The following is a 112,005-nucleotide window of genomic DNA, read 5'->3' as shown; positions in this document are numbered from 1 at the left end:
TCGCCGACATCCTTGGCCACCAGGAAGTAGTGCTTCATGAAGCGCTCCACCGGCGTCAGCCCGGGATGCTCCTGGTAGCCGAGCAGGTTTGAAAGCTCGCGCTGGACATCGAAGCCGACGCGGTCGTCCGCCCGCCGGGTGATGAAGTGCAGGAAGCAGCGGACCGCCCAGAGGAAGTCCTCGCACTTGTGGAAGCGGTTCATCTCCTGCCGCGAGAACACGCCGAGGCGCACCAGCTCGTCGGTGCTGGACACCTGGTAGAAGTATTTGGCGATCCAGAACAGCGTGTGGAGGTCGCGCAGGCCCCCCTTGCCCTCCTTGACGTTGGGCTCCACCAGATAGCGCGACGCGCCCTGCCGTCGGTGCCGTTCGTCGCGTTCGGCCAGCTTGGCCTGGATGAACTCCGGTCCGGTTCCCTTCACCACGTCGGCAAGGAAGCGCCGGCGCAGTTCCTCGAAGAGAGGCTTGTCGCCCCAGATCCAGCGTGCCTCCAGCACGGCGGTTCGGATCGTCATGTCGGAACGGGCGAGGCGGATGCACTCGTCCACCCGGCGGGTGGCGTGCCCGACCTTGAAGCCGAGGTCCCAGAGAACGTAAAGCACGTATTCCACGACGCTCTCGCCCCAGGGCGTCTGCTTGTAGGGCAGCAGGAAGAGCAGGTCGACGTCCGAGCCCGGCCCCAGCGTGCCGCGTCCGTAGCCGCCGACCGCGGCGAGCGCCATGCGCTCCGACGACGACGGATTGTCCACCTTGAACACCCGCTCGATCGCATGGTCGTAGGCGATGCGGATGATCGTATCCATGAGGTGGGAGAGCCGCTCCGCGCAGAGCATGCCCTTGCGATCCTGCGTCAGCAGCGTGCGCGCGGTTTCCCGGCCTTCCGCATTCACCCGCTTCAGCACGGCGACGATGGCCGCCCGCGGGTCACCCTTCCCCTGGACCTGCGCTTCCCGACAAAGCGCCGCGATCTCGGCGCGGACAACGGTTTCGTCGATCAGGACTTCGATGTCGTTTCTTGTCGTCATTGGCGTCGCCGCGTCGGAAAAACCGCACCCTAGGGATTGTCTCGTCGCGGTGCAAATGCTCCCGCGCAGCCCGCTCCTGCCCCCTCCGGCATCCCCCCGGCTTGCCGCCGGACCCGCCGCGACGCTACATAGGGGCATGGTATCCAAACGCCTTGCCCGGGAAGAAGGGCACCGCCGCAAGTTCCTCGCCGTGATCGACGAATCGCCCGAGTGCGATCGCGCGGTGGTCTATGCCGCCAGCCGCGCCGCCCGCACCAACGGCGTGCTGGTGCTCCTGACCGTGATCGAGCCGGGCGACTTCCAACACTGGCGCGGGGTGGAGACGATCATGCGCGCCGAAGCCATGGACGAGGCCGAGGCGCGGCTGACCAGATTCGCCGAACGCGTCCGCGCCATGGTCGCGATCGACGCCGAGATGGTCATCCGCGAGGGGAAGCCGGCCGATGCGATCGTATCGCTGATCGAGGAGGACCGCGACATCGCGATCCTGGTGCTCGCCACCTCCACCGGCACGGAGGGTCCGGGGCCGTTGGTCGCCCACATGGCCGCGAAATCGGGCGGCTTCCCGATTCCCGTGACCATCGTTCCAGGCGATCTCACCGACGAGGACATTGCGGCAGTCGCCTGACGGGGTGTTGATCCCGGAACGGCTTGATCGTTCCGCAGGAATGGCTATCTTCCAGTCTTAGAAGAATTCCAAGGTGGCGCCCGTGGACGGCGTCCCTCTCCCGGAGCCTGTTCCATGTTCATCCAGACCGAAGCGACGCCCAACCCCGCGACGCTCAAATTCCTTCCCGGCCGCGTGGTCTACGACGATGGCCCGCTGGAGTTCCGTTCCGAAGCCGAGGCTGCTGCCTCGCCGCTCGCCGCAGCCCTCTTCACCGTTCCGGGCGTGACCAGCGTCTTCTTCGGCTACGACTTCATCACCGTGACCAAGAACGACAGTGACTGGGCCCGCCTGAAGCCGGCGGTTCTCGGCGCCATCATGGAGCATTTCATGTCCGGCGCGCCGATCCTCGCCGGCGCTGACCGCGGCTCGGCCGACGTCGCCGAGGACTACGACCCCGCCGACGAGGAGACCGTGGCGACCATCAAGGAGTTGCTGGACACCCGCGTGCGTCCCGCCGTCGCGGCCGATGGCGGCGACATCACCTTCCGCTCCTTCAAGGACGGCGTGGTCTACCTCAACATGCGCGGCGCCTGTGCCGGCTGTCCGTCGTCGACCGCGACGCTGCGGCACGGCATCCAGAACCTCCTCCGGCACTTCCTGCCCGAAGTCAGCGAAGCCCGCGCGACCTCCTGAGGAAACGCTTACCCGCAGAGGCCGCGGTCCCCATGCAGCGACCGCTGCCTTTTCCGTTCGGGTGCAATACGGTGAACAGTGTGTCGCATTGCAGCGACCTAACCAAATCAGAAGCCAGTTCCTATCTACCTTGTTGGAATTGACGACCCAGCAAGGACCTCCCCATGGACATCGCAGCCGTACCTGTTTCCGGCGCCCTCGACGCCGCTGCACTCGATCTGCTCTTCCGCGAAGCGCGGACCTACAACGCCTTCCTCGACACGCCCGTTTCCGACGAGACGCTGAACACGCTGGTGGAACTCGCCGAGTTCGGTCCCACCGCAGCCAACTCCGTTCCGTACCGCGTTGCCTTCGTGCGCAGCGAAGAGGCCAAGGCCAAGCTCTCGCCGCACCTTTCCGAAGGAAACCGGGCAAAGACGCTCGCCGCTCCCGTCACGGCCATCCTCGCCTACGACCTGGCCTTCCCGGACACCATGGCCCGCACCTTCCCGCATGCACCGGGAGCCAAGGACTGGTTTCAGGGGCCTGCGATTGAAGCCTCCGCTGCCATGAACGGGGCACTGCAGGCCGGCTATTTCATCATCGCGGCCCGTGCTCTCGGCCTGGACGCCGGCCCGATGGGCGGCTTCGACAAGGAAGGCGTGAACACCGCGTTCTTTGCCGGCGGCACCTGGCGTTCGCTCCTCCTGGTCAATCTCGGCTACGGAGACCGCACCAGGCTGCATCCGCGCAACCCGCGTCTTCCGGTCGACGAGATCTCCAGGATCCTTTGACGCCGTCGTCCGCCAAACGGACGGTTTCCGCGGCGGCTCCGAAGGCATAGACTTCCATCCAGCCGCATCACCGGCTGGATGAGGCCCGCATGACCCGCTTTCTGATCGTCGACGACCATCCTCTCTTCCGGGAGGCGCTGCAGAGCGTGATCCAGCGGGACTGGCCCGATGCGGAGATCCGCGAGGCCGGGTCCATCGACATGGCGGCGGACCTGCTCTCCAAGGGCCTGTCCGTCGATCTCGCGCTCCTCGACTTGTCGATGCCGGACGTCAGCGGCTTCGACGGGCTCCTGAAGCTGCGCACCAGCTTTCCCCGCCTGCCGATCGTCGTCGTCTCCGGCCTCGAGGACGCGCGGATCGTCCGCGAGGCTCTCTCCTACGGCGTCGCGGGCTTCATACCGAAATCGGTCCGCCGCGACGAACTCGGCCGCGCCATCGGCGAGGTGATGGCCGGCAACGTCTATGTGCCCCAGGGCATCCAGTCGGCCGCCGAACCCGTGGACCCGAGCCGCAGCGACCTCGTGCTCAAGCTCAAGACGCTGACACCGCAGCAGGTCCGCGTCCTGAAGATGCTGCGGCAGGGCCTGCTCAACAAGCAGATCGCCTTCGAGCTCAACGTCGGCGAGACCACGGTGAAGGCCCACGTCTCAGAGATCCTGCGCAAGCTCGGCGTCTACAGCCGCACCCAGGCCGTCATCGAGGCCTCGCGCATCGATTTCGAGCAGGTCCTGGCCGACCAGGAGGGCTGACTTCAGCCGAGCAGGTGCGCCATCAGGGCCCGGAGTTCGGCCGGCTTCACCGGCTTCTGCAGGATCTCGCAGCCCATCGTGCGGGACCGCCGGGCTACGTCCTCGCTGGCGTTCGCCGTGACAATGACCGCCGGGATCTGCCGCAGGAAATGTTTGCGGACATGGCTGATCGCGTCGAGGCCGGTTTCTCCGTTGTCCAGGTGGTAGTCGGCCAGGATGAGGTCCGGGACGGGTCCAGTCGGAGCGAAGGAGACCACGTCGCTGAGCGACCGTGCGCTCCAGACGCGGCAACTCCAGCGCGACAGGAGGTGGGCGGTCGCCGCCCGGACGGCCTCGTCGTTCTCCACCACCAGCACCTTGGCGTCGGCAACGCCGAACGTCTTCAGGGCGGCCCGTTCGCGTGCGGCCGGCGTCGGCGTGGTCAGAGGATCGGCGGCGGGAACCGTGACCGAGAAGACCGTTCCTCGCCCTTCGATCGAACGGAACTCCAGCTTGTGCCCCAGCGCCTGCACCATGCGCTTGACGATCGCCAACCCGAGGCCGAGGCCGGCTGATCCGTCGCCGGCGGGCGCCGCGCCGCGATGAAACTCCTCGAAGATAGCCTCGTGCTCGGTCGCGGGAATGCCGATGCCGCTGTCGGCCACGACGATCCGCACGCCGTCGCGCCCGAACCGCCTTGCGCCGACGACAACGCCGCCCTTCGGCGTATAGCGGACCGCGTTCGAGATCAGGTTCTGCAGGATGCGCCGGAGGAGAAGCGGATCGGTCCTGACGAACGCCCGGCTGGGTACCGTCCGGAACGACAGCCCCTTCTGCGCCACGATGGGGGTGAAGTCGGAGGCGAGCCCATCCAGCATCTCGCCAAGGGCGACGGTCTTCAGGTCCGGCTTGGTCACGCCGGCATCGAGCTTGGAGATGTCGAGCAGCGTCTTCAGCAACTCTTCGATCGTTTGCAGCGCCCGATCCACCCGGTCCGACAGCCGGACACCTTCGGCCCCTTCCTGCACCTCCTGCAGGGCGGACACGGTCAGACGGGCAGCATTTAGCGGCTGCAGCAGGTCGTGCCCGGCCGCCGCAAGGAAACGGGTCTTGTAGAGGTTGGCCTGTTCCGCCTCGTCCTTGGCACGCCGGAGCTCTTCGTTGGATTGCTCCAGCCGCCTGAGCACGGCGGTCAGTTCTTCGGTCCGCGACCGCACCTGCAGTTCCAGGTCGATCGCCGTCTGGAACAGCGAATAGGCGTTGCCATGCACGTCGGTTGACCGCTCGACGCGGTCCATCAGCGCAGCGTTGATCTTCTCCAGCCGGCGGATCCGCTCCAGCAGCGCCGCCTCGCGGTCGTCGACTTCGGTGACCGGAACGGTTCTCGGCGGCGGCGCCAGGAGGAAGGGCGCGTCCTCCTTCATCGCGGCGCGCCCCCGCGCCCGATCGCAATCCCGGTAAAGGTCTGGTTGAGATGCATCGTGCGGTACTGCTCGCCGTAGGTGTTGAACCCGTAGACGCGATGCCGCCGGTAGAGTTCCGACACCTTGTGCGTGACCTGCCGGTTCTGGGCGTCGAGCCGGCGCAGCACGCAATCGAAGCCAAGGATCCAGTCGATCCCGCCGAGATCGCGGTCGAGGCGCTCGAAGGTCGACTGGATGCTGTCGACGAGGTCCATTGGCTTGGCGACGGTGAGCACCACGCCGTCGTCGATCGCGCAGAAGAACGACAACGAGCCGTCCGCGTTCGTGCACCGCAGCGACCGGCAGAAATACTCGCCCCCGACCCGCACCACCATCGGGTGCGACGCGAACCCGAACGGCGAAAGACGTGTCGGATCGAGGCCCACCACCGTCGCGTATTCGTAGGCAGCCACTTCCGCGTTCAGCTCGAAGACCGTGCGGTTGGCCGGATCGGAGGCCGTGACCACCAGCTTGCGGTCGGTCGGGGTGAAGTTGTCGGATTTGAAGACCTCGAAAGGGTGGTCCGTGTGGACCAGGATCAGCACCGCCGCGTCCCGATGCAGGCGGCCGTCATGCAGCAGAGAGGTGCCCCGGAAGGCGAGCCCGTCGCCAGCCGATCCGCCCACCAGCGGGATCTCGCCGAGCGCCCAGTCGATCGAGGAGACCACCGCCTCCTCGCGCATGCAGAGTCCGTCGATCAGGCTGAGTGCGAAGGTCTTGCCCGGTTTGGCACCGGGCCGCTTGCGCGCCAGTTCGGCCTTCAGCCGCAGCACCGCCTCCGATCCCCGGTCGACCGAGAGCCGACCGACCTCCGGGATCACCGTGGAAACCACGTCGAAGCCGGTGCGCGGAAAGGCGATCGCCACCAGTCCACCGTCGCTGAAGCCTTCCGAGGAGATCTCGCCGGCCGTCGAGCAGCCGGCGGTCGGCGTACCCGGAAACAGCCTGGCGACTGCCTCGGTCAACTCGTCCGCATCGAAGGAGGCTGTGAAGAACAGGAGAAGAAAGCCGACTTCACTCGGATCGAGGCCATGCCGCAGCATGGCGATCGCCTCCTCGAGGCTCGCTTCGCTGACCGATAGGGCTTTGATCCCGCAGGCGAAATCTTCGCCGGCGCCAGGTGCGGACAAGCGCGCTTCCTCTCCCAACCCAAGTTTTCGTTGGTTTGAATATGGGGCCGGGTCGCGTCCGAGGGCAAGCAATCGGCGTGACCCGCTCCGATTGGTCGCACGGAAGGGCTGCCCAGCCGCGGAGACCGAAAGTACAATACCGCGCTGCGCGCCGCCGACGCTACGTTCGTCGCCCATGAGACACCTGCCTGAACGGGTGCGCAGAGCATGGAGGAGCCCGCCGATGGACATGACAGGCGAATACCGAATTCCGGCGCCTCGCCAGGCCGTTTGGGAGGCTCTGAACGATCCCGATGTCCTCAAGGCGTGCATCCCCGGGTGCGAGACTCTTGAGAAGAACGGCGACGAGATGGCGGCCACCGTCGTGGCCAAGATCGGCCCTGTGAAGGCCAAGTTCGCCGGCAAGGTCCGTCTTGAAAACTTGAACCCGCCGACCAGCTACTCGATTGTCGGTGAGGGCACCGGCGGCGTTGCCGGCTTCGCCAAGGGCGGCGCCGACGTCGCTCTCCTGGATGACGGCGCCGGCACGATCCTGACCTACACCGCCAAGGCGCAGGTCGGCGGCAAGCTGGCCCAGCTCGGCAGCCGGCTGATCGACGGCACCGCCAAGATGATGGCCGACCAGTTCTTCTCCGCCTTCACCGAAAAGGTCGGCGCGGCAGCTGCGGCCGGCGGCGTCGACGCGACGGAGGTCGAGCCCGACGGCGGCCCGACTGTCCTCAAGGAGGACGCGCTCGATCGCGCGGTACACACGGCCGACGCGGTGGAGCGCGAAGTGGAGGCGCGGGTCGAGACCGCGGCGATCAAGTCGGGCCCGTCCGGACCCATGGTCTGGGGTCTCGTGACGCTCGCCGTCCTGATCGTCGTCCTGATCCTGGCGACGCGCTGATACATGGCATGATGGCGGTGGGAGCCAGGGAGGGCCCGGCCGCCGAACACGGAAGATCCACCAACAGGAAGGTCCAAGGGGAGGAGACTATGGCATCCATCTCGATGACGGTGAACGGAAAATCCGTCACCGGTACGGTTGAGGACCGCACGCTTCTCGTGAACTTCATTCGCGAGAACGTCGGTCTCACCGGAACCCACGTCGGCTGCGACACCTCGCAGTGCGGCGCTTGCGTCGTGCACGTCGACGGCATCGCCGTGAAATCGTGCACCATGCTCGCCGTCCAGGCCGACGGCCGCTCGGTGACCACGATCGAAGGCCTCGCCAGCGGCGACCAGCTGCATCCGGTGCAGGCTGCGTTCCGCGAGCACCACGGCCTCCAGTGCGGCTTCTGCACGCCCGGCATGATCATGGCCGCGGTCGACATGATCAACCGTTATGGCGCCAACCTCGACGAGGCGACCATCCGGCACGAGCTGGAAGGCAACATCTGTCGCTGCACCGGCTACCACAACATCGTCAAGGCGATCCAGGCGGCGGCCAACGAGATGGCCGGTCTGACCCAGGCCGCCGAGTAATCATCGAACCACGGGATTCTGGGAGGAAACCATGGGAGTCGAAGGCATTGGTGCGCGCGTCACCCGCAAGGAAGACAAGCGCTTTATCACCGGCAAGGGCCGGTACACCGACGACATCGCGCTGAAGGACATGACCCAGGCGGTCTTCGTCCGCTCGCCGCATGCGCATGCGAAGATCCTGTCGATCGACGTGTCGAAGGCCAAGGCAGCCCCGGGCGTCGTCGACGTCCTCACCGGCGCCGACCTCGCCGGCGACAAGATCGGCGGCCTGATCTGCGGCTGGATGATCCACTCCAAGGACGGCACGCCGATGAAGGCGGGCGCCCATCCGGCGATCGCCTTCGACAAGGTCCGCCACGTGGGCGATCAGGTCGCGGTCGTCATCGCCGAGACCAAGAACCAGGCCCGCGACGCTGCCGAACTGGTTGAGGTGGAGTACGAGGTCCTGCCGGCGATCATCGATCTGGCCGGCGCCACCGCCCCGGGCGCGCCGCAGGTGCACGCCGAGGCCCCGAACAACCTGATCTACGACTGGGAGATCGGCGACAAGGCCGCGACGGACGCAGCCCTCGCCTCGGCCGCCCGGATCGTGACGATGGATATCGTCAACAACCGCCTGTCTCCGAACCCGATGGAGCCCCGCTCCGCGATCGGCTCCTACGACGAGGCGGAAGAGCACTTCACGCTCTACAACACCACCCAGAACCCGCACGTCGCCCGTCTCGTGCTGTCGGCCTTCGTCGGCATCGCCCCGGAGCACAAGCTGCGCGTGGTGGCTCCGGACGTCGGTGGCGGCTTCGGCGCCAAGATCTTCATCTATCCGGAAGAGACCGTCGCGCTCTGGGCGTCCAAGCGTATCGGCGGCCGTCCGGTGAAGTGGACGGCGGACCGTACCGAGGCCTTCCTCACCGACTGCCACGGCCGCGACCACGTCACCCATGCCGAGATGGGATTCGACGCCAACAACAAGATCGTCGGCTTCCGGGTCCATACCATCGCCAACCTCGGCGCCTACATGTCGACCTTCTCGTCGTCGGTGCCGACCTATCTCTACGCCACGCTGCTGTCGGGCCAGTACGACATCCCTGCGATCCACGCGAACGTCGAGGCGGTCTACACCAACACGGTGCCCGTCGACGCCTACCGCGGCGCAGGGCGTCCCGAGGCTACATATCTCCTTGAGCGCATGATGGAGACCGCCGCGCGCGAGCTCGGCGAGGATCCGGTGGAACTGCGGCGCAAGAACTTCATCACGTCCTTCCCGCACCAGACCCCCGTCATCATGTGCTATGACGCGGGCGACTACGAAGCCCACATGTCGAAGGCGCTGGAAGCCTCCGACTACGCCGGCTTTGCCGCCCGCAAGGCGGAGTCCGCGGCTCGCGGCAAGCTGCGCGGCATCGGCCTTTCCTGCTACATCGAGGCCTGCGGCATCGCCCCGTCCCAGGCGGTCGGATCGCTCGGCGCCGGCGTCGGACTGTGGGAATCGGCCGAAGTCCGCGTCAACCCGGTCGGTTCGATCGAGATCCTCACCGGATCGCACAGCCACGGCCAGGGCCACGAGACCACCTTCGCCCAGCTCGTCAACGAGCGGCTCGGTGTCGGCATCAACAACATCCAGATCGTCCACGGCGACACCGACAAGGTGCAGTTCGGCATGGGCACCTACGGCTCCCGCTCGGGCGCCGTCGGCATGTCGGCGATCGTCAAGGCGCTGGACAAGGTCGAGGCCAAGGCCAAGAAGATCGCCGCCCACCTCATGGAGGCCTCCGAAGCCGACATCGTGATCGAGAACGGCGAACTAAAGGTCGCTGGCACCGACAAGAAGCTGCCCTTCTTCCAGGTTGCCCTGGCGGCCTACACCGCCCACAACCTGCCGGCCGGCATGGAGCCGGGCCTGAAGGAAGGCGCCTTCTACGATCCGTCGAACTTCACCTTCCCGTCCGGGACCTATGTCTGTGAGGTCGAGGTCGATCCGGAGACCGGCAAGGTGGAGATCATGCAGTTCGTCGCCGCCGACGACTTCGGCAACATCATCAACCCGATGATCGTCGAAGGTCAGGTCCACGGCGGTCTGGCCCAGGGCATCGGCCAGGCGCTGCTCGAAGGAGTCTCCTACGACACCGAGAGCGGCCAGCTGCTGACCGGCTCCTACATGGACTACACGATGCCGCGCGCCGACGACGTGCCGTCCTTCAACGTCATGCACACCAAGACCGTCTGCCCGGGTAATCCGCTCGGCATGAAGGGCTGCGGCGAAGCCGGCGCGATCGGCTCGCCCCCGGCGGTGATCAACGCGATCACCAACGCCATCGGCGTGCGTGACATTTCCATGCCGGCCACGCCCGCCAAGGTGTGGGCGGCGATCCACGGTAACGCCTGAGAAGAGGAGACGTACCCCATGTACCAGACCACGTACCACCGGCCGTCTTCGCTGTCCGAGGCGACCTCCCTGCTCGCCTCGGCGTCCGAGGCCAAGCTCCTGGCGGGAGGGCAGACGCTCATCCCGACCATGAAGCAGCGTCTCGCGGCGCCCTCCAACCTGATCGACCTCGGCCGTCTCGACGAGCTGAAGGGGATCACGGTTTCGGGCGGCACGGTCACCATCGGCGCGGGCACGACGCACTATGCCGTGTCCACGTCGGCCGACGTGAAGAGCGCGATTCCGGCGCTCGCCAAGCTCGCCTCGGGCATTGGCGATCCGCATGTGCGCTACGCCGGCACGATCGGCGGCTCCGTCGCCAACGACGACCCGGCGGCGGACTATCCCTCCGCCGTCCTCGGCCTCGGCGCGACCGTCGTCACCAACAAGCGCGAGATCGCGGCCGACGACTTCTTCCTCGGCATGTTCACGACGGCCCTGGAAGAGGACGAGATCATCGTCAAGTTCGTCTTCCCGGTGCCCACAAAGGCTGCCTATGCCAAGTTCGCCAACCCGGCGTCCCGCTATGCGATGGCTGGCGTGTTCGTGGCGGTCACGTCCGGCGGCGTCCGCGTGGCGGTGACCGGCGCCGGCTCCAACGGCGTCTTCCGCTGGGCCGATGCCGAGCGCGCGCTGGCGGCCAACTTCTCGGCCTCCGCGCTCGACGGCCTCACCGTCGACAGCAGCGAACTCCTCTCCGACATCCACGGCGACGCGGCCTACCGCGCCAACCTGGTGAAGGTGATGGGCAAGCGCGCAGTTACGGCGGCCGGCTGATCGATCCGGCAAGGCCTGGAGACGAAACGGGCGGAGGTGCGAACCTCCGCCCGTTTTTTTGGTGAGCGATTCGGTGCGTGATCAGGCCGTCACGCGGCCGCGACTTCCTTGAGAAACCGGTCGATCCCCGCACTCAGACGATCCGTCTCCTCAACCACTGCCTTGGATGCAGCCGCAACGTTCGTGGCCGTCGAGATCGTCTCGCTGGCAGCGTTGGAAACAGCGGCGATGTTCTCGTTAACGACCATCGAGCCGTCCGAGGCCCGGGCCGCATTGCGGCTGATCTCACCGGTCGCCGCACCTTGCTCCTCGACGGCGGCAGCCATGGCGATCGTGAAGCGGTTGACCTCCTCCATCCGGGTCGCGATGGCGCCGATAGCGGTCACCGCGTCGTTGGTGGAGGACTGGATCCCGGAAATCTGCCGCCCGATATCCTCGGTCGCCCGCGCGGTCTGTGCCGCCAGCGATTTCACCTCCTGAGCGACCACCGCAAAGCCGCGGCCGGCATCGCCGGCTCGGGCCGCTTCGATCGTCGCGTTGAGCGCCAAGAGGTTTGTCTGCTCTGCAATCGCCTGGATCAGTGTGACGACTTCTCCGATCTTGGCGGCCGCTTCGGCAAGACTGCCGACCCGTCGATTGGCGTCGCCGGTGGCTTCCGTGGTCTCCACCACAACGGTTTTCACGCGCGAGACCTGTGCCGAGATTTCATGGATGGATGACGTCAGTTCCTCAGCGGCGCTGGCGACGGTGCTGACGTTGCCCGCGGCGTCTGCAGAGGCGTTTGCCGCCGACGTCGCTCCGTCGGCAGTCTGCCGTGAAATGTCGTTGAGGCGGCGGGCGCTCGCCATCATCTCGCTCATGGTGGAGGAAACCTTGGCGAGGACCGTTCCCATGTCCTTCTGGAACACGGCGATCGCTCGGTCCGTATCGGACTGGCGCTGCAGCCGGGCTTCGGTCGATGCGCGCTGTTCCGCGCTGAGCCGGTTGCGCTCCAGGCCGGAGTCCCGAAACACCTGTATCGAGCGGGCCATTCCTCCGAATTCGTTGCGAGCGTCGATGAACGGGATCGAAACATCATATTTTTCAGCCGCGAGCTCGTCCATGATACGAGCGAGCGCCGGGATGGCCGCGACGATACGACGGACCATCAACAGAATGGCGGGCGCCAAAAAAGCGAACGCACAGACCACGACGACGATGATATCGCGTAGCAGGCGATCCCCGATTTCAGTGATGCTTTCCTTTGTGACGCCGGTGAAGAGAAGCCCTACGAGCTTGCCGCCCGAAGAGACGATCGGCTGGTAGGCAGTGTAGTAGGGCTGGCCAAGAATGGTCGCTTCGCCGAGAAACCGTTCCCCCCGGCGTACGGCACCGTAGGCGGCGCTGTCCTTGCCGAGCATCGTCCCGATCGCTCGGCTGCCGTCTTCCTTCTTGATGGAAGTACTCAGCCGGACGAAATCGTCGCTGCCTTGATCGTAGCCGAACACAGTCGCGACGCCGCCGTACATGGCGCTGATTTCGTCGACCAACGTGTGCTCTGCGAAGGGCGGCAGTGCCTCGGCGACGATCCGGCTGACTGCACCGTCGCTCGTTGTTTCATACGAGAGGCCGGCAATATCCCGACTTGCCAGTGCGGCAGCGCCGATCACCGACAGCGTCTGCTTCTCTATCGCCTGCTGCGCGACGCTATGCTCCATGGTGTACGACGACACGCCTAGTGGCACGAACATCGCAACACCTACGCCGAAAAGAACCAGCGCGCCGAGCAGGCGCTGAAGAGGGATGTTGTTGAGGTTCATCGCCATGTCTTCACTGTTGGGGTGAGGACAACGTGCAATGGCGATAATTAACATATCAGAAAAAGACGAAAGAAATCGGATAAGTAACATCGCGAGGGGTGGCCCAGTCCGCCTCGCACCGCGGGGCGGAAAGGATCACATTGCGATCGGCTTCAATCGTCAGACCTCGGAGGTTTCCCGGACGATCCGCGGCAGCGGGACCGGCATGATGAACCGCGAGCCGAGCTGGGCGATCGCCGACTGCTGGGCGATGATCTCCCGTCCGAAATTCCATGCCAGCAGCAGCACGAAATCGGGCACGTCGTTCGGCAGGATGTCGACCGGCTGGATCGTCAGCAGAACGCCGGGAAGCAGCTTGCCGACCTTGTGCGGGTTGAGATCCACAACATACTCCAGCGTACCCTTCGGCAGCCGCAGATAGTTGAGCAGCGTCGCACCCTTGGCCGCCGCACCGTAGGCTGCGATCCGCTTGCCTTCCGCCTTCAGCTTCAGGAGAAGCGCTTCCAGGTTGCTCCGGGTCTCTTCCATCCGCTGGCTGAAGCCCCGGTAGAAGTCGACCTTGTCCATGCCGAGCGCGTATTCGTGCGCGAGCAGCGCCTTCAGCCGCTCGCTTTCGCCTTCCTGCTTGGAGACGCGGACCCGGATCGATCCGCCGTGCATCTCGATGCGCAGGGCATCGTTGAGGTGGAGGCCGTTGTGCTTGAACAAGGCCTTCAAGGCGATCAGCGAATGGTAGAAGAGGTGCTCGTGGTAGATCGTGTCGAAGGCGACCTTTTCCACCAGATCGAGGAGATAGGCGACCTCGATCTCGGCAATGCCATCGTCCTTCAGGATGATCCTGAACCCGTCGATGAAATCGTTGATCTGGTCCACGTGCGCGGCGACGTTGTTGGCGATCACCACGTCGGCCAGCTTGCCTTCCGCGGCCAGCTTTTCGGCGACGCGGCGGCTGAAGAAGGTGTTGATGGTGGGAATGCCCGCCGCGTTCGCGGTCTGCGCAGGACCGCTCGCCGGGTCGACGCCGAGCACGGGCACGCCCGCTGCCAGGAAGTTCTTCAGGAGATAGCCGTCGTTGCTCGCCACTTCCACGACGAGGGAGTCCGGCCCGAGGGTCCGTTCCGCCAACAGCGAGTCCACGTGTGCCTTGCTGTGCTCCAGCAGATGCTTCGACACCGAGGAATAGTAGGGGTAGTCGGCGTTGAACAGAACGTCCGGCGGGATGGTTTCCGTGATCTGCATCAGCGCGCAGGACTTGCAGAACGCGACCTCGAGCGGGAACTTCGCCTCCGACGCCGGATCGGTTCCCGGGTTCTTCAGGTCGTTCGCGATCGGCTGCAGACCGAGATCCCAAACGGTTTCGATGTCAGTGGACCCGCAGCAGCGGCATTCGGCGATCCGTGCCATGATACTCCCCTCGGTATTGCCGGCTTTGTAGCTGTACAACCTGAATAAAGCGCAAAGAACACACCCGACTATTGAGACATTTCTCGAATCAGCTGGGTATCCAATAGAAGATCCGCCGCCGCGGCGACGGACTGGAAGGTCAGGCCCGACCTCGCGGCCATGTCCAGCAGCGAATGCCGTCCATCGGCAAGGTTGAGAACCCACAGCAAAGCTTCCTGCGAGGTCGACCGGCCGGCCTGGCCGGAAACCAGTCGATAGAGCCCCCGCCGGCCCAACTGCGGCTCGCCGCGTCCGTCGACCCGCTCGTAGGTGGCGTCGCGGTCGATCACGGCGATGATCTTCTCCAGGATATCGAGCGACCGCTCCAGCGACTCCGGTCTGACCAGCGAGGGGTCGTCCGCGGAGGTGTGATACTCCGGGTAGCGGCCGTTCGGCGTACGCATGAAGCAGCCGACCGGCAGGTCGAACCCGGGCGAGCAGTATTGGCGCTCGTCGTAGCCGACCGGGGCGAACGGCAGCACCGTCAGCGGCTCTCCCTCGTCCGCCAGCACTTGTGCCACGGCCCGGTCCGTCGCCGACGTGCCCTGCCGCGACTGTTTGTAGTGATAGGGCCCCGCGTCGCCGAGGCACGTCAGCACCAGACCCGCCGCGACTTTCCGGGCGGCGTCCTGGTTCCAGGAGAGCCACGTCAGCGCCCCGAGTGTTCCGGGCCCGAACAGGAACCGCACTGCATGTCGGCGCGAAACACCGGCGAGCCGCTTGGCGAGTTCGGTGGCGATCACGATCCCGGACAGGTTGTCGTTGGCGAGCGCCGGATGGCAGCAGTGGATCGAGAGAAGGATCTCCTTGTCTGTCGACCCCGGCAGCAACAGTTCGCCAAGGGTCATGCTGCCGGGTGCCAGCGTGCTGTCGATACGGACGCGATACTGCTCGTCCGTCATGGCCGTCCAGGTCTGATGGCTGAGGCAGAAGCCAAAGGAGTCGGCGAAATAGCCCGTGCGGTAGGGGATCAGCGTCGGCTGGTCCGGCAGCGTGTGCACATGCCGGGCGAGCTCCTCGCGAGACAGCACCGCGTCCACAGGTTTGCTGTAGCCGACGACATGGAGGTTGTTGTCGGCGAAATCCATTACGACCCGCCCGTCGAGGGTCTCGATCGTCGCCGACCGGATGCTCCACTCGTTCGGAACGGTCCAGTCTAGGATCGCCGTGCCGGTCGGCACCTCATGGATGGTCAGGGGTATGCGAGTGCCGATGCGGTGGATCGTCTCCCGCAGGCCTGGGCCGGTGATGCTCCGGCAGATCGGAAACAATTCGCGCAAGAAGTCGTACATTTGAGAAGCATCGCGGGTAAAGATTTGGCTTGATCGGCTATTCATGCACGAAATTTACGAACAGATCGCATACCGATCCAAACTGGAGCGCCGGAGCCGGTCTGGTCCGGAGGTCTGCTTGAGGGTTGCTTGCGCGAAAAAGCAATCCGCGCATGAGAGCGCTTGCCGCCGCGGCAAGACTTCCAGTCTGGAAATAATTTTATGTAATTATTAGCGCTCGGGATGAGGCAAGCGCAAGGATCCTTTCGTCGCCTCCGCCAAGATGGTTAAACAAGGATATGCCGTCGAGCCGCACCGGATACCCCGTCGTGCGCACGGCTGAAGGAGGCGGATCGATGCCGGCCAAGGTGGGATACTCCCTGATCGCGGAGCGGCCCGATTTCGCTGATCTGTCCGGCGCGCTGGATGAAGCGGAGGCGCTGGAGGTGGATAGCGTGGAGTTGCCCGTCTATGCGCTCGATATGGTCGTCGGCGGGCGTATCCGCGACGATCGCGTCGCGGCCTGTGCCGAGCGCCTCGGCGGCCGTCCGTTCGGCTACACGGTTCACGGCGTCCTCGGCATCAACCTGATGTCCGCTCCCGAACGCGTGCCCCTCCACGTCGAGGTGGCGCTCGCCAACATCGAGATCGCCAGGCGCCTGGGCGTGCGCACCTTGGTAATCCACACCGGCCACCTCCGCTCGGCCGAACCTGGCGAGATCGCAAGCGCCTATGCCCGCCAGAAGGAGGCCCTGCGCCGCCTCGGCGATGTCGCCGCCGAGAAGGGCGTGCTGCTTTGCGTGGAGAACGTCTTCTCCTTCTCCGGCGAGCACACCGCCACGCCGGCCCGGCTGGCCGACGAACTCGCCGCGGTCGACCATCCCGCGGTCGTCGCGACCTTCGACGTCAGCCATGGCGCTCTGCAATGCGCGGTGGAGGGGCGCGATTTCTTCGCCGAGGCCCTGCAACTGGCACCGCTCTCCCGCCATGTGCACGTCCATGACAGCTTCGGCCGGCCGGGTGATTTCTGGGTCTATCACCGCAGCGAGGCGCTGGCTTTCGGGGCAGGGGACCTGCACATCCCCGTCGGTTGGGGCAATCTTCCCTGGGACCGGTTGGCAGCCGAAGCCGGCTTCCCTGCCGATGTGGTGCTCAACATCGAACTCGACGCGCCCTACTGGGCCGAGATCGGCGCCACGGTGGCCGCCACGCGGCGGCTCGCCGCGCTCGTCGACGCGGCCGGAACGCGCTCGTGAACCCTGCTCAGACGTGTTGCCCGCCGTTGACGTGGATCTCGGCGCCGGTGACGTAGGACGATGCCGAGGTGCAGAGATAGTAGATCGTGTCGGCCACCTCGTCCGGCTGGCCGAGCCGCCGGAGCGGAATGTCCTTGATCATCTTGTCGGTGCCCGGAGAAAGGATCGCGGTGTCGATCTCGCCGGGCGCGATCGCGTTCACCCGGATCCCGTGCGGCCCGAAGTCCGCGGCCATCTCCCGCGTGAGCGAGGCCAGCGCCGCCTTCGAGGTGGCATAGGCGGTGCCCGCGAACGGGTGCACCCGCATGCCGGCGATCGAGGTGACGTTGACCACCGATCCGCCTCCGCGCTTCAGCTCCGCGAACAGACCGCGCGCCAGCATGATCGGGGCGAAGAAGTTGACCTGAAACACCGTCCGCCACTGGTGCATCGGCGTCAGGATGCTGTCGAGCCGCTGGCCGCTCTCGTCCTTCGGACTGATGCCGGCGTTGTTGACGAGCGCGTCCAGTCGACCGCCATCGACTTCCAGCCGCCCTCGGATCTCGGCCACGGCGTTGCCGAGGTTCTCCGGATCGGAGAGATCCACCTGGATGTGGTCCTCCGGTCCCATTGGCCACGGGCACCGGTCCGAGAAGGGATGGCGCGAGCAGGTGATCACCCGCCAGCCGGCGGCGGAGAAGCGCTTGACGGTGGCATGGCCGATCCCGCGGCTGGCCCCGGTCAGGACGAGGGTTCGGCGGGTCGGCTGGCTCGGCTCGGCTGACATGTCGATTCCCTTCAAGGTCTCGCATCGCGCGGACGGTCTATCTAGCCGGTGTCGCGGCGAACTGGAAACGGGATTCGGCCCGCGCCCATAATGCGACACGGGGCCGGGGCGCGGCTAACGGTCTCCGAGGGCGCGGATCCCCGTAATGGCGGCGGCCGCGCGGTTTTCCACGCCGAGTTTGCTGAAGATCTGCTCCAGGTGCTTGTTCACGGTCCGTGGCGACAGGTTGAGGATCTCCCCGATATCCTTGTTCGCCTTGCCGTGCGTGATCCAGAACAACACCTCGGCCTCCCGGTTGGTGAGCTGGAACCGCTCCTTGAGAAGAAACACCCGGCCGTCCACGTCGTCGCCGGAAAGCCGCAGCAGCAGTTCGCCCCCGCCGATCCGACCGACATAACCAAGGCTCAGCCGCGTTCCATCGGCTGTCACCAGGTCGAAGGAAAGCGTCGCATCCGACCCGGAGGCGATCGCAAGCCACGCGCGGGCGTCCTCCGGCAGCGAGTTGCGGCCGTCCCGTTGGATCAGGATCGGCCCGAGCAGCCGGATCGCCTGAGGCGTGGCCCAGATCACGAAGCCGTCCGGGTCGGTCGCCAGCAAGTGCCGCCCGGTGCTGTCGAGCGCCGCCCTGGCACTTTGCGCCGCCCGCGCGTTGGCAAGATGCACCCGGATGCGGGCCAGCAGCGCATCGATCGCGATCGGCTTGGTGACGTAGTCGACGCCACCTGCTTCCAGCCCCTGTACGATATGCTCCGGTTCCGTGAGCCCCGTCATGAAGATGACCGGCACGTCCGAAGCCGCGCTCGCCTTCAGCCGCCGGCAGGTCTCGAATCCGTCGATCCCGGGCATCATGGCGTCGAGCAGGATGATGTCGGGCGTGATCTGCTCGACGAGTTCCAGCGCCTCCTCGCCCCCGAGCGCGACCAGCACCATCGCCCCGATCGCGTCCAGCGTGTCAGTGAGAAGCCGGAGGGTATCCGGGCTGTCGTCCACCACGAGCACGATATCGCGCTGCTTGCGCGGTTCATGGGCCATCGGCGAAGGCCTCCAGCCGGTCCAGGTATCCCCTGAGGTCGAAGCGGTCGAGGTGGCGGCGCAACGCGCGAACCACCTCCGGATCGGTTTCGCCCTCCAGTTCGGCGAGCTTGGCCTCGATACCCCGCACATAGCCGATCCGGCCGAGACGGATCAGCTCCTGAACGGTTTCGGGGCGCAGGCCGGAGGATACGGCGACTGCCGCTCTGCCGGCGGGATCGCCCCGAGCATCGTCCGCCGCGATCGGCTCCTCTTCCTCCCATTCGATCTTGAGCAGGCTCTGGATCCGGTCGAGCAGCTGCCGCAGGCCGAACGGTTTGGGCAGCGTCGCGTCATGCGCCGCCCCAGACCCGATCGCCGGCAGGCTTTCGCCCACGTTGGCCGACAGCATCACGATCGCCCCGGTATGGCCTTTGTCCCGCAGCGTCTTCGCCAATGCCCAGCCGTTCTCTCCGGGCATCGAGATATCCAGCAGGAAGAGATCCGGACGCGCTGCCTCAACCATCGCCAGGCAAGTCGGTGCGTCCGTCGCCTCCAGAACCACGAATCCGATCGGACCCAGGATGTCCCGCACCAGCATGCGGTGGTTCTCGTCGTCGTCAGCGACCATCACGGTCAGCCGTTCGCCGCGATAGCCGACGATCCGCCGCCGCGACGGCGGGACGGGCTTGGGATCGGCCACCTCCGTCATCATCAGCCGCACCCGGAAGGTGCAGCCCTTGCCGGGCGCGCTCTCCACCTGGATGTCACCGCCCATCAGCTCGACGAGCATCTTGGTGATGGTCAGCCCGAGGCCGAGGCCCGGGGTTGCCAGCGACTGCGCCCTCGTCCCGCGTTCAAACGGCTCGAACACCCGCGAAAGGTCGTCGCCCTCGATGCCCACCCCGGTGTCGCGCACCACGATCAGCGCCGTTTGGCTCCGGTAAGACAGATCGAGCGTCACGCCGCCTTCCCGCGTGAACTTGACGGCGTTGGACAGCAGGTTGATCAGCACCTGCCGCAGCCGCTTCTCGTCGGTCCGCACCACCTCCGGCATGCTGTCCGAGCGATTGTAGGTGAAGCTGAGCCCCTTCTCCTTGGCCTGCATGCCGAACATGTCGACCAGTGGGTCGACGACCTCGGAGATCCGCGTCTCCACACGTTGGATCTGCAGCCGGCCGGCTTCGATCTTGGAGATATCGAGCAGGCCTTCGATCAGGCGCGCCAGGTGCTCCGCGCTGCGGCGGATGATGCTCACCCGCCCACGCCGGTTGCCAAGCACCTCCGGATCGGCCTCCAGCAGCTGCGCGTAGCCGAGCACGGCGTTGAGCGGCGTCCGCAATTCGTGGCTGAGCCCCACGACGTAGCGGCTTTTCGCGAGGTTGGCCGCCTCGGCTACCTCCTTGGCGCGCTGCAGCGCCGCGTCGGTGCGCCGGTGCGCCTCGATTTCCTGCAGAAGCAGGGTGGTCTGGCGCGCCGATTCCTCCTGCGCCACCTGCCGGCTCTGCTGGGCGAGAACGAAGAACCACATCACGATGCCGGCGACGATGAGCAGCACAAAGAACGCGCCCCACAGCGCCCGCTCGATCGTCGCGACCTCGTCGGGACGCCCCTGCGGAACCTGGAACCAGATCAGCATCAGAACGAGGCTGATCACCGCCCCGGAGAGGATCAGCCCGCCCGCATACTGGATCAGCGACGGCGACAGCCGCTCCCCCGCCGGGGCCGGCAGCACGGTCTTCAACCCGGCCATCACCTGCGTCTGCAGCCGGGCGTGCGGCTTGCAGAGGTCGTGGCAACGCGCATCCAGCGAGCAGCACAGCGAGCAGATCGGCCCGGAATAGGCCGGGCAATGCGCCGAATCCTCCGGTTCGAACGCGTTCTCGCAGATCACGCAGCGGATCTCGGGCTTGAGCGCCCACGACCGCCGCGGCTTGCGCGCCAGTGCGAACCGTCCGCCCGTGGCGAACGCGATGGCGGGCGCCGAGACCAGCGACACCCCGAGCGCGACGAACGGCGCCAGGGCCTGGGCCTCCGACCCGAAAGCGCCCGCCAGTGCGAACAATGCTGCACCGATCGCGAGCAGCATCGACCCGACGCCGACCGGATTGACGTCGTAGAGATGCGCCCGCTTGAACTCGATACCCGGCGGCGACAGCCCGAGCGGCTTGTTGATGCCGAGGTCCGCCACCAGAGACCCGAGCCAGGCCACCGCGACGATGGCGAACAGGCCGAGCGTCTGCTCCAGCGCCCGATAGATGCCGAGCTCCATCAGAAGCAGGGCGATCGAGACGTTGAACACCAGCCACACCACCCGGCCGGGATGGCTGTGGGTCAGTCGCGAGAAGAAGTTCGACCACGCGAGCGAACCGGCATAGGCGTTCATCACGTTGATCTTCAGCTGCGAAACGATCACCAGCAGCGCCGTGAGGCCGAGACTGAGCCATTCCACGGAGAACACCGCGTCGAACGCCACCTTGTACATGGCGGCCGGTTCCGCCGCGTGCTCGATGGCGACGCCCGCGTTCACCGCGACGACTGCGAGAAACGATCCGAACAGCAGCTTCGGGATACCGAGCACGATCCAGCCCGGGCCGGCCGCCAGCATGGCGAACAGCCAGCTGCGTCGGTTCGCTTCTGTCCGCTGCGGCAGGAAGCGCAAGATGTCGACCTGCTCCCCGATCTGCGGCAGCAGAGCCAGGATCACCGAGGCGGCCGCGCCGAAGCGCAGCAGATCGAAGCCGGTTCCGTTGCCGCCCACGATGTCCTTGAAGCCCGGAAACTCGGCCCAGGCAGTCAGCGTGGACGGATCCTTGGCGAGGATGAACGGGATCGGCAGGATGTTCAGCACGATCCACAGCGGCTGGGTGCCCAGCTGGAACCGGCTGATCAGCGCGATCCCGTGCGTGACGAGCGGGATCACCGCGACCGAACTGAGAATGTATCCCGCCCACAGCGGCACGCCGAAGCATAGCTCCAGCGCCGTGGCCATGATCGCCGCCTCGATGGCGAACAGGATGAAGGTGAAGGTCGCGTAGATCAGCGACGTCATCGTCGAGCCGATGTAGCCGAAGCCGCCACCGCGCGTGAGCAGGTCGATGTCCACCCCGTGCTTGGCGGCGTAGTGGCCGATCGGCAGGCCGGTCACGAAGATCACGACGCCGACCACGAGGATGGCCGTAACCGCGTTGGTGAAGCCGTAGGAAAGGGTGATGGCCGCCCCGATCGCCTCCAGCGCCAGGAACGAGATGGCGCCGATCGCCGTCTGCGCCACCTGCTGGGTCGTCCAGCGGCGAGCCTTCTTCGCGGTGAAGCGAAGCGCATAGTCCTCCAGGGTCTCGTTGGCGACCCACTGGTTGTACTTGCGCCGAACCGGAATGATTCTCTGGCGTCCCGCCATGACCCCATGCCGTTAGAAGACTGCCCACGCCACGCGGCCACCCATGCAAGATCGGGGGCAGGATGGACACCGCGGGCCAGCGCCGCAACGCGCCATACTGCCGCCTAAGCACAAGGCAGATGCACAAACGCTGTGCATGCGTGGATTTACGTCAATCGACGTATACCCCGTTCCCCATCCCTCCGTCCAAAGTTTCCGGCAGCGGCGGAAGGCTGCCGGCCGTCCGCGCACGGAAAAAGCAACAGGGGGATCTCGATGTTGATTGCTGCAACTCCTTCACAGACCGCCAAGCGGTCGTCTCTCGTGGCCAAGGGCCTGTTCGGCGCCCTCGCTCTCTCCATGCTGTCGGGCACCGCGCTCGCCCAGGAGGAGACCATCAAGGTCGGCGTGCTCCATTCTCTGTCGGGCACGATGGCCATCTCCGAGACCACGCTGAAGGACACGATCCTCTATCTCATCGACGAGCAGAACAAGAAGGGCGGCGTCCTCGGCAAGAAGCTCGAAGCGGTCGTCGTGGACCCCGCGTCCGATTGGCCGCTGTTCGCGGAAAAGGCTCGTGAACTGGTCGAGAAGGAGAAGGTCTCCGTCGTGTTCGGCTGCTGGACCTCGGTCAGCCGCAAGTCCGTCCTGCCGGTGTTCAAGGAGCTCAACTCGATCCTCTTCTATCCCGTGCAGTACGAGGGTGAGGAATCCGAGCGCAACGTCTTCTACACCGGCGCCGCCCCGAACCAGCAGGCCATCCCGGCCGTCGACTACCTCGCCGCCGAGGAAGGCGTCGAGCGCTGGGTGCTCGCCGGCACGGACTACGTCTATCCGCGCACGACCAACAAGATCCTCGAGGCCTACCTCAAGGCCAAGGGCGTCGCTGCCGAAGACATCATGATCAACTACACGCCGTTTGGTCACTCCGACTGGCAGTCGATCGTCGCCGACATCAAGAAGTTCGGCTCGGCCGGCAAGAAGACCGCCGTGGTCTCCACCATCAACGGCGACGCCAACGTGCCCTTCTACAAGGAACTCGGCAACCAGGGCATCAAGGCCGAAGACATCCCCGTCGTCGCCTTCTCCGTGGGTGAGGAAGAGCTCGCCGGCCTCGACACCGGCCCGCTGGTCGGCCACCTCGCTGCCTGGAACTACTTCCAGTCGGTCGATGCGCCGGTCAACGCCTCGTTCATCGAAGGCTGGAAGGCCTACACGAAGAACGACAAGCGCGTCACCAACGACCCGATGGAAGCCCACTACATCGGCTTCAACATGTGGGTGAAGGCGGTCGAGGCGGCCGGCACCACCGACACCGACCCGGTGATCGACAGCCTGATCGGCGTCTCCGTGCCGAACCTCTCGGGCGGGTACTCGGCGATGATGCCGAACCACCACATCACCAAGCCGGTGCTGATCGGCGAGATCCAGGGTGACGGCCAGTTCGAGATCGTCTCGCAGACGCCGGGCCTCGTGGTCGGCGACGAGTGGTCGGACTTCCTCGACGGTTCCAAGGACCTGATCTCCGATTGGCGCAAGCCGATGAACTGCGGCAACTTCAACGTCGTCACCGGAAAGTGCGGCGGCTGATGGCTCCCCGCCGGCAACGGCCCGCGTCTGGCGGGCCGCTTGCATGGCGCTGCTGAAGCAAGGGGACCGGGCGGGTCGCACCTGCCCGGTCCCATCGCCATCCGCCCGGTCTGCGGCGGGTGCATCGAGCGAGCCGGGGTTTCCTGACCATGCGTTTCCTGTCGATCCTGATCGCCGCCCTCTGGCTGGCCCTGTCGACGGCCGTTTCGCCTGCCGCAGCAGCGGTCGCCGACGAGGATCTGAAGCGCCTCGTCGACGCGCTCGGCGTCGGCGGCTTCAGCGAGGCCGAAGCCGCCATCAACGCTCTTGTCGCCACCGGGGACGACCGGGTCTCGGCCATCCTGGATCGCTTCGGCGAGGGTGACCTCTACACCCGCAAGGCCGACAAGTCGGTGTTCATCGCCGAGAAGGCCGGCAGCGATTTCAAGCTCCTCGATCCGGTCACCGGCGCCGAGGCCGGCGTCGTCTCCAAGGGCGAGATCGAGAAGATCAAGGTCAACAACCGCATCCGCCGCGCCATCGCGGCCGCGGTCGGCTCCCTCACGCTGCGCAGCCCGGACGCCGCGATCCGCCGGTCCGCCGCCGAGGCGGTGATGAAGTCCAAGGATGCCGCCGCCATTCCGGCCCTGGATGCTGCGATCGAGGCCGAGACCGATCCGGCCATCAAGCAGATCATGGTCGCCGCCCGCGCTGCCGCCGTCCTGGAATCCGACCTGCCGGAAGCCGACAAGATCGCCGCGGTGGAGATGATCGGGGGCCTCGGCACGCGCGACGCGATGTCCATGCTGGCCGCCTACACCGCCGTGGAAGGCCCCGTCGGCGAGGCTGCGGCCTCCGCCGCCCGCACCATCGAAAGCAGCCTGCTCGTCTGGGACGCCGCCCAGAACGTCTGGTACGGCCTGTCGCTCGGCTCCGTGCTTCTCCTCGCCGCCATCGGTCTCGCCATCACCTTCGGCGTCATGGGCGTCATCAACATGGCGCATGGCGAGATGGTGATGATCGGCGCCTACACCACCTTCGCCGTCCAGGAGATCATCCGCACCAGCGCGCCGGGCCTGTTCGACTACTCCCTGCTGATCGCACTGCCGCTCGCCTTCATCGTCGCCGGCGGCATCGGCATCCTGATCGAGCGCTCGGTCATCCGCTGGCTCTACGGCCGCCCGCTGGAAACGCTTCTGGCCACCTGGGGCGTTTCGCTGGTCCTCCAGCAGACCGTCCGCTCGATCTTCGGCGCGCAGAACAAGGAGGTCGGCAACCCCTCTTGGATGTCCGGCTCCTTCACGATCGGCGAGCTCTCCATCACCTGGTCGCGCCTCTGGATCATCGTTTTCGCCATGGTCGTCTTCGCCGGCCTTCTGGCCGTCCTGAAGCGCACCTACTTCGGCCTGCAGACCCGCGCGGTGACGCAGAACCGCCAGATGGCGAGCGCCATGGGCATCCGCACCCCCTGGGTCGACGCTTTCACCTTCGGCCTCGGCTCGGGCATCGCCGGCATCGCCGGCGTCGCCCTCAGCCAGATCGACAACGTATCGCCCAACCTCGGCCAGGGTTACATCATCGACAGCTTCATGGTCGTGGTCTTCGGCGGGGTGGGCAATCTCTGGGGCACTTTCGTCGGCGCCATGACGCTCGGCGTCGCCAACAAGTTCCTGGAGCCCTACGCCGGCGCGGTGCTCGGCAAGATCCTGCTCCTCGTCTTCATCATCCTCTTCATCCAGAAGCGTCCGCGCGGCCTGTTCGCGCTGAAGGGCAGGGCGATCGAAGCATGATCACGGGCTTCCTCCTCAACGGCTTCGACACGCGCGCCCGCGTCGTCTTCGCCCTTCTGATCGCCATCGCGATCCTGGTGCCGGCCGCCAACCTCCTGCTGCCGCCCGACCACCCGCTTCACGTGCCGACCTACATGGTCACGCTGATGGGCAAGTACTTCGCCTACGCGATGCTCGCCCTCTCCGTCGACCTCGTCTGGGGCTACTGCGGCATCCTCTCGCTCGGTCACGGCGCCTTCTTCGCCCTCGGCGGCTACGCGATGGGCATGTACCTGATGCGCCAGATCGGTACCCGCGGCGTCTATGCCGATCCGATCCTGCCCGACTTCATGGTCTTCCTGAACTGGAAGGAACTGCCCTGGTTCTGGTACGGCTTCGACCAGTTCTGGTTCGCCGCCCTGATGATCGTCCTCGTCCCGGGCACGCTCGCCTTCGTCTTCGGCTGGTTCGCCTTCCGTAGCCGCGTCACCGGCGTCTACCTTTCGATCATCACCCAGGCGCTCACCTATGCCCTGTTGCTCGCCTTCTTCCGCAACGACATGGGCTTCGGCGGCAACAACGGCCTGACCGACTTCAAGGACATCCTCGGCTACAACATCCAGGCCGACGGCACCCGCGCCACGCTCTTCGCCCTCACCGTGCTCGCCGTGGCCATCGCTTTCGCCCTGGCTTCGGCCGTCACCCGGTCCAAGCTCGGCAAGGTGCTGGTCGGCGTTCGCGACGCGGAGAGCCGCACTCGCTTCCTCGGCTACCGCGTGGAGAACTACAAGCTCTTCGTCTGGACCCTCTCCGCCGTGATGGCCGGCATCGCCGGGGCCCTCTACGTTCCGCAGATCGGCATCATCAACCCCTCCGAGTTCGATCCGGCCAACTCGATCGAGGCGGTGATCTGGGTGGCGGTGGGCGGCCGCGGCACGCTGGTCGGTGCCATCGTCGGAGCCATCACCGTCAACTTCGGCAAGACCTGGTTTACCGGCGCGCTGCCCGAACTCTGGCTGTTCGCCCTCGGCGGCCTCTTCATCTTCGTCACGCTGTTCCTGCCCAAGGGCATCGTGGGCACGGTCCAGGCCTGGTGGGCGGGCAAACGCGCCTCAGCGCCGGCCGCCACCCTGAAGCCCGAACCCGCGGAATAAGCGAGGAGAACGCTCATGACCGACAAGGCCGAAGGCACGCTCCTCTACCTCGACGGGGTCAACAAGACCTTCGACGGCTTCCGCGCCATCAACAACCTGTCGCTGGTGCTCGCGCCGGGCGAGATGCGGGCCATCATCGGCCCCAACGGCGCCGGCAAGACCACGATGATGGACATCATCACCGGCAAGACCAAGCCCGACACCGGCGACGTGCTGTTCGAGGGCTCCACCGACCTCACGCGCCTCGACGAGGCGAAGATCGCCAACCTCGGCATCGGCCGCAAGTTCCAGAAGCCCACCGTCTTCGAGAGCCACACGGTGGAGGACAACATCGCCCTCGCCCTCAAGGCCCGCCGCGGCCCCTGGGCGACGCTGTTCCATCGCACCGGGAAGGCCGAGCAGGACCGCATCGACGAACTCCTCACCACCACGCGGCTGATCGACAAGCGCCGTTTCCTGGCCGCCCGCCTCTCGCACGGCCAGAAGCAGTGGCTGGAGATCGGCATGCTGCTCGCCCAGGAGCCGCGCCTCCTCCTCGTCGACGAACCCGCTGCGGGCATGACCGACGCGGAGACCGCCGAGACCGCCATCCTCCTCAAGGAGATCGCCAGGACGCAGTCGGTCGTCGTCGTCGAGCACGACATGACCTTCGTCCGCGACCTCGGCGTGAAGGTCACGGTGCTGCACGAAGGATCGGTGCTGGCGGAAGGAACGCTGGATGCCGTTTCCAGCAACCCGAAGGTGGTGGAAGTCTATCTCGGACGGTGACGATGCCAGCGGCTCCGACCATGGCGGTCGCGAGCCGGTTTCTCGGACGACGGAAGCGGGACGGAACCGATGCTGAACGTTGAAGCGGTCGATCTGCACTACGGCGCGGCCCAGGCGCTGCGCGGCGTGTCGCTGGTCGCAGAGCCCGGCAAGGTCACCTGCGTGATGGGGCGCAACGGCGTCGGCAAGACCAGCCTGATGCGCGCCATCGTCGGCCTGCAATCGATCTCCGGCGGCCGCATCGAGTGGGAGGGAGCGGACGTCTCCCGCCTGACCCCGCACGATCGCGCCCGCAAGGGTATCGCCATCGTTCCCCAGGGACGCGAGATCTTCCCGCTGCTCTCCGTCGAGGAGAACCTCAGGACCGGCTTCGCTCCGCTGAAGCGCGCGGATCGCTCGATCCCGGACACGGTTTTCGAGCTGTTCCCCGTGCTCAAGGACATGCTGAAGCGCCGCGGCGGCGACCTCTCCGGCGGCCAGCAGCAGCAGCTCGCCATCGGCCGCGCCCTGGTCACCCGTCCGCGCCTCCTGGTGCTGGACGAACCCACGGAGGGAATCCAGCCCTCCATCATCAAGGATATCGGCCGCGCCATCACCTTCCTGCGCGACCAGGGCACCATGGCCATCGTCCTCGTCGAGCAGTACTTCGACTTCGCCAAGGATCTCGCCGACCGCTTCGCCGTCATGGACCGCGGCGAGGTCATCATGGCCGGCACCCGTGAGACTATGGACGAGGACGAGGTCCGCGGAAAGATCACCGTCTGACGGTCACGTCCCCCGCGGCTTGGCGCGCCGGGTCGCTTCCGCATTCGCTGGATCCTCCGGCCAGGGATGCCGCGGGTAGCGGCCCTTGAGGTCCTTGGCGACGTCCTTCCACGAGCCGCGCCAGAAACCGGGCAGGTCCTTCGTCGTCTGGATCGGACGATGCGCCGGCGAGGTCAGCACCAGTGTCAGCGGCACCCGACCGCCGGCGATCGAAGGGTGCGTCGTCAGCCCGAACAGTTCCTGCACGCGGATCTCCACCGCCGGCCCGCCCTCCGCCCCGTAGTCGATCGGCACGCGCGAGCCGGTCGGCGCCTCGAAATGCGAGGGCAGCAGCCTGTCCATCTCCTGCCGCCGGGCGTAGGGCAGCATCCGGTCGAGCGCCACGCCAAGCAGCGCGGCATCGAGATCGGCCAGCCGTGTCGCGCCCTCCGCGACGGGCGCCAGCCATTCCTCCAGGGTTTCCGCGAGGGCGGCGTCGGACAGGTCGGGCCAGGGCTCGCCGATGGTGCGGTGGAGGAACCCCGCCCTTTCCCGGGTCGCCTTCTGATCCTTCGACCAGGCCAGACGGTCGATGCCCGTCAACCGGACGCCCTCCAGGAGGGCCGCCGTGGTCCGCCGTCCCGCCGGTGGCGCGATCGGCTCCTCGGCCAGTACCAGGGCATCCAGCCGCCGGACCCTGCGCGCCCGCACCGCGCCGGACGGCTTGTCGAAACCCACCGTGATTTCATCCACGATGTGCCCGCCGAGAAGATCCTCGATCGTGTCGCGATCGATCGCGGCGGCGAGCCGGATGCGCGCCTTCTCCGCCGTCCCGGTGAGATCCGCCACCACCAGGGTGGGCTCGCGGGCGAGCGCATCGTGCTCCTCCAGGCTCCCGCCCCGTCCGTTGGCAAGACGGAACGCCCCGCGCGCACCGCGCGCCTGCGCGATCCGGTCCGGATAGGCGCGCGCCAGGTGCCGGCCGGCACGCTCCAGGTCCCCGGGTTCGCTCCGCCCGCCACGCACGACGGATACCCAGCGATCGACCATCCGCCGCGCGTCGTCCGCCCGCCGCCCCCGGTCGCTCCGGAACCGCCGCACCCGCTCCGCGACGTCGGTCGCCTCGCCGCCGAGCCCGGGCTCTGTGAGGACCGCCGCAATGTCCGCAGCGACACGGGCGTCCCCCTCGCGCCCCGCTTCCACGATCATGTGCGCCAGCCGCGGATGCAGCGGCACGCGGTTCAACGCCTTGCCGGCGGCGGTCAGCTGACCCGCAGGATCGAGCGCGTCGAGGCGCTGCAGCAGGCGCACCGCCTCGTCCCAGGCAGGCTTCGGCGGCGGGTCCAGAAACGCCAGACCACCGGGATCCCGGACGCCCCAGGCCGCGAGGTCGAGCACCAGCGAGGCAAGATCCGCCTCCAGGATCTCCGGCCGGTTGTAGGGTTCAAGGGCCGCGGTTTGTCCTTCCGCCCACAGGCGGATGCAGACGCCCGGTTCCGTGCGTCCCGCGCGGCCGCGGCGCTGGTCGGCCGCCGCCCGCGAAACGCGCTGGGTTTCCAGGCGCGTCAGCCCGGTCGACGGCTCGTAGCGCGGCACACGCGCCAGGCCCCCGTCCACCACGATGCGGACGCCCTCGATCGTCAGCGACGTCTCGGCGATCGAAGTCGCGAGCACCACCTTCCGCTCGCCCGGAAGCGCCGGCCGGATCGCCCTGTCCTGCTCGGCCGGCGGAAGCGCGCCATAGAGCGGCGCGACCGCGACGCCGGCCGGAACCCGGCCGCCAAGGCGTTCCGCCACCCGCAGGATCTCGCCCTGGCCAGGCAGGAAGACGAGGGCCGAACCGGCGTCCGTCCGAAGCGCCTCCAACACGACGCTCGCCACCTGGTCCTCAAAGCGGATCAGCGGATCCCGCGCCATATGTCGGGTCTCGACCGGGTAGGCACGCCCCTCGCTGGTGATCACCGGCGCGTCGTCCAACAGGCGTGCCACGCGCGCGCCGTCGATCGTCGCCGACATCACGATCACCCGGAGGTCGTCCCGCAGCGCCCCCATGCTGTCGAGCGTCAGCGCGAGTCCGAGGTCGCCGTCCAGACTGCGTTCGTGGAACTCGTCGAACAGCACGGCCGCAACGCCGTCCAGGCCCGGATCGTCGACGATCATCCGGGTGAAGACGCCCTCTGTCAGCACCTCGATCCGCGTTCCGGCCGAGACGCGGCTGTCCATCCGCACGCGATAGCCGACCTGTTCCCCGACCGCTTCGCCGAGCGTCTCCGCCATTCGGGCGGCGGCCGCGCGCGCCGCGATTCGGCGAGGTTCCACCAGTAGGATGCGGCCGTCGCCGCGCCAGGGCTGGTCGAGCAGGGCAAGCGGAACGCGCGTCGTCTTGCCGGCCCCGGGCGGCGCGACGAGCACGGCCGCGCCGCGCTGAGACAGCGTCGCGATCAGCCCGGGCAGGGCATCGTCGATGGGAAGGGTGGGGGAGAAACGCATTGTTCCGCGTTGTGCCCCCGGAATGGGATCCGGATCAAGCGGCCTTCGGGTCAGGTCCTGTCAGCCGCTCTTCTTCTCCGAATCCTTGATCTGGTTCCAGGTGTTGGCCTGGGCGAGCATGCTCTTCAGATAAGCGACGTTGGCCGCGGCCTGCTTGGGATCGAGTTCGGAAGCCGCGACCTGCTCGGCTTCCTTGAACTTGCCCTGCAAACCAAGCACGAGGGCAAGGTTCTGGCGGATCCGGCTGGTGGCGCTCGGCGCTTGGGCCGCTCCGCGCAGGATCTTCTCGGATTCGTCGAGTTCGCCGACGAGCAGGTGGCTGAGCGCCAGATTGTTGAGGATCGTCGGCTCGCCCGGAGCGATCGTCAGCCCCTGCTTGTAGGCGGCTCGCGCCTCCGCGGTTTTTCCCATCTGGTCCAGGATGGCGCCCTCGGCCGAATAGAGCTTCCAGTCTGGCCGGTCCGGGCGCTGGGCGTCGCGGATCACGCGCAGCGCGGTATCGAAATCGCCGCTCGCGGCCAGCGCTTTCCCGTAGGCCGCGGCAATCTCTTCGTCCTTGGGGAAGGTGATGACACCCTTGCGCAGCACGGCCACGGCCTGGTCCGGCTGACCGTTCAGCCGAAGCGCCGCGGCGAAGTTGAGGATGGTGGCCTTGTCCTTGGGGTTCTCGTCGTAGCGCTGGCCCCAGATCTCGGTCGCCTGCCGAATTTCGTCGCTGGAAAGATTGGTCGAGCCCGTGACGGTGACGCCGCCATGGGTGGCGACCGGTGTGCTGCAGGCCGCGACCGAGATGGCGATCGCCAGCGGGGCGGCGAGCCTCAGGAGCAGGCGGGAGACGGCGAACTGGCGAACCGGAGACGAAACCATGGATGGGTCCCGAGGCAATGAATGGGAAGCTGAACCGTTGGTGAAATTCGTAGTCCGTTAACCCTAACGAGCCGTTAACGGCCGTGCTCGTCGGCCGACAGGTGCCGTTGCGGTAGCCTTGACCGACCGCGACCCGCGACAAAAAGCGCTCGACAAAGCGTGGGGCCGGATCCACAAAACCGTCACGCAGGCGGGTTCGGCAGGCCCACGAAGGGAGAGCGATCTTGGAGATCAAGTGGCTGGAGGACTTCGTCAGCCTCGCCAACTCGCGCAGCTTCTCGAAATCCGCGATCGAGCGCCACGTCACGCAGTCCGCCTTCAGCCGCCGCATCCAGCAACTGGAGCAGTGGCTTGGCGTTCCCCTCGTCGACCGGTCGACCTATCCGACCACCCTGACGGCAGAGGGACGCCGTTTCCGTGAGACCGCGGAAGAGGTGCTGCGCCTCCTCTATGTGGAGCGCTCGCAACTGCGCTCCGGCCGGCTGCAGACCCAGGGCGCCATCACCTTCTCCACGCTCCACACTCTGTCGATCAGCTTCTTCCCGGGCTGGCTGAAAGCGATCGAGGAGGGTTTCGGCCCCATCAACGTGCGGCTGATCACCGACAACTTCCATGATTCTATTCGCGTCTTCGCCGAGGGCGATTGCGACTTCCTGCTGACTTACGAGCACGGCCGCGTCCCCGTGCTGCTCGATCCCGAGCGTTTCCCCCACCTGGATCTCGGGGAGGACCGTTTGATACCGGTGTCGGCGCCGACCGACGATGGCCGCGCCCGCTTCATGCTGCCGGGATCGGAGGAGAAGCCGGTTCCGATGCTGGCCTATTCGCCCGAAACCTTCCTCGGGAAGCTGAACGGGATCGTCATCGCGGAGCGGGGCGAAGGGCTGCATCTCGCCAACATCTACGAGAACCCGATGGCCGAGGCGCTGAAGGTGATGGCGATCACCGGTCGCGGCGTCGCGTGGTTGCCGGAGAGCAGCGTGCGCATGGAGGTAGCCGCCGGCAGCCTTGTGGTGGTCGATCCCAATGCCTCGGTGGAGATGCGCATTCGCATCTATCGGTCTATGGACAAGGTTCGCCCGGTCGTCGAGCGGCTTTGGCGTTTCCTGAAGGATCGGGCCGCCGTTCCCGCGCTGGCGTGACCGCAACCTTTTCCACGACACCCCGCGATTTTCTGCTTTCCATCTGAGCAAGCCTCCTCTTTAATCAGGCTTCAGGAGAAGCCGTTTCGATCGGGAACAGTCCCGCTCCAGCCGGGGCTGATCGATTTTCGGAATTCCGGATCCATATTTGGAATTGGATGTGAACGGACCGGCGTATTATCCAAAACGGCCCCTCGAGGGCCAAAGCAAAACCAACCGGCAGGGAAATCACTCGATGGTTCATCGGAACTGGAAGACCGCCGCTCTCGGAGCGGCCATGATCGTCACCTCGGTTGCAGGCGCGTCCGCCGCGACCCTCGACGATGTGAAGGCGAAGGGCTTCGTCCAGTGCGGCGTCAACGCCGCCGGCCTGCAGGGCTTCGCCTCGCCGGACGACAAGGGTGAATGGAGCGGTTTCGACGTCGACATCTGCCGCGCCGTCGCCGCCGCGGTCTTCGCCGACCCGACCAAGGTCAAGTTCACCCCGCTCACCGCCAAGGAGCGCTTCACCGCGCTGCAGTCGGGCGAGATCGATCTCCTGGCCCGCAACTCCACCTGGACCATGTCGCGCGACACCCAGCTCGGCATCGTCTTCACGGGCGTCAACTACTATGACGGCCAGGGCTTCATGGCCAAGAAGTCGCTTGGCGTCTCCTCCGCCAAGGAGCTCAGCGGCGCTTCCATCTGCGTGCAGTCCGGCACGACGACCGAGCTGAACCTGGCCGACTGGTTCCGCGCCAACAACCTGCAGTTCAACCCGGTCGTGTTCGAGAAGCAGGAAGAGGCGGACGCTGCTTATGACTCCGGCCGCTGCGACGCCTACACCACCGACGCCTCGGGCCTCTACTCCATCCGCCTGAAGCTCGCCAACCCGGACGAGCACGTGGTTCTGCCGGAGATCATCTCCAAGGAGCCGCTCGGCCCCGCAGTCCGTCAGGGTGACGATCAGTGGGCCCTGATCGTCAAGTGGGCGCTCTTCGCCATGGTCAATGCCGAGGAACTCGGTGTGACCCAGGCCAACGTCGATGAGCTGAAGGCCAGCTCGGCCAACCCGGAGGTCAAGCGCCTCCTCGGTCTCGACGGCGACTTCGGCAAGTCTATCGGCCTTGCGCCGGAATGGGCGGCCAACGTCATCAAGGCCGTCGGCAACTACGGCGAGAGCTTCGAGCGCAACGTCGGCCAGGGCTCGCCCCTGAAAATCGCCCGCGGCCTCAACGACCTCTGGTCTAAGGGCGGCATCCAGTACGCCCCGCCGATCCGCTGAGCCGAGAACCATCGGACGGGGCGCCCCTCTGGCGCCCCGTTTGCTGCAGGTGCAGAGCCAAGCGAGGCTCCCTGCCGCCGGGATGCATACAGCGATGACCGTGCGCCCGTTCGTCCCCTGAGGGGCGGCGATCGATGAGGATCAGCCATGACGCTCCGTGACACCGCTCCGTCCCCACTCCCGGTCCGCAGATCCTCGGGCGGATCGATGCTCTACGATCCGACGATCCGCGGCATCGTCTTTCAGATCCTCATCGTGCTGGCGCTGGTCCTGTTCGGATGGTGGATCGTCCACAACACGATCGTGAACTTGCGCGCCGCCAACATCGCGTCCGGCTTCGACTTCCTGCAGACGCGCGCCGGCTACGACATCGCCCAGAAGCCGATCGAATACTCCATCGACGACACCCACGGCGACGCGTTCGTGATCGGCCTTCTGAACACGCTGATCGTCGCAGCACTCGGCATCGTCTTCGCGACGATTCTCGGATTCATCATCGGCATCGCGCGTCTTTCCCCGAACTGGCTGCTGTCCAAGGTCGCCGCGGTCTATGTGGAGACCTTCCGCAACATCCCGCTGCTGCTCCAGCTGCTGTTCTGGTACAAGGCCGTCCTCTCCGTCCTCCCCGGCCCGCGCCAGGGGCTGGTCCTGCCGCTCGGGTCGAACCTGTCCAACCGCGGCCTGATCATCCCCCGCCCGATTGCCGGCGAAAGCTTCGACGTCGTCCTGTGGGCCCTGCTGGCCGGCATCGTCGCCGCCTACGGCATCCACCGCTGGGCGCGCGCACGGCAGATGGCCACCGGCCAGATCTTTCCCTCCGGCATCGTCGGCCTGGCGGTAATCGTGGTCGTCACCCTGGTAGCCTATGCGGCGACCGGTGGTCCGCTGACCCTGGAGTATCCGGAGCTGAAGGGCTTCAACTTCGTCGGCGGGCTCGTTCTCAAGCCGGAATTCATGGCGCTCCTGCTCGGCCTGACGATCTACACCGCCGCCTTCATCGCCGAAGTCGTCCGCGCCGGCATCCTGGCCATCTCCTGGGGCCAGTCCGAGGCCGCCTACGCCCTCGGTCTGCGGCCGGGCCGCACCATGCGGCTGGTGATCGTGCCGCAGGCCATGCGGGTGATCATTCCCCCGCTGACCAGCCAGTACCTCAACCTGACCAAGAACTCCTCGCTGGCCGTCGCCGTCGGCTACCCCGACCTCGTCGCCGTGTTCGCAGGCTCGACGCTCAACATCACCGGCCGCGCCGTCGAGGTGATCTTCATCACCATGTCGGTCTACCTGATCATCAGCCTGATCACGGCGGCCTTCATGAACTGGTTCAATTCGCGCGTCGCGCTGATCGAACGCTGAGGAGAGATCGATGACCGACGTTGCATCTCCCGGCCCTGATCCCCGCTCCGCCATCTACGTCCGCGGCACCTTTGTCCCGCCGGCCCCGCCGCCGGGCTCCATCGTCGGGCCGCTCGGCTGGTCGCGGCGCCACCTGTTCTCCTCGCCGGCCAACATCGCCGTCACCATCTTCACGATCCTGCTGCTCGCCTGGGCCGTGCCTCCGATGCTCGACTGGCTGATCTTCAATGCCGTCTGGACCGGTGAGAACCGCGAGGCCTGCCTCGCCCCGGAGGGCGGAAAGGTCGGCGCCTGCTGGGCTTTCATCCAGGCCAAGTTCGGCCAGATCCTCTACGGCCGCTATCCGCTTGACCAGCGCTGGCGCGTCGATCTCGTCGCCGTGCTCTTCGTCGCCGGTCTGGTGCCGCTGGCCATCCCTCGGGTGCCCTTCAAGCGCCAGAACGCCGTGCTGATGCTGACGGCCTTTCCGGTCGCCGCCTACTTCCTCCTCTACGGCGGCCTCGGCCTTCCCGTGGTGGAGACGGCGCTCTGGGGCGGCCTCCTGGTCACCCTGGTGGTGGCGGTCACCGGCATCGTGGCGTCGCTGCCCCTCGGCATTCTCCTCGCGCTCGGACGGCGGTCGAAGCTGCCGATCGTCAAGCTGGTCTCGGTGGTGTTCATCGAGTTCTGGCGCGGCGTCCCGCTGATCACGGTGCTGTTCATGGCCTCCGTGATGCTGCCCCTGTTCCTGCCCAGCGGGGTGAACTTCGACAAGCTGCTGCGCGCCCTCATCGGCGTCGCGCTCTTCTCCGCCGCCTACATGGCCGAAACGATCCGCGGCGGACTCCAGGCGATCCCCAAGGGTCAGTATGAGGCGGCCGCGGCCATGGGGCTCGGTTACTGGCAGTCGATGCGCCTGATCATCCTTCCGCAGGCCTTGAAGATCGTCATCCCCGGCATCGTCAACTCGTTCATCAGCCTCTTCAAGGACACGTCCCTGGTGCTGATCATCGGGCTCTTCGATGTACTCGGCATCATCCAGTTGAACTTCAGCGATGCGAACTGGTCGGCCCCCAACGTCCCGGCAACCGGCTTCATCTTCGCCGCACTCGTCTTCTGGATCTTCTGCTTCGGAATGTCCCGCTACTCCCAGTACATGGAGCGGCGGCTTGACACCGGCCACAGTCGGCACTGATCTGACCGATACGCATAACGACCGAAAAGAAAACCGCAGGGGTAAGCACAATGTCCAGCACCAGCGCCGCCGCGGACGCGTCCGCCGATCGGGTCCAGATGAGCGTCGGCAAGGAGGTTGCCGTCGAACTCGTTGGCGTGAACAAGTGGTACGGGGAGTTCCACGTCCTCCGTGACATCAACCTCACGGTTCGCCGCGGCGAGCGCATCGTGGTGTGCGGCCCCTCCGGATCGGGCAAGTCCACCATGATCCGCTGCATCAACCGGCTGGAGGAGCACCAGAAGGGCAAGATCGTCGTCGACGGCATCGAACTCACGAACGACCTCAAGCGCATTGACGAGGTCCGCCGTGAAGTCGGAATGGTGTTCCAGCACTTCAACCTGTTCCCGCACCTCACCATCCTGGAGAACTGCACGCTCGCCCCGATCTGGGTCCGCAAGATGCCCAAGAAGGAAGCCGATCAGCTCGCCATGCACTACCTGGAGCGGGTCAAGATCCCGGAGCAGGCCAACAAGTACCCCGGCCAGCTCTCCGGCGGACAGCAGCAGCGCGTGGCGATCGCCCGTTCGCTCTGCATGCGGCCCAAGGTGATGTTGTTCGACGAGCCCACCTCCGCCCTCGATCCGGAGATGGTCAAGGAAGTGCTGGAGGTCATGATCGGTCTCGCCGAGAGCGGCATGACCATGATCTGCGTCACCCACGAAATGGGCTTCGCGCGGCAGGTCGCCAACCGGGTCATCTTCATGGACCAGGGCCAGATCGTCGAGCAGAACGAGCCGAACGCCTTCTTCAACAACCCGCAGCACGAGCGGACCAAGCTCTTCCTCAGCCAGATCCTGCACTGAGCGGATTACGGAGGACCGGAAAGGGCGCTCCCGGCAAGGGGCGCCCTTCTTCGTTCAGCCGTAACGCTTCTCCAGAAGCGCGAACAGCGAACGGATCACCTGCGCTTCCCCACCTTCCGGCTGTCCCGGCTTGGCCGAGGGCACCCATCCGAAGATGTCGGCATGGAGCCAGGAGGCGGCCTTCTCCACGAAGCGGCCAAGGAACAGCGCCGCCGTGATCGATCCCGCCATGCCCCCCGTCGTGACGTGGTTCACGTCCGCGACCTTTGAACTCAGCATCGAGTCGTAGGCCGGCCAGAGCGGGAGCCGCCAACTCGGGTCGTTGACCTCCATCGCCGCCACGGCAAGATCGTCGGCCAGCCGATCGTCGTGGGTGTAGATCGGCGGCAGATCCGGCCCGAGCGCCACGCGCGCCGCGCCGGTCAGCGTCGCCATGTCGACGAGCAGCGCCGGCGCTTCCTCGTCCGCGAGCGCCAGTGCGTCGGCCAGGATCAGCCGCCCCTCCGCATCCGTGTTGCCGATCTCCACCGTTAGCCCTTTCCGGCTGCGGAACACGTCGCCCGGCCGGAAAGCGCGACCGGAGATGGCGTTCTCCACGATCGGCACGATCACGCGCAGGCGGACGCGCAGGCCCGCCTCCATGATCATCTGGGCCAGCCCGAGCACGTTCGCCGCACCGCCCATGTCCTTCTTCATCAGCAGCATGGAATTGTCGGGCTTGATGTTGAGGCCGCCCGTGTCGAACACCACACCCTTGCCCACCAGGGTCACCTTCTCGTGGTTCTCGTCGCCCCAGGTGAAATCCACCAGACGCGGAAGCCTGTCGCTGGCAGCCCCCACCGCGTAGACCAGGGGGAAGTTCGCCGACAGGAGGTCCTCACCGATGATTTCGCGGACCTGTGCCCCATGGCGCTCGCCGAGGCTCTTGGCGGCTGCCGCGAGTTCCTCCGTGCCGAGGTCGTTCGCGGGCGTGTTGATGAGGTCCCGCGTGGCGAACACGGCCCGCACCGTGCGCTCCAAGGCGGTGGCGTCGATGCTAGATGGCAGCACCAGCCGCGGCATGTTCGGGCGCGGCTTCACATAACGCTCGAACCGGTAGCTGCCGAGCGCGAAGGCGAGCACCGAGAGGTCCAGATCGCCCTCGAAGGTGACGAGCCGGTAGGTTGCGGGCGGCAGCGCTGTTGCCAGATGTCCCACGAGGAACGGCGAGCGTGCTCTACTGCTCGTCTTTCCCAGGCCGAACAGCACCGACCCCAGCCGTCCGTCGGCACCCGGGACGATGACGTGACTGCCGGCTGACGCCTTGAACCCGTTGGCCTCCACCCAGGCCCGGGAGCCTTCCGGAAGCGCGGCCGCCGTTGCTGCGAGGCTCTCCTCCGACACGACGTGGATGGGGACGGACTCATCCGCCGTGTCGGCGGCGATCAGGAACGGCAGCAAGATTCGTGGCTCCGGCGCTTCGTTTCGAGGCCCGCGATCATGGCCGTCCGCATTGGTGGTGTCCACAGTCCACCCGAGCCGCGAGCCGGGCCATGCAAAGGGGCCGCCGCGGTGGTCCGCGGCGGCCCTTGTTACCCGACTGGAAGGTCAGCGCTGGCCGGTCTCGATGAGATCGGTGATCCGCCGCACCGTCACCCGGCGGTTCTCGCGCTCGGCATTCTCGGTCTTCACCTTGAGATCCTGCTCGCCGTAGCCCTTGGTCGTCAGGTTCTCCGCAGGCACCTTGTAGAACGAGGTCAGCAGCGTCGCGACCTCCTCCGCACGACGATCCGACAGCGACAGGTTGTCGATGTCCGATCCCACCGCATCTGTATGCCCCTCGATCAGGAACACCTCGTTCGGGTTCTTCGCGAGCACGTCGAGAAGCGCGTCGGCGATCGTCTCCAGCGATTCGATCTGCGTCTCGGCCACCGTCCAGGAGCCGGTGTCGAAGGTGATCGTGTTGAGGTCCACCCGGCGGACGCGGTTGAGCAGGGCAGGGGTGTTCACCACCTGGTCCAGCGAGTAGCGGCGCGGCGGCGCCTGCACCGGCGGCGCCATGAACGTCTCGTAGATCTCACCGGGATCGGCGTCGTCGACATCCACGATGTACTCGTCCTGCGGAATGGTGATCCGCGGCGGCGGCACGTCGCGCACGATGTACTCGAACTCGTCGCGCGGACCGCGGCGATCGCCATAGAGCTCGCGGTTGTCGAACAGGATGAAGTCGTCGCCATCCCGGGTCCGGCGGACGCGGCGCACCACATGACCGTCGTCATCGAGAACGGTGATGACCCGCGTCCCGTTCGGCCGCACCACGATCGTCTGGGTGTAGCCGTTGTCGAGCCGCTCCTCCCGGACGTCCTCGGAACCGAAGCGCAGCCGGTTGATCTCGTTGTATCGAATGACCGTCCGGCCATCCTCCTCGATGATGCGGCGGCCGCCCGGCTCGATGATCACGATCTGGCCGGCCTCGTTCCGCCGCTCCTCCCGGTCGCGCCGAATGTCGGAGAGCCGGAAGTCCGTGTCGCGCTGCTCCAGCAGCCGCAGCTGGCGCTCGCGGTCGGCGAGGTCGGCTTCCCGGTTGCGCAGCCGCTCCTCGCGAAGCTGCTCCCGCTCCCGGGCATCCAGTTCCTGAAGCCGGAGGTCGAGCTCCTGCTGGCGCAGGTCCGTTCCGGTCTGCTGGCCGGCGGCACCGTCCGGGGCGGGCGCTTCCACGGCGGGCGGCTGGGCCGCGGGGGTCTGTTGGTCCGGAGCCGTCGTGGCTGGCGCCTCCGTGGCGGGAGCCGTCTGGCCTTCCGGAGTGGCCGGAGCATCCGCTGCGGGAGCATCCGCGCCGGGCGCCGGCTGCTCAGGCGTAGGAGCCTCCGGCGTGGTTGTCTCCGGGGTGGCCTGAGGCGCGCTTTCGCCTGCCGCGGGCGCTTCGGTGGCGGGCGGAACGGGTTCTTCGGGCGAGGGCGTTTCGCCGCCGGCCGGCGCTTCCGTTCCAGGCGCGGGTTCGGCCGCTTCGCCGTTCTGCTCCAGGGCGCGTCTCCGCCGCAGTTCTTCGCGGAGGTCATCACGGCGCTGCTGCTCGTCCGCCTCCGTCACCGGCTGAGCCGGGGTCTCGGCTGCAGGCGGTTCCGTGGAAGGAGCCGTTTCGGCTGCGGACGCTTCCGGCTCTGCCGCAGGCGCTTCGGGTGCCGGCGCGGGTTCCTCGGCCGCAGGTGCTTCCGGTTCGGCCGCAGGCTCTTCGGCGGCGGGCGCTTCAGGCTCGGGAGCGGGCTCGATCACTTCAGGCACAGCCTCGGGCGCACGCTCTTCAACGGCCGGCGGTTCGGCAGTCGGCGCAGGCTCCTCGACGGCAGGCTCTTCCGCAGTGGGCGCCGGTTCCTCGAGAGGTGCGGGTTCCGGGGCTGGCTCCTCGACAGGCGGTGGCGCCTCGGGCTCGGGCGCGGGCTCCTCGACCGGTGGCGGGGCCTCCTCGACCGGTGGCGGGGCCTCCTCGACCGGCGGCGGAGCTTCCTCAACCGGCGGCGGAGCTTCCTCGACCGGCGCTTCGACAGGCGGAGGCACCTCCTCGGGGGGCGCCTCAGCCGGAGCCTGCTCTCCGCCTTCCTGCTGTTGCTGCTGCTGTTGCTGCTGCCTCAGGAGCAGGAGCTCTTCCTCGCTCTGGGCCAGCACCATAGGCTCCGGCGCTGCGGCCATGGCTGCGCCGATGTCGGCGAGGATCAGCGCCGGGATGAACACTCCGGCCAGGAGTTGTGATTTCTTCTTCGCCATGGGGGTCGACTTCCTTCCCGTCTGCGGTCTGTCTGTCGAACGGCAGCCCGGCGGCTCTGGTTCCGCTCAAGGGCCGGCGCCCGTTGCCGATCGTCAGATTGACCGATAAGAACGACCGCAACACGACCGCACGGAGGCTGAAAACAGCTGGATTGAGGCAAGCCCGCCACGATGGCAGGCCCATCGTGGCGAAGCTGAACTAAGCCTGAACCGGCCGTTCAGAGAGGCTGCTGCTGCGTGATGCAGTGGATGTTGCCGCCGCCGAGCAGGATCTCGCGCGTCGCCACACCGACCACCTTTCTGTCCGGGAACACCCGGCGAAGGATGGTGAGCGCGTCTTCATCCGTCCGCGGATCGAGCCGCGGCGCCACGATGCCGCCATTGGCGATGTAGAAGTTGACGTAGGATCCCGCCATGCGGTGACCCGCGCGCCGTTCCATGCCGGCGTCGATCGCGGAGCCATGGGCAAGCACGGCGTCGACGCCGTCCGCCTCTTCAGCGCTCACGGTCAGCGGCCCGGGTGTCGGCAGCTTGACGATCTCCAGCGCCCGTCCTTTCGCGTCTCTGGCGGCCGACAACCGTTCGAATGCCTCGATCGAGATCGCATGTTGCGGATCCGCCGGATCGTCGCACCACGACAGGAGCACCACGCCCGGACGCGCGAAGCAGGCGATGTTGTCCACGTGCCCGTTCGTCTCGTCGTTGTGGATCCCGCGGCCGAGCCAGATGACGGCCGAGACACCGAGGTAGGCCTTCAGGTGCTCCTCGATCTCGATGCGGGTCAGTCCGGGGTTGCGGTTGGGGTTGAGGAGACACTCCTCCGTGGTCAGCACGGTCCCTTCGCCGTCCACGTGGATCGATCCGCCCTCCAGCACGAACGGCGCCCGGTAGCGGTCCACCCGCTCGATTTCCGCGATCTTCATCGCGAGGCGGTCGTCCTCATCCCAGGGGAAATAAAGCCCGCCTTCGAGCCCGCCCCAGGCGTTGAAGGTCCAGTCCACCGCCCGCACCCGCCCGCGCTCGTCTTGAACGAAGGTCGGCCCCGTGTCGCGGCACCAGGCGTCGTTCGTGGAGGCCTCCACCACCCGGATGCGCGGCGTGAGCCGCGCCCGCGCGTTCTCGAACTGCCGGCCCGAGACGATCATCGTCACCGGCTCGAAGTCCGCGATCGCCTCCGCCACGGCGGTGAACGCCGCCTGCGCCGGCTTGGCGCCCAGTCGCCAGTTGTCCGGTCGCTCCGGCCAGATCATCCAGCAGCCCGCGTGCGGCGCCCATTCGGCCGGCATGGCGAAGCCGTCGGCGGCCGGCGTTGAGGTCAGGTGGTCGGCCATGGTCGTTGTCGTGCCCCGTCCGTGAGTCAGCGCACCGTCGCCCGGTGCGGAGTGCGGCCGTCCAGCGTATTGATGGCGCCATAGAGTTCCGGCCGCCGATCGCGGAATACGCCCCAGGACCGCCGTTGATGCGCCACCGCGTCGAGATCGAAGGTCGCGGTCACCACGCCCTCGCTCACCCGGTCCATTTCCGCCACCTTGTCCCCGGTCGGATCGGCGATGAAGGACGAGCCGTAGAAGGTGATCTCCGTCCCGTTCCGCCCCGCCTCGGTTCCGATCCGGTTGCTGGCCACCAGCGGCATCAGATTGGCGCCCGCATGGCCCTGCATCACCCTTTGCCAGTGGGCGGCGCTGTCGAGCGTCTTGTCCTGAGGCTCCGATCCGATCGCGGTCGGATAGAACAGCACCTCCGCGCCGAGGAGAGCGAGGCTGCGTGCCGTCTCGGGGAACCACTGGTCCCAGCAGATCCCGATGCCGATCTCCGCGAACCGGGTCGTGAAGGTGCGGAACCCGGTGTCGCCCGGCGAGAAGTAGAACTTCTCAGTGTAGCCCGGCCCGTCCGGGATGTGGCTCTTGCGGTAGTTGCCGAGCACGCTGCCGTCCGCATCGATCACGGCGAGCGAATTGTAGTAGGCCTGACCGGCCCGCTCGAAATAGGACAGCGGCAGCACGACGCCGAGCTCGCGGGCGAGTCCAGAAAACCGCTCGATCAGGGGATTCCCTTCGAACGGCTTGGCGATCGAGAAGAACGCGTGGATCTGGTCCTGGCAGAAGTAGGGCGTCTCGAACAGCTCCTGGATCAGGACGATGTCCGCGCCCCGGCCCTTGGCCTGCCGCACCAGGGCTTCCGCCCGGGCGATGTTGCCCTGGATATCCCAGTCGCAGGCCATCTGCGTGGCGGCGAGGGTCACGTTGCGCATGGAGTCCGGTCCCAGGCTGGTCGGTTGTACACGGACGTAGGCAGCGTCCGTGGCGGATGCGAGACGACGCGCATCAGCGGTCGAATCGCTCCTTCAGGAAACGTTCGAGCACCTCGACCACCAGCTTGTGGTCCTCCTCCTGCGGAAGCCCCGACACCGTCACCGTGCCGACGAGGCCGGTTCCTTCCACGATGATCGGGAAACACCCGCCATGCGGTGCGAAGGCGGTGGGATCGACAAGGTAGGTCTCGTGGAACGGAACGCCCTTCGCCGCCGCCTTGCGGCCCATGTAGAAGGACGAATGCCCGAAGCGCATCACCAGCGCCACCTTGCGGGCGACCCAGTGGTCGTTGTCCGCCACGGTGCCGGGCAGGGCCATGTGGAAGATCTGCTGGCCGGCGCGCGTCACGTCGACGGTGACCGGCAGCGCCTTCGCCCGTGCCTCCGCCACCACGGCCAGACCCAGGTCGATCGCCGTATCGTTGTCGAAGCGCGGGAAGGTGAGGCGCCGCTCCTGGTCCAGGAGTTCGGCAAGAAGATCGTCGTTGGCCAAGATGTTTCCATCCCTGTCGTTGAACGGGGAGGGATTATAGGCCAGCCGGCCGGGCGAGGGGAGGGGCCATCGGTACGCCGAGCGCCGACGGCCCCGTTCCGTCAGGCGGCGTGCGCTGCCGCCTCGTTCATCGCATAGACCTTGCCGAACCGGTTGGCGAGGAAGCCGGCGAGCGAAACCTCCTCTTGCCGCACCAGGCCGTGCGTCGGGATGGCGCCATCGGCCAGCATGTCCAGCACGCCGCAGATACCGGCGGCGGTGGTCACCTGGATGGCGGAATGCATCACCCCGTTGATCGGCTGCGAGTAGACCTTGTGCGCGTAGGTGTCCTGCACGAACCGGCCGTTGCGGCTGCCGCTCACCGTCACGAACACGATCACCACGTCCTGCATCGTGGTCGGCACCGCCTGTTCCAGGATGTCCTTCAGCACCTCGCGCCGGTCGCGCAGGCGCAGGTCGTTGAGCAGCGCCTTCATGATGGCGGCGTGTCCGGGATAGCGGATGGTCTTGTAGTTGAGGGTGCGCACCTTGCCTGCCCAGGTCTCGCACAGCGTGCCGAGCCCGCCGGAGGTGTTGAACGCCTCGTAGGCCACGCCGTCGAGCGAGAACTCCTCACGCTCCTCCAGCGGCTGCACTTCGCGCATCTCGCCGTTGACGATCGCCTCGCACGGCTCGCAATACTCGTTGATCACGCCGTCCGTCGACCAGGTCAGATTGTAGTTCAGCGCGTTGGAGGGATACTGCGGCAGCGCGCCGACCCGCAGGCGCACGCTGTCCACCGTGTCGAAGCGGTTCACCAGATCGTTGGCGACGATCGAAATGAACCCCGGCGCCAGCCCGCACTGCGGTATGAACGCGGTCTTGGAATTCTCGGCGAGTTGTTTCACGCGGCGCGTCGTCGCCACGTCTTCGGTGAGGTCGAGATAGTTGGCGCCCGCCGCCTTCGCGGCCTCCGCCACCCGGATCGTCAGGTTGTAGGGCGCCGCGGAAAGCACCGCGAACTTGCCCGAGATCAGCCGGGTCAGCCCCGAACTGTCCTCGATGTCGAGCGCCACCCGGGCCACGTCGCCCGGCGCATCCATGCGATCGAGCTGCGCCTGCGAACGGTCGACCACGGAAACCCGGTAGTCGCCGCTGCCAACCAGCATCCCGGCGATGGTGGACCCGATCTTGCCGGCTCCAATGACAACGACATCGCGCATCTTGTTTCCTCCTCAACGTGGCTGAAGGTCAAGGATGCTGCCCTACCATGTCAGATTGCAAGCCGAGAACAGACGAAATTGCGTGCCATATTCGTCAGATTGCGCTATTCATCTGATCAACATGCACATCGATGACCTCGACAGAACCCTGCTCGCCCTCCTCCGGGAGAATGCCCGCCTGTCCGTGGTGGATCTTGCAAGGCGGCTCGATCTCTCTCGTACGACGGTGGCTCACCGGCTGGGGCGGCTCGAGGCTGCCAAAGTCATCACCGGCTACACCGTCCGGGTGGCCGAAGCGATGGAGACTGGGCTCGTCCGTGCGCATATCACGATCGCCTTGCATCCGAAGGCAGCGCCGGCCGTCGAGGCCGCCCTGCGCCGAATTCCGGAAGTCCGGCAGCTTCACTCGGTCTCCGGCCCCTTCGACCTGATCGCGGTGGTCGCGGCGCCCTCCATCCGCGAGCTCGACGGGCTGATCGACCGGATCGGCGCCCTCGACGGCGTCGAGCGGACAACCTCGTCGATCGTGTTGTCGACTCGCATAGACCGGTAGCTGACAGGCTGCGGCTTTCGTTTCTCTTTCGTTGACTTTCGGTTTCAGCGGAAGGACAGTGGCTCCACAAAGATGATCGCTGGCCGGCGCAAGGAGGAACCGCGCCGGACCGCCGCGACCCGGGAGGACATCACGTGAGTGGCTTCATTCTCGCAATCGACCAGGGCACCACTTCGTCCCGGTCCATCGTCTTCGACGACGGCTATCGCGTCCGCGGCGTCGGCCAGCAGGAGTTTCCGCAGCATTTTCCGCGCTCCGGCTGGGTCGAGCACGATCCCGAGGACCTCTGGCGCACCACGGTCGAGACCATGCGGTTCGCTCTCGCGAACGCTGGTCTCTCCGCCGGCGACATCGCCGGCATCGGCATCACCAACCAGCGCGAGACCACCGTCGTCTGGGAAAGGGCGACCGGCAAGCCGATCCACAATGCCATCGTCTGGCAGGACCGCCGCACCGCCGAGCAGTGCGCACGCCTGAAATCCGACGGCGTGGAGCCGATGGTCTCCGCTCGTACCGGCCTCATCCTCGACCCCTATTTCTCCGGCACCAAGGTCGCCTGGATCCTGGATCATGTCCCGGGCGCCCGCGCCCGCGCCGAGCGCGGCGAGCTCGCCTTCGGCACGGTTGACAGCTTCCTGCTCTGGCGCTTGACCGGCGGCAGGGTCCACGCCACCGACGCAACCAATGCATCCCGCACGCTCCTCTATGACATCGTCCGCAACACGTGGGACGACGACCTGCTCGCGCTCCTGCGCGTGCCCCGGTCGATGCTGCCGGAGGTCATGGACTCCGCGGCCGATTTCGGCGTCACGGACGATGCGATCCTCGGCGCCGCCATTCCGGTCTTGGGCATCGCCGGCGATCAGCAGGCCGCCACCGTAGGGCAGGCCTGTTTCCGGCCGGGCATGCTGAAGTCCACCTACGGCACCGGCTGCTTTGCGCTGCTCAACACCGGATCGGACTTCGTCCCCTCCACCAACCGGCTGCTGACCACCATCGCCTACCGCCTCGACGGCGAAACGACCTATGCGCTGGAGGGCTCCATCTTCGTCGCCGGCGCCGCCGTCCAGTGGCTGCGCGATGGCTTGAAGATCCTGGAGCGGGCCGACCAGTCAGGCCCGCTTGCCGAGAGCGCCGATCCTAACCAGAACGTCTATCTCGTCCCGGCCTTCACCGGCCTCGGCGCCCCCTGGTGGGATGCCGATGCACGCGGCGCGATCTTCGGCCTGACACGCGCCACCGGCCCCGCGGAACTCGCGCGCGCCGCTTTGGAGGCGGTGTGCTACCAGACCCGCGATCTCCTGGAAGCCATGCGCCGCGATTGGACCGGAGGCGGTGACACGGTGCTGCGCGTCGATGGCGGCATGGTCGCCAGCGACTGGACCATGCAGCGCCTGGCAGATCTGCTCGACGCTCCGGTCGACCGGCCGGTGGTGCTGGAGACGACCGCGCTCGGCGCGGCCTGGCTTGCCGGCCGGCAGGCGGGCATCTGGCCCGACCGCGACGGCTTCTCGGAAAGCTGGCGTCTCGACCGCCGTTTCGTGCCGACCATGGACCCGGAGACTCGGGCGTCGAAGATCGCCGGCTGGTCCGATGCGGTTGACCGCACCCGCACGCGCGCCTGAGGGCGGTCCGCCGCCCCCCGCGATTCATGCCTCCTTAAGTGGCCCCCAGCATAGTTAACGCCGGATCGTCGGAACCGCCGCAGGGACGTCCCCGAGTCGCGGCGGCCGAGACCGGGTGCGGTCGGCAGGTTTGCCGGCGCGTATCCGCCTGCTGGAGGCGTTTGTGATGTTGGGAACTGGCGACGAGCGCGCAGGTGGAATGCCGGGCCTGCTGCCCTCTGCCTGGGCGGATCGTGTCAGGCGGCTTGCCGCCGCCGCCGCGACGATGGTCGAGGAACGCGCCGCCGCTCCTGTCTTTGCGAACGGCGCGCCGTCACCGTTCCAGGTCGCTTTCGGGGGCGACCGGCTGATCCCCTTCATCGACGATTGGTCCCTTCTCGCCGGCCCGCCTCGCTCCCGGATCGACCGCCTGTGGCGCCGCCCCGCGCTGGCCCACGCCCTCCGCAGGCTACCGCTGGTGCTTGCCTCCAGCGAAACGGCGGCGGCGTTTCTTCGCAGTCTGGCGTCTCCGGCCACCGATGTCGCGGTTTGCCGGCCCCAGATTGCGGACGTCTATGCAGCGATCCCCTTCCTGGAACGGGCGGCTTCGACCCGCCACGTGGCCCCGCGCGGCCGCATCGACGTCGCGTTGTTCACCTCTGCAGGCGATGATGAGGGCCTGCGCCGGGCCGCCGACGCCGTTGCCCATCTCCGCAAGGGGCACGGCCATGAAGCGTGTCTGCACGTGATCGGCCGCCAGGTCGGGATCGAGGTTGCGGACGAGATCCTGACCCGCCCGGGTGTCTTCTTCCACGGCTTCATCCCCGCCGACCGGGTTCGCGAGATCCTGATGTCCGCGCACGTGCTCCTGTCGGCCGCGGACGGCTTTCGCCTCGCCGACGTTCCTCTCGAAGCTGCTTACGCCGGGCTACCCGCTGTCATGCCCGACCGCCCGCTCTTTCGCGAGGCCTTCGTCGGCACAGCCGCCTACGTCGAAACCGCCTCCGCGACTGCCCTGGCCGCCCGGATCGCGGCTGTGGTCACCACGCCAGAGATCTTTCGTGTGGCCGCCGCCGCCGCGCCCGCCAATCTCGCCCGCTGGAACGACCTTGCCCGCAGCGACCGCGAGGCCGTGCAGGACAGTCTCGCGCGTGCCGGGCTGGCCACCGTCGCCCTCGATCGCGCGATTCCCTTTTTGCCGTCTCGCTTCCGACCCTAGGGCTGTGCTAGCCCGGTGCTCTGCGGATCGGTTTGAAAGGCTCTGAAGCGTGTCGGCGAGCAACATGGCGGGCGCCCTCGATCGCCACAAGAATGCGATCGGGCTTGGCATCGCGCTGATGCTGCTCGGCGATTTCATGTTTTCGGCCAATGACGTGCTCGGCAAATGGCTGGTCGCGACCTACTCGGTCGGGCAGGTCCTTCTGATCCGCTCCGCCGCAGCCCTGGTGGTGATGGCCCCGATGGTCGCGCGTCAGGGCGTCCGCAGCCTCGTGGTGGTGGAGAAGCCCTGGGTCCAGGTTCTCCGGGTGATCTTCTCCACCTTCGAGGTGATCATCTTCTACGTCGCGGTCATGTACCTGCCGATCGCCGACGTGATGACCTTCTACCTCGCCGCGCCGATCTGGGTCGCGGCTCTCTCGCCGTTCTTCCTTGGCGAACGCGTCGGCTGGCGGCGCTGGACGGCGATCGTGATCGGCTTCGTCGGCGTGGTGGTCGCCCTGGAGCCCTCCAGCGAGTCGCTCTCCTTCGCCGCGCTCATCTCGATCATCGGCAGTCTGTTCTTCGCCATGATGATCATCCAGAGCCGCATACTGCGGGCCACGCCCGACACCACGCTGGTGTTCTGGCAAACCTTCGGCGCTCTGGTCGCCGGCATCGTGCTCGCCCCCTTCGATTGGGTGACGCCGACGCCCTTCGATGCCGCGCTGCTCGCCGGTCTCGGCATCATCGCCATGCTGGCGCACATCCTGATCAACCGCTCGCTGAAGCTGGCCCCTGCCGCGGTGGTGGCTCCGTTCCAGTATACGCTTCTGGTCTGGGCGATCCTGTTCGGCTGGCTCGTCTTCGGGGATGTGCCGAAGCTCTCCATGCTGCTCGGCGCCGTCATCATCGTCGGCGCGGGCATCTTCATCTTCGAACGACAGAAGAAGGTCGCCGCCGGACCAGCCGAGGGCGACCTCCAGGATCTTGTCTGAACCGTCAGCGCCGGGCGGCGAACAGCGCTGCCACGAAGGCCGCAGCCGCTGCCGGAAGTAGGAACCGGCGCGGCGAAGGCCGCCATGACCGCCGGCGCGGAGGCCCGTCCGGCGCCGATGCGGCGCCTGCCGCCGTCCCGCCGAGCGCGCCCAGCATCGCCGACCGCGCGGGCCGTTGCCGGCGAACGTTGATGCGCACGACGTAGAGCACCAGTGCCGCCAGGCCGAAGATCAGCGCCGCGATCAGGCAGGCCCAGACCGGGCCGAGTTCCTGCGCGATGGCGATCAGGCCGGCTGCGACCAGGAAGGCGAAGGCGACGCCTGCCGCGACGGCGAGCGCCAGCCCGATCACCAGGGATCGGATGGCGCGGTCCGCCGACCGCTTCACCTCGGCGAGCGCAAGGGCCGAGAGGATCGGGCCCAGCATCGAGGTCACCGCGACCGCGAGATGAGGCCCACCAGGTACCCGACGCCCGCGGCGATCGCCACGGCGGCCAGCGGCCGCTCGCGGATCGAGCGCTCGACCTCCTGCTCCATCACGCCGGCCCGCTCGTAGGCCTGGTCGCGCAGGGCCGCACCCTGGCGGGCGAAGTCCTCGGCATAGCCGGATGCACGGTCGCGCAGATCCTCGTAGCGGCGGTTGGCGATCGTCCCGATCGTGGACGAAAGCCGGGCCAGCTCGGCCTTCAGCTCGGCGATCTCGCTCTGCAGCCGGGCATTGTCGGCCTGCATCTGTTCGTTGGATTCAGGTGTGCGCGCAGTTGAACCGGTGTTGGCCATGGCGAATTCTTCCCTCTTTGCGCATGGAAACGGACACCGGAATGAACACGCCCGCCGCCGGTTTGTTCCGGCGACGGGCGCTTTGGCTCTGACTTTGCCGTGACAGGTCGTCGAAGCCCGGGTCAGGCGGCGGCGACGCCACGTAGGAACTGATCCACCTCGATCCGCAGGTCCTCGGCGGTGGCCCGCATCGCGCCGGACGCCGAGAGCACCGCGCTCGCCGTCTGCGAGGTCTCCGCGACGGCGACGTTGAGGTCGCTCATGTCGCCGACCACCAAGGCCGTGCCGTGCGCCGCATCGGTGACGCTGCCGGTGATCTCCTGCGTGGCCGATCCCTGCTGCTCCACCGCGGCCGCGATCTCCTGGGTGTGCCGGTCAACGTCCTCCATGGTCTCCACGATGCCCTGGATCGCCCCGACCGCGTCGGCCGTGGACTCCTGGATCGCGGCGATCTGTTTGGCGATGTCCTCGGTCGCTTTCGCGGTCTGGGTGGCGAGGTTCTTCACCTCGCCGGCGACCACGGAGAACCCGCGTCCCGCTTCGCCGGCCCGCGCCGCTTCGATCGTGGCATTGAGCGCGAGGAGGTTGGTCTGCTCCGCGATCGAGGAGATCAGCTTCACCACGTCGCCGATCCGTGTCGCCGACTCCGTGAGGCTGGCGATTTGGCCGTTCGTGCCCTGCGCCTTCACACGCGCTTCCGCCACCACCGACTTCGTGCGCTGAACTTGACCGGAGATCGCGCCGATCGAGGCGGAGAGTTCTTCCGCGGCGCTCGCCACGGTCTGAACGTTGGCGGAAGCCTGGTTCGAAGCGGAAGCCGCCGATTCTGCCTTCGCCGCCGTCGTCCCGGCGATCCCGTTCAGCCGATCCGCCGTCGACTGCAGCGTCTCTCCGCTCGACGACACCTGCGACAACAGCCGGCCGACTGTCGTCTCGAAGCCGCGCACCAGGGTCTCCACCCGGCCCTGGCGGGCCTCCCGCTCGTCCCGCTCGGCTTGCGCCTGCGCCTCCAGCCGCTGCCGCTCGATCGCATTGTCGCGGAACACCAGCACGGCCCGCGTCATCGCGCCGATCTCGTCCTTGCGTTCCGCGCCGGCGAGCACCAGCCCGGTGTCGCCGTCCGCCAGCCGCATCATGCCGGCTGTCAACGAGCGGATCGGCCGCTGGATCACGATCATCAGCACGGATCCGATCAGGATGCTCGCCAGCGCCGCCACCACAATGGTGCCGACGATCCATTGGACCGCCGCCTGCCTGTCCCCGGCCGCCGCGGAGCGTTCCAGCGCCACCAACTCGGTGAGCGACTGGGCAGCCTTCATCAGGCTCGCGCGCATCGCCGTGCCGGACACGTCGAGTTTTCCCTGCAACTGCAGCACCGTGTCGGCGCCCGTGACGACCGCATCCGGCAGCGCCTTCGCCTTTTCCAGGCTGGTCGTGATCTCGGCCACCGCGGCACCGTCCTGGGCGATCACCTCAAGCAATCTTTTGACCTGCTCGACCTGCGCCTTGAGGCTGCCGAGCGTCTCCGGGCCCGGCGCGCCGACGAACACGACGGTGTCGAGCATCAGCTTGCGGGCGCTCGCATTGAGTTTGGAAGCACCTTCCCCGATGCCACGGGTGGCCACCGTCTCCGTTTCTACCTTGGCCAGCGCGTCGATGCCTCCTGCGAAAGCGTCCACGGCCGTGTTGCGCAGCACGGCTGCCCGGCCGGCAAGCTGGATGGCGGTGGCCGCCAGCGACCGGCGTGCAACGGCATCTCCCGCGGCAGCGGGTTCCGCCAGAGCCTTGACGTCCGCAATCAGCCCTTCAACGACCTTCAACTGATCCACCGCGCCACCCGCGGCAGCGGTTTTCGCCTTCCGCATCGCCTTCGTCATGGTCGCAAGACCGGTGTCGAGCGCTGCCTTGTCTGCCGCGCCATCCGCTCCGCTGCCGAAGCGTCCTGCCAGGGCGCGCGCCGTCGCCTCCGTCTCGCCGGCCGCAGCCGCGAGGCGATTGCCGGTCTTGAGGAGATCCTTGGCCGTTTGCTCCCTGCGCGCGGCGTCGCGCGAAAGCTTGATGGCAACGTCAGCGACGGCAAGGCTGGTCGTCTCCAACGAGGAAGCCGTTTGCTGCAGCTTGGCCTCCGCGTCCATCAGGGCCGTCTTGTCCGCGTCGGTCTGCGCGAGGTCGGACTTGAGAACACCCAGCGCTTCGCGTGCTGCGCCGGCCACCGGCGCTGCTTCGGGCGAAGCGGCCGCGGCGAGGGTCTCCAGTTCGACTATCTGCCGGTCGATGTCGGCCTCGATGGGCGCGAGCTTGGTCTCGCTGTGCCCGTCGGCGAACCCCTCCACGGTTGACACCAGCCCTTGCAGGCCTGTCATGCTGTCCGTGGTCGACGCAGTCCGGTCCATCCGTTGCTGCAACAGGTCGATGAAGACGTATCCCGTCGCGCCTACGCAGCCTGTCAACGCGAGGATGGCCGCGAGAGAGACGACGATCTTCGTCGACGTTTTGCGATCGGCTACCAGCCTGGCGATGGTCTTGGACATGGCGGGCGCGAATCCTCCTCATACGAAACCGTCATCGGCAATCATTCATATCCTTGACATGCTGCAGAATATTTAATTCGCTGATGCTTCTTCGGGCGCGGAAAAAGCGGAAACTTGGGGATTGTGTCAGTATAAATCGCGGTCACCGGCGTTATCTGCCCAAGTAAACAGCGAGCATCCCGCAGCAACCGAGATCGGAACCAATCTTCACGGGTGCACCACCGATGCCGGATCAGAACGTCCCTCCCGAGATGCCGAATCCGGCGATCGAAACCGTCATCATTCCACGCGTGCGTGACATCGGCGGCTTCGAGGTCCGGCGTGCGCTGCCGTCGGCGGGCCGCCGGATGGTCGGCCCCTTCGTCTTCCTTGATCAGATGGGCCCTGCGGAACTGATCACCGGCCAGGGCATCGATGTGCGCCCGCACCCCCACATCGGCCTTGCGACGGTCACCTACCTCTATCAAGGCGAGATCCTCCATCGCGACAGCCTCGGCTCGGTCCAGCCTATCGTTCCGGGAGACGTGAACTGGATGACGGCCGGCCGGGGGATCACCCACTCCGAGCGGACCCGCGCCGAAGTGCGAGCGACGGGCGGCCCTCTCTTCGGCATCCAGTCCTGGGTGGCCCTGCCGAAGGCGCTGGAGGATACCGCGCCGGACTTCGCCCATGTGCCGCGCGCCGCGCTGCCGGTCATCGAAGCCGAGGGCAAGAAGGTCCGCGTCATCGCCGGCTCGCTCTGGGGCAGCACGTCGCCTGTCGAGACCGCATGGGAGACGATCTACGCCGACGCCATCCTGGAGGCGGGCGCCCGGCTCCCCATCCCCGCTTCGCATGAGGAGCGGGCCATCTTCACGCTTTCCGGCCTGATCGAGATCGCTGGCGACCCCTTCGGGCCCGGCCAGCTTCTGGTCTTCCGGCCGGGCGACGAGATTACCGTCACCGCTGTGGAGCCCGCCCGCATCCTGGTCGTCGGCGGCGACCCGATGGACGGGCCGCGCCATCTCTGGTGGAACTTCGTGTCGTCGGACAAGGACCGGATCGAGGAAGCCAAGGCGGCCTGGAAGGCCGGCGCCTTTCCGGCCGTCCCCGATGACGACGAGTTCATCCCCCTGCCCGAATGAGCGGCTGTCCCGGTCTGGCACAAGGCGCGGCGGTCGGGCTATGGTCCGCCGATTCGAGGACTTCAACGGGATTCGACGCATGACATTGTCCAGCCTGAAGCAAGCTCTGCGGAGCGTGGTCTTCTCCACGGCCCTAATCGCGCTCGCCGCGCCGGCCACCGCCGCCTGCGGCAACGGCTCCGATTTCGGTCCTTGGCTGGAGGATATGAAGCAGGAGGCGCTGGCGGCCGGGATTTCCCCGGACATCGTTTCCGCCGGTCTCGACGGGCTTTCCTACGACAAGGCGGTGATCAAGAAGGATCGCGGGCAGGGCGTCTTCTCGCAGACCTTCCTGGAGTTCGCCGGCCGCATGGTCGCCTCCTACCGCCTTCAGCAGGGCGCCGCGCAGATCAAGAAGAACGCCGGCCTTTTCCGTCAGATCGAGGCGGATTTCGGCGTTCCGGCGCCGGTCATCGTCGCCGTATGGGGCCTGGAGACCGACTTCGGTGCGAACCTTGGTGACATGAGCACGCTGCGCTCGCTGGCCACGCTCGCCTACGATTGTCGCCGGCCCCACAAGTTCCGCCCCGAACTGATCGACGCCTTGAAGATCATCCAGAAGGGCGACCTGTCGCCAGCCGAAATGCGCGGGGCATGGGCGGGCGAACTTGGGCAGACCCAGTTCCTGGCATCCAACTACCTGCGATACGGCATCGACTACGACGGTGACGGCCGCGCCAACCTGATCCGCTCGAAGGCGGACGTCCTCGGCTCGACGGCCAACTTTCTCGCCCAGCTCGGCTGGCAGCGCGGCCAGCCCTGGCTGCGTGAAGTCCGCATCCCCAACGAGCTGCCTTGGGACCAGGCAGATCTCCTGATCAAGAAGGACCCTTCCGAATGGGCGTCGATGGGCGTTCGAGCCGCCGACGGCGGAAGCCTGGAAGGTGGACCGGCCGCACTGTTCCTGCCGATGGGGCGCTTCGGCCCCGCTTTTCTCGCCTACCATAACTTCGACGTCTATCTGCAGTGGAACGAGTCGCTGGTCTACGCGACGACGGCCGCCTACTTCGCCACGCGGCTCGCCGGCGCCGGCCCGGTCGGCAAGGGCAACGGCACGGTGGATGCGCTCTCCGCCGCCGAGGTCAAGGCCCTGCAGCAGGCGCTCGCCGCCCGCGGCCTGGATCCAGGTCCGATCGATGGCAAGGCCGGGTTCAAGACCCGGGAAGCCACCCGGGCTGCGCAGATCCAGCTCGGCCTGCCGGCGGACGGCTGGCCCGACCACGCCACCCTCGCCGCCTTGCGCTGACCGTCGCCTGCTCGGTGCCGGACGGTGGCGCTTCAGCCTTCGTCCGGTGTCTTGCGGGGGTGCCGGTCCTTGTTGATCAGGTGTCGCTCAAGCGCTCCGATCACCACCAGAACGAGAAACGCCAGCCCGAGCGTCATGAAGCCGATCCGGAACAGGCCCGAGCCGAACGCCAGGCCGATGATCCCGCACGCCCAGAGGTTCGCCGCGGTGGTCAGCCCCTGCACCTTTCCGCCGGCAACGATGATCATGCCGCCGCCGAGGAAGCCGACCGCGGCGATCACGCCCTCGATGATGCGCATCGGGTCGGCATTGCCGTTCGGGTTGAAGCTGTGCAGTTCCTCGTAGAGCTCAAGGGACAGGCTCGAGGTGGCCGCCGCCGCGAGCGCCACCATCATGTGCGTCCGCAACCCGGCGGCATGGCCCTTCATCTCACGATCGAAACCGAGGACCGCGCCCGCGAACAGGGCCGCAAGCAGCCGCCACAAGACCTGCAGGAGGTCGTCCTGCGCAAACACGGCCATGGTGGATTCGGTCGCGGACATGCGAATGCCTGTTTGCGGGCCGTCGTTCAGGTTGTCGACGAGAGGATTACCGTGGGAAGTCCGGCTCGACCGATCCGAAGCAGCCGGCCCTCGGCCCTGAGGTCCGTCGCACCCACCGAGGCGCGCCATTTAGCGGGAGGCAGCGCCCCGACATCCACCACGATCGTCCCTGTTCGCGGCGAGAGAGCCCGGATCGGCACGGCCACGACCAGCGACTGCCCGTCGTAGTGCCTTGCGAAGGCGATCACGTCGTCCGCCCCGACCACATGCAGCGCCTGGTAGTCGCCCTTAAGGAAGACGTCCGGGTAGGACTGCCTGAGATGGAGCAGCCCGGCGATCAAACGTTGCTTGGAGGTGCCGACCTTGTCGTCCTCGATCGACGGGTCCGGGCCGCGAAGCGCGGCCACCCGGGCGTCCCAGTCCACCGGCCGCCGGTTGTCGGGGTCGACCAGCACCCATTCGAAGAACTCCGACCCGCGATAGATGTCGGGAACGCCCGGCACCGTCAGCTGCAGCACCGTCTGGGCAAGGCTGTTGGTCCGGCCGGCCGGGTCGAGCCTGGCCATGAGACCGTCGAGTTCGGCCCTGAACGCCATGCCCTCGTCGCCTTCGATGAGCGCCCGTGCGAAGGCCAGGGTCGCTTCCTCATAGGGAGAGTTCTGGTCGATCCATGTCGTGTGGCGCTTGGCTTCCCGCAGCGCCTTGGTGAGGTAAGCCTCGATTCGTGACGCCTCCACCGGCCAGACCCCGGCGATCGTCTGGTAGACAAGCGCCTCGTCCACCCGGTCGGGAGCTTCGCCGCCTTCGAAGAGAGGTACCCTGAGCGATCCGTGTCGCCGCCGCCAGCCCTCGACGAGGTCGATCCAGTCCGACGCCATCTCCGACAGGACGTTGAGCCGGGCGCGGGTGTCTGATCCGCGCTTGGTGTCGTGGGTGGAAAGGGGCGTCAGGGACGTCAGGCCCCGCCGCGCTGTTTCCGACATCACCGCGTGAAAGGCTTGGATGGTCACGAAAGGCCGGTCGAGATGGCTTCCGACCTCGTTGACCGAAGCGAGCGGGACGTTCCGGTAGAGCTCCGTATCCTCGTAGCCTTTCGCCATCGCCGGGCCGGAAAGCTGCTGGAAACGGCGGATGAAAGACGCGGATTCCGGATCCTGCGCACCGTCCAGGATGAGTTCGACCAACGTATTCATCGCCCGTTTTCCGCCGCGCCGCAGCTCCGGGCGGGCGATGTCGGCGGCGGCGCGGATGATCTCCACGTCCCGCGCGCCGGCCGTTTCTGTGACATAGGTCCGGTAGACCGGCAGCGCCCCGATCAGCCCGGTGAGGATCTCCCGCATCGTCCTCAGGCGGACCGGATGGCCCCGCCGTCGGCAGAGATCGGCCCCAAGCCTGGACAGCACCTCGACCTCCGAGCCGAACGAGCGCTCCAGGATCTCCTGCTTGGCCTCCCTCACCCGAGCATGGATGTCACCGGCCACCCCGTTCGCGGTCGCCGCTTCCGCAAGCCGGGCATAGCCTGTCGGCTCCACGAACAAGCCGTTGATCTCGTTGAGCGTCTCGTATCCGGTGGTACCCTGCACGTCCCAGTCGGGCAGCGGCTCTCCAAGGCCGAGGATCTTCTCCACGTGGATGGTGACGTCCGGTCCGACCGCCGCCCGCAGCCGCGCGCAGTAGCCGGCGGGATCGGCGAGCCCGTCGATGTGGTCGACCCTGAGCCCGTCCAGGATGCCTTCCCGAACCAGCGCGAGCGGCAGCCGGTGGACCGCTTCGAACACCGTCGGCTCCTCCACTCGAAGCCCCGCCAACTCGTTGATGTCGAAGAACCTTCTGTAGTTGATCTGCTGCGCGCCCTCGCGCCAGTGCATCAGCCTGTAGTGCTGTTCGGCGACCAGCGCGGGCGCCTGCTCCGGTGTGAGCGGCCCGACGACGGCGGCTGCGACCTCCGGGTCCGACAGCGCCGCGACCAGCCCATCGCGCCGAGCCCGGCGGCCGGACGTGGCGGTCCGCATGGTCTCCAGTTCGGCCCAGGAAGCCCCGGTTTCCCGCAGGTCCGGGCGGTTCAGCCGCTCCGCCGCCTGGCTGATCAGGCGGCCGACGGTTTCCGGTCGCAGCGGCAGCCGATGATCTTCGAAAGTCAGCACGAGGCGGCCGACCCGGCGGTCCCAATCGATTCCGAAACGGCCCGCCGCGGCCACCTCGGTCACCGTTCCGTCGAGGATGGGCAGCACCAGCGGACCGGCGTTCCAGTCGATGTCGAAGAACCGGGCGTTTCGGGATTTCCTACCGAATTCAAGCACATCCTGCCATCGGGCATTGCCCGTGCCGCCCACGCCGGCGTGGTTGGGGACGATGTCGGCGATCATCCCGAGCCCCGCCTGCTTCAGCGCGGCCGAAAGCGCCCGCAGGCCTTCCTCTCCCCCGAGCTCCGGGTTGATCGCGTCATGGTCGACCACGTCGTAGCCATGCTGGGAGCCGGCCTGAGCCTGGAAGATGGGCGAGGCGTAGAGGTGGCTGACGCCCAGAGCGCGCAGGTAGGGCACCAGCGCACGAGCCTGAGCGAAGGTGAATTCGCTAAAGAACTGAACGCGATAGGTCGACGTGAGCCGGGGTCTCGTCATGCGTCCACCCAAAGCGCGGCCGACCAGGGTCCGAGCCCGGCACCGGTGTCGGTCCGCTGCACCGTGCCGGTGGTCGCGACAGGCTCGCCATGGAGCGGGATGCGATCATCGGCCCGGACCGCGATGTGGGAATCCGAGGGATGAGGGTTGGCCAGGAGCGTCAGCGACCCGCCGTCGAACTGCCAACGGACGCGAATGACGCCGCGGTCGATCGACCGGTCCGCCCGCAGGAACCGTGTAGCGGTTTTCGGGGCTACGTAGCGGTTTCGGGCCGCTACGTAGCGGCGTGTAGCCTCCAGCGCTTCTTGCGCGTCGGGATCGGTCAGTTCGCTCCAGTCCAGCTTGGCCTCCTGGAATGTGGTCTGGCTGAGAGGGTCCGGAATCTCTTCGCCAGCAAAGCCTGAGAAGCCGGCGAACTCCTCCCGCCGGCCCTTGCGGACGGCATCGGCGAGTTCACCCTCGAAATCGCAGAAGAAGGGAAACCGCTTCTTTGTTCCGAACTCCTCGCCCATGAAGAGCATCGGTATCTGTGGCGACAGGAGCGTGAGGAAGCGCAACAGCGCCACCGCCTCGATTGGCGCGATCTCGGCAAGCCGCTCGCCGAGGGCCCGATTGCCGATCTGGTCGTGGTTCTGGGCGAAGGCGATGAAGGCGGCCGGCGGAAGATGGGCGGACGGTTGTCCCCGCGGCTCTCCCCCGCGGTTCTCCGAAGGCTCGCCCTGGTAGGCGAAGCCCTCCGACAGCACCCGCGCCAGATCGGCGGCCGGATCCCGGGCATAGGGACGGTAGTAGCCCTCGTTCTCGCCGGTGGCGAGGACGTGGAGGGGGTGGTGGTAGTCGTCATTCCACTGCGCATCGAAGAGCAGCGGGCCTCCGTCGGCGTCCCGCTCCAGGAGATCGGCGAGGTTGTCGTCGTTCTCCAGGATCAAGTGCGGCTGCGGATGAAGCCCCTTCTGCGACGACGAGAGCTCCTTCAGGAAGGACGCGCGACCGTCGCCGAGGTAGGCGTGCACAGCGTCGAAGCGCAGTCCGTCGAAGCCGTAGCCGTCGACCCACATCAGCGCATTCTCCACGAAGAAGCGCCGCACCGTGTCTCGGGTGAAGTCGATCGCCGCCCCCCACGGGGTCTTCACCGAAGGGTCGAAGAAGGACTTGTCGTAGGACGGGATGAAGTTCCCCTCCGGGCCGAAGTGGTTGTAGACCACGTCGAGGAAGATGGAGAGGCCGCGTTCGTGGGCGGCCGCGATCAGCGCGGCGAGGTCTTCCGGCGTGCCGTAGGCGTTGGCCGGGGCAAACAGGAGGACGCCGTCGTAGCCCCAGTTCCAGCGGCCGGGGAAACCGTTGATCGGCAGCAGTTCGACCGCCGTGTAGCCGGCGTCGGTGAAATGGTCCAGGCGCTCGATCAGGCCGCGGAACGTCCCCGCCTCCGTTGCCGTGCCCACATGGACCTCGGCGATCACCATGTCGGTCCAGCGCCGGCCGAGCCGCCGGTTGCGGCCGAACAGGCCGGGATCGACGACTACGGACGGCCCGGTGACGCCGTCCGCCTGCTGCCGGGAGGCTGGGTCCGGCACCTCGCGTCCGTCGACCCGGAACAGGTAGGTCGCGCCCGGGCCGGTTTCCGGCGACAGGACCGACCAGAAGCCGGACGGGTCGCGGTCCATCGCCTGCGCCGCGCCGCCGACGACCACCTCCACAGCTCCGGCATCGGGAGCATGGAGGCGGAAGAGGACGCCGTCGTCGCGAACCGACGGCCCGAAAAGCGTTTGCATGGGGGAGCGACTCCGGTGGGCGGCGTTTTCTCCTGGCGGACCGGCCGATCGCCGGCCGCGCCTGAAGGGGATCGGCAAGGGAGAGAAGGCGTATCCCGGAGATGGAGGTGCGGCCCCGCTCCCCGGACGCGATCCGGCCGGCCCTGGGCAGGGCGGCCGTTTCGCAGCCCGTTGAACCGATGGGCGCCGCGGTTTGTTCCAACCGCGTCCGGGCAAAAATCGCCCCGTTCCGCCACAATGGGAAAGCGTGACCTGAAACCGGAAAGCAGGTTCCGCGTTCTCGTGAACGACCATTGTCGAAGGGGCAGTCACCCCGGCGGCAGCGGCAAGGGCCGCAAGGATGGGGCGCAGCTCCGGCGTCGGCGCAGTGTCTTCCCGCAGCAAGCCTCGGGGGCTGCTGCGGTCCTTGCACGACAACGAGTGAGAACTGCATTTGGCCAGATCCGATGCGGCGGGAGCCCTGACCCGCACCCGCGACCACCGGCTTTTCCTGGCCCTCGACACCATGCCGCAGATGGTCTGGTCGACCCGGCCGGACGGACACCACGACTATTTCAACCGGCGTTGGTACGAGTTCACCGGCGTGCCGCCGGGCTCCACCGACGGGGAGGGCTGGAACGGGATCTTCCATCCCGCCGACCAGGCCGAGGCATGGCAGAAGTGGCGTCAGTCGCTTGCAACCGGCGAGCCCTACGAGATCGAGTACCGCCTGCGCCACCGCAGCGGCGACTACCGCTGGGTCCTCGGGCGGGCCCTGGCCGTCCGCGACGACGCGGGCCGGATCGAGCGTTGGTACGGCACCTGCACCGATATCGACGACCTCAAGCGGATGAAGGATGATCTCGACGTCAGCGAGACGCGGTTCTCATCGCTCGTGGACGCGACCGCTTCGGTCGTCTGGTCGGCCGATGTAGCCGGCGGTCTGATGCCGGGCCAGGTGCGCTGGATGGCCTACACCGGGCAGGCCGAGGAGGAGTGCGTGGGTTGGGGCTGGCTGACCGCCGTCCACCCCGACGACCGCTCGAAGACCGCTCAGGCCTGGACCCGCGCCCTGAAGGACCACACGCTCTATCAGGTCGAGCATCGCCTCCGCCGGCACGACGGCGTCTACCTTTCCATGCTGGTGCGTGGGACGCCGATACGACTGCCGGGCGGGCGGGTTGGCGAGTGGATCGGGATCCACACCGACATCACCGACCTGAAGGCGGCCGAGACCGCGCTGAAGCGCCTGAACGAGACGCTGGAACAGCGCGTGGAGAGCCGCACCATCGAACTCGTCCGCGCCCGCATGGCGCTGGAGGAGAGCAACCGGACGCTTGAGGCGAGCGTCGCCGCCCGGACCGCCGAACTGCGCGACGCCAACGAGGAGATCAAGCGCTTCGCCTACATCGTCAGCCACGACCTCCGCTCGCCCCTGGTCAATATCATGGGCTTCACCAGCGAGCTGGAAGCAGCCCGCGACGAGGTGGCGGCGTTCTACAGACGGGTGAAGCAGGAAGCGCCGGCCTTGGCGACGCCCGGCATGGACCGGCTGGTGGAGACCGATTTCGATGAAGCGATCGGTTTCATTCGGTCCTCGACCGAAAAGATGGACCGGCTGATCAACGCGATCCTCACCCTTTCGCGGGCCGAGCATCGCGTGCTGACCGCCGAGCCGATCGAGATGCGCCCCTTCCTTCAGGGCTTCGCCGGCAGCCTGGCGCACCAGTTGGCTGAACGTGGAGCGGTGCTGGAGGTCGCCGACGTTCCGGACATCGTTTCCGACCGCTTCGCGCTGGAGCAGGTCTTCGCCAATCTTCTGGAGAATGCAGTCAAGTACCTCCGGGATGATCGACCGGGGAAGGTCTCCATTACGGGGGAGGAACTCGACGGTCGCGTCGCCTTCACGGTGCGCGACAATGGTCGGGGCATCGACCCGAAGGATTTCGAACGCATTTTTGAACTTTTCCGCCGCTCGGGCGTTCAGGACCGGCCGGGTGAAGGAATTGGGCTTGCGCATGTGAGAGCGCTGGTCCGCAAGCTCGGAGGCCACGTGAAGGTGGCCTCGGTTCCCGCAGAGGGCTCCACCTTCACGATCGATCTGCCCAAGAGCTACCGCGAGTCCGTTCATTCATGAAGAATCAGCTGCCGGTCACGATCGTGATGATCGAGGATGACGAGGGACATGCGCGCCTGATCGAAAAGAACATCCGCCGTGCCGGTGTCTGCAACGAGATCCGTCACTTCTCCAGCGGGACGGACGCGGTGGACCACCTGTTCGGCCCGCAGCGCGCGGACGAGGGTCCGATCCTGGTGCTTCTCGACCTCAACCTGCCCGACATGAGCGGCACCGACATCCTGGCCCGCATCAAGGCGGATGCACACTGGAAGCGGGCCCCCGTGGTCGTGCTGACCACCACCGACGATCAGCGGGAGATCCAGCGCTGCTACGATCTCGGCTGCAACGTCTACATCACCAAGCCGGTGGTCTACGACACCTTCGCTCAGGCGATCCGCCAGCTCGGCCTGTTCCTGTCGGTTATGCAGATTCCGGAGGCCCCGTGACGGCAGCCACCGACCCGATCCGCCTTCTCTACATCGACGACGATCCCGGTCTCGGCCGGCTGATAGAACGCAATCTCGGGCGGTACGGCTGGCAGGTGACGGCGGTGACGAGCGGCGACGAGGGCGTGCGCCAGCTGAGGACGACCCCTTTCGATGCCGTGGCGCTGGATCATTTCATGCCCGACCGCGAAGGCCTGGACGTGTTGGCGGAGATCCGCGCCTCCTTCCAGGCCCCACCGCCGGTGATCTACGTGACCGGCGCCAACGAGGGACGCATCGCGGTCGCCGCGCTGAAGGCGGGGGCCTCGGACTACGTGATCAAGGATGTCGGCGGTGTCTTCATGGACCTCCTGCGCACCTCCGTGGAGCAGGCGCTGGAGGCGTCCCGCCTGCGCCAGCTGAAGGAGGCTGCCGAGGCCGAGATGAGGACCGCCCGGGAGCGGGCCGAACTGCTGCTGCGCGAAGTCAACCACCGGGTCGCCAACAGCCTGCAACTGGTCGCCTCGCTGGTCGCCATGCAGCAGCGCGGCGTCAGCGACCCGGCGGCACGGTCCGCGCTGACCGAGACGCAGGGGCGCATCGCCGCCATCGCTCAGATCCACCGCCGCCTCTACACCTCCGAGGATATCTCCTCCGTCGACATGGACGCCTACATGCGCGGCCTCGCCAACGAGCTGGACGCGGCCATGTCCGCATCCGGGCGGGCCCACCGCCTGCGCTTCGACGTCGACCCGGTGCACATGGACACCGACCGCGCCATCTCGATCGGCATGATCGTCGCCGAACTGGTCACCAACGCCTACAAATACGCCTATCCCGGCGCGACGGGGGAGATCCGCGTCGCCCTGAAGGAAGCGGCCGGAGGCCTTGAACTCGCGGTGGCCGACGACGGCGTCGGGATGGGGCGGGCCGGAGACGGGCCGAAGGGCAGCGGCCTCGGCATGCGGGTGGTTCGCGCCATGCTCGACACCTTGGGCTCCACCCTGGAGCACGATCCCGCCGGCCGCGGCACCAGCATCGTGATGCGCTTCGCGGCCTGACGCCCGCGCTCACCGCCAGGCGAGCACGAGGCCGTGGATGAAGCCGAGCTTGTTGATCACCTCCGGCCCGAGCACGAAGGGGTAGAGATCCGGCTGGCCCATGCTGCGGTTGAGGCTGTTGACCGCGTAGGTCAGCGGCAGCCACATCGCGATCAGCGCCTCGATGGTCTGCGCGCGCTTCGGATCATCCTCGATCCGGGCCGCCACCTCCGGTCCGCCGACGCGCGGCCGGACGCTGAGGCCGAAGGCGTGCGCCGTCTCCAGCGTGTCGACGATATGGAGGTAGTGGGCGAAGGTTTCGGCGAAGTCCTCCCAAGGGTGGGCGGTGGCGTAGGCCGAGACGTGCCGCTCCTGCCAGTCCGGCGGCGGTCCTGAGGCGTAGTGGCGGTTGAGCGCCTCGCCATAGTCGCGCGTCTCGTCGCCGAACAGCACGTGAAAGGTCTGCAGCGCCGTCGGATTGGAGGCGACCAGCCGGTCGAAATAGAAGTGGCCGACCTCGTGTCGCATGTGACCGAGCAGTGAGCGATAGGGCTCGCCGAGATCGGCGCGGATCTTCTCGCGCACCGCGTCGTCGGCTTCGTGCAGGGTGAGCGTGATCACGCCGTCGGCGTGCCCGGTCATGATCGGGGGATCGTTGGGATCGCGCGCCTCGGCGTCGAGCAGGTCGAATGCCAGACCCTCCTCCTCGCTCTCCGCCTTGGTCTTCAAGGGCAGGCGCAACGCGAGCAGCTCGTCGATCAGCCGATGCTTGGCGTTCTCCAGCTTGCGCCAGAGCTGCACGTTGCGCGGATCGGAGAGATCCGGGACGGTGCGGTTGTGCCGGCAGGCGCGGCAATAGGGGTTGGGGTCGTCATCCGCCACCAGCCAGTTGCAGGCTCCGAACGTGGCGTTCTCGCAGAACTTCACCGGGTACCGGCCGGCGGTCGTGACCAATCCGCCGCCGTCCGGGTCGACTGCCAGCATATCCCGCCGCGACGGCGAATAGCCGAGCCCCCGCCCGCAGGACAGGCAAGTGGTGTTCTCGAAATAGATGAGCTGGCCGCAGCCGTCGCAGTTGAAGAGCTTCACGGGGGCCCTGCCGACAAGAAGGATCCCGGCTTCGGGCCGGGATCGGATGGAGAGGGACGAGAGGTCCGGACGAAGATATACGTCAGGCGACCTGCCGGGAGAGGCTGTCGACGACCGGCTTCACAAGCCGGGCCAGCACTTCGGACGGTACCGGCTTTTGCACGAAGACGTGCTCGGTGTCACCCACCACTTCCGCCGCCGGCACGTTGCCGGAGACGATGACGGTGCGGATCCCGTGCTGTTCGCCCAGCATGCGGGCGAGCGCAAGGCCGCTCGGCCCATCCTGAAGGTTGACGTCGATGATGGCGAGGTCGATGGGATAGCGGTGGCATAGCTCCAGCGCGCCTTGCATGCAGCGCGCCGGACCGATCGGCGTGCCGCCGGCTTCCCAGACGATGTCCTGCAGATCGAGCGCGAAGATGGCGTCGTCTTCAACGATCAGGATATTGGCTGCTCGCATGGGGCAGCGCCTCCTCTTGTGTTCTGATTGTGCGTTCGGAAGCCCGGGAAACCAACGGCAGAGTTCCTGGATGCACAACCGCCGAAGGTTGCGCTTGGTTCCCTCGCCGGAAGCGCTGCGGCAGCGCCGGTCCGGCCGGCGTTTCGAACGAGTTGCGCCCGGCCAGTCGGTCCACCGCCACCGACCCGATCAGCACCAGCGGCACCGCCACGAAGGCCCCCACCGGACCCCACAGCCAGAGCCAGAAGGCGATCGCGATGAAGATGACGAGCGGGTTCAGAGTCAGCTGCCGTCCGAGCACGGCCGGCGTGATGAACTGCCCCTCCACGGTCTGCAGCGCGACGAAGGTCAGCGGCGGCAGCATCGCCTGCGTGAGCGTGTCGGTGGATACGATGCCGACCCCGAACAGGATCGCCGTGACGAGCGCGGGCCCGACATAGGGCGCGTAGTTGAGCACCGCGCCGAGCACGCCCCAGAGGGCCGGCGCCGGCAACCCGTAGGCATAGGCGAGGGCGGCCGTGGCGAGGCCGAGCACCACGTTGATGGCGGTGATCGTGCCGAAGTAGCGGGAGAGGGCGCTCTCCGCGTCGGAGATGATGTGGGCGGCGGTCAGCCGCGCCCGGCGATGGATGCAGAGCCCGAGCAGCGCCCGCCGCAGTTCGCGCCGGGTCGCCAGGAAGAAGAACAGCGTCCCGATGAAGAGCACCAGCTGCGCCGCGAGCTCCGGCAGCATGGTCACCGCGCTGGCGAGCATCCCCTTGCGCATGTCGACCTGCAGCCCGCCGCCGCTCATCCCGGCCGCCTGCTCGACCGTGTCGGAGAGGGTGTTGAGCTGCTCCACCATCAGCCGCACCGGCGCCAGCTTCTCGCGCATGGCGTCCCAGATCTCCGGCGCCCGGTCCAGCCATTCCAGCGTCGGATAGGCGAAGGCGGCCACCAGCCCGTGCACCGCTGCGATCCCCGCGACGACGATCAGCGCCGCGGCCGCGAAGGGCGGCAGGCCGCGGCGGATCATCCGGTCGCAGACCGGGCCGAGCACCATCCCGAACACCAGGGCGAGCGTCACCGGCACCACCAGCGGCGCGGCGACATAGACCGCCGCGGTGAGCGCGATGACGAACAGCCCGATGATCGCCGTGCGCGCCAAGGCCACCCCGTCCACCGGCGCACGACCCCGTCGCGGGCGGCTGGGCGAGACCCGAGCGGGATCATGGAACGTGGTCGGATCGCGGGTCATGTCCTCTCGGCGAACGGCTGGCGCCTGGGTTCTATTCCCGATCAAGCACCCGCGTCGCCGACCGGTTCCACCCCACCGACGTGCGGAACGTTTGCTGCACTGCCCGCGTTACGCAAAGCCCGAGAAGCTGCCCGAGAAGCTGAAGGTGTCGTTCCCTTGATGGGGCGTTCCGCGCCGCCCGGCGTGATCTCGGCCATCCCTAGGAGACCTCATGTCGGACGTCGCTTCGCAAACTCGGCCCGAGGCCGGAACGCGTTCCCCCTCGCGGCCGTCGACGCGCGCGGCCCGCTCCGGGCTGCCTTACCCGCTGGGCGCGACGCCCGACCAGAACGGCACCAACTTCGCCCTCTTCTCCGACCACGCCGAGCGCGTCACGCTCTGCCTCTACGACGACCGCGGCGTACACGAGGTCGGCCGCATCGAGCTGGAGGAGTGCACCAACGGCGTCTGGCACGGCTACGTCCCCGACGTCTTCGCCGGCGCCGTCTACGGCTACCGCGTGACCGGCCCCTGGGACCCGCAGAACGGCCACCGCTTCAATCCCAACAAGCTGCTGATCGACCCCTACGCCAAGGAACTGGTCGGCGAGCTGACCTGGGACGACGCTCTCTACGGCTACACGATCGGCGCCGGCGAGGAGGCCGACCTGGTCATGGACGAGCGCGACAGCGCCGCCTTCATCCCCAAGGCCCGGGTGGTGGAAACGATCCCCACCCGGCGCAATTCGCCGGGCGTCTCCTGGCCGAAGTCGGTCATCTACGAGGCCCACGTGCGCGGCCTCACCATGACGCACCCCGGCGTGCCGGAACCGGTGCGCGGCACCTTCGCCGCCCTCGGCTCCGAGGCGATCGTGGAGCACCTGAAGCGCATCGGCGCGACGGTGGTGGAGCTGATGCCGGTGCACGCCTTCGCGCAGGACCGCCACCTCCTGGAGCGCGGTCTCACCAACTACTGGGGCTACAACACGCTCTCCTTCTTCGCCCCGGAAGCGCGCTACCTCTCCTCCGGCGACCGCATGGAGATCCGCGAGGCGGTCGACCGGCTGCACGACGCTGGCATCGAGGTGATCCTCGACGTGGTCTACAACCACACCTGCGAGGGCAACCACCTCGGACCGACGCTGTCCTGGAAGGGCATCGACAACGTCTCCTACTACCGCCTGATGCCGGGCGACCGTCGCCACTACGACGACCTGACCGGCACCGGCAACGCGATCGACACCAACCACCCCCGCGTCCTCCAGATGGTGCTCGACAGCCTGCGCTACTGGGTCGAGACCTATCACGTCGACGGCTTCCGCTTCGACCTGGCGCTGACCCTCGGCCGCCGTCCCGACGGCTTCGACCCGCGCCATCCCTTCTTCCAGGCGATCCTGCAGGACCCGGTGCTCTCCACCGTCAAGCTGATCGCCGAGCCCTGGGACGTCGGGCCGGGCGGCTACCAGCTCGGCAACTTCCCCGCCGGCTTCTCCGAGTGGAACGGCGACTTCCGTGACGTGGTCCGCGACTTCTGGGCTGGCACCGAGGGCACCCTCGGCGCCTTCGCGACCCGCTTCGCCGCCTCGCAGGACCTCTTCGGCGAAGGCCACAAGCGGCCGTGGTCGAGCGTCAACTTCGTCACCGCCCATGACGGCTACACGCTGCACGACCTCGTCAGCTACCAGGACAAGCACAACGAGGCGAACGGCGAGGGCAACAACGACGGCCACTCCGACAACCGCAGCTGGAACTGCGGCGTGGAGGGCGAAACCGACGATCCCGAGATCAACGCGCTGCGCGACCGCCAGAAGCGCAACCTGCTCGCGACACTCTTCCTCAGCCAGGGCGTCCCGATGCTGCTGGCCGGCGACGAGATCGGCAACAGCCAGGGCGGCAACAACAACGCCTACTGCCAGGACAACGAGATTGGCTGGATCGACTGGTCCAAGTCGGACCCCAAGCTGGTGTCGTTCATCCGCACCCTCGCCGACCTGCGCCGCCGCCGTTCGGCGATCGCGCGGGCGGAGTTCCTGACCGGCGACCGCGGCAGCCGAGGCGTGCCGGATGTCACCTGGTACTCCTCCACCGGCACTCGCATGAAGCAGGACGAGTGGAGCCAGCCGCACGTCAAATGCCTGTCGGTGCGCCTCGCCCCGTCGCGTCCGCACGAACCGGCCATGCTGGTGATGCTCAACGGCGCCGCGGACGGGGTCGAGTTCACCGTGCCGGGTGGCGACCAGGGCTGGATCTGCCTGGTCGACACCGCCGACGCCTGCGACGACACGCCGGTTCGCGGCGGCGCCACGGCCGTGCTCGGCGGTCGCTCGTTGCGGATCTACGAAGCCGAGATGCCGGCGCCCAAGTCCGCGGCGTCAACCCCCGCCACCGCCTTGAAGGAAGAGGAGCCCCAATGACGGACGACCCAAATCGCGTGCGCCCGACGCAACCGATCCCGCATACCGATCCCGATGGTTCGCCGGTTAAGAATCCCACCGAGGCGCGTGGAGGCGCCCTAGCCGGAAGGATGCGCTGGGTGCTGGTGCTTGGCATCGCGGCCGTTGCCTTGGCCTTCCTGTTCGCCATCCTCGGAACGCGGCCTTGACCGTTTGCGTTCATCAGGGGGCGGCTGTTTCGACCGCCGTCCCCGCCCGCCACAGGTCGGGCGAGGAAGGGACCGAAGACCGCAACCATGGGCCGCATCGCCAGCCACGTACCCTATCTGCGCCGGTTCGCGCGGGCCCTTTCCGGTTCGCGCCATCTCGGTGACGCGTTTGTCAGCGAAACGCTGAAGGCCCTGATCGAGGGGCGCGCATCGCTGGAAGGCAGTCCCGACGCGCGGGCGGCGCTGTTCCGGGCGTTCTTCTCCACTTGGCGGAGCCTCGATATCCACGACACCATCGCCTCGGCAGGGGATCCCGGTTTCGGGGTCGACCGCAGGCTCCAGGCGCTCGGGCCGCTCAACCGTCTGGTCTTCCTGCTCTCCTTCATGGAGGGCTTCAACGAAAGCGAGATCGCCTGGATCACCGATCGCCGTCGCGACGACATCCGTGCGCTGATCGAGGCGGCCGAACGGGCGATCGACCACCAGCTCGAAACGCGGGTGCTCATCATCGAGGACGAATGGCTGATCGCCGCCGACGTGAAGCGCGTCGTGGAGGACATGGGCCACATCGTGGTTGGCGTCGCCTCGCGCAGGGAGACCGCCGTCGCCCAGGCCAAGATCCTGCGCCCGGGGCTCATCCTGTCCGACATCCAACTCGACGACGACATGGCAGGAATCAATGCCGTCGAGGAGATTCTTGAAGCATTCTCCGTACCTGTCGTCTTTGTGACCGGGCATAGCGATCGACTACTGACCGGATCAGGGCTCGAGCCGACCTATGTCGTAGGTAAGCCCTTCGATGACGCGACTCTGCGCGCGGTCATTTCGCAGGCGCTCTTCTTTGAAGCTGCAACCTCCGCGCCTGTGAATGTCGGCGAAGCCTGAATTGCAGCTGATCACTACTCAAAAACATCAAATTCGATTGTGAGGTTTGTGTCGGGGCAATGGAACAACCGTGTCGCTCCGTGAGTTTCATATGCAGCGCCCGACGCGCTCAGAAACAATCAGGAGATGACCATGAACAAGACATCCGTATCCATCTTGGCCACCGTGGCGTTCCTGGCCGCGGGCAGCGCTTTCGCACAGGATCAGAACTCCACGACGACTGGCCAGCAGGTTCAGCCGCCCGCCGCGACCGACGGCGCCGCCACCGGCACTGACATGAATAGCGGCACCGGCACGGCGCCCTCGGCGACGACCACGACGCCGACCCCGAGCACCGACATGCCGGCCGATACCGCCCAGACCCCGCCGGCGTCCACCGACATGCCGTCCGACACGGCCCAGACTCCTCCGGCATCCACCGACATGCCGGCCGACACCGCTCAGACCCCGCCGGCGTCGACCTCCACGGACACCGCCGCGACCTCTTCCGGCATGAGCGGACAGCCCTTCGTCGACATGCAGCAGTCCGGCCAGTGGCTGGCCAGCGACCTGATCGGCGCCAAGGTCCGTTCGTCGACCGACGAGGACATCGGCGAGGTCAATGACGTGCTGTTCACCCAGGATGGCCAGGGCGAGGCGATCGTCGTCGGCGTCGGCGGCTTCCTCGGCATCGGCGAGAAGAACGTCGCCATTCCCTTCGAGCGCCTGACCGTGAACACCGAGGACGGCGAGAGCGACGACCTGATCGTCAGCCTCGAGACCACCAAGGAAGAACTGAACGGCGCGCCGGCCTTCCGGACGACGGAAGATGCCGAGAGCACCATGTCGAGTGGTTCCAGCGAAGGCGTGACGCCGCCGACCGGTGCGACCACGCCGGACGCCACGACGCCTGACGCCACCACCGGCGCGGGCTCGACGACCGGGACCTCGCAGTAACGGCGAACGTCGTCTCGCACGACAGTCCTAGGAAAAAAGAGGCTCCGGCGGTCACCCGCCGGAGCTTTTCCTTTGGTGGCAGGCGAACAAAGCCGGCATCCGGCGGTTCCGCTCGTGTGATCTGCGCCACACCGCAGGCCCGGCGGTGACCTCGAGGCACGAAATCCGCTTCGCAACCGGCGGCGTATGGGTCATGGATGTCAAAACGACGGGCACGGCGCTGCCATGATGACGGCTGAAGATGACCGCGAGGGAACCGACAACGTGCACCGGCTGGACACCCGCCAGGCCGAGCTCGGGGCTGGCCTGCGCCGTCTGTTCCGCCCCTTGATCGACGAACCCGTGCCGCCGGAACTCGCCCGACTTTCCGCGGAGCTGGAAGCCCGCTTCTCGGCCTCGCCCGAGGAGCAGGACGGCGACGAGATCCGCCCCCCTCCGCATCCCCGCTGACCTGGAACCATCCTCTCCGTCCATCGTTAGGCTCCGCCTCGACACTGCTGGAGACCAAGGGATGTCGGATATCGAACAGCGGATCCGGGAGCGCGCCTATCGCCTCTGGATCGAGGAAGGTCAACCTGAGGGGAGCCAGGAGCGCCACTGGGCGGAAGCCCGCCGGATGGTGGACCAGGAGACCGAAGAGAACGTCGGGCTCGACAACGTCAGCTACCTCGAAGCCGACGAGGCGGCCGTCGACGCGCCGGTCCGGACCCCGAACAGGCCGCGCAAGACCCGGCCGGGCAATTCGTAAGGCAACCCTCGGGCAAGCGGATGCGGCCGGGGAAACCCCGGCCGCAGCGTCTGTTTCGAGGTGATCAGGTCCAGCTGCCTCAGGCGGCGAGCCCGCGGGCAGGCTCGTTGTCCTCCAGCAGCTCGTTCGGATCCTGCGCTTCCAGGTAGGTCAGCATCCGGTTGCGGGCGCGGTTGAGCCGGCTCTTGATAGTGCCGACCGCGCAGCCGCAGATCACCGCGGCCTCTTCGTAGGAGATGCCGAGCACGCCGATCATCACCAGCACCTCGCGCTGGTCCTCCGGCAGCCGTTCCAGCGCGGCCCGCAGTTCGACGCCGCGCACCGACCATTCCTGGCTGGGCAGCAGCATGCACTCCTCCGAGACGCAGCCGGCGGCACCCGGATGCTCGCGGTTGGAGATCTTGATGTTGGTGTAGAAGGTGTTCCGCAAGATCGTGAACAGCCAGGATTTCAGCGACGTCCCGGGCTGGAACCGGTGCACGTTCGCGATGCCCTTCATCAGGGTTTCCTGGACCAGGTCGTCCGCATCGAACGGGTTCCGGACCAGGGTGCGGGCGAACGCGCGAAGTGCGGGAATGAGGGCTGCGATCTCAGCTTTCGCGTCCCACGACGTTTCTGTCATGTCGGCACCATCCGCGGATAGAGGAAACGACGCGTCGTCTCGGCGCTCGGGATAGGCGAGGCCTGTCGCAAGGGAGAGGAGCGGTCGTCGGACGCAGGAGTAACGTCTCGTTCACTGGATCGTTCCGCCTGCCGCAGACCGCCGCAGTGAAATGTGAACGAAGGATAGGAAGCGCCGCGGAACCTTCGGCCCCGCGACGCTGACATGTCCGCGTGTCAGGCGCGGCGCTGCGACAGGTACTGGACCGTCACCTTGTCGACGTTCTGGTCGAGGAAGGCGGCCATCGCCTCCTCCTCCTTGAGGCTCTCCTCCAGGAGCGGGATGGCCTGCGTCTCGCCGCAGGCGCGCGCCATCGCGATCAGCGACTTGTAGGCCGCGATCTCGTAGGCCTCGAAGGCGAGGTCGGCGAAGGTGTTCTTCAGGATCTCGTCTTCGGCCGGCGCGTGCATCATCGCCGCGATGTTGCCGGCGATCGAAAGAGCCGTGTCCTTCAGCGACGAGTGGCTCTCGTCATGCGAGCCGAGAATCTGCTCGATCCGCTGGATCTGCCGGTTGGTCTCGCCGACGTGCTGGCGCAGGCGGGCGAGAAGGTCGGGGTAGTCGGTCATCCGCTCGATCTGGCGGTTCATGATCGACAGCGCCTCGTTCTCAAGGGCGTGGGCGTTTCTGAGACCCACCATGAAGACGTCACGAATATTCGTATCCTGGTTCGCCATGGGATGTGGCTCCTCGTTCGGTTGCAATGGGGGACTAACCGGACGGACTCCCCTTCGGTTCCTGCGCTGACGCGGAATGGGAACAACGGACCGGCGCCCGGACTCGGGGAGGCGGGGGCATTCACGCGACCAACGGGCGAACATGAGGTGATGGATGGCGCACCTGCGCATCAGGATCGAGGAGATGGAGTACCGGCCTGAGGAGCGCTGCCTGTGCATCCTGGCGGTGAACGAGTTCCACGAGATCGTTACGATCGAGATCTCGCCGGTGTTTCCGCGCCAGCTGGCCGCGGACCTGGAGTTCGTGGCGAGCCATCCGAACGCCCGCGTCGTGGTCGACGAGCCGCGCCTGGACAAGGGCGCGCGGAACGAAGGTCCGCCGTAGCCCGTTGACGGGGACCAGAAAGCTTGAGCGAAGGATCAGCCGTCATGGGCGACGACCGCACCGACAATTCCCAGCGTACCGACGATCCCGCGGCCGAGAAGCACCGCATGCACCGCAACCCCGCGGATGTGGACGGGCTCTCGCCGGAGAAGGCGGCCGACCACCGCTCCTCCCGCGAGGCTGACCGGCGCTCCGAGACCAGCCCCAAGGGCTATACCACCGAGGGCGAGAGCTACAGCAACCCGGCGGTAGACGGCCCGACCGATCCCGACCAGCGCCAGGACGGGTCCTCCGGCCGCGACACGCGCTGACGGTGCCCACGGAACAACGGGGGACGCGTGCCGGTTTGGATCGGCGGCCGGCGCGACGCCTGGATCGCGGGGGGCGGTCTGACTTCCCTCGCCGTTTTCCTGCTGGAGCCGGCGGATTGTGCCGGCCGCGCCCCGGCCCGCGGCGATCGCCGATCGAAGAAAGGTTCCGGACATGACCACGAGCGACCCGGGTGGGCGCAGCGGCGCCTCCGACCAGAACACACCCACCTCCGGCCCCGCCGACGAGATCGGCCGGCCGGAGCATTTGGCCGAGGACGGCGACGACCGCGTCTACGGCGAGCCTAATGGGCCTCGCCCGCCCCGCTACACCATCCTGCCGAAGGAGGTGATCGAGGCTCCCCCGGCCGAGCGCGCCGCCGTCGAAGGGGAGGGGGGACCGTCCCGCACCGAGACCGAGGAGGTTCCGGTGCGCGGCTACTACGGCGGCATGTCGACGCCCGAGACCTTCGAGACCACCGGCGATCAGCAGCCCAAGATCATCCGCCGCGACCTGGAGACCTTCCGTGAGCAATCCGACGCCGACGACGAGGACCGCCAGGTCGAGCGGTGAGCTGACGCCCGCCGAGGTCGAGGGCGTCCTTGCCGCTCACCGCAGGATCCTGGAGGCGCTGGTCGCTATCGCCGTGAAGGCGCGGGGCCCCGGCCTTCTGGACGACCTCGCCGATCACCTCGGCACCGAAGATCACCAGGAGGATCCCGGCGTGGAGCCGGATGCCGCCTTCGCCACCGAGCGGATCGCCGACGCCGAGGTCAAGCGCCTGCTGCGCGCCGTGCGCGACGGGCTATCCACGGCAGGCGGCGGCGACACCGGCGCCTCGCCGAGCAGCCTCGCCTGACCCCTCTCCTTTGCTTCCCGCATGAAAAAAGCCCGGCAGAGCGACCCGCCGGGCTTCTTGCGTGTGGTGCTGTCGAGCGTTCCTGGGGTCAGAGCCGGCCCATCAGGGCCAGGATGATCACGATCAGGAGAATGACGCCCAGGATGCCGCCCGGTCCGTAGCCCCAGCCGCGGCTGTAGGGCCAGGAGGGGATTGCACCGATCAGGAGAAGGATCAGAATGATGATGAGGATGGTGGAGAGCGTCATGTCCGGCTCCGGCTTGGCAGAGTGCGCCGCGTGTGGGTACGCCGTCCGAACCTGAAGCGGAGCCGTTTGTTCCACGACGCGGACCGAACGGAGCGCGCAAGGGCACGTTGTCACGCCTGGCGTGAACGGCGCCACCCGCAGCGGAGCCCGTGCGCCCCGCCGCTGCTTGCTTTTTCCGCGCGGGAACCTTGCAACGAGCGGCCGTGTTGTCTTCCGACCGAACCCCAGGGAGCATGCACATGATCGACGATGACGAGCGCCGGATCCGGGAGAAGGCCTACGAGCTGTGGGTCGCCGAGGGCAAGCCGGAAGGCCGTGCCGACGCCCATTGGGAAGAGGCGCGCGAGATCATCGCCATCCAGGATGCCTTTGAAACGACCCTGATCCCCGTGGAGGAGAGCACGCGCGACGTCGTGGAACCGGCAATCGCCTTCGAAAACCAGGGTGAGTTCCCGGATCTGGCCGACGAGGGGGAAGGCAAGGGCGGTCCGAGCTTCGACAACCTTCCCGACGCGGCCGGGACGCAGTCGCTGACCGTGGAGGACGCGCCGAAGCCTGCCGGAAAGGATCGCGCCAAGGCTGCGCCGGCGAAGGCAGCGCGTCAGACCGGAGGGCGGACACGCGGTGGCCCCAAGGGCGGCAGCTCCGGCCGTTGACGGGTTCTGCCGACCGACGGTCGGTCGATCAACCGGCGAAACGTGCCGTTGAAAGGAAGACGCCGCGACCTCCAGGGTCGCGGCGTGCCGTTCGTGACGCGAAGCGGGTCAGGCCGCCTTGCGGTTGATCTGCTTCTCCGCGATGTCGGTGAGCAGGCGGTCCGTCTTCTTCTCCTCCTCAAGGGTCTCGGTGAGGAGCGGCACCGCATCCTTGAGGCCGAGCTGGGTCGCCCAGGCGATCAGCGTGCCGTAGCGCGAGATCTCGTAGTGCTCCACGGCCTGCGACGCGGCGAGAACGCCGGCGTCGATCACCTCGGGCGCCTCGGCTTCCTCCATCACGCTCTTGGCCTCCTCGATGAGGCCCTGCATGGCTTCGCACGGCTCACCGCGCGCCCGCTTGTCGAGGAGCTCGAACACCTGCTCGAGCCGCTCGACCTGCCGGAGCGTCTCTTCACGGTGGAGTTCTAGCGCCTTGCGCAGCTCGGGCGCGGTGACGGTCTTGGCCATCTTCGGCAAGGCGCGGAGAATCTGCTTCTCGGCGTGGTAGACGTCCTTGAGCATATGCAGGAACAGGTCGTTCAAGGTCTTCATAGGGTTGTCTCCGCAGGCATGAAATGGTCGGCGCGCCCGACCGGGCGCCCTTGCCGACGAACCCCGCCTTCGCGAACTTTGTTCCGCCGCCGCCGCGGGTCGGCTGCCCGACCACCACCGAAACCGCGTTGCCGACTCTCCGATTGTCGGGGCTATGCGCAGTATCTACGGCTCCGATGGGGCGGCTGCGGCCTTGTTCGCCGGAAGCTTCAAGGAGTCCAGGATTTCGCAGCAAGAAGAAATATAAGTAGAAGGCGGATAGGAATGAAGTCTTGTGCGTCGGTCTGCCCACCTATCCTTCCGCGAAACAGACTTCCGGCGTCGAGCCATCAGCAATATTGGGAACAAATGGATTGGCCTCTCGTTGTGCCCTGGAGCTTGCAAGCGCAGGCTTGATGGCAACGATCATTGGAGGCCCAGATGGCTGGTGACCGCACCAAGTCCAACCGCGGGTTCGCGGCTATGGACGATAACAAGCAGCGCGAAATCGCTAAAAAGGGCGGCGAAAGCGTTCCCGACAACAAGCGGTCGTTCTCCCAGAACCGGGAACTGGCGGCCGAGGCTGGCCGCAAGGGCGGGCAAAGCGTTCCCAACGAGAAGCGGTCGTTCTCCCAGAACCGGGAGCTCGCAGCCGCCGCCGGTCGCAAGGGCGGCCAGAGCGTGCCGGGCGACAAGCGGTCCTTCTCCCGCGACCATTCGCTGGCCGCCGAAGCAGGTCGCAAGGGCGGCCAGGCCTCCCACGGCGGCACCCGGCCGGAGGATGCAACAAGCCCAGGCCGCAAGTCCGGCCGGCAAGCCTTCTCCCACGAGGGGAGTGGCGAGGAAGCCCGCCGGACACATTGACGTCAACCTATGGAACGGATCATGGCGACGGGGTGTTTTCACCATGTCGGGCTGAAGCGTGTCGGTCGCAGTCGTTAGGCGACGGCCGGCGATTGGTTTAGCCCATTCCAACTGGTGGAATGCCCCGAGCCGGATCTCTCCGGCCACAGGGGCCACCCACCGGGACGCGAGGGCACCCATGACTCATGATACCGACCGGGAAGCACGGATCCGCGAACGAGCGCACCGGATCTGGGAAAGCGAAGGCCGGCCGGACGACCGGGCCGAAGTTCACTGGAGTATAGCGGCCCGTATCGTCGACGAGGAGGACCAGGCTCCGCCAGGCGAGTCCGCCGAGAACATGATCGACGAGGGGATCGAGGAGAGCTTCCCCGCCTCCGATCCACCAGCCATGTCTCAGCCCGTCACCAGCGTTCGCTCCGAGCCGCCGGCGGCGGCCAACGACGCGGACGAAACTGGCTCCGCCCGCGGCCGCCATCGCGCCCGCGCCATCTGAACCGACCGGACCGGACAAGCGGTTGCACGGCCCGCGATCCCCATCGCGGGCCCTCCCGCCCGTCCGCATCACTCCCTCTATCCACGGAAACCCCTGCGACTTCGGTTGATGCCAGGCGAGGGGGCGGCCTATGGTGCGCCGCCGCGAAGCACCAGCGCTTCGCCCGCGCATGCCGGACCGACGGGTTCCGGCCAGAGGGACGGACGACAGATGAGCACCGTTGCCGACCGTATCGCCGCCATCATCGCCGCGGAGATTGCCTGCCGGCCCGCGCAGGTGACCGCCACCGTCGCGCTTCTCGATGAAGGCGCCACGGTGCCCTTCGTGGCGCGCTACCGTAAGGAGGCGACCGGAGGGCTCGACGATACCCAGCTCCGCAAGCTGGAGGAGCGGCTCACCTATCTCCGCGACCTGGAAGCCCGCCGGGCGAGTGTGATCGCCTCCATCGACGGCCAGGGCAAGCTGAGCGACGACCTGCGGCGACGGCTGGAGGCGGTGTCAACCAAGGCCGAGCTGGAGGATATCTACCTTCCCTTCAAGCCGAAGCGCCGGACCAAGGCCGAGATCGCCCGCGAGAAGGGCCTCGGACCGCTTGCCGAGCGCATCCTCGCCGACCGCGGCACCGTGCCGGCCGAGGCTGCCGCCGGTTTTCTCACCGACGTCGTGCCGGATGTGAAGGCCGCGCTCGACGGCGCGCGCGATATCCTCACCGAGCAGTTCGCCGAGAACGCCGACCTTGTCGGCCGCCTGCGTGGCTACATGGCGGACAAGGCGCAGGTCCGCGCCCGGGTGGCGGACGGCAAGGCCGAGGCCGGCGCGAAGTTCTCCGACTATTTCGACCACGTGGAGCGCTGGGCCACCATGCCGAGCCACCGCGCGCTCGCCATGCTGCGCGGCCGCAACGAGGAGATCCTGACCCTCGACGTGGAGGTGGACGCCGAGGATCCCGCGCCCGTGAAGCCCGTCGAACGGATGGTCGCGGCGGCCTACGACATCAGGGTCCCGGCCAGGCGGCCGGCGGACGGCTTCCTGTTCGACGTGGCGCGCTGGTGCTGGCGCGTGAAGCTGTCGCTGCACCTGTCGCTCGACCTCATGACCACGCTGCGCGAGCGGGCGGAGGAGGAGGCCATCCGGGTCTTCGCGCGCAACATGAAGGACCTGCTGCTCGCCGCGCCCGCCGGGTCTCGCGCCACCATGGGCCTCGACCCCGGCATCCGCACCGGCGTGAAGGTCGCGGTGGTGGACGGCACCGGAAAGCTGCTCGAAACGGCGACTGTCTACCCCTTCCAGCCACGCAACGACGTCCAGGGCGCGATGCGGGAACTCGCCGCGCTGATCCGCCGCCACAAGGTCGAACTGGTGGCCATCGGCAACGGCACCGCCTCCCGCGAAACCGACCGGCTGGCCTCCCTGCTGATCGGCGACCTGCCGCCGCCTAAGCCGATCAAGGTGGTGGTCTCCGAGGCCGGCGCTTCGGTCTATTCGGCGTCCGAGACGGCCGCCGCCGAATTCCCTGGCCTCGACGTCTCGCTGCGCGGGGCGGTGTCCATCGCCCGCCGCCTGCAGGATCCGCTCGCCGAACTGGTCAAGATCGATCCGAAGGCGATCGGCGTCGGCCAGTATCAGCATGACGTGGACCAGAACCGACTCGCCAAGGCGCTGGACGCGGTGGTCGAGGACGCGGTGAACGCGGTCGGCGTCGACCTCAACACCGCCTCCGCGTCGCTGCTGGCGCGCGTATCCGGGCTCGGGGCCTCGCTCGCCGAGGCGATCGTCGCGCACCGCAATGCCAACGGACCCTTCCGCAGCCGCAAGGCGCTGATGGAGGTGCCGCGGCTGGGCGCCCGGACTTTTGAACTGGCCGCGGGCTTCCTGCGGATCCGCGACGGCGTCGAACCGCTCGACGCCTCGTCGGTGCATCCGGAGGCCTACGGCGTCGCCAAGAAGATCATCGCCGCCTGCGGCCGCGACCTGCGGGAGGTGATGGGCGACGCCGCCGTGCTGAAGAGCCTCGACCCGCGCGCCTTCGTCGATGAGCGCTTCGGCCTGCCGACCGTCCGCGACATCCTCGCCGAACTGGAGAAGCCGGGCCGCGACCCGCGCCCGGCTTTCGTCACCGCAGCCTTCGCGGAGGGCGTGGAGGAGATCGCCGACCTGAAGCCGGGAATGGTGCTGGAGGGAACGGTGACCAACGTCACCGCCTTCGGCGCCTTCGTCGACGTCGGCGTCCACCAGGACGGGCTTGTCCACATCAGCCAGCTCGCCGATCGCTTCGTCAAGGACCCGCACGAGGTAGTGAAGGCCGGCGACGTGGTGAAGGTGCGCGTGGTGGAGGTCGACGCCAAGCGCAAGCGGATCGCGCTCTCGATGCGCAAGGACGACGGCGCGGCGCCGGCCCGCACGGGGCAGCGCACGGGCGCCGATCGCGCCCCGGTGCCGCCGGCGGGAGGAAAGCCCGCCGGTGGTCCTGCGAAGGCACCGGAGGGCTCCCTGGGCGCCGCCCTCGCTGCCGCGTTTCGTCGGAAATAGTCAGAGAACTTCATATAATAACAAGAGATACGACCTATCGTCTTTCCCATCCCCTCCCGCTCTGCCACAGTGGCTCATCGGGACGGGGCTCAGGGAATCGGGGGATGACCTTTGACGCCTTCATGCGGGCCTTTCTGGCCTGCTATTTCGGCTTCGTGGCGGTGCACTACACCGCCCGGCTGATGGGCTTGCGCGCCCGCAGCGGGATTCCGCACGCCGAGATCGGCGCTCGCGGCAGCCGCAATGCTTCGCACCAGATCCTCTTCCGTGTCTTCCGCAGCCTGATCCTCGGCGTCTGCATCGCCCGTGTCGGCTGGCCCGGCGTGGACGCCTGGCTGCTGCCGTTGCCGATGCCGGCGCCCTTCTCGATGCAGATCGCCGGCTTCGGGCTGATGCTCGCCGGCCTCTTCCTGGTGGACTACGCCCATTCCTATCTCGGCGACGACTGGCGCTCCGGGATGGCGCGCGGCGTGGGCGAGCGGCTGGTCACCAGCGGCCCCTACCGGCTCAGCCGCAACCCGATCTTCACCGGCGTTATGATGGGCCAGTTCGGCTTCTTGCTGGCCTTCCCGTCCGGCTTCACCCTGGTCTGCTTCGGCGTCGGGCTGGCCGTCATCGTCAAGCAGGCGATGCTGGAGGAAGCCGCGCTGCTCGCCCGCCACGGCGAAGCCTACGCTCGCTACCGCGCCGCCGTGCCCCGCTGGTTCGGCGTCGGCGACCCCTCGGCGCTGTCGCCCGTCCCCGACGAGGCCCGTCACCGCAACCGGCCTTCCGCGACCTGACCGCCCGCCTGCATGGTGCATGCTTGCGCTCCGGCCGATCCGGAGGCAGATTGCGCACGAGCGACGGAACGCGTCGGGCCGGAGGATCACTTGCAGGAGCACGAGCCGGACCTGACCCGACTGTTGGCGCAGACCGCGTCGGGCAACCGGCCGGCTTTCCACCAGCTCTATTCGGCGGTCTCCTCGAAACTCTTCGGCGTGGTGCTCCGTATCGTCCGGGACAGGGCGATTGCCGAGGACGTCCTGCAGGACACCTTCCTGCGCATCTGGCGCAAGGCGGCCGACTACGACCCGAAGAGCGGCCGGCCCGTCACCTGGATGGCCGCCATCGCCCGCAACGCGGCCATCGATGTCGTCCGCCAGCGCCAGACCGCGCGGAACCGTTTCGCCGACACCGACGAGGACAGCCTTGAGGCTCTCGCCGACCCGGACGCCGACGCGGTGCATCCGACGGATCGCGAGGCGCTGCGCCGCTGCCTCGGCACGCTGGAGGACGAACAGCGCACGGTCGTGCTGCTCGCCTATCAGGATGGATATTCGCGTGAGGAACTGGCCGAGCGGTTCGACCGTCCCGTCGGGACGATCAAGACCTGGCTCCACCGGTCGCTCGCAAGACTGAAGGAGTGTCTGGAAAGGCCATGACGCCGGAGGAACGGGACAGCAAGGCGGCGGAATACGTGCTCGGAACGCTTCCCGTGGAGGAGCGGGCCGAGGTCGAACACGCGCTCGCCGACGACCCGGACCTGGCCGCCGCCGTGCGCGCCTGGGAGGACCGGCTGAGCCCCCTCGACGCCGGCACGGCGCCCGTCGATCCGCCCGCGCGGGTCTGGCTCGCCATCGATCGCGCGCTCGGCGCCGGCGGAGCTCCGGCTGTCCGGCCGGCGGTGCTCGGCGCTCGCTCCGGCGACGTGGTGGACCTGACCCGTCGCCTCAACCGTTGGCGCGGTTTTGCGGCCGGGATCTCCGCGCTCGCCGCCGCCCTCGCCGCCTTCGTCGTCTACGACGTGATCCGCCCCGTCGCGCCGGAGGACGGCCGCTTCGTGGCGGTGGTCAACAGCGACGGCGCCAAGCCGGCGCTGATCGTGTCGGTGGACACCGCCGCCGGTACGGTCACGGTGCGTTCCGTCGCCGCCGAACAGCCCGCCGACCGCAGCCTGGAACTCTGGCACATCGCCGAGGGCGGCACGCCGGTCTCGCTGGGTGTTCTCGATCCCGCCGCCCCGGTGCTGCGGATCCCGGCCGAGCGGGCCGGGCCTTCGCCCACATCAGGCGTCTTCGCCGTCAGCGTGGAGCCGGTCGGCGGCTCGCCCACCGGCGGCCCGACCGGCCCGGTGGTCTACTCCGGCGCCCTCATCCCCGAGACGCCCTGATCCGCCCGACAAGAAACCCCGGCTGCGGAGGTCCGCACCGGGGTTTCCCGTGGCGTGCGGCGGGGCAGAGGGATTGCACCGCCGTTGCCGTCTTCAAGGTCCTCTTGCGAGGTCCGTCCCCCCTCGGTGAGAGGCCGTTGTCGCCTATCCCGACGGATTGCTTCCGACATAGGGCATTCTCTCAGCGGTCTGTAGCGGCACGGTGTCGCCCGTGACAATCAGGAAGAGCGCCTTAAGTGTTCACCCCCTTGCGCGCCGCCTCCACGATCCGTCGCGCCGCCTCCACCTCGTCCATCACGATGGTGTGCCCGAGCCCGGGATAGATCCGCTCGGTCACCACAGCGTCGAGGCCGGCCAGGATGCGCGCGGTGGCGTGCACCCGTTCCACGGGGATATGGAAGTCGACATCGCTGCAGCCGAGGAAAACCGGCGTACCGGAAAGCGAGCCGCTCCGCGTCTCGATCTCCTCGTCGGTGCCGATCAGTCCGCCGCTGAAGCCGACCACGCCGCCGAGCCGACGGCCGGACCGCGCCGCCCACTCCAGCGACAGGCAGGCGCCCTGCGAGAACCCGGCGACCACCACGTTCTCGGCCGCGACGCCCGCCGCCTCCAGGTCGGCGACCAGTCCGTCGATGACCGCCAGCGCGGCGGAGAGATCCGGCTCGTTGCGGGCGCGGGGCACCAGGAAGCGCTCCGGATACCAGACCGCCTGCCGGGCCTGCGGTGCGAGAAAGGCGACGTCGCCGCTTTCGGCGAGATGCGCCGAAAGCGACAGGATGTCGTCGGCCCCCGCTCCGCGTCCGTGGACGAGGATGACGGCGGCGCGTGCCGTCTCGGGGCTGGCGCCGGCCGACAGCACCGGCTGGCCGGCGTGCGGGGCGCTGCCCCGGGTGAGGGTGATGGCCATGACCGTTTCCTCCTCAGGCGAGCGGCTTGAGGTTGCGCTCTATGGACGCCCGCCGGGGTTCCAGGAACGGCGGCAGCGACAGCGCCTCGCCCAGCGTCTCGGCCGGCTCGTCGGCGGTGAAGCCAGGGATGTCGGTCGCAATCTCGAACAGGATCCCGTTCGGCTCCCGGAAGTAGAGCGAGCGGAAGTAGTAGCGCTCCACCTCGCCGCTGGACGGGACGCGGAATTGCGCGACCCGCTCGGTCCAGGCCCTGAGGCCATCGTAGTCCGGCGTCCTGAACGCCACGTGATGCACGCCGCCGGCGCCCTCGCGGCCCGCCGGAACGCCCGGTTCCACGGCCACATGCAACTCGGCCGCCGCGCCGCCCGGTCCCATCGAGAAGACGTGGACGGTCTTCGTCGGATCGGTCGGCAGCGGGTAGTCCCGCACCGGCTCCATGTTCATCACGTGCATCAGCACCGCGGCCGTCGGCGTCAGGTCGGGGACGCTGAGCGTGATCGGTCCGAGGCCGCGGATCTGGTGCTCGGCCGGCACCGGGCTCTTTGCCCAGGGGTGAGCCTCATACGTGCCGCCGTCGTCGACGAGCGCCAGCCGCTGCCCCTCGAAATCCTCGAAGGCGAGCGTAGCCCGGCCGTCGATCACCGCCACATCGGTGGTGCTGACACCCTTGGCGCGGAGGTGGTCGCGCCACCAGCCGAGCGACTCGGCACCGACCCTGAGGCCGGTACGGGCGATCGAGTGGGTGCCGCGGCGGGCAGGTGCCACCGGCCAGTCGAAGAACGTGATGTCCGAGCCAGGCGTCGCCGCGCCGTCGCCGTAGAACAGGTGGTAGGCGCTTGTGTCGTCCTGGTTGACGGTCTTCTTGACCAGCCGCATCCCGAGCACGTCGGTGTAGAACCGCAGATTGCCCGGCGCGTCGGCTGTGATGGCCGTGAGATGATGGATTCCCTGAAGTGCGAGCTCCATGGCCGCCTCCTTCGTTCGATTGCGTTGTCCCCAATATCGGGCCGCCGGGCGAAAGGGCAAATGCCGGCTGGGGTGGAGCACCGTTTCCACCACGTGAACAATCCACCAGGAAGCGTTGTGTGGCGAGCCTCAGGTCGGCTGAACGTCGGCGATGACAGGAAGATGGTCGGAGCCGTCGCGGGGCAGGGGAAGGGACAGAGACGTTCCCTTGAGATGAGGGGACAGGTAGATGCGATCCAGCGGGAACACCGGCAGGCGCGCGTGGAAGGTGCGCCCGCCGATCGCCGTCGGAAAGCTCGGCGCCAGCAGGCGACCGACCGCGCCTGGCTGAAGCCAGTCGTTGAAATCGCCGAGCAGGATCGTCGGTCGCGTCACCGGGGTGACCACCTCGAACAGGCGCCGCATCTGGTCGCGCCGTTCGCCGCGCCCTAGGCCGAGGTGGGTGGCGATCACCCGGATCGGGCCGGAGGGAGCGGCGATGATGGCATCGATGGCTGTGCGCGGTTCGCGCGATCGGTAGGCGAGGTCCACGGCCCGCGCCTCCAGGATCTCCCACCGGCTGATCAGCGCGATGCCGTACTGCCGCCGGGCGTCGGAAATGGTCCAGACCTCGTGCCGGTGGACGCCGGCATGAGCCTCCAGGAGATCGAAGAACGGCACGGGATCGCCATGGCTTTCGCGCAGGTCCACTTCCTGCACCGCGAGGATATCCGGCGTGACGGCGGCGACAACGTCCGCGACCCGTTGCGGCGAACGGACGCCATCCGTGCCGACGCAGCCATGGATGTTCCAGGTCATCACGCGCATGCCGGAGCCGTATCAGCGGTTGGCGAAGCGCGAAAGGATCTTCTGCAGCCCCCAGGAAACGGCGAGCCAGAACAGCGACAGCCCGACCAGGATGGCGATGTCCATGCTGGTGGGGTTGGTGGCGACCCGGGCGATCTGGCCGCCGAGCGGCGCGATGACGAGGAATCCGGGCGCTAGGCCGATCAAGGTGCCGAGCGCGTAGTCGCGCAGACGGATGTGACTCGCGCCCGCCATCAGGTTGACGATCGTGAAGGGCGCGACGGGAAGCATGCGGATGGCTGCCACCGCGAACACGCCCTGGTCCCGGATGCGCCGCCCCACCCGGGCGAACTTCGGCCCGAGGATGTGGTCGATCGTCCCTTTGCCGACGGTGGCGCCGATGGCGTAGGTGAGGAGCGCCGAGGCGAGGGTGCCGATCGTCGCGTAGAGAAGCCCGAGCGCCGTGCCGAAGGTCATCGCGGTCACCACGATCGCGATGTTGATCGGAAAGGCGAACAGCCCGAGCACCATGTAGGCGACGATCACGTAGACCGGTGCCAGCGGGTCGCCGTTGATCTCCTCGGCGACGGCGCGGAGCGATTCCACGTCCGTGTATTCCTTCAGCGGCGTCACCCGCCAGATGAGGACGAGCGCCGCCGTCACCGCGCAGAGCGCCAGCAGGCGGGAGTAGCCGCCGAGCGTGCGCCGCACCGGCTTGGGTTCGGCCATTCGGGTGATCACCGTGTCCGTGTCGATCGGCGTGTCCGGGTCGGCGAGGGCGACCACCGCCTCCGGTGCGTCGATCTCCTCCGCCGCATGGTCGTCGATCGGCGTCAGGCAGCGGTTGGTGCGGTCGAGGTCGGGCAGGGCGGCGATCATCGACCCGGATCGGCGCACGAGCGAGCCGGCGAGATCGGCGTCGGCGCCGAAATGCTCGCCAAGCAGGGTGTCGCGCAGCCTGGTCACCATCGCGCGCTCTTCAGGCGAGCGCGCGAGGATGACGAGGTCGAGCTCGGTATCCGTGCCCATCGATCGGTTGTTGAGGTTCGCCGATCCGATCCGCAGCAGCCTGTCGTCGACGATGGTCACCTTGGAGTGGACCATCACGTCGATCGACTCCTCGCCATGGCACACCTGCGGGTACACAAGGCGTACCCGGTCGGACACGCCGGCGTCCTCGAGCACCTTCATGAAGGCGAGGCGCCCGCCGCCCATGGTCTTCGCCTCGATCCAGGAGGCGTAGGTCTTCGGGCCGATCAGGATCGTCTCCAGGCCTGGCCGTTCCTTCATCCGCCCGGCGATCACTTCGGCCACGCTGGTGGCGGTCAGGAACTGGTTCTCGATGTAGATGAACCGCTCGGCTGTCTTCAGCATCGCGGGAAACAGCTCCGCGATCTCGCGGACGGCCGGCCGGCCGTCCATCGGCGGGTCGGTCCGCGAGAGCCCGACCGACACGTCCGTAAAATGCGGCTCGACGTTGTCCGGCCAGGCCGTGCCGGCCCGGTTGAGCCCGACGGGAAGGTCGGCGCACCGCGCTCGCTGCCAGCGCATCCGCACCACGTCGCCGATCGCGCGGGCGGCGTCGCCCTCCACCAGCATCTGCACGTCGTGGAACGGCCGGTAGGGCTTGTTGCCGGGATCCACCCTGAGGATGTTCTCGTATTCGTGCTCCGGCGTGTCCCAGCGGCGGATCGTCAGGTCGATGCCGCCGGAGAAGGCGATGGTCTCGTCGATCAGCACGATCTTCTGGTGATGCGCCGATCCGAACGGCACGCAGTCGTCAAGGCAGAAGTCGATCCTCTCCGGCGACAGCCAGCCGAGAACCAGCGAGGAGAAGAACTCCCGCTCGGCCGAGAACAGCACGGAGAAGTCCCAGAGCAGGATATGGACCATCAGGTCCGGACGCTCCTTCACAAGGGCGGAGAGGAAGTCGCCGAGGTGAAGCGGATAGCCGTCGTCCGCCGTGCCGGAGGGCCCGACCAGGGGCGTGCGGCTGTCGATATCCCACCCGACGATCACGATCTGCCGCTCGGCCTTGAGGAGAGCCTCGCGCAGGGCGCCGTAGTAGGGGGCCGCGTCACGCAGAACGGTGGCGCGCGAGGCGCGTTCGGTCCGCCACAGGCCGTCGAGTGTCGCGACGTCGGTATCTTCGGGTGTTTCGATCATGGCTGATGGATGACGCGGAACCATGCCTCCCGGTTCCAGGCCGCGCTCCAGCTTGCGCCTTCCCGACAGCAGCTGGTGGGCGCGGGTGAGGGGCGCCATCATTCCGCGACCTCTTCTCGGGCCCGGATCAGGTCCTTTTCCTGCGCCTTGGCGCGCTCCATCCGCTCCCGCAGGAAGACGAGCACCGCCTGCTCGTAGTCCTCCAGCTCGCCGCGCTCGGTGGCGTCGCTGTCCATCTCGGCCTGTTCGCGGACGGCCAGCGCCAAGCTGCCCTCCTCGAAGGCGCTGAGGATCTCCGGGTGGACGTAGGACTTGCGGCAGACCGTCGGGGTGTTGCCGAGTCGGGAGGCGACGTCGTCCATCGCCTTCTTCAGCGCCTTGCGCACGGCGGTCTTGGTCTCCGGGTACTCAACGCCGGCCAGCGCCAGCGCAGCCTGGACGGTGCCGGCCCACGTCCGGAAATCCTTGGCCGTGACGTCCTTGCCGCTGATTTCCTTGAGGTAGCCATTGACGTCGGCCGAGCCGATGCTCTGGCGCACGCCGTCCTCGTCCACATACTGGAACAGCCGCTGGCCGGGGAGCTCCTGGATGGTGCGCAGCACCCGCGCGATCCGCCGGTCGCTGACCTTCAGTTTCCACGGCTTGCCGCTCTTGCCCTTGAACTCGAAGCGGATCGCCGCGCCTTCAACCGCTACGTGGCGGGTGCGCAGCGTGGTCAGCCCGAAGCTCTTGTTCTCCCGCGCGTAGTCCTCGTTGCCGATCCGGATCAGCGTGGTCTCCAGGAGCTTGACCACGCAGGCGAGCACCTTCTCGCGCGGCAACCCGTGCCGGCGGAGATCGGCGAGCGCCCGCTGGCGGATCTGCGGCAGCACCTGGCCGAACTCGATGAGGTGCTCGAACTTGACGACCTCCCGGTGCAGGCTGAAGGAGGGGTGGTAGCGATACTGCTTGCGGCCTTTCTGGTCGCGGCCGGTCGCCTGCAGGTGGCTCATCGGATCGGGACTGATCCAGACCTGCGTCCACGCCGGCGGTATCACAAGCCGCTTGATCCGGGTCAGCGTCTCCGCGTCCGTGACCGTGCTGCCATCCGGATCGCGGAAGGAGAACCCCTTGCCGTGCCGCCGCCGGGTGATTCCCGGCGCTTCGTCGCTGGCATAGACGAGGCCGGTCGCCTTCAGGTCCTCCGGTACGTCGGCGATTATCGCCTCGACCGGTACGCGGGACATCTCCACCATGACGTGAGCCTCCAGGGTGGAGTAACGAGAACCGGCTCCGCCCGTTCCGTTTCCGGCGGCGCATTCGCCCCTGGCGCGCCGCGATATGGACTCACGAAATATTTTTGAGGCACAGTCGAACTCAAGCGCGGCTTTACGCGTTGGTTCTCGGCTGCGGTGTGTTCGTTGCACAGATTTATGCAGCCGGGCCAATGTTCAGCGCGGTGCGGGAAAGAGTTTCAGCATGCAGGATCTTAGGGGCAGCCGTATTCTCGTCGTTGAAGACGAGGCCCTCATCGCCATGGCCTTGGAGGATATGCTCCTCGATCTCGGGTGCGAGGTCGTCGGCCCGGCGTCCACGGTCGCCGCCGCGTTGGACTACGCCGGCAAGGAAACGTTGGACGGCGCGCTGCTCGACATCAACGTCCGCGGAACCCTGGTCTACCCGGTGGCCGAAGCGCTGATCGCGCGCGGCATCCCGGTGGTCCTGTGCAGCGGCTACGCCCTGACCTCGGCCATCCCGCCGCCCTACGACGCCCTGCCGCAGATCGCCAAGCCCTACAATCCGAGCGTCCTGCGCGACACCCTGCACGCCACCTTCGCCCGCCGTCTGCGCGCCTGACGGTGCGCCCTGGCGCTAGGAGGCCAGATAGCGCCCGGCCAGGGCGCCGTCCGCCTCGCGCTCGACCGGCATGCAGAGCCGGCAGATGACTCCCGACCGCGGGAACTCCAGCGAGCTCTCCCCGTCGAACTCGTAGGCGATCGCCCGCTCGATCAGCGATGCGCCGAAGCCGCGCTCCAGCGGCGGCTCCACGGACGGCCCGCCGCTTTCCTCCCAGGAGAACCGGACGCAGGTCCGCTCCCCGCTTTCCTCCATCTCCCAGGCGATCCGCACCCGCCCGCCCGGCACGCTGAGCGCCCCGTATTTGCAGGCGTTGGTCGCCAGCTCGTGGACCACCAGGTTCAGCGTCAGCGCGTGCGAGGGTGGGATGCGCACCGGCCCGCCGTCGAGCTCGATGGCGTCCTGCGTGTCGCTGAAGGGCGACAGCGCGGCGGAGAGCACCGCCTTGATGTCGAGCTCGCTCCAGTCGGCGCGGAACAGCAGCGCATGCGCCTCGGCCAGCGTCTCCAGCCGCCCCATGAAGGCGGGGCGGAACTCCTCCAGCGTGGCCGACTTCTGGAACGTCTGCTGGGCGATGGCGACGACCGTGGCGAGCGTGTTCTTGACCCGATGGCTGAGTTCAGCGACCAGCAGCCGGGTCCGCGCCTCCGCCCGCCGGCGCTCCCGCAGCGCCTCCGCCTCCTTGAGTGCGCGACCGACGGCGGCTGGCAGGCGGTTCATCCGCTGCTTCAGGACATAGTCCGTCGCGCCGCGTTTGAGCGTCTCGGTCGCGGTCTCCTCGCCGAACATGCCGGAGATGAAGATGAACGGCGTCTCCGGCACCTGCGCCCGCGCCATGTCGAGCGCGGAAAGGCCGTCGAAGGCCGGCAGCGCGTAGTCGGACAGAATCAGGTCGTGCACCTGCCGGCCGAGCGCCCGGGCGAACTCGTCGCGCGTCACCACGCGATCGATCTCGCAGGCAAACGGCGCCTTGGCCATGTGCTCCCCGATCAGCTCCGCGTCGAGGGGACTGTCTTCCAGGAGCAGAATACGAACCGGCATTACGGAATACTCGTCAAAGGTCGTTGCTGCCTGCCCCGGACAGCCGGTGCGGCGGCGGCTCGTTCAGGATTGCCCAGAACACGCCGATGTCCTGGATGGCTTCCAGGAAGGCGCTGAACCCGACCGGCTTCACCACGAAGGCGTTGACGCCCAGCTTGTAGCTCTGCACCAGATCCTTCTCCTCCCGCGACGACGTCAGCATGACGACGGGGATCTGCATCAGCGCCGGATCGCGCTTGATCGCCTCCAGCACCTCCAGCCCGTCGACACGCGGCAGCTTCAGGTCGAGGAGAACGACGGCGGGCTCGCCGCTGTTCCGTCCCTGGTGGCTGCCTCGCGCATAGAGGTAGTCGAGCGCCTCCACGCCGTCGCGGGCGACATGGATGTCGTTGGCGAGCTGGCACTTCGCCAGCGCCTCGAGCGTGAGCTCGATGTCCTTCGGGCTGTCTTCGACCAGAAGGATGGGTCTCAGTGTCGACATTTAGATCCTCTCGGCTGCCCTTTCCGGAAGGGCGAAGGTGAAGGTTGCGCCGCGGCCGATCTCACCGATCGCCTCGGTCCGCCCGCCGTGTCGCTCCACGATGCGGCGCACCAGCGCCAGCCCGATGCCGGTGCCCTCGAAGTCCTCGGACCTGTTGAGCCGCTGGAACACCTGGAACAGCTTGTCGACATAGGCCATGTCGAAGCCGATCCCGTTGTCGGAGACGGTGTAGGCGGTTTCGCGGCCGCCAGGCGTCTCCGCCACGCGCCCGCTGACCAGGATCAGCGCCGGCGTCCGGCCGCGCGTGTACTTGACGGCGTTGGAGACGAGGTTGAACAGCACCTGCCGGATCAGCCCGGCGTCGCCGGTCGCCGGCGGCAGGTCGGAGATGTGCCACTCGATCTCCCGGTCGCGCGTCTCGAAGGCGAGCGATCGGATCACCTCGGACATCAGCTTGTTCATGTCCACGCGCACGGGGTGCACCTGCACGCGGCCGAGCTGCGAGAAGTGGAGGAGGTCGTCGACCAGTTTGCCGGCGGTATGGGCCGATTCCGTGATGTTGTGGAGAAAGTGCCGCGCCTTCTCGTCGAACTGCTCGCCGTAGCGCTCCGACAGCAGCTCGGCGTAGCCCACGATGTGGCGGAACGGCGCCCTAAGGTCGTGGCTGATCGAGTAGGAGAAGGCTTCCAGCTCGCGGTTGCTGCGCTGCAGGTCCTCCGTCAGCGACGCCATCTCCTCGGCGCGCTTCAGCAGGATCTCGACGATCGCCCGGCGCAGGTTGTCCGCCGCGTCCACCTCGGCCGGCGACCAGGGGCGCGAAGTGCGCCGCACCGTCTCCCGCCATGCCTCGAACGATTTGCGCGGGCTGATCCGCGTGTCCGGTCCGATCGCCTCGAACTGCTTGCGCGGATCACCGCCCCAGGAAACCGTGTGGATCACCTCGCTGCGGAACCACAGCACGTGGGTGGAGCGCACCTGGCTGAGCGACAGGGCGAGCAGCCCGCTCGCCGCATCGGCGAAGTCCGCGGCCGCCGGCATCACGGCCGGCAGCGACGCCGTGGCGAACACCCCCTGGTCCCCGTCGCCCTGCAGCCAGCCGATGATCGCGCGAACGCTGGCCACATCGGGCGTCCGCCCGATCAGCGTGACCCGCCCCTCGTGCGAGATGGCGGCGCCCTCCGCTCCGGTCAGCGCCAGCAGCGCGTCGGGCAGGGTGGCGAGGCCGGCGGCGTAGTTGGGGCTCGCAGCCATGGCGGCCAAAAGGCGGGTGAGTGCGCCCTGCTTGGCGACGCGCTCGGCCGCATCGCCGTGCACGGCCTCCGAGGCGATGCGCATGGAAAGGATCTGCGCGACGAGATCGCAGGCCGAGCGGGCTTCCGGCGGCACGCGCTTGGCCAGCTTGTTGTGGCAGGAGATCAGCCCCCAGAGCTCTCCCTCGATCAGGATCGACACCGACATGGAGGCCTGCGTGCCCATGTTGTTCATGTATTCCACATGAACGGGGGAGACGCTCCGCAGCGCCGAAAAGCCGAGGTCGATCGGGCCGCCGAGCCGCGTGGCGATCGGCACGGGAGAGTAGCTCGCGTCCGGAATCTGGCGGACGCGGTTCAGCCGGTAGAGGTCGCGCGCCTGCTGCGGGATGTCGCTCGCCGGGAACCGCAGCTCCAGGTAGGAGGGCAGCGCGTCGTTGCGGTCCTCCGCGATCACCGTTCCCGTCCAGGACGCGTCGAACCGGTAGATCATCACCCGGTCGAAGCCCGACAGCTCGCGCACCGTGCGGGCGACGGCCTGCAGCCCCTCGGCGACTGTCCGCACGCTCTGGAGATGCGTGACGACGCCGCCGATCAGGGCCTGGATCTGCCGGGAATCCGCCTGCCCTGGGGGCACCTCCTCCAACTCCAGCACGACGTGCGGCCCGACCGCGTGGGCCATGGCGTCGTAGCGGACCGCGCCGCGCCGGAGCGAGCCCAGCGGCTGCGTGCGATCGACCGGCAGCGGGCCGGTCAGCGCGTCGAGCAGTTCCGGGTCGAGGTCGGGCACCAGCGCTTCCAGGCTGAGCCCGAGCGCCTCGCCGGCCGATCGGCCGGTGAGCGCTGCGGCATTGGCACTGATCGCCTCGACGGTCCGGCCCGCGGACAGCACGAACAGCACGCCGTGCGGCTGGATCGAGCCCGGGATCCGGATCGGCTCGCGGTCGCAGGTGGTGAGATCCGGACGCAGATCGTTCATGCCACCTCTCCGGCCGCCGCCGGCGGCGCATGCCGGTCGAGTTCCTCGATGAGCCGTGTGAAGGTCGCCTGCGCTCCGGCCACGATGGCATCGTCGTGCGCGGGGTCTGAAAAGGCCTCCAGCCGTGCCCGGAACGCTGTCCACATCGGACCGATCGCCGCACCGTAGCTGGAGAAGTAGGCAGCGCCCGCCCCGGCGACGAGCCCGAAGCGACGCTGCAGATGCCGCGCAATGACCCGCCCGCCGAGCGTCGAGCCTTCCAGCACGTAGAGCGATCCCATCGCCTCGGCGCGTCCGACGAGCCAGTCCGCAGAATGGAACCGTCGGCCAGGCGCGACCCCGAAGTGGGCGAGGTCGCGGTTCACGAGCGCCAGTTTCCGCCGCGGATCAAACAGCGCCTCGTCGGCAAGCAGTGTTGCGATTCGCGGCTCCCACGCAGCGTGGAAGGCTTGGAAGGCGGCGAGGATGTCGATGTAGCGGCCGATCGTGAGCTCCGGGCTCATCAGGGCGGACGCCGCTTCGACCCGGTCGTGGAGCGGCGCAGTCTCGGCTTTCAGGCGCTCCAGGAGCATGGATGGCTGATCCTCTGTCGCAAAGGCAAGCCGAGCGGGAGCGTCCGAGAGGATCGCACCCGCGCCCTGCATTCCTGACTTCAGGATCGGCTTCGTCGGAACATCATAATGCATGTAAGTTGCATTGTAATGGCCCGGGATCGCATCATCGGCTGTGCCCGGACAGGCGGAGCGCTCCCGGGTGCCGACGACGGCGCGGTACACGTGACCGGAGCCGCGCCGTGCCGGATCCTCGAGAGGACCGGTCGCCCGGTTCTGCGAGGAGAACGGGCAGCCGGGCACAAGGTTCCGCTTCTGCCGAACGGTTGTTGGTTCAGGATGCCGGTCTGGCTGATTTACCGGGCCGCGCTCAGCGGCGGACCGGGCGCGCGAGCCGCTTGGCGTTGGCCGCCACGGTGCGGTATCCCGGTTCTGTCGCCGCGTCCGAGATCCGCAGCATCTCCAGCGGCAGCATCTCCCAGGCCACCATGCCGGCGGCCATCCGCATCGCCATGCTTTGCGCGGCGAGGGTCGCGTAGAAGGCGCCGAAGCAGCCGGCCGTGACCTTCTCCGCGATCGCGCGGTTCCATTCGGTCATGTTCTCCGCACTCGGCTGCGCGAACAGGATCGGCATTCGGTGGACGAGGGTGGTCATCGTATCGGCCGCGGCGGCCGCTGCAGCAGTCCCCGATTTCGTCATTGCGCGATGGGATTTGTGCATGATGGCTCCCGCCTTGGACGCTCGGCAGAACCGAACCGTCGAGATCAACGTAACAGAAGAACGTGAAGATGACGGAAACCGTTGCCTTCGCCTTTCGGATGGTACGCGGCGCGGTAAGGAGTGGGCATGCGGCAGATCGTGACAACCTATGGCTCGGTTCTGGCAGTCTTCCTGGTGCTGGATGGCCTCTGGCTCGGCGTGATCGCCGGTCCGTACTACCGCAGCGAACTCGCCGGGCTGCTGAAGCCGGAGTTCAACGTCGCCGTCGCCCTTGCCTTCTACCTCTTCTACGCCGCCGGGCTGGTCTTCTTCGCCGTCCAGCCGGCGATCGCCTCCGGCAGCATCTGGACCGCGCTCTTCTACGGCGCCTTCCTGGGCGCACTCGCCTACGGCACCTACGACCTCACCAACCTGGCGACGCTTCAGGGCTACCCCGTCACGATCGCGGTCCTGGATCTCGGCTGGGGCATCGTCGTGAGCGCTTCCGCCGCGGCCGGCGGATACCTGATCTCGCGCCGCCTGGAGCTTCTTTTCGGCTGACCGGACATCGGGGACTTGCCGAAGGGTTGACTCTGACCTAGGTCTGGAGAAGGGGACAAAGCAAGAACATAAGCTGAGACATGGCCGCAAAGACGATCCTGGACAAACTCGCCGTTCTGTCCGACGCCGCGAAATACGACGCGTCCTGTGCTTCCTCCGGGTCGGAAAAGCGCAAGGCGGGCAAGACCACCGGCATTGGCTCCACCCAGGGGATGGGCATCTGCCACGCCTATGCGCCGGACGGGCGATGCATCTCGCTCCTGAAAATCCTGCTCACGAATTTCTGCGTTTTCGACTGCGCCTATTGCGTCAACCGCTCGTCCTCCAACGTGGAGCGCGCCCGCTTCACGCCGGAGGAGGTCGTGCGCCTGACGCTGGACTTCTACAAGCGCAACTACATCGAGGGCCTGTTCCTGTCCTCCGGCATCATCCGGGATAGCGACTACACCATGGAGCAGTTGGTGCGGGTCGCGGCCCTCCTGCGCGAGGAGCACGATTTCCGCGGCTACATCCACCTGAAGGCGATCCCCGGTGCCAGCGACGACCTGATCGACGCCGCGGGCCGCTATGCCGACCGCCTGTCGGTCAACGTCGAGCTGCCGACCGATGAGAGCGTGGAGCGCTTCGCTCCGGAGAAGAAGCCGGCCGTGATCCGCCAGGCGATGGGCGCACTCCGCACTCGGATCGAGGCCAACGAGGACCTGAAGAAGGCAAAGGCCAAGGTCCGCCGCTTCGCGCCCGCGGGCCAGTCCACACAGATGATCGTCGGGGCGGACGACACCACCGACGCCACCATCCTGGAGCGCAGCGCCAACCTCTACGGCAGCTACCAGCTGAAGCGCGTCTACTTCTCCGCCTTCAGCCCGATCCCGGACGCCTCCAGCGCCTTGCCGCTCCTGAAGCCGCCGATGATGCGCGAGCACCGCCTCTACCAGGCGGACTGGCTGATGCGCTTCTACGGCTTCGACCGCAAGGAGATCGTCGACGGCGCGCCCGGCGGCATGCTCGACCTCACCGTCGATCCCAAGCTTGCCTGGGCCTTGTCAACCCGCGACCGGTTTCCCGTCGACATCAACCGGGCCGACCGCGAGACACTGCTGCGCGTGCCGGGTCTCGGCGTCAAGTCGGTCGACCGGCTGATCGCCTCGCGACGCTGGACGACGCTGCGCCTCGCCGATCTCGGGCGGATCGTGAAATCGCTCGACGCGGTGCGCCCGTTCGTCGTGGCGGCGGACTGGCATCCGGGCAGCGCGCTCGACCGGCTCGATCTGAAGGCGAAGCTGGCGCCGTCGCCCGAACAGCTGAGCCTGTTCTGATGGTCACGGTCCGGCTCGCCCACGAGACCGACTTCGCCGGCTTCCGCCACGCCGCCCGCCGGTTGGCGGCGCATGCGGTGCCGCCGGCCGACGTGGTCTGGCGTGTCGGCGAGGCGGCCGGCGACCTCCTCTCCGCGGACGAGCCTTTGCCGCCGCCGATCGCCGCGGAGCGGGAGCTGCGGGTGCCGCGCCTCTTCGTGCCGCTCGCCGAGGCCGTGGTCTGCCATTCAAGCCCCGACCGTTTCGCGCTGCTCTACCGCATTCTCACCCGCTTCTTCGTCGAGCCGCGGCTGCTGCAGATCGCCACCGATCCCGACGTGTCCGCCGCCCGGCGGATGGAAAAGTCGATCGGCCGCGACGTGCACAAGATGCACGCCTTCGTCCGCTTCCGCGCGGTCCCGACCGATGAGGGCGAGCGTTTCGTCGCCTGGTTCGAGCCCGAGCATTTCATCGAGGAGCGGGCGGCGCCCTTCTTCCGCGACCGCTTCGCCCCGATGCACTGGACCATCCTGACGCCGCGGGTGGCGATCGTCTGGGACACCGAGACCCTCGCCTTCGGCCCCGGCGGCCGGCGCGAGGACGTGCCCGGCGAGGACGCCACGGAGGATCTCTGGCGCACCTACTACGCCAACATCTTCAATCCGGCCCGGCTGAAGGTGAAGGCGATGACGGCGGAGATGCCGAAGAAATACTGGCGGAACCTGCCGGAGGCCGCGCTCATTCCCTCGCTGATCGCGGGCGCGGAGCGGCGCGCGGCCGGCATGATCGCGGCTGCGCCGACACTGCCGCCCGCCTACCACGATCGGATCCGTATCCGGGACGGTGAAAGGATCGAGGCCATGGCCGACACGGAGGCGACGGACCTGGACCGCGTGCGCGAGGAGGCGGCCGGCTGCCGCCGCTGCCCGCTCTACGCCAACGCCACGCAGACGGTGTTTGGGGAAGGACCGCAGGCGGCCGACGTGATGTTCGTCGGCGAGCAGCCCGGCGACCGCGAGGACCTCGTCGGCCGGCCCTTCGTCGGGCCTGCGGGTCAGGTGTTCGACGAGGCGGTGACGGAAGCCGGCATCGACCGGGCACGCTGCTACGTCACCAATGCGGTGAAGCACTTCAAGTTCGAGCCGCGCGGCAAGCGCCGCCTGCACAAGAAGCCGAACGGCGGCGAGATCGAGGCCTGCCGCTGGTGGCTCGCCAAGGAGATCACGTTGGTGCAGCCGCGCCTGATCGTCGGCCTCGGTGGCACCGCGCTGCAGTCTCTGCTCGACCGTCCGGTGAAGATCACCGAGATGCGCGGCCAGTTCCTGGAATTCCGGGACGGCCTCACCGTGTTCGCCACAGTCCACCCGAGCTTCCTCCTGCGCCTGCCGGACCCGGAGATGAAGCGGCTGGAACGCGCCCGGTTTGTTGACGACCTCAAGCGCGTCGCCGAACGGATCGCGGAGATGGCGGCGTAGGTCGGCGTCCCGGCCGGCCGCTCAGCCCTTCAGCGAGGCCTTCAGGAATTTCAGCGCCTGATCGTCGATGCGCTGGCGGAGGGTGAAGAAGTCGGTCCAGGGATCCGGACGCTCCGCGGCTTCCGCCATGCCGAACATATTGGGCGCTTCGAGGTCGGCCACCTCGTCCCAGTCGAGCGGCACGGCGACGGAGGCGGTGGCCCGGGCGCGCAGGGACCAGGGCACGATGGCGGTGGAGTAGGGCCGGTTGCGCAGCCAGTCCACGTAGATGCGGCCTTTCCGCCGCTCCTTGGAGGCGACCGCGACGTAGCGCTTGGGTTCCGCCTTGGCCATGCCCTTGGCGACCCCGCCGGTGAAATCGCCGATGTCGTCGAAGGTCTGCGTGGCGTCGAGCGGCACGAGCACGTGCAGCCCCTTGCCGCCGCTCGCCATCGGGTAGCTCGCGAGCCCGACGGCGTCGAGGATCTGGCGGACGGCGAACGCGGCTTCCTTGACCGCCTCAAAACCCACGTCCTCATCCGGGTCGAAGTCGAACACCATCCGGTCTGGCGACTTGAGCTTCGGCACGACCGCGTTCCAGCCGTGCAGCTCGATGACGCCGAACTGGGCGGCCGTGACCAGGCCCTCCACGTCGGTGATGGTGAGGTAGTCCTCGTGCCGGCTCTCCGGATCGTGGACGGGTTTGACGCCCTTCTTCATGCCGGGGAGCACGTGGCGCTGAAAGAAGGTCTCGCCGGATAGGCCTTCCGGCGCGCGCACGAAGCTGACGGGCCGCCCGAGAAGATGCGGCATGATGCGGTCCGCGACGGCCAGGTAGTGCTCCGCCACCTGGAGCTTGGTGCCGCCGATTTCGGGGAACACCACGCGTTCGGGATGGCTGATCCGCGACAGCATCGCGCTCCGCTCCGCCGAAACCGCCTTTGGTTTTGCGGCGCGACGCGCCGGCTTGGGCTTGTCGGAGGTCACGGAGGGCTCCTTGGCTTGACGCGCCGCCAAGGTCTTGGCTCTGGGCTTCGGCGCGGCGTCGGCGAGTGGCGCGCGATCCTCCCGCCAGCCGAGATAGCGAGCCTGCCTCAGGCTGCCGTCGCCCGTCCAGCCCGCGAGTTGGACCTCGATCCGATACTTGGGCTCGACCCACCGCAGCGTCCGCGGTGCCTTCTCTGTCCCCTTCAGCCCCGGCGGCGGACCCTTGCGCCGGTCCGGCTCCAGTCGCGCGGCGATCCGTTCCAGTTCCGCCGCGCTGAAGCCGGTGCCGACGCCGCCGACGTAACGCAGGCCGTCGCCGTCCTCGATCGCGCAGTGGAGGGAGGCGAAGGCGCGCTTGTCCGACGGCATCATGCCGACGACGATCACGTCCTCGCGGTTCTCGCCCTTCACCTTCGCCCAGACGGAGGTCCGCCCGGCAACATACGGGCTGTCGGCGCGCTTGGAGATGATCCCCTCCGCCCCGCCGCCGACCACGTTCCCGAACACGGTCGGGCCGTTGCCCGTCATGAACGGCGCGATCCGGATCGTCTGCCCGTCCGCTCTCCCCAGCACGTCGGCCAGCCGATCCTTGCGCTCCAGGAGCGGCCGCTTGCGCAGGTCCTCCCCCGCGGCGAACAGGATGTCGAACACCACGTAGGCGATGTTCGTGCCGGGGCCGTCCAACGCGTCGACGAGCCCTGGAAAGTCGGTGAGCCCGCGCGCGTCGAACACCACCGCCTCGCCGTCGAGGAGCACGCCGGAAAGGTCGAGCGCGGAAAGGGCATTCCGGACGGAGGGAAAGCGCTTGGCCCAGTCCAGACCCTCGCGGGTGTAGAGGTGCACGGTCTCGCCGGAGACGGCCGCCTGAAGCCGATATCCGTCATATTTGATCTCATGGATCCAGTCGTCGCCCTCCGGCGCGGACTTGCGCACGGAGCAGAGGGTCGGCGGAACGAAAGGCAGCGGCTCCACGGCCGCGGCTTTCGGAGCGCTGGATGGACGGCCGGTCTCCTCCGCCTCGGCGCGGTCGCGCGCGAAGGAATGCGGCGTCTCCTCCTGCTCGATCTCCTCCTTCGTCCGCCCGGTCTTGATGGATGTGACGTACTTAGCCGGGTAATCATCAACCTCCCGGTCGACCCACTCGTCTTTTTCCTTGATCAAAAGCCAGTTCTCCCGGCCCTTCTCCACGTTCATGCGGACCAGCACCCAAGCGCCCTTCATGCGCTCGCCGAGGAGGACGAACTTGAGCTCGCCTTTCTGAAGGGCCGCATGCGGGTCGTCGGTCATCGGCGCCCAAACGCCCCGATCCCAGAGCATCACGGTGCCGCCGCCGTATTCGCCCTTCGGGATCGTACCCTCGAACTCGGCGTAGGAGATCGGGTGGTCCTCGGTGCGCACGGCCAGCCGCCGATCGGACGGGTTCAGCGACGGACCCTTGGTCACGGCGAAGGAGAGGAGCACGCCGTCGAGCTCCAGGCGAAAATCGTAGTGCTCCCGCCGCGCCCAGTGGTGCTGCACGACGAAGAGGCCCTTGCCGGAAAGTCCTCCCTCGGCAGGCTCGGCCGTGCGCGAGAAGTCGCGCTTGGCGCGGTAGGAGGCGAGCGCCTCCTCAGGGCTCGTCGGCCGTGCGGCAGGCGAAGGGGAGGGCCCGTCGGACGTGCGGGACTTCCCGGCTGCACGGGCCATCAGCTGGCCCTCCGCCGCTTCGTCTCATCGGCCTTCTTGGCGGCGGGGCGGCTCGCCGCCTTGGCAGCGGGCTTGGCCTCCGTTTTGGCGGACGACTTGGGCGCCGCCTTTGCAGGGGCTTTGGCCGCCTTCTTCTCGGCCGCAGGCTTTGCGCTCTTGGCCGGCGGAGTGGCGGCTGGCTTCGGACTCGCGTCCTTGCCGCCGGTCTCCTTGGCGACCGACCGGCGCAGCGCCTCCATGAAGTCGACGACGGTCCCCGCGCCCTCCTGCTCGTCCTCGTCCACGGAGACGGAGCGACCCGTCTCGATCTTGCGCTGGACCAGCTCGCGGAGCGCCTGGGCGTAGTGGTTCTCGAAGCGGTCCGGATCGAACGGCTCGGAGCGGCGCTCGATCAACTCCTTGGCCATCTCGATGAGGTCGCCGCGCAGCTGCTTGCTGCCGATCCCGGCGAACACCTCGTCGGCCTCCTTGAGCTCTTCCTCGTAGCGGAGCGTCTCCAGCAGCAGGCCGTCGCCGGCCGGATGGATCGTGACGAGATTCTCCCGCCCGCGCACCGACTGCTGGCCGATGCCGACTCGCCCCATCGTCCGCAGTGCGTCGCGGATCACGCGGTAGCCTTCCTCCGCCACGTCGCCGTCCGGCAACAGGTAGTAGGGCTTCTCGAAATAAAGCGGGTCGATCTCGCAGGCTTCGACGAATTGCGTCAGCTCGATCGTGTGCGCGCTTTCGATCTTGACCGCGTCCAGCTCCTCATCCTCGAGCAGCACGTACTTGCCGGGCTCGATCTCGTAGCCGCGGACGATATCGTCCTTGTCGACCTCGCCCTTGCCGGGAACCACCTTCTGGTACCGGATCCGCTGGTTCGTCTTGCGGTCGATCTGGTGGAAGTGGATTTCGCTGGCCGCCTGCGTGGCGGTCACCATCCGCACCGGGATCGTGACCAGCGAGAGACGCAGGAAACCCTTCCACATCGTTCGAAAACGTTCGGCCATCGCGCTGGTCCTTCTCCCTCGGTGCGACTCGAACGGGGTCGGGGCCGTATCGGTTCCGATTCGATCGGGAACTGCCGGGGCTTCGCGGGGTTTGCCGAAGGGCTGCGACCCCTACGAAAGGATCCCCATGGAACTGCAAGGCAAGGTGGCTCTGGTGACGGGTGCCGGATCGGGCATCGGACGCGCTGCGGCGTTGCGGCTGGCGCAGGCCGGCGCGCACGTCGGTCTGCTCGGCCACACCGGCAACGAGCTGGAGAGCGTCGCCGAGGAGATCCGCCTCTCCGGCCGCAAGGCGGACATCCTCCTGGCAGACGTCGTCAACGAGGCGGACATGCGCCAGGCGACGGACCGGCTTGCGGCGATGCACGGTCGGATCGACGTGGTCTTCGCCAACGCCGGCATCAACGGCACCTGGGCGCCGATCGAGGAGCTGTCGCCGGACGACTGGGACCGGACGATGGCGGTGAACCTCCGCGGGACCTATCTCACCATCCACTGCGCCGTGCCGCATATGAAGGCGACGGGCGGCTCGATCGTGATCACCTCCTCGATCAACGGAACGCGGACCTTCTCCAATCCCGGCACCGTCGCCTATGCGACCACCAAGGCCGGGCAGTTGGCGATGGCTCAGGTGCTCGCCCTGGAGCTGGCGCAGTACCGCATCCGCGTCAACGTGGTCTGCCCCGGCGCCATCGAGACCTCGATCGACGACAACACCTCCAAGCGGAACGTGGAGCAGGTCGCGATCCCCCGCGAGTTCCCGGAAGGTCAGATCCCGCTGACCCGGGGCGTGCCGGGCGCGGCGGAAGACGTCGGCAATCTCGTCCTCTTCCTGGCATCGGACCGGGCCCGCCACATCACCGGCACGCCGGTCTGGATCGACGGCGGTCAGTCCTTGCTGATCTAGTCGCCGCGGCGCGCGCCCCAGGCCGGGGCGCGCCAGCCGGCGGCAAGCGCCTCCCGCTCCGAGCAGAACCAGCGCTCGCCCTTCTTCTCGTTTACCGAGGTTTTGTCGTACCATGGGCTCCAGGGCACGTGGTAGATCCGGTCCTTGCCGGACAGGTTGCCCTTGATCGGGCAGCCCGAGGGATGGACCTGCGCGGCGCGGGTCCAGCGGCTTTCCCGGTAGGTCCAGGCCGGCTCTGTCTCGGCCTGCCAGATGCCGCGCCCGGCTGCATGAGCGGCCTCCTCGGCTTTGACATAATCCTTCGCGTATTTTCGAAAGGCCCAGGCGAGGCCGCTGGAGACCATCGCGCCGTTGACGTCCTTACCGCTGCTGCGGCAGACGGCGAGCGTGCGGTCGTAGGCGTCCTTGCCAAGCGGCGTGCAGGAGAGCGGACCGGCCCCGGCCAGCCGTTCGAGGGCGCGGATCGCTTCGCGGCCGCACGGCCAGCGGCCGCCGCCGGGCCGCGCGCAGGTCTGGCTGGCTTCCGGTGCGTCGATGCCGTGGAGGCGGATCGTCTCCTGGCCGATGGCCAGCGTGTCGCCGTCGATGATGCGCACCGTCGCGGCCATTGCCAGCGACGGGGCGGATGGGAGATGAATGGCGAGCGCGACGAGTGCGCCGCCGAAGGTTGTGCGTCGCATGTCTTCCGCTCCCGATCGGGAGGGGATCGTGCGGCGCGGGATTGAACAGGGCGTTAACGCGGGCGAGGCGAAGGCATCCGTGGGAAGAGAGAATGCGTTGTCCCGGCTGGTGAAGGGTGTTCGGCGCGAACCCTTCGACGTCAGGCCCTCCACGGAGCTGTTTCCCGACCTCGACCCGGACCGGGTCGCGGCCGACCTGCAGCTCGCCGCCAGGGGCCGCGAGCGCGGCGAAAAGAACGAGCCGCCGGCCGTGTCCGATGCGCTCGATGAGGTCGAGAGCCGCATCGTGGAGCGCGTGGAAAGCGCGCAGAAGGCTGCGCATGCGGTGCTGCTCGACCAGTTGCAGGTGTTCTCCGAGCGTCTCTCCAGCCTGGACCTGGAAGGCCGCTTCGGCGCGATCCGGCACGCCGCGCCCGCGGCGGTGAGCGAGTTCCGCGCCGAGGCCGCCACCGGCCGCGACGAGCTGCACGGCCTGCGCCGGACGCTGCGCGAGCACGAGGCGGAGAAGGTGGCCTTCAAGGCCCGCCACCGGCTGGACCGCTCCCCCCGCCCGCCCACCGTCGGCATGCAGGCGCTGAAATATGGCCTGCTGGCGCTGCTGCTCGTCTTCGAGACGCTGGTCAACGGGTCGTTCCTGGCCAAGGGTAGCGCCACCGGCCTCCTCGGCGGCACCACGGAAGCGCTGGGGTTCGCCTTCCTCAACGTGCTGGCGAGCTTCATGATGGGGCGGCTCGGCCTGCCCGAACTCGTCCACCGCAACTTGTTCCGCAAGCTCGTCGGCCTCCTCACCGTCGCCGCCTGGCTCGCCTTTGCCATCGCGCTAAACCTTGCGCTGGCGCACTACCGTGAAGTCGCCGAGACGCTCGACGCCGAAGGCGGCCGGCTGGTGATGGAGCGGCTGAAGACCGCGCCCTTCGACATGGGCGACGTGAAGTCGTGGCTGTTCTTCGCCATCGGCTTCTTCTTCTCGGTGATCGCCTTCCTGGACGGCTTCGCCACCGTCGATCCCTATCCGGGGTTCGGCGACATCGAGCGCCGGCTGGTCACCACCCGCGACGTCTACATCCGTCGCAAGCAGGAGCTGATCGACACGCTCCTGGACGTGCGCGACGACAACATCGAGACCATGGAGGAAGCGCATCGCGATCTCGCCGTCCGCCGCGGCGAGTACGACGCGATCCTCGACCAGCGCATACGGCTGGCCCGCCTGTTCGACGCCTACCAGGGACAGCTGGAGACCGCGGCCAACACGCTCATCGCCGTCTACCGCGACGCCAACCGAGCGGCCCGGACCGAACCGCCACCCGCTCGCTTCTCAGACCGCTACGCCCTGAAGCGGATCGTGGTGGAGACCGACGTCGCGGCGCCGGCCCGGGAGGACCTCCGCCAGGCGATCCGCGATACCCAGACCTTGCTGGAGCGCGAGGTGGCCGCCGTGCATGCGGCCTTCGACGACGCCGTGACGGGTTACCATCAGATCGACGACCTGTTCGAGGAGAGCCGCCATGGCGCGCCCTCGACGTAGGCGCCGGCGCTCCGGTGGCGAGGGCTGGAAGATCGCGGCGGGCGTCGGCCTGGCGCTGGTCGCGCTCGCCGGCCTCGGCGGCATCGCCTGGCTGAACGCCACCCTGGAGCCGCCGCCGAAGCTCGATCCGGACACGCTCTGCCCGGTGGACGGGCCGCGCGCGCTCACGGTGGTGCTCCTCGACGTCTCCGACGACTGGCCCGACGTGACGAAGGCGCAGGTCGCCAAGCGCCTGCTCGACACCGCTGAGGCGATGCCGACCTACGGGCTCCTGGAACTGCGCCTGCTCGATCCCGCCGATCCGTCCGGCCGCGTGCTTTTCGCCCGCTGCAATCCGGGATCGGGGGAGGGGCTTTCCGAGTTCACCGCCAATCCTGAAGCGGTCCGCCGCGCCTGGGCGGCCGGTTTCCGCGATCCGGTGGAGCAGATCGTGGACGGAGGCTTTCCGCCCGCACCCTCCGACACCTCGCCGATCATGGCCGCCATCCAGCGGATCGCGGTGGAGCGCTTCGAGGGCCGTGCCGCCGAGACGGTGCCCAAGCGCCTCGTGGTGGTCTCCGACATGATGGAGAACACGCCGGCCTACTCGCAATACGAGGGCGATCTCGGCTACGATCGCTTCCGCGCGTCGCCCGCCTTCGCGGACCTGCGCACCGACCTCCACGGCGCGGCCGTGACGGTGCTCTACGTCCAGCGCCGGACGGGCGCGGGCGCGGCGCCGAGCGGCGATCATATCGCCTTCTGGACCAAGTGGTTCGAGGAGATGCACGGCGCTCTCGCTGAGGCCGTGAAGATGCAGGGAGCCGGCTGATGGCACGCACCGGCGATCGATCCGACGACCTGACCGCGACCGGCTTCCTGGACGCGCTGGTGTTCATGGCGTTCGTGGTGCTCGGCGCGGGCTATATTCTCGGCGCCAAGACGGCGGACCTGCCGCCGGCATGGGTCACCTTCGTGCCCGTCGCGATCATGGTGGGCTACGCCCTTACCACGCGGCTCGCGCGCGGGCTGCTGCTGCGCGACGATCAGACCGGCGACAACCTCTACTACATGGGCTTCCTGTTCACGCTGACGAGCCTCGGCGTCTCGCTTTGGCAGTTCAGCGTCTCCGGCGCCGCCGAGGCGATCGTGCGCAACTTCGGCATCGCGATCGCCACGACGATCGCCGGCATCGCGCTGCGCCTGTTCATGAACCAGATGCGCCGCGATCCCGCCGACATCGAGCGCGTCTCCCGCCTGGAACTCGCCGACGCGGCCCGGCGCGTCCGCCGCGAACTCGATTCCACGGTGGTCGAGATGAACCAGTTCCGCCGCGCGCAGCTGCAGTCCATGCGCGATGGTGCCGACGACGGCCGCAAGCTCGCCGACGAGACGATGAAGCTCGCCGAGACAGTCGCCGACGCCGCCCGGCGGCTGGATGCGCCAGTCGAGACGCGCGCAAAGGCGCTGGAGGAACTGCTCGACCGCTTCGCCGATCGCCTGGCCGACCACGCCCGCAGCATGGACCGGCTGAGCGCGGCGTTGCGCGAGGCGCAGGGAACCCTGCGGGCCGGGACCGCCGACCGATGCGAGCGGGAGGACGTCTGAACCATGCGCGACCGCGTCTCCGAAGCCAACGGCTCCTACCGGCAGGGCCTGATCCTCGGCCTGACCATGGCCGAGCTGATGCTGCTCCTCGTCTTCTGCCTCCTGATCGCCGTCGCCGCGCTGCTCGGCAGCGAACGCCTCAAGCTGGAGAACGCCGAGGCCGCGCTGGAGCAGGCCCGCCAAGAGAAGGCGACGGCGGAAGCCCTGCTGGAAGAGGTGAAGGCCGCCGGCAAGCTCGCCAGCCTCGCCCCGCCGGACGGCGCGACGGTGACCGACGGCGCCTCCGGCTCGCCCGTCGACGACATGTGGCAGCGCCTGGTGACCGCCGACGGCACGATCCGCAAGCTGGAGGCCGCCGGGCTCGACCCGAAGACGCTGGTGGAGGACGCCACCTTCCACGCCAAGCTCGCCGATCTCGCCCGCAACCGCAGCGCCCAGTCTGTGCTCGCCGACGTGGCGCTCGCCGACGAGCTGCGCCGACGCCTCGGCCTCGACACCCAGGCGCCGCTCTCTCCGGACCAGGTGACCGCCTCCGCCGCCGAGGCGTTGCAGACCGCGGACCGCGCCCGCGTCGCCGCGGAACAGCGCGTCGCCAGCCTGGAGGAGGAGGTCGAGGCGCTGAAGGACGTGGTGCCGGCACGGCCGGGCAAGAGCACCGACCTGCCGCCCATCATCACGCTGAAGGAGGACCAGGGTTTCTTCTTCGATACCGGACGCGCCAGCCTCGGTCCCCGCTTCGCCGCCCGGCTGCACGACGAGACGGCCGCCAGGCTTGCCGAACTCGTCGCCCGCTACGACGTCGACGTGATCGAGGTGATCGGCCACACCGACGAGCGGCCGCTCGGCAAGGAACGCGCCTCAAACTTGGACGGTGAACTCCTCAAGGTGGTTGGCGGCGCCGCCGGCGTCGACACCCTCGTGCCGGCCGACAACGCCGGTCTCGGCCTAGCGCGTGCCGTCGCGGTCGCCCAGGTGCTGAAGTCGGATGCCCGCCTGCGCGGGCTCGACATCCTGCCGCTCTCCGCCGCCCAGCTGGTCGACACCGACGGCCACCTCACCGCGGGCGACAACGTCGCCGACGTGGCCGAGCGCCGCCGCATCGAGATCCGCCTGCGCCGCGCCAACGAGGGCTGACCGCCGCAACAAAGCCGTGATCTGAGGAACATCGCGCGGCGCCCCGTGTTGACGACTCCGACCGCCCGATCTGGGCGACCGGAGGACTCCGATGCCCGCAACCCGTTCCCTGATGCTCGCCGCCGTAGCGCTGCTTCTCGCAGAGCCCGCCGTGGCCGGCCCTTGCACCGACGACATCGCCGCGATCGACCGAGAGATGGGAACTGCCGGCGCCACAGGCGCGACCGACGCCGCTCCGCCCGTCGCCGGCGGACCCGCTTCAGCGGCTCCGTCCATCGATGCCGCCGCTCCGGCGGCTGACGGGTACGCTCCCGTCGCCGACACCAACCCGGCGAGCGAACCGGCGGACACCGTGCCGCAGACCGGTAGCGCGCAGGAGCAGGCCGAGGCCGCCGGCGCCGCCCCCGACGGAACCGCTCCGATCGGCGACCAGACCGCGCTCACCGCAGCCCTCGACACGGCCCGCGCCGCCGACGCCAAGGGCGACGAGGCCGCCTGCCGCGCTGCCCTCGACGACGCCCGCAAGGCGATGGGCCAGTGACCGGGACCAGAGACCGCCGATGAGACGGATCGCCCACATCTCCGACCTCCACTTCGGCCGCGTCGACCATGGCGTGGTGGAATCTCTACGTGACGAACTCAATCGGCACCTGCCGGACCTGGTGATCATCAGCGGCGATTTCACCCAGCGCGCCAAGCGCAGCGAGTACATGGAGGCACGCGCCTTCGTCGACAGCCTGAAAGCGCCGTGGTTCGCCGTCCCCGGCAACCACGACATCACTTTCCACCACCTCTACCAGCGCTTCTTCGACCCCTGGCGCCGCTACCGCCGCTTCATCCACCACGAGGTGGAGCCGGTGTTCCAGGACGAGGAACTGTTCATCGTCGGCATCAACACGGCCCGGCGCATGTTTCTGGAGCTGGACTGGTCGCACGGTCGCATCAGCGGCGACCAGATCGCCCGTGTGGAGCGGCAGCTGTCCGAGGCGCCCTCGCATCTCTTCAAGATCGTGGTTGGCCACCATCCCTTCCTGCCGCCGCCCTATGCGCCGGCAACCCGGGTCGTCGGCCACGCCGACCGGGCGCTGGCAAGCTTCGAACGGCACGGCGTGCGGCTGGCGCTCGCCGGCCATCTCCACAGGGGCTACCTCCGCGTCGTCGATCCCGCGATCTCCAGCGAACCCGCCGCTGCGCCGAGCCGCGACCGTGACCGCGCGCCCGACCGGCCGCCGCTGGTGGTGGTGCAGACCGCCTCGGCGACATCCACACGCCTGCGCGACGAACCCAACGCCTACCAGCGGATCTGCATCGAGAACGGCAAGGCGGTGATCAGCTCGCGCGTCTGGGACGGCCAGTCCTTCGTGGAGATGATGGAGGTGAACGCCGACGAGGAGAAGAACCTCGCCGCCGGCACCCCGGAAGGCACGCTCCGGCCGGAGACGATCGAGACGGCTGGATCCGAAGACCTCGCCCTGTCACCCGAAAACGCTGAACGAGGCGCTTGATGAGCTTTGCTGCGGACCCGATGAACGATGGCCGGAACCTTGGACGGGCGGCAGCCCAGCGACCGCGCTGGGTGGAGCTTGCCGCTGCCGCTGCGACCTTCGCGCTGGTCTATCGTTTCACGGACGGGCGTCGCACCGAAAACCAGGCCCGTCGCGCGTCGCCGGCCGGTGTTCTTGACGAGCCGAGGCCGGAAGTGGCGATCGCCGACGCCGGCCGCGGCCGCGCCGCGGAGCGCCCGTCAGAAATCCCGGCCAAGGGCTGGAAGGACGTGCTCTGGCGGACCTGGCAGGAGATCGGCTCGGACCGCGTGCTGGCGGTGGGCGCGGGCGTGACCTTCTACGCGCTGCTCGCCATCTTCCCCTTCATCGGCGCCTTCGTGTCGCTCTATGGACTCGTGGCCGATCCATCCACCGTTCAGGAGCATCTCGCCGCCATGGCGGGCGTGCTGCCCGCCTCGGCGCTCGATATTCTCGGCGACCAGATGCAGCGGCTCGCCTCCAACGACGAGCAGGCGCTGGGCTTCGGCTTCATCGTCAGCCTCGTGCTGGCGCTCTGGAGCGCGAATGCCGGCATGAAGGCGGTGTTCGACGCGCTGAACGTCGCCTACGACGAGGACGAGAAGCGGAGCTTCATCGCGCTCAACGCGCTCTCTCTGGCCTTCACGCTCGGATCGATCGTGTTCCTGATCTTGGCGATCACCGCGCTGGTCGTGCTGCCGATCGCGCTCGACTTCGTCGGTCTGGGCGCGACGACCGAACTGCTGTTCAAGATCGGCCGTTGGCCGGCCCTGTTCCTGCTGGTCGCCGCAGCCATCGCCATGCTCTACCGCTACGGGCCGAGCCGCAGCCGCGCCAAATGGCGATGGATCACCTGGGGCGCGGCTCTGGCCGCGGTGCTGTTCATCGCCGTCTCCATCGGCTTCTCCTTCTACGCCGCCAACTTCGCCGACTACAACGCCACCTACGGCTCGCTCGGTGCGGTGATCGCCTTCATGACCTGGATCTGGCTCTCCTGCGTCGTGATCCTGGTCGGCGCGGAGCTGAACGCCGAGGTCGAGCACCAGACGGCACGCGACTCCACCGTCGGGCCGGAGAAGCCGCGCGGCGCACGAGGCGCCACCATGGCCGACACGATCGGCGAGCCGCAGGTACGCTAGGTCAAACCGTCGAGCGCGGCGCGCAGGGCGGCGACGGCGGCGCGGCTGGTGCGTCTCTGCGATGGGGCAGTGAACCCGAAGCCGAGCAGTCTCGCGTCGACCGGGGCCGCGACCGAGCATGAGGCATGCACCTCGACGGCCCCGGTCGCTCGCACCAGGGCACCGGCATTCTCGGCGCGGACCCCGCTGCCGGGCATCACGACGATGCGCCCGCGGGCGTGCTCGACGAGCTTCGCCAGGACCGCGCCGGCTTCAGGGGCGGTGGATGCGCCGCCGGATGTGAGCACCCGAGCGAACCCAACGCCGATTGCCACCTCGAGCGCTTCGCGGAGGTCCGGCACGAGGTCGAAGGCGCGATGGAGCGTCAGGTCGAGGCCTTCGGCATGGGCAACGAGAGTGGCGAGGGTCTCAGCGTCGAGCCGTCCGTCCGCCAGACTTGCCCCGAACACGACGCCGGCAAGGCCCGCCTCTCGGGCGGCGTCGATGTCGCCCTTCATGATGTCGAGCGTCGCCGCATCCACCTGAAAGTCGCCGGACCGCGGGCGGATCATCGCCATCACCGGAATCGGGGCGGAAGCGGCGAGCCGCATCAGGCCAGGGGAGGGTGTCAGGCCGCCGAGCGCAAGCGCCGAGCAAAGCTCGATCCGGTCAGCGCCACCCGCGATGGCTGCTTCGAGACCGTCCGCGTCCTCGACGCAGACCTCCAGGAGAACCCGTTCGGCCGGGTGTAGCATGACCGTCGTCTCGGCTGATTCGGCCGGCGCATCGCCGGCCCCTCGGCCTCGAAACCACGAAGCGCCGCTGGGCGCAATCGGGAGCAAAGGGATGGGCGACCAGGACAAGCCGAACACGCCGCAGATGGCGTCCAGGTCCTACCGGCTGGCGGCGCTCGACACCGACTTCGTGCTCGGCGACTCCATGCGCGGCGTGCGTTTCCTGATGGAATACGCCAAGGCCGAGGAGGCGCTGCGCGCCTGGGGCGTGCGCTCCACCATCGTGGTGTTCGGCAGCGCCCGGGCGCGCGAGACCGGAACCGCCGACCAGGCCCGCTGGTACGCCGAAGCCCGCGCCTTCGGACGCCTCGCCTCCGAGCGCGGCGGCGCATTGCTCGACGACGGCCCGATGCGCGACAACGTCATCGCCACCGGGGGTGGACCGGGCATCATGGAAGCTGCCAACCGCGGCGCGGCGGACGCGGGCGCGCCTTCGATCGGCTTCAACATCACCCTGCCGCACGAGCAGGAGCCCAACGCCTACTCGACGCCGGAGCTGACCTTCCGCTTCCACTATTTCGCCATGCGCAAGATGCACCTCGCGATGCGGGCGAGCGCGCTGATCGTGTTTCCCGGTGGCTTCGGCACCTTCGACGAGCTGTTCGAGCTGCTGACGCTCTCCCAGACCGGGAAGGCCCCGACCATTCCCGTCGTGCTGTTCGACCGCAGCTACTGGACCGACATCATCAACTTCGAGGCGCTGGTCCGCCACGGCATGATCAGGGAAAGCGACCTGGACCTGTTCGCCTTCGCCGAGACGGCCGAGGAGATTTGGGCGATCCTCTCGCGCTCGCCGCTGGTCCACCACCCGCGCTGATGCTCAGCCCTCGGCGAGCGCCCGCTTGAGCCGGCGCAGGATGACGCCGCGCGCCCGGTCGTCGGCGGCTTCCTCCATGGCCCTGGCAATGTCGAGCACCAGCTCCGACTGGTCGTTGTGCCAGTCGCGATGGCCTGGAACCGCCGGCTCCAGGCGTCGCGCCCGGCCTTCGTCGAGAGCGACCGCCGCGCGTCCCTTGGGAACGCTGAAAGCCTGGTCGAGCGCCGGCGCGACGACGGCCGCACGGCCGAGCTTGCCCGCGACCCTGTCCTTGAGCGCCGCGACCGCGGGCCCTTCGCCGTGCACCAGGAAGAGGCTGCCGTGGATCGGCTGGCGCCCTTCGATCCAGGCCTCCAGCTCCGGTCCGTCGGCATGCCCGGAGTAGAGGTCGATCGAGCGGATCGTGGCGCGCACCTTCACCTCGTCGCCCTGGATCCGGACGGCGCTCGCACCGTCCTGCAGGATGCGCCCGAGCGTGCCTTCGGCCTGGAAGCCGACCAGCAGCACGGTCGCCTCGTCGCGCCACAGCCAGTTCTTCAGCCGGTGTCGGATCCGGCCGGCCTCGCACATGCCGCTCGCCGCGATCACGATGTGGAACTCACGCATCAGGTCGAGCGCTTTGCTCTGCTCCACGGTTTCCGTGAAGCGGACGGTGCGGGCCGCCAGTGCCCGCTTCAGCACCGCGCCCTCCTCCAGCTCGCCGGCGTGCTGGGCGAAGATCTTGCTCGCGCGTGTCGCCAGCGGGGAATCGATCACCACCGGGATGCGGGGCAGGTCGCCCGCCTCCATCAGGAGGTGGAGGTCGACCATGAGCTCCTGCGTGCGTTCGACCGCGAAAGACGGGATCAGCAGTGCGCCGGCCGGGTTCATCGCGGCCTTCACCACGTCGCAGAGCATCCGCCGCCGCTTCTCCGGCGTCGCGCCTTCCCGGTCGGTGTCGCCATAGGTAGCCTCGCAGATGACGTGGTCGACGTCGGTGGGCGCTTTCGGGTCGTGCTGCAGCAGCTTGAACGTGGGGCCGATGTCGCCGGAAAACAGCAGCCGCACCGTCTCGCCGTCAGGCCCCACCGCCTCCACCTCCACCGAGGCGGAGCCGAGCAGGTGGCCGGCGTTCCAGAAGCGGGCCCGGATGCCTTCCGCGACCGGCGTCCAGGTTTCGTAGGCCACGCCGCGGAACTGGGTGAGCGCCACGGTCGCATCGTCGGCGGTGTAGATCGGCGTCACCTCGCCCCGGCCGCGGCGGCGGTTGCGGCGGTTCAGCTGCTCGACCTCCACCTCCTGGATGTGGCCGGAGTCCGGCAGCATCACGCCGCAGAGGTCTGCGGTCGGCGCGGTGGCGTAGACCGGCCCGGTGTAGCCGTCGTTGACCAGCTTGGGGATCAGCCCGGCGTGGTCGATGTGCGCATGGGTGAGGATCACCGCGTCGATCGCGCGGGCGTCGAACGGGAACGGCCGGTAGTTGAGTTCCCGTT

Annotated in this window: 102 protein-coding genes (2 of these 102 running past the window's edge); 57 read left to right on the top strand and 45 right to left on the bottom strand. The window is 67.7% G+C overall.

Features of this window, described 5'->3' with window-relative positions; translation table 11 throughout:
* Window positions 1-1,025: the 5' portion of a [protein-PII] uridylyltransferase gene (locus HZ321_RS03805; RefSeq protein ID WP_181700370.1), read on the bottom strand. 1,762 nt of this gene lie to the left of the window's left edge; 1,025 of the gene's 2,787 nt are visible here — the first part of the coding sequence; the start codon lies at window positions 1,023-1,025; its stop codon lies beyond the left edge, outside the window.
* 136 nt (window positions 1,026-1,161) lie between these two features.
* Here HZ321_RS03805 and HZ321_RS03800 point away from each other — a divergent pair, with 136 nt between their 5' ends.
* The 4 genes from HZ321_RS03800 (at window position 1,162) to HZ321_RS03785 (ending at window position 3,850) form a co-directional block, all read left to right on the top strand.
* Window positions 1,162-1,653 (top strand): universal stress protein, encoded by a 492-nt coding sequence (locus HZ321_RS03800; protein WP_181700368.1) that lies wholly within the window; start codon window positions 1,162-1,164, stop codon window positions 1,651-1,653.
* A gap of 114 nt (window positions 1,654-1,767) precedes the next feature.
* The gene (locus HZ321_RS03795) at window positions 1,768-2,328 is read left to right on the top strand and encodes a NifU family protein (RefSeq protein WP_181700367.1); all 561 of its coding nucleotides are present in this window, start codon (window positions 1,768-1,770) and stop codon (window positions 2,326-2,328) included.
* Between the two features lie 164 nt (window positions 2,329-2,492).
* Window positions 2,493-3,101 (top strand): malonic semialdehyde reductase, encoded by a 609-nt coding sequence (locus HZ321_RS03790; RefSeq protein ID WP_181700365.1) that lies wholly within the window; start codon window positions 2,493-2,495, stop codon window positions 3,099-3,101.
* Between the two features lie 89 nt (window positions 3,102-3,190).
* Entirely contained in the window at window positions 3,191-3,850 is a 660-nt protein-coding gene (locus tag HZ321_RS03785; RefSeq protein ID WP_181700363.1) for a response regulator, read from the top strand.
* Between the two features lie 2 nt (window positions 3,851-3,852).
* Here HZ321_RS03785 and HZ321_RS03780 read toward each other — a convergent pair whose 3' ends face one another.
* Window positions 3,853-5,253: an ATP-binding response regulator gene (locus HZ321_RS03780; protein WP_181700362.1), complete on the bottom strand. Its 1,401-nt coding sequence runs from the start codon at window positions 5,251-5,253 to the stop codon at window positions 3,853-3,855.
* Window positions 5,250-6,422, bottom strand: a complete 1,173-nt coding sequence (locus tag HZ321_RS03775; protein WP_244635552.1) for an FIST N-terminal domain-containing protein — start codon at window positions 6,420-6,422, stop codon at window positions 5,250-5,252. The genes HZ321_RS03780 and HZ321_RS03775 overlap by 4 nt, the downstream gene beginning before the upstream one ends.
* A 223-nt stretch (window positions 6,423-6,645) precedes the next feature.
* Between HZ321_RS03775 and HZ321_RS03770 the strand changes: the two genes are divergently transcribed.
* The 4 genes from HZ321_RS03770 to HZ321_RS03755 all read left to right on the top strand — a co-directional run bounded on the left by HZ321_RS03770 (window position 6,646) and on the right by HZ321_RS03755 (window position 11,088).
* On the top strand, window positions 6,646-7,311 hold the full coding sequence (locus HZ321_RS03770; protein ID WP_181700360.1) for an SRPBCC family protein: 666 nt from the start codon (window positions 6,646-6,648) through the stop codon (window positions 7,309-7,311).
* An 89-nt stretch (window positions 7,312-7,400) separates the two neighbouring features.
* Window positions 7,401-7,889, top strand: a complete 489-nt coding sequence (locus tag HZ321_RS03765; protein WP_181700358.1) for a (2Fe-2S)-binding protein — start codon at window positions 7,401-7,403, stop codon at window positions 7,887-7,889.
* A gap of 31 nt (window positions 7,890-7,920) precedes the next feature.
* Entirely contained in the window at window positions 7,921-10,272 is a 2,352-nt protein-coding gene (locus HZ321_RS03760) for a xanthine dehydrogenase family protein molybdopterin-binding subunit (protein ID WP_181700356.1), read from the top strand.
* A gap of 18 nt (window positions 10,273-10,290) precedes the next feature.
* Entirely contained in the window at window positions 10,291-11,088 is a 798-nt protein-coding gene (locus tag HZ321_RS03755; protein ID WP_181700354.1) for an FAD binding domain-containing protein, read from the top strand.
* An 89-nt stretch (window positions 11,089-11,177) separates the two neighbouring features.
* On the opposite strand, the gene HZ321_RS03750 is transcribed toward HZ321_RS03755, so the two are convergent.
* The 3 genes from HZ321_RS03750 to HZ321_RS03740 form a co-directional block, all read right to left on the bottom strand.
* The gene (locus tag HZ321_RS03750) at window positions 11,178-12,887 is read right to left on the bottom strand and encodes a methyl-accepting chemotaxis protein (RefSeq protein WP_181700352.1); all 1,710 of its coding nucleotides are present in this window, start codon (window positions 12,885-12,887) and stop codon (window positions 11,178-11,180) included.
* A 159-nt stretch (window positions 12,888-13,046) separates the two neighbouring features.
* Window positions 13,047-14,291, bottom strand: a complete 1,245-nt coding sequence (locus tag HZ321_RS03745; RefSeq protein ID WP_181700351.1) for a class I SAM-dependent methyltransferase — start codon at window positions 14,289-14,291, stop codon at window positions 13,047-13,049.
* 68 nt (window positions 14,292-14,359) lie between these two features.
* Complete coding sequence (locus tag HZ321_RS03740) at window positions 14,360-15,622, bottom strand: DUF4910 domain-containing protein (RefSeq protein ID WP_244635550.1); 1,263 nt, start codon at window positions 15,620-15,622, stop codon at window positions 14,360-14,362.
* A 335-nt stretch (window positions 15,623-15,957) separates the two neighbouring features.
* On the opposite strand from HZ321_RS03740, the gene HZ321_RS03735 reads away from it, so the two are divergent.
* Window positions 15,958-16,857, top strand: coding sequence for a sugar phosphate isomerase/epimerase family protein (locus HZ321_RS03735; protein WP_181700347.1), 900 nt, complete (start codon window positions 15,958-15,960; stop codon window positions 16,855-16,857).
* 7 nt (window positions 16,858-16,864) lie between these two features.
* On the opposite strand, the gene HZ321_RS03730 is transcribed toward HZ321_RS03735, so the two are convergent.
* From HZ321_RS03730 to HZ321_RS03720, 3 genes are all read right to left on the bottom strand, one after another.
* Window positions 16,865-17,623, bottom strand: a complete 759-nt coding sequence (locus HZ321_RS03730) for an SDR family NAD(P)-dependent oxidoreductase (protein WP_181700345.1) — start codon at window positions 17,621-17,623, stop codon at window positions 16,865-16,867.
* Window positions 17,624-17,737: 114 nt separating this feature from the next.
* Entirely contained in the window at window positions 17,738-18,655 is a 918-nt protein-coding gene (locus HZ321_RS03725) for a response regulator transcription factor (RefSeq protein WP_181700343.1), read from the bottom strand.
* Window positions 18,645-22,034, bottom strand: a complete 3,390-nt coding sequence (locus HZ321_RS03720) for a hybrid sensor histidine kinase/response regulator (RefSeq protein WP_181700342.1) — start codon at window positions 22,032-22,034, stop codon at window positions 18,645-18,647. The genes HZ321_RS03725 and HZ321_RS03720 overlap by 11 nt, the downstream gene beginning before the upstream one ends.
* Before the next feature lie 339 nt (window positions 22,035-22,373).
* Here HZ321_RS03720 and urtA point away from each other — a divergent pair, with 339 nt between their 5' ends.
* From urtA to urtE, 5 genes are all read left to right on the top strand, one after another.
* Window positions 22,374-23,603 carry an urea ABC transporter substrate-binding protein gene (urtA, locus tag HZ321_RS03715; RefSeq protein WP_244635661.1) on the top strand — a complete coding sequence of 410 codons (1,230 nt, stop codon included), beginning with the start codon at window positions 22,374-22,376 and terminating at the stop codon, window positions 23,601-23,603.
* A 149-nt stretch (window positions 23,604-23,752) separates the two neighbouring features.
* Window positions 23,753-25,372, top strand: coding sequence for an urea ABC transporter permease subunit UrtB (urtB, locus tag HZ321_RS03710; protein ID WP_181700339.1), 1,620 nt, complete (start codon window positions 23,753-23,755; stop codon window positions 25,370-25,372).
* Window positions 25,369-26,505: an urea ABC transporter permease subunit UrtC gene (gene urtC / locus HZ321_RS03705; RefSeq protein WP_181700337.1), complete on the top strand. Its 1,137-nt coding sequence runs from the start codon at window positions 25,369-25,371 to the stop codon at window positions 26,503-26,505. The genes urtB and urtC overlap by 4 nt, the downstream gene beginning before the upstream one ends.
* Window positions 26,506-26,520: 15 nt before the next feature.
* Window positions 26,521-27,273 (top strand): urea ABC transporter ATP-binding protein UrtD, encoded by a 753-nt coding sequence (urtD, locus tag HZ321_RS03700; protein WP_181700335.1) that lies wholly within the window; start codon window positions 26,521-26,523, stop codon window positions 27,271-27,273.
* 69 nt (window positions 27,274-27,342) lie between these two features.
* Window positions 27,343-28,038, top strand: coding sequence for an urea ABC transporter ATP-binding subunit UrtE (gene urtE, locus HZ321_RS03695; protein WP_181700333.1), 696 nt, complete (start codon window positions 27,343-27,345; stop codon window positions 28,036-28,038).
* Between the two features lie 3 nt (window positions 28,039-28,041).
* Here urtE and hrpB read toward each other — a convergent pair whose 3' ends face one another.
* On the bottom strand, window positions 28,042-30,507 hold the full coding sequence (gene hrpB / locus HZ321_RS03690; protein ID WP_181700331.1) for an ATP-dependent helicase HrpB: 2,466 nt from the start codon (window positions 30,505-30,507) through the stop codon (window positions 28,042-28,044).
* Between the two features lie 60 nt (window positions 30,508-30,567).
* A complete protein-coding gene (locus tag HZ321_RS03685; RefSeq protein WP_181700329.1) occupies window positions 30,568-31,374 on the bottom strand; it encodes a tetratricopeptide repeat protein in 807 nt (268 codons plus the stop codon).
* Between the two features lie 224 nt (window positions 31,375-31,598).
* Between HZ321_RS03685 and HZ321_RS03680 the strand changes: the two genes are divergently transcribed.
* From HZ321_RS03680 to HZ321_RS03660, 5 genes are all read left to right on the top strand, one after another.
* Window positions 31,599-32,516 carry a LysR substrate-binding domain-containing protein gene (locus HZ321_RS03680; protein ID WP_181700327.1) on the top strand — a complete coding sequence of 306 codons (918 nt, stop codon included), beginning with the start codon at window positions 31,599-31,601 and terminating at the stop codon, window positions 32,514-32,516.
* A gap of 235 nt (window positions 32,517-32,751) precedes the next feature.
* On the top strand, window positions 32,752-33,780 hold the full coding sequence (locus tag HZ321_RS03675) for an amino acid ABC transporter substrate-binding protein (protein ID WP_181700325.1): 1,029 nt from the start codon (window positions 32,752-32,754) through the stop codon (window positions 33,778-33,780).
* A 147-nt stretch (window positions 33,781-33,927) separates the two neighbouring features.
* A complete protein-coding gene (locus HZ321_RS03670; RefSeq protein ID WP_181700324.1) occupies window positions 33,928-35,133 on the top strand; it encodes an amino acid ABC transporter permease in 1,206 nt (401 codons plus the stop codon).
* A gap of 10 nt (window positions 35,134-35,143) precedes the next feature.
* Window positions 35,144-36,307 carry an amino acid ABC transporter permease gene (locus tag HZ321_RS03665; RefSeq protein WP_181700322.1) on the top strand — a complete coding sequence of 388 codons (1,164 nt, stop codon included), beginning with the start codon at window positions 35,144-35,146 and terminating at the stop codon, window positions 36,305-36,307.
* Window positions 36,308-36,405: 98 nt separating this feature from the next.
* Complete coding sequence (locus HZ321_RS03660) at window positions 36,406-37,152, top strand: amino acid ABC transporter ATP-binding protein (protein ID WP_244635660.1); 747 nt, start codon at window positions 36,406-36,408, stop codon at window positions 37,150-37,152.
* 54 nt (window positions 37,153-37,206) lie between these two features.
* Here the strand turns inward: HZ321_RS03660 and HZ321_RS03655 are convergent, their stop codons facing one another.
* The 6 genes from HZ321_RS03655 to HZ321_RS03630 form a co-directional block, all read right to left on the bottom strand.
* Window positions 37,207-38,589 carry a leucyl aminopeptidase family protein gene (locus tag HZ321_RS03655; RefSeq protein ID WP_425305381.1) on the bottom strand — a complete coding sequence of 461 codons (1,383 nt, stop codon included), beginning with the start codon at window positions 38,587-38,589 and terminating at the stop codon, window positions 37,207-37,209.
* Between the two features lie 150 nt (window positions 38,590-38,739).
* The gene (locus tag HZ321_RS03650) at window positions 38,740-40,893 is read right to left on the bottom strand and encodes an OmpA family protein (protein ID WP_181700317.1); all 2,154 of its coding nucleotides are present in this window, start codon (window positions 40,891-40,893) and stop codon (window positions 38,740-38,742) included.
* A 218-nt stretch (window positions 40,894-41,111) separates the two neighbouring features.
* Window positions 41,112-42,224 carry an agmatine deiminase gene (gene aguA, locus HZ321_RS03645; RefSeq protein ID WP_181700315.1) on the bottom strand — a complete coding sequence of 371 codons (1,113 nt, stop codon included), beginning with the start codon at window positions 42,222-42,224 and terminating at the stop codon, window positions 41,112-41,114.
* Window positions 42,225-42,250: 26 nt separating this feature from the next.
* Window positions 42,251-43,144: an N-carbamoylputrescine amidase gene (gene aguB / locus HZ321_RS03640; RefSeq protein ID WP_181700313.1), complete on the bottom strand. Its 894-nt coding sequence runs from the start codon at window positions 43,142-43,144 to the stop codon at window positions 42,251-42,253.
* Between the two features lie 73 nt (window positions 43,145-43,217).
* The gene (locus HZ321_RS03635; RefSeq protein WP_194303949.1) at window positions 43,218-43,697 is read right to left on the bottom strand and encodes a heme-degrading domain-containing protein; all 480 of its coding nucleotides are present in this window, start codon (window positions 43,695-43,697) and stop codon (window positions 43,218-43,220) included.
* Between the two features lie 101 nt (window positions 43,698-43,798).
* Entirely contained in the window at window positions 43,799-44,899 is a 1,101-nt protein-coding gene (locus HZ321_RS03630; RefSeq protein WP_181700311.1) for a saccharopine dehydrogenase family protein, read from the bottom strand.
* 121 nt (window positions 44,900-45,020) lie between these two features.
* Here HZ321_RS03630 and HZ321_RS03625 point away from each other — a divergent pair, with 121 nt between their 5' ends.
* The 4 genes from HZ321_RS03625 (at window position 45,021) to HZ321_RS03610 (ending at window position 49,251) form a co-directional block, all read left to right on the top strand.
* Window positions 45,021-45,452: an Lrp/AsnC family transcriptional regulator gene (locus HZ321_RS03625; protein WP_181700309.1), complete on the top strand. Its 432-nt coding sequence runs from the start codon at window positions 45,021-45,023 to the stop codon at window positions 45,450-45,452.
* Window positions 45,453-45,586: 134 nt separating this feature from the next.
* Window positions 45,587-47,077 carry a glycerol kinase GlpK gene (glpK, locus tag HZ321_RS03620; RefSeq protein ID WP_181700307.1) on the top strand — a complete coding sequence of 497 codons (1,491 nt, stop codon included), beginning with the start codon at window positions 45,587-45,589 and terminating at the stop codon, window positions 47,075-47,077.
* A 166-nt stretch (window positions 47,078-47,243) separates the two neighbouring features.
* The gene (locus tag HZ321_RS03615) at window positions 47,244-48,275 is read left to right on the top strand and encodes a glycosyltransferase (protein ID WP_181700305.1); all 1,032 of its coding nucleotides are present in this window, start codon (window positions 47,244-47,246) and stop codon (window positions 48,273-48,275) included.
* Window positions 48,276-48,339: 64 nt separating this feature from the next.
* The gene (locus HZ321_RS03610; protein ID WP_181700303.1) at window positions 48,340-49,251 is read left to right on the top strand and encodes a DMT family transporter; all 912 of its coding nucleotides are present in this window, start codon (window positions 48,340-48,342) and stop codon (window positions 49,249-49,251) included.
* Between the two features lie 4 nt (window positions 49,252-49,255).
* Here the strand turns inward: HZ321_RS03610 and HZ321_RS03605 are convergent, their stop codons facing one another.
* The 3 genes from HZ321_RS03605 to HZ321_RS03595 form a co-directional block, all read right to left on the bottom strand.
* Window positions 49,256-49,678 carry a phage holin family protein gene (locus HZ321_RS03605; RefSeq protein WP_181700301.1) on the bottom strand — a complete coding sequence of 141 codons (423 nt, stop codon included), beginning with the start codon at window positions 49,676-49,678 and terminating at the stop codon, window positions 49,256-49,258.
* 5 nt (window positions 49,679-49,683) lie between these two features.
* The gene (locus HZ321_RS03600; protein ID WP_181700299.1) at window positions 49,684-50,031 is read right to left on the bottom strand and encodes a DUF883 family protein; all 348 of its coding nucleotides are present in this window, start codon (window positions 50,029-50,031) and stop codon (window positions 49,684-49,686) included.
* Window positions 50,032-50,153: 122 nt separating this feature from the next.
* A complete protein-coding gene (locus HZ321_RS03595; protein WP_181700297.1) occupies window positions 50,154-52,562 on the bottom strand; it encodes a methyl-accepting chemotaxis protein in 2,409 nt (802 codons plus the stop codon).
* A gap of 224 nt (window positions 52,563-52,786) precedes the next feature.
* Here HZ321_RS03595 and HZ321_RS03590 point away from each other — a divergent pair, with 224 nt between their 5' ends.
* Both HZ321_RS03590 and HZ321_RS03585 read left to right on the top strand, forming a co-directional pair.
* Window positions 52,787-53,686, top strand: coding sequence for a pirin family protein (locus HZ321_RS03590; RefSeq protein WP_181700296.1), 900 nt, complete (start codon window positions 52,787-52,789; stop codon window positions 53,684-53,686).
* A 79-nt stretch (window positions 53,687-53,765) separates the two neighbouring features.
* Window positions 53,766-54,971, top strand: coding sequence for a lytic murein transglycosylase (locus HZ321_RS03585; RefSeq protein WP_181700294.1), 1,206 nt, complete (start codon window positions 53,766-53,768; stop codon window positions 54,969-54,971).
* 32 nt (window positions 54,972-55,003) lie between these two features.
* Here the strand turns inward: HZ321_RS03585 and HZ321_RS03580 are convergent, their stop codons facing one another.
* Genes HZ321_RS03580 through treZ form a run of 3 tightly spaced genes read right to left on the bottom strand, consistent with a single transcriptional unit; the run spans window position 55,004 to window position 59,906 of the window.
* A complete protein-coding gene (locus HZ321_RS03580) occupies window positions 55,004-55,513 on the bottom strand; it encodes an MgtC/SapB family protein (RefSeq protein WP_181700291.1) in 510 nt (169 codons plus the stop codon).
* A gap of 26 nt (window positions 55,514-55,539) precedes the next feature.
* Complete coding sequence (gene treY, locus HZ321_RS03575) at window positions 55,540-58,134, bottom strand: malto-oligosyltrehalose synthase (RefSeq protein ID WP_181700289.1); 2,595 nt, start codon at window positions 58,132-58,134, stop codon at window positions 55,540-55,542.
* Window positions 58,131-59,906: a malto-oligosyltrehalose trehalohydrolase gene (gene treZ, locus HZ321_RS03570; protein WP_181700287.1), complete on the bottom strand. Its 1,776-nt coding sequence runs from the start codon at window positions 59,904-59,906 to the stop codon at window positions 58,131-58,133. Before treZ ends, treY begins: the two co-directional genes overlap by 4 nt.
* 433 nt (window positions 59,907-60,339) lie before the next feature.
* Here treZ and HZ321_RS03565 point away from each other — a divergent pair, with 433 nt between their 5' ends.
* The 3 genes from HZ321_RS03565 to HZ321_RS03555 are packed head-to-tail and all read left to right on the top strand — an operon-like array spanning window position 60,340 to window position 63,490.
* Window positions 60,340-62,022 (top strand): PAS domain-containing sensor histidine kinase, encoded by a 1,683-nt coding sequence (locus HZ321_RS03565; RefSeq protein WP_181700284.1) that lies wholly within the window; start codon window positions 60,340-60,342, stop codon window positions 62,020-62,022.
* Window positions 62,019-62,450 carry a response regulator gene (locus HZ321_RS03560; protein ID WP_181700282.1) on the top strand — a complete coding sequence of 144 codons (432 nt, stop codon included), beginning with the start codon at window positions 62,019-62,021 and terminating at the stop codon, window positions 62,448-62,450. Before HZ321_RS03565 ends, HZ321_RS03560 begins: the two co-directional genes overlap by 4 nt.
* Window positions 62,447-63,490: a histidine kinase dimerization/phosphoacceptor domain -containing protein gene (locus HZ321_RS03555; protein WP_181700279.1), complete on the top strand. Its 1,044-nt coding sequence runs from the start codon at window positions 62,447-62,449 to the stop codon at window positions 63,488-63,490. Before HZ321_RS03560 ends, HZ321_RS03555 begins: the two co-directional genes overlap by 4 nt.
* Window positions 63,491-63,499: 9 nt before the next feature.
* Here the strand turns inward: HZ321_RS03555 and HZ321_RS03550 are convergent, their stop codons facing one another.
* The 3 genes from HZ321_RS03550 to HZ321_RS03540 form a co-directional block, all read right to left on the bottom strand.
* A complete protein-coding gene (locus HZ321_RS03550; RefSeq protein ID WP_181700277.1) occupies window positions 63,500-64,558 on the bottom strand; it encodes a putative zinc-binding metallopeptidase in 1,059 nt (352 codons plus the stop codon).
* A gap of 82 nt (window positions 64,559-64,640) precedes the next feature.
* Window positions 64,641-65,018: a response regulator gene (locus HZ321_RS03545; RefSeq protein WP_181700275.1), complete on the bottom strand. Its 378-nt coding sequence runs from the start codon at window positions 65,016-65,018 to the stop codon at window positions 64,641-64,643.
* Window positions 64,990-66,255, bottom strand: coding sequence for an AI-2E family transporter (locus HZ321_RS03540; RefSeq protein ID WP_181700274.1), 1,266 nt, complete (start codon window positions 66,253-66,255; stop codon window positions 64,990-64,992). Before HZ321_RS03540 ends, HZ321_RS03545 begins: the two co-directional genes overlap by 29 nt.
* Window positions 66,256-66,466: 211 nt before the next feature.
* Between HZ321_RS03540 and glgX the strand changes: the two genes are divergently transcribed.
* The 5 genes from glgX to HZ321_RS03515 all read left to right on the top strand — a co-directional run bounded on the left by glgX (window position 66,467) and on the right by HZ321_RS03515 (window position 71,404).
* Entirely contained in the window at window positions 66,467-68,647 is a 2,181-nt protein-coding gene (gene glgX, locus HZ321_RS03535; RefSeq protein ID WP_181700272.1) for a glycogen debranching protein GlgX, read from the top strand.
* 275 nt (window positions 68,648-68,922) lie between these two features.
* Entirely contained in the window at window positions 68,923-69,720 is a 798-nt protein-coding gene (locus tag HZ321_RS03530) for a response regulator (RefSeq protein ID WP_181700270.1), read from the top strand.
* Between the two features lie 132 nt (window positions 69,721-69,852).
* On the top strand, window positions 69,853-70,656 hold the full coding sequence (locus tag HZ321_RS03525; RefSeq protein WP_181700269.1) for a PRC-barrel domain-containing protein: 804 nt from the start codon (window positions 69,853-69,855) through the stop codon (window positions 70,654-70,656).
* Window positions 70,657-70,884: 228 nt separating this feature from the next.
* Window positions 70,885-71,106, top strand: coding sequence for a hypothetical protein (locus tag HZ321_RS03520; protein ID WP_181700267.1), 222 nt, complete (start codon window positions 70,885-70,887; stop codon window positions 71,104-71,106).
* A gap of 61 nt (window positions 71,107-71,167) precedes the next feature.
* Entirely contained in the window at window positions 71,168-71,404 is a 237-nt protein-coding gene (locus tag HZ321_RS03515) for a DUF2934 domain-containing protein (protein ID WP_181700265.1), read from the top strand.
* 79 nt (window positions 71,405-71,483) lie between these two features.
* On the opposite strand, the gene HZ321_RS03510 is transcribed toward HZ321_RS03515, so the two are convergent.
* Complete coding sequence (locus tag HZ321_RS03510) at window positions 71,484-72,026, bottom strand: sigma-70 family RNA polymerase sigma factor (protein WP_181700263.1); 543 nt, start codon at window positions 72,024-72,026, stop codon at window positions 71,484-71,486.
* 215 nt (window positions 72,027-72,241) lie between these two features.
* A complete protein-coding gene (locus tag HZ321_RS03505; protein ID WP_181700261.1) occupies window positions 72,242-72,742 on the bottom strand; it encodes a ferritin-like domain-containing protein in 501 nt (166 codons plus the stop codon).
* 154 nt (window positions 72,743-72,896) lie between these two features.
* Here HZ321_RS03505 and HZ321_RS03500 point away from each other — a divergent pair, with 154 nt between their 5' ends.
* The 4 genes from HZ321_RS03500 to HZ321_RS03485 all read left to right on the top strand — a co-directional run bounded on the left by HZ321_RS03500 (window position 72,897) and on the right by HZ321_RS03485 (window position 74,295).
* Window positions 72,897-73,127 (top strand): hypothetical protein, encoded by a 231-nt coding sequence (locus HZ321_RS03500; protein WP_181700259.1) that lies wholly within the window; start codon window positions 72,897-72,899, stop codon window positions 73,125-73,127.
* Between the two features lie 44 nt (window positions 73,128-73,171).
* Complete coding sequence (locus tag HZ321_RS03495) at window positions 73,172-73,438, top strand: hypothetical protein (protein ID WP_181700257.1); 267 nt, start codon at window positions 73,172-73,174, stop codon at window positions 73,436-73,438.
* Between the two features lie 172 nt (window positions 73,439-73,610).
* Window positions 73,611-74,009 carry a hypothetical protein gene (locus HZ321_RS03490; RefSeq protein ID WP_181700255.1) on the top strand — a complete coding sequence of 133 codons (399 nt, stop codon included), beginning with the start codon at window positions 73,611-73,613 and terminating at the stop codon, window positions 74,007-74,009.
* Window positions 73,963-74,295, top strand: a complete 333-nt coding sequence (locus HZ321_RS03485) for a hypothetical protein (protein ID WP_181700252.1) — start codon at window positions 73,963-73,965, stop codon at window positions 74,293-74,295. Before HZ321_RS03490 ends, HZ321_RS03485 begins: the two co-directional genes overlap by 47 nt.
* An 88-nt stretch (window positions 74,296-74,383) precedes the next feature.
* Here HZ321_RS03485 and HZ321_RS03480 read toward each other — a convergent pair whose 3' ends face one another.
* Entirely contained in the window at window positions 74,384-74,542 is a 159-nt protein-coding gene (locus HZ321_RS03480; protein WP_181700249.1) for a DUF3309 family protein, read from the bottom strand.
* A 239-nt stretch (window positions 74,543-74,781) separates the two neighbouring features.
* Here HZ321_RS03480 and HZ321_RS03475 point away from each other — a divergent pair, with 239 nt between their 5' ends.
* Complete coding sequence (locus HZ321_RS03475; RefSeq protein ID WP_181700247.1) at window positions 74,782-75,198, top strand: DUF2934 domain-containing protein; 417 nt, start codon at window positions 74,782-74,784, stop codon at window positions 75,196-75,198.
* A gap of 108 nt (window positions 75,199-75,306) precedes the next feature.
* Here the strand turns inward: HZ321_RS03475 and HZ321_RS03470 are convergent, their stop codons facing one another.
* Window positions 75,307-75,789 carry a YciE/YciF ferroxidase family protein gene (locus HZ321_RS03470; RefSeq protein ID WP_181700245.1) on the bottom strand — a complete coding sequence of 161 codons (483 nt, stop codon included), beginning with the start codon at window positions 75,787-75,789 and terminating at the stop codon, window positions 75,307-75,309.
* 420 nt (window positions 75,790-76,209) lie between these two features.
* On the opposite strand from HZ321_RS03470, the gene HZ321_RS03465 reads away from it, so the two are divergent.
* From HZ321_RS03465 to HZ321_RS03440, 6 genes are all read left to right on the top strand, one after another.
* Entirely contained in the window at window positions 76,210-76,632 is a 423-nt protein-coding gene (locus HZ321_RS03465) for a con-10 family general stress protein (protein ID WP_181700243.1), read from the top strand.
* Between the two features lie 178 nt (window positions 76,633-76,810).
* Window positions 76,811-77,128 carry a DUF2934 domain-containing protein gene (locus HZ321_RS03460; protein ID WP_181700241.1) on the top strand — a complete coding sequence of 106 codons (318 nt, stop codon included), beginning with the start codon at window positions 76,811-76,813 and terminating at the stop codon, window positions 77,126-77,128.
* Between the two features lie 210 nt (window positions 77,129-77,338).
* On the top strand, window positions 77,339-79,657 hold the full coding sequence (locus tag HZ321_RS03455) for a Tex family protein (protein ID WP_181700239.1): 2,319 nt from the start codon (window positions 77,339-77,341) through the stop codon (window positions 79,655-79,657).
* A gap of 104 nt (window positions 79,658-79,761) precedes the next feature.
* Window positions 79,762-80,439 (top strand): methyltransferase family protein, encoded by a 678-nt coding sequence (locus HZ321_RS03450; RefSeq protein WP_181700237.1) that lies wholly within the window; start codon window positions 79,762-79,764, stop codon window positions 80,437-80,439.
* Between the two features lie 90 nt (window positions 80,440-80,529).
* Window positions 80,530-81,081 (top strand): sigma-70 family RNA polymerase sigma factor, encoded by a 552-nt coding sequence (locus HZ321_RS03445; RefSeq protein ID WP_244635549.1) that lies wholly within the window; start codon window positions 80,530-80,532, stop codon window positions 81,079-81,081.
* Window positions 81,078-81,809 carry an anti-sigma factor gene (locus HZ321_RS03440; RefSeq protein ID WP_181700233.1) on the top strand — a complete coding sequence of 244 codons (732 nt, stop codon included), beginning with the start codon at window positions 81,078-81,080 and terminating at the stop codon, window positions 81,807-81,809. Before HZ321_RS03445 ends, HZ321_RS03440 begins: the two co-directional genes overlap by 4 nt.
* A gap of 232 nt (window positions 81,810-82,041) precedes the next feature.
* Here HZ321_RS03440 and HZ321_RS03435 read toward each other — a convergent pair whose 3' ends face one another.
* The 5 genes from HZ321_RS03435 to HZ321_RS03415 form a co-directional block, all read right to left on the bottom strand.
* Window positions 82,042-82,716, bottom strand: a complete 675-nt coding sequence (locus HZ321_RS03435) for an alpha/beta hydrolase (RefSeq protein WP_181700231.1) — start codon at window positions 82,714-82,716, stop codon at window positions 82,042-82,044.
* 13 nt (window positions 82,717-82,729) lie between these two features.
* Window positions 82,730-83,683 carry a ring-cleaving dioxygenase gene (locus HZ321_RS03430; RefSeq protein WP_181700229.1) on the bottom strand — a complete coding sequence of 318 codons (954 nt, stop codon included), beginning with the start codon at window positions 83,681-83,683 and terminating at the stop codon, window positions 82,730-82,732.
* A 129-nt stretch (window positions 83,684-83,812) separates the two neighbouring features.
* Window positions 83,813-84,490 carry an endonuclease/exonuclease/phosphatase family protein gene (locus HZ321_RS03425; protein ID WP_181700227.1) on the bottom strand — a complete coding sequence of 226 codons (678 nt, stop codon included), beginning with the start codon at window positions 84,488-84,490 and terminating at the stop codon, window positions 83,813-83,815.
* 12 nt (window positions 84,491-84,502) lie between these two features.
* On the bottom strand, window positions 84,503-86,737 hold the full coding sequence (locus tag HZ321_RS03420; protein ID WP_181700226.1) for a VTT domain-containing protein: 2,235 nt from the start codon (window positions 86,735-86,737) through the stop codon (window positions 84,503-84,505).
* On the bottom strand, window positions 86,734-87,870 hold the full coding sequence (locus HZ321_RS03415) for a DNA topoisomerase IB (RefSeq protein WP_244635547.1): 1,137 nt from the start codon (window positions 87,868-87,870) through the stop codon (window positions 86,734-86,736). The genes HZ321_RS03420 and HZ321_RS03415 overlap by 4 nt, the downstream gene beginning before the upstream one ends.
* Before the next feature lie 223 nt (window positions 87,871-88,093).
* Here HZ321_RS03415 and HZ321_RS03410 point away from each other — a divergent pair, with 223 nt between their 5' ends.
* Window positions 88,094-88,471 (top strand): response regulator, encoded by a 378-nt coding sequence (locus HZ321_RS03410; RefSeq protein WP_181700224.1) that lies wholly within the window; start codon window positions 88,094-88,096, stop codon window positions 88,469-88,471.
* Between the two features lie 15 nt (window positions 88,472-88,486).
* On the opposite strand, the gene HZ321_RS03405 is transcribed toward HZ321_RS03410, so the two are convergent.
* From HZ321_RS03405 to HZ321_RS03385, 5 genes are all read right to left on the bottom strand, one after another.
* Window positions 88,487-89,512: an HWE histidine kinase domain-containing protein gene (locus tag HZ321_RS03405; RefSeq protein WP_181700222.1), complete on the bottom strand. Its 1,026-nt coding sequence runs from the start codon at window positions 89,510-89,512 to the stop codon at window positions 88,487-88,489.
* 13 nt (window positions 89,513-89,525) lie between these two features.
* The gene (locus HZ321_RS03400) at window positions 89,526-89,993 is read right to left on the bottom strand and encodes a response regulator (RefSeq protein ID WP_181700220.1); all 468 of its coding nucleotides are present in this window, start codon (window positions 89,991-89,993) and stop codon (window positions 89,526-89,528) included.
* Window positions 89,994-92,222: an ATP-binding protein gene (locus HZ321_RS03395; RefSeq protein ID WP_181700218.1), complete on the bottom strand. Its 2,229-nt coding sequence runs from the start codon at window positions 92,220-92,222 to the stop codon at window positions 89,994-89,996. It abuts the gene before it with no gap.
* On the bottom strand, window positions 92,219-92,794 hold the full coding sequence (locus tag HZ321_RS03390) for a biliverdin-producing heme oxygenase (RefSeq protein ID WP_181700216.1): 576 nt from the start codon (window positions 92,792-92,794) through the stop codon (window positions 92,219-92,221). The genes HZ321_RS03395 and HZ321_RS03390 overlap by 4 nt, the downstream gene beginning before the upstream one ends.
* Before the next feature lie 349 nt (window positions 92,795-93,143).
* Window positions 93,144-93,494 (bottom strand): hypothetical protein, encoded by a 351-nt coding sequence (locus tag HZ321_RS03385; RefSeq protein ID WP_181700214.1) that lies wholly within the window; start codon window positions 93,492-93,494, stop codon window positions 93,144-93,146.
* Between the two features lie 126 nt (window positions 93,495-93,620).
* Here HZ321_RS03385 and HZ321_RS03380 point away from each other — a divergent pair, with 126 nt between their 5' ends.
* The 3 genes from HZ321_RS03380 (at window position 93,621) to HZ321_RS03370 (ending at window position 96,804) form a co-directional block, all read left to right on the top strand.
* Entirely contained in the window at window positions 93,621-94,034 is a 414-nt protein-coding gene (locus tag HZ321_RS03380; protein WP_181700212.1) for a DUF2177 family protein, read from the top strand.
* An 80-nt stretch (window positions 94,035-94,114) separates the two neighbouring features.
* Window positions 94,115-95,350: a putative DNA modification/repair radical SAM protein gene (locus tag HZ321_RS03375; protein WP_181700210.1), complete on the top strand. Its 1,236-nt coding sequence runs from the start codon at window positions 94,115-94,117 to the stop codon at window positions 95,348-95,350.
* A complete protein-coding gene (locus HZ321_RS03370) occupies window positions 95,350-96,804 on the top strand; it encodes a UdgX family uracil-DNA binding protein (protein ID WP_181700208.1) in 1,455 nt (484 codons plus the stop codon). Before HZ321_RS03375 ends, HZ321_RS03370 begins: the two co-directional genes overlap by 1 nt.
* A gap of 21 nt (window positions 96,805-96,825) precedes the next feature.
* On the opposite strand, the gene ligD is transcribed toward HZ321_RS03370, so the two are convergent.
* The gene (gene ligD / locus HZ321_RS03365) at window positions 96,826-99,456 is read right to left on the bottom strand and encodes a DNA ligase D (protein ID WP_181700205.1); all 2,631 of its coding nucleotides are present in this window, start codon (window positions 99,454-99,456) and stop codon (window positions 96,826-96,828) included.
* On the bottom strand, window positions 99,456-100,448 hold the full coding sequence (gene ku, locus HZ321_RS03360) for a non-homologous end joining protein Ku (RefSeq protein WP_181700203.1): 993 nt from the start codon (window positions 100,446-100,448) through the stop codon (window positions 99,456-99,458). Before ku ends, ligD begins: the two co-directional genes overlap by 1 nt.
* 127 nt (window positions 100,449-100,575) lie before the next feature.
* Between ku and HZ321_RS03355 the strand changes: the two genes are divergently transcribed.
* Window positions 100,576-101,355, top strand: a complete 780-nt coding sequence (locus HZ321_RS03355) for an SDR family oxidoreductase (RefSeq protein WP_181700201.1) — start codon at window positions 100,576-100,578, stop codon at window positions 101,353-101,355.
* On the opposite strand, the gene HZ321_RS03350 is transcribed toward HZ321_RS03355, so the two are convergent.
* On the bottom strand, window positions 101,352-102,035 hold the full coding sequence (locus HZ321_RS03350; protein WP_181700200.1) for a thermonuclease family protein: 684 nt from the start codon (window positions 102,033-102,035) through the stop codon (window positions 101,352-101,354). The two genes, HZ321_RS03355 and HZ321_RS03350, sit on opposite strands and share 4 nt — an antisense overlap.
* A 97-nt stretch (window positions 102,036-102,132) precedes the next feature.
* On the opposite strand from HZ321_RS03350, the gene HZ321_RS03345 reads away from it, so the two are divergent.
* The 7 genes from HZ321_RS03345 to HZ321_RS03315 all read left to right on the top strand — a co-directional run bounded on the left by HZ321_RS03345 (window position 102,133) and on the right by HZ321_RS03315 (window position 108,943).
* The gene (locus HZ321_RS03345; RefSeq protein WP_181700198.1) at window positions 102,133-103,560 is read left to right on the top strand and encodes a hypothetical protein; all 1,428 of its coding nucleotides are present in this window, start codon (window positions 102,133-102,135) and stop codon (window positions 103,558-103,560) included.
* Window positions 103,541-104,371, top strand: coding sequence for a hypothetical protein (locus HZ321_RS03340; protein WP_181700196.1), 831 nt, complete (start codon window positions 103,541-103,543; stop codon window positions 104,369-104,371). Before HZ321_RS03345 ends, HZ321_RS03340 begins: the two co-directional genes overlap by 20 nt.
* Window positions 104,371-105,147 (top strand): hypothetical protein, encoded by a 777-nt coding sequence (locus HZ321_RS03335; protein WP_181700194.1) that lies wholly within the window; start codon window positions 104,371-104,373, stop codon window positions 105,145-105,147. Before HZ321_RS03340 ends, HZ321_RS03335 begins: the two co-directional genes overlap by 1 nt.
* A gap of 3 nt (window positions 105,148-105,150) precedes the next feature.
* Window positions 105,151-106,281 carry an OmpA family protein gene (locus HZ321_RS03330; protein WP_181700192.1) on the top strand — a complete coding sequence of 377 codons (1,131 nt, stop codon included), beginning with the start codon at window positions 105,151-105,153 and terminating at the stop codon, window positions 106,279-106,281.
* A gap of 91 nt (window positions 106,282-106,372) precedes the next feature.
* Window positions 106,373-106,822: a hypothetical protein gene (locus tag HZ321_RS03325; RefSeq protein WP_181700190.1), complete on the top strand. Its 450-nt coding sequence runs from the start codon at window positions 106,373-106,375 to the stop codon at window positions 106,820-106,822.
* A 19-nt stretch (window positions 106,823-106,841) separates the two neighbouring features.
* Complete coding sequence (locus HZ321_RS03320; RefSeq protein WP_181700188.1) at window positions 106,842-107,786, top strand: metallophosphoesterase family protein; 945 nt, start codon at window positions 106,842-106,844, stop codon at window positions 107,784-107,786.
* The gene (locus tag HZ321_RS03315; RefSeq protein ID WP_181700186.1) at window positions 107,786-108,943 is read left to right on the top strand and encodes a YihY/virulence factor BrkB family protein; all 1,158 of its coding nucleotides are present in this window, start codon (window positions 107,786-107,788) and stop codon (window positions 108,941-108,943) included. The genes HZ321_RS03320 and HZ321_RS03315 overlap by 1 nt, the downstream gene beginning before the upstream one ends.
* Here HZ321_RS03315 and HZ321_RS03310 read toward each other — a convergent pair.
* Complete coding sequence (locus tag HZ321_RS03310; protein ID WP_181700184.1) at window positions 108,940-109,677, bottom strand: copper homeostasis protein CutC; 738 nt, start codon at window positions 109,675-109,677, stop codon at window positions 108,940-108,942. The genes HZ321_RS03315 and HZ321_RS03310 overlap by 4 nt on opposite strands.
* A gap of 91 nt (window positions 109,678-109,768) precedes the next feature.
* Here HZ321_RS03310 and HZ321_RS03305 point away from each other — a divergent pair, with 91 nt between their 5' ends.
* Window positions 109,769-110,533, top strand: a complete 765-nt coding sequence (locus HZ321_RS03305) for an LOG family protein (protein WP_181700182.1) — start codon at window positions 109,769-109,771, stop codon at window positions 110,531-110,533.
* Between the two features lie 3 nt (window positions 110,534-110,536).
* Here the strand turns inward: HZ321_RS03305 and HZ321_RS03300 are convergent, their stop codons facing one another.
* Window positions 110,537-112,005: the 3' portion of an MBL fold metallo-hydrolase RNA specificity domain-containing protein gene (locus HZ321_RS03300; protein WP_181700180.1), read on the bottom strand. 136 nt of this gene lie beyond the right edge of the window; only the last 1,469 of its 1,605 coding nucleotides appear in the window; the start codon falls outside the window, past its right edge; it ends in the stop codon at window positions 110,537-110,539.

The sequence above is a fragment of the Chthonobacter albigriseus genome, assembly GCF_013839445.1.
GTDB lineage: Bacteria > Pseudomonadota > Alphaproteobacteria > Rhizobiales > Pleomorphomonadaceae > Chthonobacter > Chthonobacter albigriseus.
Note: the sequence above shows the minus strand (reverse complement) of the source record. Positions and strands in the feature narration are given on the sequence as shown.

What these genes read in the sequence shown, in the direction of transcription:
- HZ321_RS03350 (WP_181700200.1), bottom strand. Translation starts at nt 102,035, where the DNA reads ATGCGACGCACAACCTTCGGCGGCGCACTCGTCGCGCTCGCCATTCAT.
- treZ (WP_181700287.1), bottom strand. Translation starts at nt 59,906, where the DNA reads ATGCAAACGCTTTTCGGGCCGTCGGTTCGCGACGACGGCGTCCTCTTC.
- HZ321_RS03380 (WP_181700212.1), top strand. Translation starts at nt 93,621, where the DNA reads ATGCGGCAGATCGTGACAACCTATGGCTCGGTTCTGGCAGTCTTCCTG.
- HZ321_RS03675 (WP_181700325.1), top strand. Translation starts at nt 32,752, where the DNA reads ATGGTTCATCGGAACTGGAAGACCGCCGCTCTCGGAGCGGCCATGATC.
- HZ321_RS03425 (WP_181700227.1), bottom strand. Translation starts at nt 84,490, where the DNA reads ATGCGCGTGATGACCTGGAACATCCATGGCTGCGTCGGCACGGATGGC.
- HZ321_RS03455 (WP_181700239.1), top strand. Translation starts at nt 77,339, where the DNA reads ATGAGCACCGTTGCCGACCGTATCGCCGCCATCATCGCCGCGGAGATT.
- HZ321_RS03385 (WP_181700214.1), bottom strand. Translation starts at nt 93,494, where the DNA reads ATGCACAAATCCCATCGCGCAATGACGAAATCGGGGACTGCTGCAGCG.
- HZ321_RS03420 (WP_181700226.1), bottom strand. Translation starts at nt 86,737, where the DNA reads ATGATGGCGCCCCTCACCCGCGCCCACCAGCTGCTGTCGGGAAGGCGC.
- HZ321_RS03580 (WP_181700291.1), bottom strand. Translation starts at nt 55,513, where the DNA reads ATGTCCGCGACCGAATCCACCATGGCCGTGTTTGCGCAGGACGACCTC.
- HZ321_RS03760 (WP_181700356.1), top strand. Translation starts at nt 7,921, where the DNA reads ATGGGAGTCGAAGGCATTGGTGCGCGCGTCACCCGCAAGGAAGACAAG.
- HZ321_RS03745 (WP_181700351.1), bottom strand. Translation starts at nt 14,291, where the DNA reads ATGGCACGGATCGCCGAATGCCGCTGCTGCGGGTCCACTGACATCGAA.
- HZ321_RS03305 (WP_181700182.1), top strand. Translation starts at nt 109,769, where the DNA reads ATGGGCGACCAGGACAAGCCGAACACGCCGCAGATGGCGTCCAGGTCC.
- urtE (WP_181700333.1), top strand. Translation starts at nt 27,343, where the DNA reads ATGCTGAACGTTGAAGCGGTCGATCTGCACTACGGCGCGGCCCAGGCG.
- HZ321_RS03795 (WP_181700367.1), top strand. Translation starts at nt 1,768, where the DNA reads ATGTTCATCCAGACCGAAGCGACGCCCAACCCCGCGACGCTCAAATTC.
- HZ321_RS03315 (WP_181700186.1), top strand. Translation starts at nt 107,786, where the DNA reads ATGAGCTTTGCTGCGGACCCGATGAACGATGGCCGGAACCTTGGACGG.
- HZ321_RS03560 (WP_181700282.1), top strand. Translation starts at nt 62,019, where the DNA reads ATGAAGAATCAGCTGCCGGTCACGATCGTGATGATCGAGGATGACGAG.
- HZ321_RS03500 (WP_181700259.1), top strand. Translation starts at nt 72,897, where the DNA reads ATGGCGCACCTGCGCATCAGGATCGAGGAGATGGAGTACCGGCCTGAG.
- HZ321_RS03495 (WP_181700257.1), top strand. Translation starts at nt 73,172, where the DNA reads ATGGGCGACGACCGCACCGACAATTCCCAGCGTACCGACGATCCCGCG.
- HZ321_RS03470 (WP_181700245.1), bottom strand. Translation starts at nt 75,789, where the DNA reads ATGAAGACCTTGAACGACCTGTTCCTGCATATGCTCAAGGACGTCTAC.
- HZ321_RS03510 (WP_181700263.1), bottom strand. Translation starts at nt 72,026, where the DNA reads ATGACAGAAACGTCGTGGGACGCGAAAGCTGAGATCGCAGCCCTCATT.
- HZ321_RS03740 (WP_244635550.1), bottom strand. Translation starts at nt 15,622, where the DNA reads ATGTACGACTTCTTGCGCGAATTGTTTCCGATCTGCCGGAGCATCACC.
- HZ321_RS03720 (WP_181700342.1), bottom strand. Translation starts at nt 22,034, where the DNA reads ATGGCGGGACGCCAGAGAATCATTCCGGTTCGGCGCAAGTACAACCAG.
- HZ321_RS03530 (WP_181700270.1), top strand. Translation starts at nt 68,923, where the DNA reads ATGGGCCGCATCGCCAGCCACGTACCCTATCTGCGCCGGTTCGCGCGG.
- HZ321_RS03375 (WP_181700210.1), top strand. Translation starts at nt 94,115, where the DNA reads ATGGCCGCAAAGACGATCCTGGACAAACTCGCCGTTCTGTCCGACGCC.
- HZ321_RS03800 (WP_181700368.1), top strand. Translation starts at nt 1,162, where the DNA reads ATGGTATCCAAACGCCTTGCCCGGGAAGAAGGGCACCGCCGCAAGTTC.
- urtC (WP_181700337.1), top strand. Translation starts at nt 25,369, where the DNA reads ATGATCACGGGCTTCCTCCTCAACGGCTTCGACACGCGCGCCCGCGTC.
- HZ321_RS03685 (WP_181700329.1), bottom strand. Translation starts at nt 31,374, where the DNA reads ATGGTTTCGTCTCCGGTTCGCCAGTTCGCCGTCTCCCGCCTGCTCCTG.
- HZ321_RS03330 (WP_181700192.1), top strand. Translation starts at nt 105,151, where the DNA reads ATGCGCGACCGCGTCTCCGAAGCCAACGGCTCCTACCGGCAGGGCCTG.
- HZ321_RS03615 (WP_181700305.1), top strand. Translation starts at nt 47,244, where the DNA reads ATGTTGGGAACTGGCGACGAGCGCGCAGGTGGAATGCCGGGCCTGCTG.
- HZ321_RS03590 (WP_181700296.1), top strand. Translation starts at nt 52,787, where the DNA reads ATGCCGGATCAGAACGTCCCTCCCGAGATGCCGAATCCGGCGATCGAA.
- HZ321_RS03670 (WP_181700324.1), top strand. Translation starts at nt 33,928, where the DNA reads ATGACGCTCCGTGACACCGCTCCGTCCCCACTCCCGGTCCGCAGATCC.
- HZ321_RS03650 (WP_181700317.1), bottom strand. Translation starts at nt 40,893, where the DNA reads ATGGCGAAGAAGAAATCACAACTCCTGGCCGGAGTGTTCATCCCGGCG.
- HZ321_RS03585 (WP_181700294.1), top strand. Translation starts at nt 53,766, where the DNA reads ATGACATTGTCCAGCCTGAAGCAAGCTCTGCGGAGCGTGGTCTTCTCC.
- HZ321_RS03735 (WP_181700347.1), top strand. Translation starts at nt 15,958, where the DNA reads ATGCCGGCCAAGGTGGGATACTCCCTGATCGCGGAGCGGCCCGATTTC.
- HZ321_RS03340 (WP_181700196.1), top strand. Translation starts at nt 103,541, where the DNA reads ATGGCGCGCCCTCGACGTAGGCGCCGGCGCTCCGGTGGCGAGGGCTGG.
- HZ321_RS03780 (WP_181700362.1), bottom strand. Translation starts at nt 5,253, where the DNA reads ATGAAGGAGGACGCGCCCTTCCTCCTGGCGCCGCCGCCGAGAACCGTT.
- HZ321_RS03405 (WP_181700222.1), bottom strand. Translation starts at nt 89,512, where the DNA reads ATGCCGGTTCGTATTCTGCTCCTGGAAGACAGTCCCCTCGACGCGGAG.
- HZ321_RS03355 (WP_181700201.1), top strand. Translation starts at nt 100,576, where the DNA reads ATGGAACTGCAAGGCAAGGTGGCTCTGGTGACGGGTGCCGGATCGGGC.
- aguB (WP_181700313.1), bottom strand. Translation starts at nt 43,144, where the DNA reads ATGCGCAACGTGACCCTCGCCGCCACGCAGATGGCCTGCGACTGGGAT.
- HZ321_RS03370 (WP_181700208.1), top strand. Translation starts at nt 95,350, where the DNA reads ATGGTCACGGTCCGGCTCGCCCACGAGACCGACTTCGCCGGCTTCCGC.
- HZ321_RS03545 (WP_181700275.1), bottom strand. Translation starts at nt 65,018, where the DNA reads ATGCGAGCAGCCAATATCCTGATCGTTGAAGACGACGCCATCTTCGCG.
- HZ321_RS03505 (WP_181700261.1), bottom strand. Translation starts at nt 72,742, where the DNA reads ATGGCGAACCAGGATACGAATATTCGTGACGTCTTCATGGTGGGTCTC.
- HZ321_RS03755 (WP_181700354.1), top strand. Translation starts at nt 10,291, where the DNA reads ATGTACCAGACCACGTACCACCGGCCGTCTTCGCTGTCCGAGGCGACC.
- HZ321_RS03790 (WP_181700365.1), top strand. Translation starts at nt 2,493, where the DNA reads ATGGACATCGCAGCCGTACCTGTTTCCGGCGCCCTCGACGCCGCTGCA.
- HZ321_RS03785 (WP_181700363.1), top strand. Translation starts at nt 3,191, where the DNA reads ATGACCCGCTTTCTGATCGTCGACGACCATCCTCTCTTCCGGGAGGCG.
- HZ321_RS03625 (WP_181700309.1), top strand. Translation starts at nt 45,021, where the DNA reads ATGCACATCGATGACCTCGACAGAACCCTGCTCGCCCTCCTCCGGGAG.
- ku (WP_181700203.1), bottom strand. Translation starts at nt 100,448, where the DNA reads ATGGCCGAACGTTTTCGAACGATGTGGAAGGGTTTCCTGCGTCTCTCG.
- HZ321_RS03460 (WP_181700241.1), top strand. Translation starts at nt 76,811, where the DNA reads ATGACTCATGATACCGACCGGGAAGCACGGATCCGCGAACGAGCGCAC.
- HZ321_RS03415 (WP_244635547.1), bottom strand. Translation starts at nt 87,870, where the DNA reads ATGGTGGAGATGTCCCGCGTACCGGTCGAGGCGATAATCGCCGACGTA.
- HZ321_RS03390 (WP_181700216.1), bottom strand. Translation starts at nt 92,794, where the DNA reads ATGCTCCTGGAGCGCCTGAAAGCCGAGACTGCGCCGCTCCACGACCGG.
- HZ321_RS03750 (WP_181700352.1), bottom strand. Translation starts at nt 12,887, where the DNA reads ATGAACCTCAACAACATCCCTCTTCAGCGCCTGCTCGGCGCGCTGGTT.
- HZ321_RS03400 (WP_181700220.1), bottom strand. Translation starts at nt 89,993, where the DNA reads ATGTCGACACTGAGACCCATCCTTCTGGTCGAAGACAGCCCGAAGGAC.
- glgX (WP_181700272.1), top strand. Translation starts at nt 66,467, where the DNA reads ATGTCGGACGTCGCTTCGCAAACTCGGCCCGAGGCCGGAACGCGTTCC.
- HZ321_RS03630 (WP_181700311.1), bottom strand. Translation starts at nt 44,899, where the DNA reads ATGCGCGATGTCGTTGTCATTGGAGCCGGCAAGATCGGGTCCACCATC.
- HZ321_RS03515 (WP_181700265.1), top strand. Translation starts at nt 71,168, where the DNA reads ATGTCGGATATCGAACAGCGGATCCGGGAGCGCGCCTATCGCCTCTGG.
- HZ321_RS03395 (WP_181700218.1), bottom strand. Translation starts at nt 92,222, where the DNA reads ATGAACGATCTGCGTCCGGATCTCACCACCTGCGACCGCGAGCCGATC.
- HZ321_RS03410 (WP_181700224.1), top strand. Translation starts at nt 88,094, where the DNA reads ATGCAGGATCTTAGGGGCAGCCGTATTCTCGTCGTTGAAGACGAGGCC.
- HZ321_RS03465 (WP_181700243.1), top strand. Translation starts at nt 76,210, where the DNA reads ATGGCTGGTGACCGCACCAAGTCCAACCGCGGGTTCGCGGCTATGGAC.
- HZ321_RS03320 (WP_181700188.1), top strand. Translation starts at nt 106,842, where the DNA reads ATGAGACGGATCGCCCACATCTCCGACCTCCACTTCGGCCGCGTCGAC.
- aguA (WP_181700315.1), bottom strand. Translation starts at nt 42,224, where the DNA reads ATGGCCGACCACCTGACCTCAACGCCGGCCGCCGACGGCTTCGCCATG.
- HZ321_RS03730 (WP_181700345.1), bottom strand. Translation starts at nt 17,623, where the DNA reads ATGTCAGCCGAGCCGAGCCAGCCGACCCGCCGAACCCTCGTCCTGACC.
- HZ321_RS03525 (WP_181700269.1), top strand. Translation starts at nt 69,853, where the DNA reads ATGAACAAGACATCCGTATCCATCTTGGCCACCGTGGCGTTCCTGGCC.
- HZ321_RS03440 (WP_181700233.1), top strand. Translation starts at nt 81,078, where the DNA reads ATGACGCCGGAGGAACGGGACAGCAAGGCGGCGGAATACGTGCTCGGA.
- hrpB (WP_181700331.1), bottom strand. Translation starts at nt 30,507, where the DNA reads ATGCGTTTCTCCCCCACCCTTCCCATCGACGATGCCCTGCCCGGGCTG.
- HZ321_RS03605 (WP_181700301.1), bottom strand. Translation starts at nt 49,678, where the DNA reads ATGCTGGGCCCGATCCTCTCGGCCCTTGCGCTCGCCGAGGTGAAGCGG.
- ligD (WP_181700205.1), bottom strand. Translation starts at nt 99,456, where the DNA reads ATGGCCCGTGCAGCCGGGAAGTCCCGCACGTCCGACGGGCCCTCCCCT.
- HZ321_RS03490 (WP_181700255.1), top strand. Translation starts at nt 73,611, where the DNA reads ATGACCACGAGCGACCCGGGTGGGCGCAGCGGCGCCTCCGACCAGAAC.
- HZ321_RS03335 (WP_181700194.1), top strand. Translation starts at nt 104,371, where the DNA reads ATGGCACGCACCGGCGATCGATCCGACGACCTGACCGCGACCGGCTTC.
- HZ321_RS03595 (WP_181700297.1), bottom strand. Translation starts at nt 52,562, where the DNA reads ATGTCCAAGACCATCGCCAGGCTGGTAGCCGATCGCAAAACGTCGACG.
- urtD (WP_181700335.1), top strand. Translation starts at nt 26,521, where the DNA reads ATGACCGACAAGGCCGAAGGCACGCTCCTCTACCTCGACGGGGTCAAC.
- HZ321_RS03770 (WP_181700360.1), top strand. Translation starts at nt 6,646, where the DNA reads ATGGACATGACAGGCGAATACCGAATTCCGGCGCCTCGCCAGGCCGTT.
- HZ321_RS03765 (WP_181700358.1), top strand. Translation starts at nt 7,401, where the DNA reads ATGGCATCCATCTCGATGACGGTGAACGGAAAATCCGTCACCGGTACG.
- HZ321_RS03665 (WP_181700322.1), top strand. Translation starts at nt 35,144, where the DNA reads ATGACCGACGTTGCATCTCCCGGCCCTGATCCCCGCTCCGCCATCTAC.
- HZ321_RS03435 (WP_181700231.1), bottom strand. Translation starts at nt 82,716, where the DNA reads ATGGCCATCACCCTCACCCGGGGCAGCGCCCCGCACGCCGGCCAGCCG.
- HZ321_RS03325 (WP_181700190.1), top strand. Translation starts at nt 106,373, where the DNA reads ATGCCCGCAACCCGTTCCCTGATGCTCGCCGCCGTAGCGCTGCTTCTC.
- HZ321_RS03520 (WP_181700267.1), top strand. Translation starts at nt 70,885, where the DNA reads ATGACGGCTGAAGATGACCGCGAGGGAACCGACAACGTGCACCGGCTG.
- HZ321_RS03660 (WP_244635660.1), top strand. Translation starts at nt 36,406, where the DNA reads ATGAGCGTCGGCAAGGAGGTTGCCGTCGAACTCGTTGGCGTGAACAAG.
- HZ321_RS03430 (WP_181700229.1), bottom strand. Translation starts at nt 83,683, where the DNA reads ATGGAGCTCGCACTTCAGGGAATCCATCATCTCACGGCCATCACAGCC.
- HZ321_RS03450 (WP_181700237.1), top strand. Translation starts at nt 79,762, where the DNA reads ATGACCTTTGACGCCTTCATGCGGGCCTTTCTGGCCTGCTATTTCGGC.
- HZ321_RS03600 (WP_181700299.1), bottom strand. Translation starts at nt 50,031, where the DNA reads ATGGCCAACACCGGTTCAACTGCGCGCACACCTGAATCCAACGAACAG.
- HZ321_RS03480 (WP_181700249.1), bottom strand. Translation starts at nt 74,542, where the DNA reads ATGACGCTCTCCACCATCCTCATCATCATTCTGATCCTTCTCCTGATC.
- HZ321_RS03540 (WP_181700274.1), bottom strand. Translation starts at nt 66,255, where the DNA reads ATGACCCGCGATCCGACCACGTTCCATGATCCCGCTCGGGTCTCGCCC.
- HZ321_RS03475 (WP_181700247.1), top strand. Translation starts at nt 74,782, where the DNA reads ATGATCGACGATGACGAGCGCCGGATCCGGGAGAAGGCCTACGAGCTG.
- HZ321_RS03310 (WP_181700184.1), bottom strand. Translation starts at nt 109,677, where the DNA reads ATGCTACACCCGGCCGAACGGGTTCTCCTGGAGGTCTGCGTCGAGGAC.
- urtA (WP_244635661.1), top strand. Translation starts at nt 22,374, where the DNA reads ATGCTGTCGGGCACCGCGCTCGCCCAGGAGGAGACCATCAAGGTCGGC.
- treY (WP_181700289.1), bottom strand. Translation starts at nt 58,134, where the DNA reads ATGACGAGACCCCGGCTCACGTCGACCTATCGCGTTCAGTTCTTTAGC.
- HZ321_RS03725 (WP_181700343.1), bottom strand. Translation starts at nt 18,655, where the DNA reads ATGGCCCATGAACCGCGCAAGCAGCGCGATATCGTGCTCGTGGTGGAC.
- urtB (WP_181700339.1), top strand. Translation starts at nt 23,753, where the DNA reads ATGCGTTTCCTGTCGATCCTGATCGCCGCCCTCTGGCTGGCCCTGTCG.
- HZ321_RS03610 (WP_181700303.1), top strand. Translation starts at nt 48,340, where the DNA reads ATGGCGGGCGCCCTCGATCGCCACAAGAATGCGATCGGGCTTGGCATC.